The organism is Aequorivita sp. IT1282 (genome assembly GCF_058068205.1).
The window spans coordinates 57672-173014 of the sequence record NZ_JBYRHR010000002.1 but is presented as its reverse complement, the minus strand read 5'-3'; the positions used below and the strand labels follow the sequence as shown (position 1 = coordinate 173014).

Genomic DNA, 115343 nt, shown 5'->3' with positions numbered 1-115343 from the left:
TAATGTTTCCTTGTTTATTCTCAATACCAATACTTTGCAACCATTCAAAAAGCGACGCATACGGATTGTCTAAAACGAAATTTCGCCAACCTTCAGCATAATTATCCGAAACAGCATTCTTTTTCGCTATATCACTTGTGTTTACTGGGTAAACAAAATGCAAATCTGGATGCACCAATTTTGAAATTTTACTTTTACAGGAAAGATATTCGGCACTTCCTTTTTCATAGCGACTACATAATAATTCTGAAGCGTATGCAATGGCCATAGGCAATAAGCCACTTCCGTTAACGCCCGAAAAGAGTTGTGCGTGCGGAATTCTACCGTTTTCGATAGTTTTTAAAAGATGCGATTTTATGTGTTGCTGCCCTATTACTTCTGAAAAATCCATCGGCAAATCTAATCAATTTTAAGCTTTTTCTCTTGATTGAGATTTTTCAATAAATGAAATTATTTAATTTAAGAAAGCGAATTTCTATGCAGATATCGAAATGATTATAAATATCAAAATAAGTATATTTGCTCGCTAAATTTATAAAGATGAAAACCGTAAACGACATAGATTTTAAAAATAAAAAAGCTTTGATTCGAGTAGATTTCAATGTGCCGCTCGACGATGATTTTAAGGTAACAGACGATACACGTATTCGTGCAGCAAAACCTACAATTTTAAAAATTTTAGAGGACGTCGGAAGCTGTGTTTTAATGTCGCATCTTGGTAGACCAAAAAATAAAGAAGCAAAATTTTCGCTTCATCACATTTTAAAATCACTCTCGGAAATTGTGGGAGTTCAAGTAAAATTCGTAGATGATTGTGTGGGACCTAAAGTAGAAGAGGCCGTAGCGAATTTAAAAACTGGAGAAATTCTTTTACTTGAAAACCTACGTTATTACGAAGAAGAAACGAAAGGAGATCGCGCTTTTGCAGAAAAGCTTTCAAAATTTGGTGATGTTTACGTGAATGATGCCTTTGGAACCGCACACCGTGCGCACGCTTCCACGGCAATAATTGCTGAATTTTTTCCTGTGAATAAATGTTTTGGTTTATTATTAGCTTCAGAAATAGAAAACGTAAAAAAAGTATTGGAAGCTAACGAAAAGCCCGTTACTGCTATCATTGGCGGCGCAAAAGTTTCTTCAAAAATTACAATAATTGAAAACATTCTCGACAAAATTGATCATTTAATTATTGGCGGTGGAATGGCTTTCACATTTATAAAAGCACAAGGCGGAAAAATAGGTAATTCTTTGGTTGAAGATGACAAGCAGGATTTGGCGCTTGAAATTTTGGAAGAAGCAAAAAAGAAAAATGTTGAAGTATACCTTCCAGTGGATGCAATAATTGCCGATGATTTTTCAGAAAGTGCAAATACACAAATATCAGCTATAAACAATATTCCCGATGGCTGGATGGGTCTCGACGCAGGACCAAAGACAAACGAACTTTTTGCCGAAGTACTAACTAAGTCTAAAACCATTTTATGGAACGGGCCCGTTGGTGTTTTTGAAATTGAGAAATTTGCAGAAGGCACTAAAACTCTAGGAAAAAATATCGCTAAAGCCACTGAAAATGGAGCTTTTTCGTTAGTTGGTGGTGGCGATTCGGTAGCTGCGGTTCAGAAATTTAACTTAGCAGATAAGGTTAGTTACGTATCCACCGGAGGAGGCGCAATGCTCGAAATGCTTGAGGGAAAAACATTACCAGGTATTAAAGCACTATTATAAGAAAAGTTAAATATCAGCGTATTAGACTTTTGAGTCTAAAATTTGCGTAGTTTCGCGAAATCATTATTTTTGATAAAATTTTTTATTAAAATTTACGTTACAACTCTTGAAGTATATTAAAAGCGCCTCATTTTAAGGAGTAATAATCAGGCGAATTTGCCTTTATCCCCAAACGCAATAAATAACTGATGAAACTAAACAAAATCCTTCCCCTTATGCTGTTGCTGGTCTGCAGTATGAGTTTTGCCCAACAGGGTAAAAAGCAGACCAACAAACTGAATACAAAAAAAATTCAGGTTGTTGATTCCATTAAGGTTTCTAAAATCGCCAAAGAATTGCCCACAACAGTGGTAGCTACTTCTTTTAAAGACAGTATTGTCTATGATTTAAAAGACATAGCTTCGGCACGTAAAAAAGACAGCCTTTGGTTAAAAGAACTCTACAAATCTGATCTTTTTGAAGATATATACAACAGCGTTGCAAACCAAGATTTCACTCCCGTTGACTACGACGAACTCCCTACTGAGCTACTTAAGCAACGACTAAAAGAACTAGATGCACGTACGCCGTTTAACGTAGAATACAACCCTTCGTTAGAAAGTGTAATTAAGCAATACCTTAAGAACCGCCGCAGAGGTTTAGAGCGATTAATGGGATTAAGTGAATATTATTTCCCTTTGTTTGAACAAGAATTGGACAAAAATAACTTGCCTTTAGAATTAAAATATTTAGCTGTAATTGAATCAGCTTTAAATCCGAAAGCACAATCTAGAGTTGGAGCTACCGGGCTTTGGCAGTTTATGTTTCCTACTGGTAAAATGTTCGGATTGGATGTAAGCTCTTATGTAGATGAGCGTTCCGATCCATATTTAGCAACAGAAGCCGCTTGTAAATATTTAAAAAGCTTAAATAATAGTTTCAACGATTGGGATTTGGCGCTTGCAGCCTATAATTCTGGCCCAGGAAATGTTTCAAAAGCAATTCGTCGCTCTGGTGGACAGACGGATTATTGGAAACTTCGCGATTATCTTCCACGTGAAACTGCAGGTTATGTACCCGCATTCTTGGCTACCATGTATATTTTTGAATATGCACAAGAGCACGGCTTTAAAAAACAAACTGCGAGAATTCCTTTCGTAGCTACAGATACCATCCGTGTTAAGCAACAAATTACTTTAGAGCAAGTAGCAAAACTTACTAATCTAGACATAGAAGAGCTTGAATTCCTTAATCCAGCTTACAAACTGGGTATCATTCCAGTAGTTAAAAATGAAAACTACGTATTACGTCTTCCGCTAACTGCTGTAGGTGCTTTTGTAAATAATGAAGATGCAATTTATACTTTTGCAAAGGAAGAAGTTGAAGAGGCTAAAAAGCCAATGCCTGAATTATATGAGCAACCCGAAAAACTTCGCTACCGTGTAAAAAGAGGAGATTATCTGGGAAGAATTGCAGACAGGTACGGTGTTAGTATTAGCCAAGTAAAGAATTGGAATGGTATGCGTAGCAATACTGTAAAAGTTGGCCAAAACTTAATTATTTACCCTAAAAAAAGTACACAGGATATTGCTAGTAACGAACGAGTACAAGCCACAAAATCTTCAGAAAAAACGTATACTGTTCGCAACGGAGATTCACTGTGGAGCATTTCTCAAAAATTTCCAGGGGTTTCAGTCCAAAATATCAAAAAATGGAACGATATTAGTGGTACTAACTTAAAGCCTGGAACTAAACTTAAAATTTACAAAGGATAGTTCCCGATAAACATCCTTTAAATGAAACTATTCACTATTGCATTGTTTTCGCTATTCGTTGCATTTACTTCTTGCAACGGAGGCGGCACCAAAGACAAATCACTTGTTCCCAATTCTGTAGGAAACATTAATGCGCTTCAAATTATCACCCCCAACAATCTATGGAACGGCGTGGTGGGAGAAGCCATTCGAAATAATTTTGCAGCTCCCGCAGACGGACTTCCGCAAGACGAGCCGCTTTTTTCTATGAATCAAATGCCGCCAGATGCTTTTTCGGGGTTCGCCCGTAGCAATCGGCTTTTTTTATATGTGGTTTTAAGTGAAGACGACAAGGTAACTGTAACCACTGATGAATACGCTAAACCACAATCTGGAGCAATTATAAAAGCTTCTTCAGAAGAAAAACTGGTAGAGCTTATCAATAAAAATGCTGCGCAAATTATTGCATCTTTTCACGCTTCCGAAATAAAGGAACGCCAACGCAGAACCGCTATTTCGCTAATGGCAACCGATTCGCTAAGAAAAGTAATGGGCGTTAGCTTGCAAATTCCGAGTGCCTATAGAATTGCAAAGGCAACCGACAGTTTTTTCTGGATGCGTAAAGATCTTAAAGATGGCACTACTAACATACTTATTTATGAAGTGCCTTTATCTATGATAACCAATGACAGTACGGCTGTTGGCGACATTATAAAGATTCGCGATTCTATAGGAAGTAGATTGCTGCCCGTAGAAGATGACGGACAGTTTGTTACTGAAGACGCTTATGCTCCGTATCTTTTTACTACAAAGATTGATGGAAAATTTGCTTATGAAACCAAGGGAACTTGGGAAGTAAAAGACGACTGGATGGGTGGCCCTTTTGTAAACTACGCCGTTCGCGACGAGAAAAACAATCGTTATTTAATTTTAGAAGGTTTTACGTATGCTCCAGCAGTATCGAAAAGAGATCTTCAATTTGAATTGGAATCTATATTGAATTCTGCCAAAATAGAATAATCTTAATAATAGACCCAAAAAAAGAGCCTTTCAGTATATACTGAAAGGCTCTTTTTTTAAAATAGAAACGAGATTTTATTTTTTCTCGTCTATCTTGTTTTCTGTTGGTTCTTCTTTAGAAGCATCCTTGAATTCTTTAAGACCGCTACCCAAACCACGCATTAGTTCTGGAATTTTCTTTCCACCGAAAAGCAATAGTACGATTACAACAATCAATATAATTTGCCAAGGGCCAATAACACCTAAAGTAATAAGTAATGCATTCATAATTTTGATAATTTAATTAAGCAAAGGTAACAAGAAATGTTTAGATAGAACGTTTTGAGGATAACTTTAGCGTGTGGCGCTTTAGTTTATTTTATATTTGTAAAAAGCAATTGCATATTATGATCCAAAAAGAAAAAAGAGCCAAAAAGTTTAGAAAAAAGCTATTGCACAAATACCGATTGGTTATTCTAAATGAAGAAACTTTCGAGGAGCGTTTTTCATTTAAGCTCAACAGGTTTAATGTGTTTGTTTTCAGCACCCTTTTTGCGTTAATTCTTATTCTTTTAACCACTTTTATTATCGCTTTTACACCACTCCGCGAATATATTCCTGGCTATTCTTCCACTGCGTTAAAAAAGAACGCCACACAATTAACATACAAAACAGACTCGCTGCAGCAGATTATAAATGTAAATGAGCAATACCTTGCCTCAATCAAAAAAGTGCTTACAGGCGACGTTAAAACAATAAATTTCAATAAAGATTCCATCATTGAAGTAGCTAAAACAGATCCTTCGGTTTTAATACGAACTTCAAGAAAAGATTCATTACTCCGCCAAGCTGTGGCAAAGGAAGATAAATACAATCCGCTAACTGCACCTCAGGTTCAGACATACGCACTTTTTGCTCCGGTTAAAGGAACCATTACTGAAGGTTACGATTCAAAAACAAAGCATTACGCAGTAGATGTGGTTACAATAAAAGATTCTCCAGTAAAAGCCGTTGCCGACGGCACAGTAATTTTTGCAGAATGGACTGCCGCTACTGGTTATGTTATTATTTTGAAACACGATAATAACTTAATTTCAGTCTATAAACACAATGCAATGCTCACTAAAGAGCAGGGCGAAATTGTTAAAGCTGGCGAAGTAATTGGCACCGTTGGCAATACTGGCGAACTCACCACTGGGCCACATTTGCACTTTGAATTATGGCGCGATGGCTTCCCCGTTAATCCAACTAGTTTTGTAGATTTTAATTGATTAAACTATGTCCTTAAAATCCTTCGGTGCTAAAATATTTGCTAAAATTGAAGTAAATAAAATTCACAAATGGGTTGTAAACCCTATTGAAACCCAGCAAAAAGTTTTTGAAAAACTGCTTTCCGATGCTAAAAATACAGCCTTCGGAAAAGATCATCATTTTGAAAATATCAACTCCTTTAAAGAATTTGCGAAGCTCGTTCCAATTCGTGATTACGAAGAATTGAAACCCTACGTAGATCGTGTGGTTTCTGGTGAAGAAAACGTTTTATGGCCCGGAAAACCGCTCTATTTTGCTAAAACTTCGGGTACAACTTCGGGTGCTAAATACATTCCGTTAACTAAGGAATCAATGCCGCATCATATTCAAGCTGCTCGAAATGCAATTCTGTGTTATATAAATGAAACTGGAAAAGCAGATTTTGTAGACGGCAAAATGATTTTTTTACAAGGAAGCCCAGAAATGCAGGAAAAGAACGGCATTAAGTTGGGCCGACTTTCAGGAATTGTTGCACATTATGTTCCTGCATATTTGCAAAAAAACCGTTTGCCTAGTTGGGAAACAAACTGCATTGACGATTGGGAGACCAAAGTAGATACCGTGGTTGAAGAGACTAAAAATGAAGACATGACCGTTATAAGCGGTATTCCGTCGTGGGTGCAAATGTATTTTGAAAAACTTCAGAAAGATACTGGGAAGAAAGTTGGCGACCTTTTCAAAAACTTCAATCTGTTTATTTATGGCGGCGTAAATTTTGAACCGTATCGCGCCAAATTTGAAAATTTAATAGGAAGAAAAGTAGATAGCATCGAGCTTTTTCCTGCCAGTGAAGGGTTTTTCGCCTTTCAAGATAGCCAGAAAGACAAAGGAATGTTGCTGCTTTTAAATTCAGGAATCTTTTATGAATTCGTTGAAGCTTCATCCTTTTTTGAAGAAAACCCAAAACGATTAACAATCGGCGAAGTTGAAATTGGCGTCAATTACGTGATGATAATTTCAACAGACGCGGGACTTTGGGCGTATAATCTGGGCGATACCGTGCAGTTTACTTCAACTAAACCGTATCGTGTTATTGTTTCGGGAAGAATAAAACATTTTATTTCTGCCTTTGGCGAACACGTAATTGGCAAAGAGGTTGAAGAGGCGATGAAAAAAGCAATAACAAAATTCAACTTTACTATTACAGAATTCACCGTTGCTCCGCAAATAACGCCATCTGAAACAAATCTTCCATATCATGAATGGCTTGTTGAATTTGACGAGGCTCCTGAAAATCTTCAAAAAGTGGTTGAATTTCTCGATGCAGAAATGCAACAACAAAACTCGTATTATTTCGATTTAATAGTAGGAAAAGTGCTGCAGCCGCTTAAAATTACTTCACTTAAAAGAGATAGTTTTCAGCATTATATGAAATCGCAAGGCAAGCTTGGCGGACAAAATAAAGTGCCGAGACTATCTAACGACCGCAAAATTGCAGATGCCTTAATTAAAATTCAGCCTTAAAATTAGTGTTATCTTTGCACCCAATGAATAAATTAAAATCACACACACGTACCCGCGCACAAGAAAGTACACAGGCCATTGAGCGACTGTACATAACCATGCGCCACCTTTTTAACCGTGGATTTTACAAGCCTATGGGGGTCTCTGGAGAAACGCTTCGCGAATCTTTATTAACGCTTCGACCTGAAATTTATGGCTCCATAAAAGAAGACAAAATTGAATTACAGGGCTTGCTTTACGTTATGGACCGTTTACCCTACGGAATAGAGGAATGTAGATTCATAAACTTAACCAGCGATGAAGGCTATAAAAATTCACATTTTGAGCCTATCATTCCGCTGAAACGTCGCAGAAATTGTTACCGGATAGATTCGGAACAGATGAATATTGAAATCACTCGTGGACGTTCAGAAATCTATGATATTCTTACACACTTAACTTTCCTTTTCATTGAATCGCACAAGATTATGAAGCAGGTGCTAATCGATGAGAGTGGAGAAGTAATCCGAGATTGGAAGAAGTTGGAACAAGCCGTACTAAAGAAAGGCAAGTTAACACAGGAAGAAAAGGAAGTAGCCTTAACGCACACCGCCAACTTCCTTGGAAGAACTTTTCAGGAGGTGAAAAATGTGTATCCTTTTTTCGCCAGTGAAAAGAATGAAAATCGTTTTTTCAATATTATTTACTTTTTAGGGAAATTGGCAATCCAGGAGGTTCTGGCAGACAATAAACGTATAATTACGTTTAGCCCGGTATTGCGTGAGCGTTTGGGGCATCATATTCACGGAGAACAATGGGCTTTTAGTATAAAACAAAGACTGCAGCAAGAGGGCTTGTTAGAGCGGCCAGTGCATATTATAAGTGCAAATATGCACAGTGTTATGAACAGCTTGTACGCTCCCACTGCGATTGCTAGCGAGTTTTTAAAGAAGAAACCTATGGAGGTTTTTGAGGCGCTGAGCAGCCCCGTTAATTTAAAATTACGCGAAAAAGTTACTAAAACAGCATTGGCAGAAGGAATGATTTTTATTGAAGATCAGAGCGGAACCAATATTGACATTCAGATTATAGACACTGCTAAAATAAAGGAAAGTGCATACACTGAAGGATTAAAAGAAGTTGAAGATTCAAAAAAACCCGTAATTGTTGTAATGGATTACGCTTTTGGCGAACAAGCCTACGAAACGATGGACGAGCTTTTAAAACCATACATAGATGATAATAAAGAACGACATTTATTAAATGTAGTTTCTGTCTCAATTATGGGAAAAGCAGGAATTTTAGAAGGTGGAAAAGGCGACATTATGATTCCGTCTGCCCACGTTTTTGAAGGAACTGCAGATAATTATCCGTTTAAAAATAAATTGGAAAAGGCAGATTTTAAAGATGATTCCGTAAATGTTTGTACTGGAACGATGATTTCTGTTTTGGGAACTTCGCTTCAAAATAGGGATGTGCTTAAGTTTTTCCACAATTCTACTTGGAATGTAATTGGGCTAGAAATGGAAGGCGCACATTATCAAAAGGCAATACAAGCTGCTGCAAAAATTCGCCGAAGTATTAGCCCAAAAGTGAAGGTGCGTTATGCGTATTACGCCTCTGATAACCCATTGGAAACAGGAAGTACTTTAGCATCGGGCGGATTAGGAACAACGGGTGTAAAACCCACCTATTTAATTACTGAAAAGATGTTAAATCAAATTTTAGACACACCTAAAAAATAACTTCAATGAATGATAAAGTACTGATTACCGGAGGTGCAGGATTTATAGGCTCTAATTATGTGCACTACTTTCTGAAACACTCGAAAGATGAAATTTTTGTACTGGACAAGCTCACTTATGCCGGAAACTTGAAGAATTTGGAGGCCGTTTCAGATAAAATTACATTTATAGAAGGAGATATTTGCGATGACGAATTGATTCAAAAACTATTTTCGGAGCATCAATTTCAGAAGGTTGTTCACTTCGCTGCGGAAAGCCATGTGGACAATTCTATCACTGGTCCTTCGGAATTTATTCAAACAAATATTGTAGGTACGTTCAATTTGCTGCAAAGCGCATATAAAACATGGATGAACGGGCCGAACGATTTAAAAGAAGAATTCAAAAACGCCCGTTTTCTACACATTTCTACTGATGAGGTCTATGGAACTTTAGGCGAAACAGGTCTTTTTACGGAAGAAACATCCTATGCACCCAATAGCCCGTATAGTGCTTCTAAAGCTTCCTCAGATTTTATTGTGCGCAGTTATTTTCACACTTACGGTTTACCTGTTGTAACTACCAACTGTTCCAATAATTACGGATCTTTTCAGCATAAGGAAAAATTAATTCCGACAATAATTCGTAAAGCAATTTCGGGAGAAGCTATCCCTATTTACGGCGATGGAAAAAACATTCGAGATTGGCTCTATGTAATGGATCACTGTAGTGGCCTGTATTTAGCTTTGGAAAAAGGAAAGCTCGGAGAAACCTACAATATTGGCGGCCGCAATGAGCGTGAAAACCTCTATATTGCAAATGTTATTTGTGAATTGCTGGACGAAATGCTCCCTAAGAATACTTCGTATAAAGAACAAATTACCTTTGTAAAGGACCGTCCCGGCCACGATTTTAGATATGCAATAGATGCTACAAAAATTGAAGAAGAATTAGGTTGGAAGGCAGAAGAGAATTTTGAAACAGGAATTCAAAAAACCATTGCTTGGTATTTAAAAAATAGAAATAGATTATAATTTTGCGCCACAGATTCACAAATCATTGTTTAATCGTGAATTAGTGGTAAAATAACAATATATGAAAGGAATAATTTTAGCAGGAGGATCAGGTACACGTTTACACCCAATTACATTAGCAGTAAGTAAACAATTAATGCCAGTGTACGACAAACCGATGATTTATTACCCGTTGTCAACACTTATGATTGCTGGTATTCGCGATATTTTAATTATTTCTACACCGCAGGATTTACCGTTGTTTAAACAACTTTTGGGCGATGGTAAAAAACTGGGCTGCAACTTTGAGTATGCTGAACAGGCAAACCCCAACGGCCTTGCAGAAGCCTTTGTAATTGGCAAGGATTTTATCGGAAATGATAAAGTCGCTTTAATTCTCGGCGATAATATTTTTTACGGTTCGGGTTTAAAAGAATTATTGCAATCCAATAACAATCCCGATGGTGGAGTAATCTATGCCTATCACGTTTTAGACCCCGAACGTTATGGCGTTGTGGAATTCGATAAAAACGGAAAAGCTCTTTCAATTGAAGAAAAACCTAAATCGCCGAAATCTAATTACGCCGTTCCAGGAATCTATTTTTACGATAACAGTGTGGTAGAAATTGCTGCAAACATAAAACCCAGCGACCGTGGAGAACTAGAAATAACAGATGTAAATAATGAATACTTAAAACTGGGCAAATTGAGCGTGAGCATACTCGATAGAGGTACGGCTTGGTTGGATACCGGAACATTCGCTTCATTAATGCAGGCCGCGCAATTTGTGGAGGTTATTGAGGAAAGACAAGGCCTAAAAATCGGCGCGATAGAAGAAGCGGCCTATGAAATGGGCTACATTTCAAAAGAGCAATTAATAATTTTAGCCGAACCATTACTAAAAAGCGGTTACGGAAAACATTTACTTCAATTAGATTAGATTTGGAAATACAAAAAACTCCCTTAAAAGATTGTTTTATACTTAAACCGGCCGTGTTTAAAGATGAGCGTGGCCTATTTTATGAAACTTACAACAAAAAGGTCTTCGAAAAAACTACAGGTTTAAACGTAGATTTTGTGCAAGATAATCAATCTGTTTCCTCAAAAGGGGTGTTGCGCGGACTTCATTTCCAGGATGGAGAAATGGCGCAGGCAAAGTTGGTTAGGGTATTAAAAGGCAAGATTTTAGACATTGTGGTAGATATTAGGAAGGATTCTGAGACTTTCGGAAAATCATTTTCCATTATTTTGGACGATGTAGACCATCTGCAGCTTTTTGTACCAAGGGGTTTCGCACATGGATTTATTACCCTTTCAAAAGAGTCTATATTTTCGTATAAATGCGATAATTATTATGTTAAAGCTTCAGAAAATGGAATCATTTATAACGACGCAACCTTAGCGCTGGATTGGCATCTTCCAAAGGAAGAATTTATTATTTCCGAAAAGGATTTGGAACTTCTCACTTTCGAGGAAGTAATTTCATGAAAAAAATATTAGTAACAGGCGCTAACGGACAATTGGGAAGATGCATAAAATATGCGGCTACCGAATATCCCGACTTCGAGTTTGTCTTTGTTTCAAAAGAAGAACTGGATATTGAAAATGCCGAATTGCTTTCAGGATACTTCTCCAAGAATAACTTTTCACATTGCATAAATACAGCTGCTTACACGAATGTTGAAAAAGCAGAGAGCGAACCTGAAAGAGCTTTCGCCGTTAATGCTGAAGCAGTTAAAAATATTGCAGAAACTTGTAAAGAAAACGATGTCGTTTTGCTGCATATTTCTACAGATTATGTTTTTGACGGCAAAAAAACTTCACCTTATTCCGAAACAGATATCACCAACCCCTTGAATGTTTATGGTGCTTCCAAATTAAAGGGCGAGGAATTTATTCAAGATATCTGCAATAAATACTTCATTTTCCGAACCTCGTGGCTTTATTCGCAATACGGGCATAATTTTTTAAAAACCATTTTAAAAAATTCCGAAGAAGGAAAAGCACTTACTATTACCACCGAACAGACGGGAACCCCTACAAATGCAAATGATTTGGCCATAGCGCTTTTAAAAATAATAGCACAAGATTCAGTAGATTATGGCGTTTACCATTACAGCAATAAAGGTGAAACTACTTGGTTTGGATTTGCAGAAGCGATACTTCAGCAAGCTGGAAAATTAAAAGATACAAATCTTGCAAAAACCAACCATTACCGTACTTTTGCCGCGAGGCCACAGTACAGTGTATTGGATAACACTAAGGCACAGAATAAGTTGAATTTAGACTATGCAAATTGGAAAGAAAGTTTACAATTTGTATTAAAACTAGATACCAATAATTTATAAAATTTTATTTATGGCACAGCAAAACTCATCGGAAGAGGTTGATTTAGGGTATTTATTTCGAAAATCGAATAATTTTTTAAAGCAATTGGCTAGAGCCCTTTTTCAGGCCATGGACTTTATAAAAAAGTACTTTATTATCCTGCTTGTTCTCGTGCTTATAGGTTTTGGATATGGATATTATAAGGATTATAATTCTGAAAAAATCTATGACACTGAAATTATCGTTATTCCAAATTTTGAGAGCGTAGATTATATGTACGGAAGAGCGGAGGCTATTAATATTAAAATAGCCCAAGGCGATTCAATCTATCTTAAAAATATTTTTGGCAACGATTTTAAAAAAATCCGATCCATTGAACTGAACCCCATTGTAGACATTTATAATTTTATTTCAAAATCGTATAGAAATTTTGATGTTTTAAGGCTTATTGCTGAAAACCAAGATTTTTCTAAGTATGCAGAAGATCTTGCAACTAGTAAGTATTATAAATATCACCGCATGAGTATTGCAGTTCGTGGAAACGAAGCTTCTAAAATTGTAAGCAAATTGCTCCAATATTTAAACGACAATGAACACTTTAAGGATTATCAAAAAATCTATAAGGAAAACAATGAGCTTGACATTAAGGAACATTATAATATGATTGCCCAAATTGACTCTGTTATGAAAATGAACGGTATTGCCAATAGTGGCGGTGCTAATGTTTCAATTAATAACGGAACCGATTTATTTAATCTTATTGACAGAAAAAGGCAATTGATAGAAGAAATAGTGGAACTTAAAATGCAGGCTATAGACTTTAACGTACCTATTAAAATGATAAGTGCCGATTATAATTTGGAGTCTAAAAAAATCTTTCAGGTATCAAATAAAATTAAATATCCCATATACCTAGTTCTCCTGTTTTCGCTAGTATTTTTCGTTATGTACGTCTTTAAAAATTTAAAAAAATATTCATCCCAATAATGGTGCTTTAACCATCGCATTTAGTTAAAAATATTTTTTTTAAAGAATAATTTAATGAAAAAGAAAAATCTAATCGTTTTTGGAACAAGGCCAGAAGCTATAAAAATGGCTCCCTTGGTTCAAAAATTTTTAAAGAACCCAAATTTTATCACCAAAGTCTGCGTTACCGCACAGCACCGTGAAATGCTAGATCAAGTTCTTGATTTTTTCGAAATAACTCCAGATTTCGACCTAGATTTAATGCGGCCAAATCAAAATCTGTATTCCTTAACGGCAACCATCATTGAAAATATGAAGGCCGTATTGGACGAGGTAAAACCAGACTATGTTTACGTTCACGGAGATACTACAACTTCTATGGCAGTTGGTATTGCAGCCTTTTATAGCGGCGCGAAAATATGCCACGTAGAAGCTGGTTTACGCACCTTTGATAGGCAATATCCTTTCCCCGAAGAATTTAATAGGCAGCTAACGGGAAAAATAGCAGATTACCATTTTTCGCCTACTGAACTTTCCAAGAAAAATCTTTTGGCCGAAAACACAAAAGAGGAAAATATTTTGGTAACTGGAAATACAGTAATCGACGCACTTCTATATGGAATTGATAAGGTCAATGCCGAAAACTTTAAAGACGCCGAAATTGAAAATTTAAAAACTTTTTTAAATTTTCAGAAAAAAATAATCCTGGTAACAGGCCATCGAAGAGAAAATCATGGAGATGGACTTATTAGTATTTGCGCTGCCCTGAAAACCATTGCAGAAAATAATCCGGAGGTGCAAATAATATATCCAGTTCACCTAAATCCAAACGTTATAGGCCCCGTAAATGAACTTCTTGGAGGCATCGATAATATATATTTAGTAGCACCATTGGCATACCCTGCATTTATTTGGCTAATGGAAAAATCCTATCTTATAATTACGGACAGCGGCGGAATACAAGAAGAAGCACCCAGCTTGGGAAAACCGGTTTTAGTTACTAGAACAACTACCGAGCGCCCAGAAGCGGTAGAAGAAGGCACTGTAATTTTAATAGGAACGGATGCCGAAAGAATTATTGAAGAGACTGGAAAATTATTGAAAAATCACGATTATTATAAGAGTATGAGCATGCTCCATAACCCTTACGGCGATGGGCAAGCAACGCAACGAATCGTAAATTATATAGAAGCATTAAAAGATGGAAAATAAGCCCACTGTTGTAATGATGGGGTTAGGCTATATAGGCTTACCCACTGCCGCTTTAATAGCGAGCAAAAAACTAAATGTAACTGGTGTAGATATTTCACAAAGTGTAATTAATACAATTAACGAGGGGAAAATTCACATTGTTGAGCCCGATCTCGACGGCCTGGTTCATCATGTAGTGAAGCAGGGCTATCTTAAAGCTTCCACAGAGCCAATTGCGGCAGAAGTTTATCTCATTGCGGTACCAACACCCTTTAAAGAAAATCATGTGCCAGACCTCTCTTATGTAGAGAGCGCGGTTAAAAAAATAATTCCTACGCTCAGTAAAGGGGCTTTGGTTATTTTGGAATCAACCAGTCCTGTAGGTACAACCCATAAAATCCAAGAAATAATTTTTGCGGAACGCCCAGACCTAAAGGGCGAAATTTACATAGCTTATTGCCCAGAGCGTGTTTTGCCCGGCAATGTAATTTATGAATTGGAGCAAAACGATCGCGCAATAGGGGGAATAGACGACGCCTCTACCGAAAAAGCTGTTTGGTTTTACAAGCACTTTGTTAAGGGAGAACTACATAGAACCAATTCACAAACCGCTGAAATGTGCAAATTGGTTGAAAACGCATCGCGCGATGTACAAATAGCCTTTGCAAACGAGCTTTCCATGATTTGCGATAAAGCAAATATAAACGTGTGGGAATTGATCCGTTTGGCAAACAAACATCCACGTGTAAATATTCTTCAGCCAGGAACGGGTGTAGGCGGGCATTGTATAGCGGTGGATCCATGGTTTATTGTTTCTGAATTTCCGGAAGAATCTAAAATAATTCGCTCTGCTCGCGAAATCAATAATTACAAAACAGAATGGGCCATTGAAAAAGTAAAGAATGCGGCACTTCAGTTTAAAATTGCAAAGGGCAGAGATGCAACTATTGCGTGTATGGGCCTTGCATTTAAACCAAACATAGATGATTTAAGAGAATCTCCAGCGTTACACGTTGCAGAAGCGCTTAAAAATGATGGTTTTGCAGTTTTATTTGTGGAGCCTAATTTAAATAAACACAGCAAATACCCGTTAACTGAAACCAAAGAAGCTACAGAAAAAGCCGATATCGTTGTGTTTTTAGTCGCGCACACCGGGTTTCGCGGGCTAAAGTTAAAAGAAGATATAGAGGTTTTTGATTTTTGTGGCGTACTCAATTAATAATTTGAAAAATAAATGCTTGTAGAGAAGGTAAATTGGGATAGTGATTTTTTTGGCTATAATGTGGGCAAATTAGTACTATCTAATAATTCAGACTTCAACTGGGAAACATTTCAGAAAGCAAGCGAAGCATTTAAGTTGGTGTATGTTTTTTCCGAGAAAAAACTGAATTATGCACCCTTAAAACTAATGGATGAAAAGGTTGTATTTCAACACAAACTTGATTTTCCAAAAAACATGACTTCCCATAAATGCATAAGCTCTTTCAAATTTTCTGAAGAAGGCTATGAACAATTAAAACAACTTTCTTTGGAAAGTGGGCTATATTCTAGATTCAACCAAGATGAGAATTTTCGAAATGATGAATTTAAAAGAATGTATCTACAATGGATCGAAAATTTGGTTATTAAAAACGAAGCCTTTGAAATAATTGTATACTTAGAAGGCAACGATATTCTAGGTTTTGCATCTTTAAATAAGAAAGACGATACTATTGCAAATATTGGCTTAGTTGCGGTTAGTAATAACGCACGAGGAAAAGGTATTGGTGCCCTAATCATTGAAGAAGCAATACATAGTGCTGCAAAATATGGTTATAAAAGTGTTGAGGTTGTAACACAAATAGATAATCAAGCTGCCGTTGGACTTTATAAAAAATGCGATTTTAAAATAAAATCAATTACAAATATTTATCACTACTGGAATCTATGATACCTTTTAACAAACCATTTCTTTCCGGAAACGAACTTCAATATATATCAGAAGCTGTAACCTCTGGCAAAATTTCTGGAAACGGCATTTTTACTAAAAAATGCCAACATTTTTTTGAGGAAAAATTTGGTTTCAATAAAACGCTATTAACAACCTCTTGTACAGACGCGCTAGAAATGGCAGCGTTGTTAATCAATATAAAGCCTGGAGACGAAATAATTGTACCATCTTATACATTCGTTACCTCCGCCCTCGCTTTTGTGCGTGAGGGAGCTAAAATTGTTTTTGTAGATAGCAGAACAGACCATCCTGGAATGGACGAGCAGAAAATTGAAGCTGCCATTACCCCAAAAACTAAAGCTATTGTAGTTGTGCATTATGCTGGAGTTGCTTCAGATATGGATGTTATAATGGATGTGGCCCTTCGCCACAACTTGTATATTATAGAAGATGCAGCCCAAGGTATAGATTCATATTACAAACAAAAACCCTTAGGTGGCATTGGCCATCTAGGTGCTTTTTCTTTCCATGAAACGAAAAATATTATCTCTGGCGAAGGTGGATTACTGACTATAAATGATAAGAAATTTATGGACAGATCTGAGGTTGTTTGGGAAAAAGGCACCAATCGCTCTGCTTTTTTCAAAGGTGAAGTAGATAAATATGGGTGGGTAGATACTGGTTCTTCATTTTTACCTTCAGATATTATTGCAGCATTTTTATATGCTCAGCTAGAAAATCTAAAAACGATACAAACAAAACGAAAAATTCTGTGGAATACCTATTTTGAAGGGCTTCAAAATCTTCAAAAATCTGGAAAAATTACACTTCCCTCCATCCCCGAATTTGCCACCAATAACGCCCACATGTTTTACGTGGTTACTGAAAACCCGAAGCAACGCGATGGGTTGATTGCATTTTTAAAAGAAAAGGGTGTACATGCTGTTTTTCATTACCTTTCACTTCATAAAAGTTCATTTTATGAAGGATTATACGGCAAGACCGAACCCCTCCTTAACGCAGATAGATATTCCGAGAATTTAATTAGACTACCCTTGTTCTATGAATTAGAAATAGCACAAGTGGAATATATTGTACAGTGCATTTCCGATTTTTATAAAAATTAGTAACAACTTTGCCATAGCATCAATTAAATTCAAACCCTTTGAAAATACTTCATATAACTTCAGATGAAAAGTTTATAAATAGTATTTACTGGCAGTTCGAGAATGTTTTTCCGGGAAAAAATGAGTTTGTGGTTTTTTTGCCCAAAGGAATTACAAAGCCAAAATATGTCGCACTAGAGAATAATCTTCAAATAATTTCTGAAAATGCGCAGGGACTTGCACATTGCTTGAGCACGATTAATAAGTTCGATTTAGTTATTTTTCATGGCTTGATGTACTTCCAAAGCTTAGTTTTTTTGAAATCGAAAAACCCTGAAAAATTTGTTTGGTTTTTTTGGGGTGGTGAACTTTACGACAATCCGGCCGCGAATTTTGCCAGTACAATGGGAGCCAAAACGATCAAAACCCAAACCCGTGAAAGTATTAAGGGTAAAATAAAAAAGGCTATAAGACCCTTCTATTATCAATTAAAACATGCCTCCCTAACTCCTGAAAAATCTGTTTTAAAAGCTGCGCGGCAAATAAAGAATTTTGGGGTAATCCACGAAGAAGAATTGACGTTGCTGCAATCAAAACAGTTATTGCGCAAAGATGTAAGGCATATTAAGATGTCTTATTACCCAATTGAATATATCTTTAAAGGAATTGAGAATAGCACGGTTACACAGCAAAATATACTGGTGGGCAATTCCGCTTCCCGAACGAACAATCATTTGGAAGCTTTCGAGATTTTAAAAATGATGCCATTAAACTATACTAAAATAATTGTACCGCTAAATTATGGCGATATGAATTATGCAGGTAGAATCGTAGAAAATGGAAAGAGCCTTTTTGGAGAAAATTTTCACCCTATTACTACATTTCTGCCTTTACAGGAGTATAATACATTTATTGCCCAATGTGGCATTGTAGTGATGAATCATTACAGGCAACAGGCCATTGGTAATATTCTGGCAATGTTGTGGATGGGCGCAAAGGTATATTTGGATGAAAAGAATACATTTTATCATTATCTAAAAAGAAAACAGCTTCATATATATTCCATAGAAAAAGATTTGCGCCCAGAGAATACGGAAGCTTTGACAAATCTGGAAACAGAAAAAGTTGCCCATAACAGACAAGTTTTAACGACCGAAATAAGTTTTGAAACCTTAGAGACAGACCTTAAAAATCAATTGACAGCAATAGTGAATGAGTATTAGCAAACAGGCAATAAACGGTGTAAAATGGACCACGGTTGCAACCGCGACCATTGCTATTTGCATGTTGTTGAAAATTTCAGTTTTAACCCGGTTTTTAGATAAGGCCGACTTCGGGCTAATAGCACTGGTTACCTTTATTCTCGGATTTATGGATTTGTTTATGGATATGGGCATAACTTCTGCCATACTCCACAAACAGAATATACAAAAGAAGGAATATGCAAGCTTATACTGGCTGAACGTAATTTTTAGTTTAATCCTCTTCGTGCTAATTATTGCATTAAGCCCCCTTTTAGCAGGTTTCTATAATGAGCCATTATTGGTGCCGCTTATTACCCTTATGGGAGTGGGCATCATCTTTTCGGCCGTTGGAAGGCAATACAAGACCATTTTACAAAAGGAAATTGAATTTAAGACCATTGCCTTGGTAGAAATTATTGCCGCCGTAATATCGTTAATTTTGGCTATTGTATTGGCCATAGAAAATTTTGGCGTCTATGCCCTAGTTTATTCTGCCTTGGCGCAATACTTTATTAGCAATGTTTTGTTTTTTATTATTGGGATAAAGAAACAGCCTCTATTGTTTCATTACAATTATGCAGAAACCAAACCTTTTTTAAAAATAGGAATATACCAGGTTGGAAGCCAAGTGGTAAACTATTTCAACAGAGATTTGGATATTTTAATTGTAGGGAAATTTTTCGGAACAGATTTATTGGGTGGCTATAGCCTTGCGAAACAACTTGTATTTAGACCTGCCCAAATATTGAATCCAATTTTTACACGCGTAGCGAGCCCTATTTTGGCAAAAATGCAGAGCAATATAAATTTATTGAAAACAAATTATTTGAAATTATTGAATGCCGTTAGCAGCATTAATATTCCAATATATACGGGTATTATAATTTTTGCGCCACTAATAGTTACCATTTTATACGGCGAGCAATACCTCAACATTGTTCCCGTGGTTCGGATACTTAGTATTTATATGATATTTAGGGCCATCGGAAACCCTGTGGGTAGCCTGGTTATTGCTACCGGAAGAACAGATTTGGAATTTTTCTGGAATGTTTTCACGCTAATCTTTTTGCCAATTGCTATAATTCTTGGCGCACAATTTTCAATAGAAGCGGTAGCAATAGCAATTACAGTTGCAATGGCAATATTGCTGGTGCCAAGTTGGCGGTTTTTGGTTTATAGATTAACGGGTGCCTCGCTCAAGGAGTACCTAGTTGCTATAATCCCAAAGTTTAAGTATGCTGAAATAAGGGCACTTTTAAAAAAGAAATAAACGTACCAATTAAATTATAAGCTAGCTATTTTCACTAATCAACAGCCTCATATTCTAATTCTATTATTACATTTTGCTGAGGGATAGTTATTTTACTCGGATAATTAGCAGCATTGTATTCATATTGAAAAGTAGTGTACACCTCCCCGTTCACTTTATATTCTGTGGGATTATTTGTATTGTTGAAATTATAAAAGTGTGGAATTTGGTTTAGCCAAACTAATTGGATTGGAAAATATATAAACCCACCAATGTCCCTAGCAGCATGCCCATAAATACTCGGTAGATATCCACTTCTATAGGTATGCCAATTATTGGCCTCATCATAGGTTATTTCTGTAACATTAGAGCCATTGGTTAATTTGGTTAAATTGCCATTATCATATTCAAAATAGACTCTATCTACGTGTGAATTATCTATATTAAGACAGGTATACTTTGTAATATTGTTATTGCTGTCAATTTCAAGCGTTACTTCATAATTAGAAATATAGATTTCTGGTGGACCGCCATCGAACAATTCGTAAGTATGTGTATATCTATAATTTAAAGGGGCATCAAATTGGAAGTCGGTGTCCGAAAGAATATCTTCCCCAGTTTGATGTCTTGTAAGACCCGTCAAGGTAGTATTGGAATACTCGTAAGTTGATCTAGCCGATGGATTTCCTGTGGCATCCCTATAACGGGAATATTCGGTTAGAATCTTGTTGTTTTGATTGTAAGTAAAGTCAATGTTTGTATATCCTGTTGGGCTGGGGTCGCCTCTATAGGTTAATAAGCCCTGAGCGTTATAATTCAATATAAATTCATAATTACCCTGACTATAACTTTTAAGCCTTAAATTAGTAGTGTTATCCGAAGTGTTTGGATCATCTTCGCTGCAGGCTACCACAAATAATAGTAATGCCAATGACCATATTAAATTATAGGTTTTTGAAGTTTTCATAATTAATATGTTTTGGGGCTAAGACTTTATAAACTTTTTTGTGATGGATTTTCCCTGAAAAGAGGCATTTAAAAAATATAATCCAGAAGCTAAATCTGAAATATCCAACGTAGTATTTGACGTTGTTCTAATTAGCACACCCGTGGTAGTGTAAATTTGAATAAGTTCCGGAGTTTCTTTGGCTTTGATAATTAAAATATCTCTTGCAGGGTTAGGAAATAAATCGAAAGTTGCTAAATTTTGTTCGTCAACCCCAAGTACACATTCTTCACTAAAATTTGCTGTTGTATCTTTGCACCAACCCACCATAGGATCGCCACGGTAACACTGTCTGTTATTTGCATTTACAACATTATCAACTTTTATACATTGAAGATTTGGATTATTTTCCGCATCCATATATGGCATATTTATATTATTACCATTTTTAATATTCAAATATGTTAATTGATTATTATAACAATCTAAAGCAATTAAATTTGGGTTTTGACTGAGATCTAAATGCGTTAGGTTTGCATTACTAAAAGTTATGTATCTGAGTTTAAAATTTTGGGTCACATCTATGTTAGAAAATTGAGTATCTTTAAAACTAAGGCCTTCTAGATTTGAGTTTTGACTAACATCTAGACTGGTTAATTGTGTTGAATCACAATGTAACTTTTTAAGACTGGAGTTGTGTGTTACATCAAGAGTGGTCAATGGGTTTATAGAAACCCATAACTCTTCCAAGTTTGGGTGCTGAGTTACATCTATATTCGTTAATTCATTGTGATAACAAACAAGCAACTCCAGATTCAAGTTCTGCGATATCTCTAAATTCGTTAATTGGTTCCATGAGCAACGTAATTTTTTTAGGTTTTGGTTTTGTGAAATGTCAAGGACCGTCAATGAATTGTCGTGACAGTTTAAATCTTCAAGATTCACAAAACTTTGAATACCATTTAAGGCTTGTATTCCTTTGTGTTCAATAGTTATTATTAGAGTAGCTTCAGCTTCAGTTACTTGTATTTCTCCATCACCATTTGTATCAATTATTGGCGAATGGTTCAGTAATGCGTTTTTAAAATTCGCATCTGGAATATTCACGATTTGGGCTTGAGCAATACTGCTTATAAGGAATAGCGTAATTATGTAGTAAATCTTCATTTTGATTTTTTTTTGATTAATCTTTTAAAACCTTTTTGACTACGGTTCCTTTACTAGTTTGGATTTTTAAATAATATACTCCAGCGGAAAATGATTTAAAATCTATTTTCTCAAAATTATTATATAACGTTTTAAGTTTTTTACCAAATATGCTGAAAATGGTTAGCATTTTAATATACAATCCATTTGTAGTCTCTATGTTTATAAAGTCAATTATGGGGTTAGGATATACTGCTAAATTTAGAATTGAAAAGTTATCTTCCACCCCCATCAATTCACATTCTGTTTGCCCTTCCTCTTCTACATAAATAGTAGTTGGATCAATATCGGTCCAGTTTATCGTACTATAACTACAATCGTCAACATAAATATACGGAAGGTTTGGGCTGTTTATTACTACAAACTCTTGAATTACGGTATTATTACCATTTCTTATATCAACTTTTACCAAAGTATTATTTTGACCAAAAAGGCGAACTTCCCTCAAGTTTGGATGATTTGACAAATCTAATTCTGGAAAAGAATTTTCACCACATGTTAGATACTTCAAACCTATATTGTGGCTTAAATCTAAACTATTAATAAGATTGTTAAGACAACTAAGTTCCGTTAAATTTGTATGTTGACTAAGATCTAATGCGGTTAATTGATTATTATTGGCCGTCAATGCGCTTAGATTAACATTTGGATGCAAAGGAATATTAGAAAAATTATTATTACTTGCATCTAATGTTATTAAACTAGAAAAATTCTCTAATCCAGTAAGGTTATCAATATTTTGATATTGGATATTTAAAAAATTAACATTTGAAATATTACTAGTCAACACATAATCGTCTAGAATATCATCAAATCCTAAATCAATTAATCGTTGCTCAAAATTGTCGTCAGGCACATAAGTAGTTTGCGCATATACTGTTAATAATGGCATTAGGATAATTAGGAATACAAACTGAAGTCTCGTGATATATAAAATTTAAATTTGAAGATACTAAATTTTATATACTCCGTGGAATAAAGCTAAATGGTATTTTTTTCCATCTTTGGAAAATTGAATTGTGCGGTCCTATATCTGGATATTAGAAACAGAATTTTGTATAATTCAGATTATACCTAAAACCTGGAAAATTAATCAATTGCCAACCCTTCACTTTTTTACCTATGGTAAGTGCGTAAGCGAATATTGAAGCCTAGATATGGAAATTTCTTTTGCCGTAATTTTGTCATTATTACTGAATGATTGTTTAACGGCCTTAATGTTTTTTGGAAACAAAACCGTTATTACATTATGTTATTAAATACGCTGTAATCGATTTCGTCATTCCCAAAAACTTTTCATTATAGATTTCAGAATTGGGAAACAGTGCTTTCATTTTCTTTTTTGAAACAAGAATTATTTGCTCCGCCTGGTCTTTTGCTTCTTCAGTAGAAATTTTTGTACCTCTGGAAAGTTTCGTTTTACTCAGTACAAAAACCTTGGCTTTTTTAGGTAGAAACTGAAAATAGGGCAGTAAATAATGAGGTTCTACAAAGAAGTATTTATAGGGTGTTTGTATATAAAAATTCTTCCCCACCCGCTGCACTTCCTCTGCCATTCGAATCTGATTCTCTTGGGTGTAAAGATGTTCAATGACCGAATTAGAAAAAACGAGATCAAATTCTTTATCCTTAAATTCTGAAAGATTGCAGGCATCTCCTTTAACCGAAATCATATTGGAATAATGCGTATCGAATTTGGTAAGATTTAAAAGAGTAATCTGCACATTCGGTTTTTTATCATAGCCCCTATTTACCCAAAAAGATTCGGTACCCCCTACGTCCAGAATGGTTATGGTTTGGTTGCCTTCCAGTTTTTTTAGTTGCCCTTCAAAAAAGGCAAACCTTTTATTCCTGAAGCGGTTTGCAAGTGAATTTTTATTGTTGTAGTTGGCTAGGTTGTTTATAAAGGACATATTTTGAAGTTTAATGTGAAAGCAGTAGTAGATAAAGAAAAGGATTTTTTATAAATAATTTCAACAATTTTAAGCAAAAAAAATGGTCTTACTTTAACTTAAAAGTAGATTGCTTACCGTCTTTTATGAAATGTATTGAATTCCCATGAATAGTACAGTTTACAATGGGCGTTTTATATAAGTCTGATTGTATTTCAATTACAGTAATTAGCTTATTACCTTCTTTTCGCACTTTTACCTGTGGTATAGGCGTAAGCGAATATTGAATCCTAGATCTGGAAATTTTTTGTGTAGTAATTTTGTCATTATCGCTAAATGATTTTACGATAGCTTTAATGTTTTTTGGAAACAAAACCGTGGCACTATTCTCTGAAATGGTAACATTTAAATTCGCCTTTTCACTAAAATTAAATTGTTGGCTTATACTTTTAATGAGATTTGCATCTTTGGATTCTGCCCAATCCTCGAGCACAATAACGTTCGGTTTTATAAAATACAAATTGCGTTTTACTTCTATAGAATCATAGATATTGTGTTCGGCAGAAATTATGTCTATATCGTCACTTGTATAATATCCCGTAAGTTTTGAATATTGGCCCTCTTTACCCAATTTATAATCCGCATCGTTAATAGCAATGGAATTATGTGCAAAAACTGATGTTAAAAAGGGTCTATATGTATTTTCATATCCATAATAACCTTGATCTGTAAGAATATCAATTCCAAGTGTTTGAAAGATGAATTGTAAATCATCATTGTGTTTATGGGTCAGGGAGTAATAATTTGCAAAAAGTGCTACATAACTGCTGTCATCTGCTTGAGTGCGTAACGTAGCAATGTTGTTTTCAAAATTAACCATGGATGGCAATCTTTTGCCAGACATAACGTCTAAAATGCGTTGGTCATTACCAAAACTTTCTGCCAAATGTTGGTTTAAATACTCAATACCACTATCGCCCCAAATAGGAAAAGTAAGGTCTGGCTTAACCAATTGCAAGAGCACATCATTCTTTTTCAATAATTTAAGTTGAAAAGCAGGGTTGATATCTTTTTTTTCAATAAGGTCTATTATTTTACGGTCCAGATTGTGATTAAAGATGTGGTAAGTTGTGGCATGTTCTTTTGCCAAACCACTATCATCAATTATATAATCAATATTTTTTAATGCACGGGTAACCGTGGGTTCGTAAATAGCTTTGTATAATTGTGCGTTCGTTTTTGTAATTTTTGCAAACGTTAAAAGGCTTCTATCCATTATCAATGCATGATTGGTGGCATGATAATTATTAGGATCTAACATATATGTGGCATTGAGAGACTGGAGATCAAAAACCTTTTGAATAAAGTCGGTATCTGGATCCTCCTGTTCTAATTCATTGTACACAGTTTGTAAAAGATGTGCCGTCCTCATGCCCACTGTTCCCATTTCCCAAGTTTGATCTGAGGTTTTTTCCTCGAGAGATTTGTGTGCCGCTACATAGCTTAAAACATAGGCTTTCGCTTTTTCGTGATATTGCTTGTCGCCATAGCTGTGGTAGGTATGATTTAAAATAGATACAAAAAATAGATTTTCAAAATACGCTTGCCAAATAGCATTATTCTCTGGATTTTCTGTCCATGTAATTTTATTTAGAGGAATATATTGGGGTTTAAAGGAATGTAGAACAACTAATGAATCCTTTAAAATTAAATCTGCATATTTTTTCGTTTGGATGGAATCATAGGGCACGGTTCTGGGTATTTCATCAAAATTTATCGATTCCGAAATATCATACAAACTAAGGGCGTAGTTTTTTTTACCCAAACGGATTTCAATAGCGGTGTCTTTTAATTTTTCGGTTCTTGATTTATTACAGCTTAGAAAAAGCAGGGCAAGAAAAAGACACATTATAAATTTTCTAATTTTCATAGATGTTAATTAAGCCAAAAATTGGTTGCTATTTTTATTTCAAATCTACATAAAATTAAATCTAGAAATTTTTACGAGCATTACATTTATATATTTGTTACCGGTTATGATAAAATTTAAAAAACAGTAGCTTTGTGGCAACACTGGAAAGCGCTAAATTTTCCATAAACTTTTGCATTGAAGTCTATATATCAAATTATACTGATCGTCCTTTTTTTAACTGTTAGCACTCTTAGCTTCAGTAGTCTCATGGCATTATGCCTAGTGCTTCTTTTGGCTGGTGCATGGGTGGTCGCAAAAAAAGGAAAGCTTGAAGTACCGCACTATGTTATTATTGCGGGCTGTTTATATGTACCATTTTTAATTTTGGGTTTAATTCACCAGTATCCTAATCCTACAATAGATATTAAATTTCAGTTCTACGGCCTTATTTTTTACCTGTTCTTGGTAAATGTGAAGGACTTTAAGTTACTGCGGTTACTCTTTATTTTAAATGCCGTAGTGGCTGTGGTTTATATAATGAGCTATTTAGGCTTTGTGCCCAGTCTGTGGAATATAGATACCACAGGTAAAGGTGGCCGTGTGTATGGTCCGTCTATTATACCTATAGTGCTTATTGGGTTTTACTACTTATACAACAGAATGTCTCTTGACATGCCCCTCGCTATTTCGTGGGTAATTGCCTTGGTTTACCTGTTTCTTACTTCAAACTTACAGAACCTTGTAACTGCAGGAGTCTTGCTTTTGTTGATAATAATAAATGTGAAAAAACTTTTTAACCCAGCTTTTATAGTAGGTTTTTCGCTGATGATTGTTGTGTCTGTAGCATTCTTTAATTCGAAATATGCGCCAGAGGCAATTAAGGAAAAATTGCCCTATGTTCTAAAACCTTGGGAATATGAAAGTTTGAAAATTCGTATTCAGGATTTAAACACGGCCCTTATAACAGAAAATTTTACCTGGTCTGAAAAAATAATTGGGAAAGGTTTTGGCGTAAATACAACAGTTTATCGCGAAAACAAAATAGCGCAATATTTTAGCGGGAAATTTACATTTCTGGAAATAGACAATGGATTTTACTATATCTATCACCGAGGTGGATTTCTATTGCTATTTATATTTTTATTAGCCCATGTTTATCTGGTCTATAAAATACCTTCTATGAAGGCAAAACTCGGATTTATGGCCATAGTACTAATTACAAATCTGCTATCCATTCATTATTTTACAAACGTATTCTATTTAATTGTGCCATTTTTAATTCTTGAAACCGAGATTCGCAGCAAGCAAAGGCTCCTTAAAAACCCAGGTAATGAAGAATAGTTTATACGTTGTGCCCAATCTGAAAAAGATTTCCGGTGGACCCATTACCCGTATCAATTTGTTTAAAAACACCTTTCAGAAAAATGGAGGCAAAATAATAACGGGAGGAAACAAATTGAAATCGATATTTAAAAGTCGCAATTTGTGCTATGTTGAATCTGCCACTAATAGAATAAGCTTAATCGACGTTTTGCCACTGCTGTTTATAAAATTCAGATCAAAAAAAGTAATTGTTTTTATCCGCGATATTTATATCGAACTTTTCCCTGAAGATTATAGTGGTTTGCGTAAAAAAGTTACGTTTTATTTAAACAAACTGAGCAATTTTTACCTTACTTGGGTCTCTACTTCTATGGTGTTTCCTACTACGGAAATGGGTGAAGTATTTTTCAAGAAAAATAAAATTTTTCCAACACGTCCATTTTCCGATTTGCCGCCCGGAACCTATAATATTACAGAAAATGTGCAGCCTCCGGATTTTTCTAAAAAACTGGGGCTTTTATATTTGGGAAGTATTGATTATAAAAATTCTGGGTTTGAAGCTTTTGTTACCTTTTCAAAAAAATATGCCCAACACTACAATTTCTTTGTGTTATCTGGAGCAGTCAATATTCAGGAAATGGTAGAAGGCAGTCCGATAAAAGCTACAAAGGTTCCCAGAAATGAAATTTCGCAATTTATTCAAAATAACAATATTGCTTACGCGCTGCATACGCGGCCACGAAATATGTACGACGATCTAACGTTTCCTATAAAAGTGTTCGATTTTTTAAGTTTTCAGCTGCCATTTTTTACTGAAAAACATATTCCTTTACAGAAGCTTTTAAGCAACGATTATCCTCTTTTTGCATCTTTTGAAAATATAGATGCAATACACCAACAAATTCAAAAAATAGGAGCAGCAGAATACGAAGCCTTGCTGCAATCCCTAAAAAAAATAGCCTTTAACAACACCTATGATAAACGGTATAAAAAGTTACTGGATCAATAATTCGCCACGGCGAGTTTTTTTTGAGGCCAGCACCTATCTATTTGTCGCCACTTTACCGTTGTGGGAAAATTTGAATACAATTATATTATGGTTTTTTATTGCCTCCTCCATATTTCTGCTAAAACCAAAGGAGCGATTTCAGAATCTTAAAAAAAACAAAATTGCTTTTTACTTTTTGGTGGCCCTCTTTTTATTGTTTGTAATGGGCTGGTTTTTTTCAACGAATGTAAAAGACGCACTTCGGGATATAGAGCGTAGCTTAGGCCTTGTTTTAATTCCTTTTATAATTCTGTCGCATAAACGCGAAGACTTTAATCTAAAACGAACTTATATTTTCTTTGGAATAGGCCTATTTACCGGAATGGTAATATGCTGGGCGTATATTATTGAATCCATTTTAACCAATGCCACCCCGTGGGTACAGGCAGGATATTTTTTTAAGTGGATATACAATGGGTGGAATGCCTTAATACCTTTGGAGGCGCACCCAAGCTATTTTGCAGTAATGCTGGTAATCTTTATACTGGGAATTATACGAATGCCTGAATTTATTAATTTAAGGAAAAACAAATTGAAACTCGTGCTACTATTGGCGCCGTTCTTTCTATTTTTGATAGAAACCAGTAGCCGAATTGGAATTATTTGTTTGGTAGTAATGATTGTTATAACCATTTTTAGAAAGCTGGAAATTAAAAAGATATTCTATTTCATAGGTTTGGTAATACTTTTGGCAATTTTGTCTTTAAAGTTTGATTATTTAGGAACCAAATTCTCCGCAATTGTCGATACTCAAGGCAATGTAACCCTGGACAGATACCCAAGGTGGATTGCAATTCTCTCTGAATTCGATGACCGTGGCAACTATATTTTTGGGGTGGGCACTGGCGACTCCCAAGCGTTGTACAATTTAGCTTATAGCAAGGGCGATTTTACCATAGCTCTAAACAATAAATACAATGCCCACAACCAATATTTGGAATTTCTTGTTTCAAACGGGATTTTGGGATTGCTCATTTTTCTTATTGTTTTACTCATTTTTTATAAAAAAACTAGGCTTACAGGAGAAGCATTGAGCTTCTTTATAATTGTTGCTCTATTTTCATTTTCAGAAAGTATATTCGGAATAAGTAAAGGCGTTTTTATTTTTGCGTTTTTCTATTCCTTTTTTATTCTTTGGTATCCAAATACCAAAGAACTTAACCAAAACGAAGCAAACGAACGTCTATGTGTGGAATAATTGGTTCTATTAATAAACCGTATAATTTAGATGCGCTAAAACTAATAGCGCACCGAGGGCCCGACGCTTCAGAAATTGAAAGTTTTAAGGTTGCCCAACACGATATTAGATTGGGCCTTGTACGGCTTGCAATTGTTGAACTTTCCGATGCGGGAAGGCAACCCATGATTTCTTCCTGCGGAAAATTCGCTATTACGTTCAATGGCGAAATTTATAACCATCTGGATTTAAGGAAAAAACTAAAAGAGGTTGAGTTTAAAGGCCATTCCGATACTGAGACCATTCTTTATTACCTAAGAAAATATGGCATAGACAGCGTTAACGATTTCAATGGAATTTTTGGATTTTCATTTTTAGATATTGAAAATGAAAAATTGTATTTGACTCGCGACCATTTCGGGGTAAAGCCTGTTTATTACTTTAAAGACGATACAAGCTTTATTTTTTCCTCTGAAATTCGCCCGGTTAAAAACTTGATGGATAACGCTGCGCCAGATTTTAATAACCTGCCAACCTTACTACGTCTTCGTTATCTGCCTTCACCATTAACCCTGCACAAGGATATTCAAAAACTAAAGCCTGGCCATTATATTGAAGTAGATTTGGCTTCGAAAACTTTGCATTTTAAGGAAAAGTATTTTGTAAAGGAATATATAACACCTCAAAAAATTACAAAACAGAATACGCTGGAAGGCTATGAAACGCACATTGAAAATGCCGTAAAAAGGCAATTAATGGCCGATGTGGAAATAGGCATTTTTTTAAGCGGAGGTGTAGATTCGGCAGTTGTTGCGGCGATAGCGCAGAAACATTCCGACAAAAAACTAAAAGCCTTTACCGTAGGTTTTGAAGGCTTGCACGAGGAAGATGAAATTGATGCCGCCGCCGAAACAGCCGAAATTTTGGGCTTGGAGCATTTTTCAACCAAAATAAATTTTGATAATTTTCTTTCCATTTTTGAAGAGACTACACGAATAATTGAAGAACCCTTGGCTACAACATCGGTTATCCCAATGTATTATCTTTCCCAATTGGCTTCAAAATATGTAAAAGTTGTGCTCACTGGGCAAGGTGCAGATGAGCCTTTGGGAGGGTACCAAAGATACCAAGGCGAAGTTATTTCTGAAAAAATTCCACGGGGGCTTATTCATTCGGCAAATAAAATCATTCCCCACATTGGCGTTAAAAATGAACGCATTTTGCGCTCCGTAAATGCACTTGGTGAAAAAGATGACGTGCAGCGATTTTTAAATGTGTATTCTATTTTCACGCAGAACGACATAAAAAAATTACTGAACGTAAAAGAGGAAAAAGCATTTGGGTTGATTTCTTATTTCTATAATACGCTTAATTGTAGCCGAAAAAAAACCTCGGCAGAGCGGATGATGGCTATAGATGTACGCATGAATCTGCCAGACGATTTGCTTCTGTATACAGATAAAATTACGATGAATTTTTCTTTGGAATGCAGAGTGCCAATGCTGGACACCCATTTAGTAGGTTACATTGAAGCGTTGCCAGCAAAAGAAAGATTGGCCTTTAGACAGACAAAAATTATACATAAAGAATACGCGAAGAAAATTTTGCCGGAACGAATCATTAACCGCAAAAAATTCGCCTTTCAATCGCCAACTAAAATTTGGTTTAAAAATTATAACGATCAAATTTTGGAAAAGCTTTTGAACCCTGGTCCATTTACCGAAATATTTAATAGGGAAGCTATTAAGAACGTACTGGACGAGCATTTAAAAGGTTACAATAAGGAAAAGCAAATATTTCTATTGTTGAGTATTTATTATTGGCTGCAGGATAACAAATAAATTTAAGAAACTGAAGATGAAAATATTCCTAATTTCAAATATGTACCCTTCTTCAAAGGATTCTCTCTTTGGGGTATTTGTGAAGAATTTTAGGCTCGAACTTGAAAAAAAGGGAGTTGTTTTTTCAGCAGTATCCGTTATTAAGGGCAAAAAACCGAACAACCTTAGCAAGGCAGTTTCCTATCTAAAATATTATTGTTCCATTTGGTATAATTTTATCTTTAAGAAATACGATCTTTTGTACGTGCATTTTATGTCGCACAATGCGCCAGCCTTGGCTTTTTTGTTATTTCTTTTCAAAAAGAAAAAACCTTTGGTTATAAACGTACACGGAGATGATGTAACAAATTCAAAAGGCAAAAAAATTGATGTGTTGAATAAGTTCATTTTAAAAAAGGTGGATTTAGTGGTTACGCCTTCAACCTATTTTAAGGAAATGATGCTGGAGAACTATCCTTTTTTAACACAAAAACAAATTTTTGTTTCCCCTTCTGGAGGCGTGGACGCAACAAGGTTTTATCCAATGGAAAGAACCAGTAATGAAGTACCAATTCTTGGAATGATTTCCAGAATTGATGAAGGAAAAGGATGGGACGACTTTTTAAAGTCCTTAAAAGTTTTAAAGGAGAAAGGCGTAAATTTTAAGGCGATTATAGCCGGTCAAGGACTTCAGGAACCTATAATGAAAAGGATGATCAACGATTTCGGGCTCCAAAACAACGTAGATTTTCTTGGACTTATAAAGCAGGAGCAATTAGTTCATCTTTACAATAAAATGGATGTAATGGTGTTTCCTACAAAGCGAGAAGCAGAGAGTTTAGGGCTTGTTGGCCTTGAAGCAATGAGTTGTAAAACACCTGTTATTGGCGGCGATATTGCAGGGCTAAAGACGTATATTGAAAATAACTTAAACGGGATGTTATTCGAACCTGGGAATGTTTTAGAATTAACCATTTGCATCGAAAAATATCTTAACTTTTCAAAAGAAGAAAAAGAAAAAATGAGGCTAGAGGCTTATAAAACTGCTACAGCCTATGAAAGCGAATTTGTAATGCAAAACCTACTTGCTCAACTAAAAATAGTATGTACAAGAAATTAATATTGGCTTTTTACTATGGTGTAATTTACCATTTGCCGCATTCAAGATTTATTTCTTTTACGAGGCCTATTCGTTCTTGGTATGTTTCAAAAATATTGAAACTGATGCCTTATGGCGACAAAAGTTTTATAGAGAATAACGTATACCTATCTAATGGCGAAAACCTGAAAATTGGCTCCGGTTGCCAAATAAACGAAAATGTATTTATTCAAAGTGCCTTTATTGGCAACAATGTAATGATTGCGCCAAATGTTGCAATATTAAGTACTTCCCACAATCATTTAAGCACCGAAATTCCTATGGCAAATCAAGGGGAAACAGCACCCAATCCGCCAATTATTGAGGACGATGTTTGGTTGGGCAGAAATGTGGTGGTAATGCCAGGTATTAAAATAGGAACCGGTTCTATTATTGCGGCAGGTGGAGTAGTTACAAAAGATGTAGCACCATTTTCAGTGATGGGTGGGGTGCCGGCAAAACTAATACGTTCTAGAAAATGAAAAATTTGTGGCTCTTAATTTTTTCACTTTTATTAATGGCCTCCTGTGCAAAACCTAAAGTTATGTTTGTACTTGCCGGGCAAAGCAATGCCGTACATTTGGGAGATACACTTGCATATCATTATAAGAAGTTGACGGGCAGTGAAATTTATATAATACAATGCGCCAAAGCTGGGAGTGCGTTAAATGCAAAAGCCGAAACAAATAATTGGGGAAATTGGAGCCCTACCGGAACTTTATTGGATGCAAGTTTTGATGAAATAGATAAAAGACTTTCCTTCATTTATCCTCCTTACAATAAAGAAGATACTATAAAGGCAGTAATTTGGTCCCAAGGAGAAAACGACGGCGAAGCAATAGGAAAAAGTATTTTAACAGCTGAAGAATACAAGGCTGATTTAAAAAACTTAATTTCAGAATATAGAAAAAGATATGGTTCCACTTTGCCCTTTATCATAATTGAAACGGGAAGGCATGCCACTTGTAAGGAATGTGACGAGGGATATACCGTTGTTCGAAAAATTCAAGGAGAGGTTGCAACAGAAGATGAGTACACTTACATAGGTTATAATGAAACAAAGGACTTTATTGACCGCAAATGGCTAACGGACCCCGTACATTATAACCCAGAAGCCCTTAATGATATTGGGGAAAAATTAGCTAATTTTATGGTAGCGAACGGTATTCAGTAAATATTATTCATTACATTTATTTCTAATTAAATTTAACGTTATGAGAATTTCACCCTACTTTTTAATCATCTTTCTTTTTATAGGATGTACAAATAGCGATAATGTTACTGAGGAATCAGAAAGCCCATTAGTAATAACCAGTTTTTCTCCAGTTGAAGCATCCGTAGGAGATGAGATTGTTTTTCTAGGCGAAAATATTGATCCAGCAATTATATATAGAATTTCTTCAACGGAATTGAAAGTGAAACCACAAGCGTAACCGAAACCCAACTTATTACCACAATACCGCAAGGCGCCACTTCTGGCGAGGTGGTTATAGCTTATGAAGATTTCACACTAATGGTAGGTACCATCGAGATTGTTGAAATTATTGAGGAATTGGATAAACTATACGGATACCTACCAATTCAGGGGGGTGGATGTGATGTTTTGAAAATCTATAATCTAGATGTTAATACAGGAATGATGATAGATGAAATTGCCCAGCTGCATAATCAATCTTGTTATGAATATCATTCTTCAAATTTTTATAGAGAAGCAAATATTTTCGTACACACCTTCATTATACGTTATGGTCAAGGAATGCCATATGGTAAAGGATGTAGCATTTTAAATTTAACTACTGGGGCTAGGCCAGTGGACATTAAATGACGGCGGAGATAGAGATGGCAGCATCTTAGCTGCTATTAATAATAAAATATACTACATATATCGCTATTATGATAGTATTGATGATATTTATGAAATTAGATCGGCCAATATAAATAAAACCGATGTTTCAACACATTATGAATTTCCCACAGATTTTATTTACGACATAAAACATTCTGGATTTCTTCCATCTACAAATGAACTGCTTCTCTTCACCACAAATAATACTGGGCAACCTATTTTAATGAAATTTAATGTTGACACTTCTAGTCTTAACAGTACTAACATTTCTGATACATATACGCATATATTTATAACTGCTACTGAAAGAATTTTTGGCGTTAAATCATCGGGGGGCTCCAATCACGAAATCGTTGAATTGGATAAAGCAACTGGAAATATTGTAAGTTCAATTGCTCTTGTTTCAGCAAGGGAGGTTCAAAAAATAGATTATTCTCTTTCTTCAAATAGTATCTACGCCTTAATCAAAGAAGCAAATAATGAGCAGTACCTTTATAAATTGCATCTTGATACTGGGGCGATATCAATAGGTCTTCTAGATGAACAAAATCAACATTTAGATTTTGAAGGTATCTATTTAAACAATTAGGTCTAATAAATACTATCTTTGCTCGCAAAAAAATAATTGTGAGTAATCGCCCACGTATAAATATCCTAAACACCGCCATAGACAACCTCTCCATGCAGGAAACTCTTGCCTTGGTGCAGGAAAAAATACAAACCGGCGAACAGCTACACCATGTAGTTGTAAATGCAGGAAAAGTGGTGGCTATGCAAAAAGATGCAGAACTTCGCCAAAGTGTAAATCAAAGTCATATAATAAATGCCGACGGCCAGTCTGTAGTATGGGCCTCACGGTTTTTAGGGAAACCGCTCAAGGAACGCGTCGCTGGGATAGACTTAATGGTGGGTCTTGTGGAAATGGCACATAAAAATCACAACAAAATATTCCTTTTTGGAGCAAAGGAAGAAGTGGTGAAAAACGTAGTCGATAAATACTCTGAAATCTACAGTCCCGAAATTATTGCTGGTTACCGCAACGGTTATTTCAACCCTTCTGAAGAAGAAGAAATTGCCCAACAGATTGCAGACAGTGGAACGCAGATGCTTTTTGTTGCAATCTCATCTCCCATTAAAGAAAATTTTCTCTATAAATATCGAGATATCCTTAAAAACGTAAACCTAATTATGGGCGTTGGCGGTAGTTTTGATGTAGTTGCAGGAAAAACAAAACGCGCCCCTGCTTGGATGCAAAAGGCTGGCTTGGAATGGTTCTACCGCTTCGCCCAAGAGCCAAGACGCATGTGGAAACGATACTTGGTAGGTAATTCAAAATTTATCTTTTTAGTTTTAAAAGAGAAATTTTCAAAATAGCACCCCGCACTTTTTACATTTTTTCTGAAACAGAATTTTTCTAATACAGCTATTGACAAGAGAATATCGAAGCCCAATTCATATCTAATATCTCCTATCAAATATCTAATATCTCCTCAGAGTTTTCTATCTTCCCCTAAAATTTAGAAATTAGATTACTGAACAATGAGGATACTGCTCGCTGCCATATACCCCTATGCTTTTTTATTGCTCTATCTCATTATTCCATTTGATAATTACATCAGGGCGCTTCCTAATATCCTTTTAGCAATTTTGGTAATTGCCTTTCCATTTATTGTAAAAAAGGAGGATTTCAAAAGACTAAAATCACTTCCTATTGCAGTATTCCTGTTACTTTTTGTATACCTCTGCGTTAATTCGTTTAGCAGCGGTAGGTTGCCTGAAGATTTCAACATAATCAAAAAAGTTTTAATTGCTGTTGGGCTCGCAATTCTTTACATCCCAATTGCAGATGTTAAAAAGATTAATAGTGCAGTAATATTTTCGGCGCTAGCGGCTATTATTTTCTCGGTTTATAATTTTGTGCTGATTACGGATGCAACGGGAAGTTTCGCATTAGGTGACTCCCCACAAGTTATAGAATCGTTATTGATAGATAGACTGTATTTAGGGCTTTTAAGTACCTTCAGTATTTTAATTTCCTTTCAGGGAATTCAGAAAAAATACCACCCAAATAACAATTATTATTTAGCAAATATCTTGGTCAATGCATTATTTATCATTTTGATTGCTTCTAAAATTGCCGTTATTTCTTTATTTGTGCTAATACTAGTTAGACAATTTTACGGGCAGCGGAAAAAATGGAAAATTGGAATTGCCATAGCAACAATTGCAGCTATAATAAGTTTGTTCTTTTTAATTAAGAACGAAAAGAGTATTCAATTAAGTCAAGTAGGAAACCCACGACATACGCCGGCCTTTATAGAAAAATCGCTGACCTATGATTTGCGCGCCGTGGTTTGGAATTGCGCACAAACCATTATAAATGAGGAAGGATTTATTTTAACAGGCTTTGGTTTTGATGCCACTAAAGATGAGTTGGTATCTTGTTATGAAACCCAAATTTCCGATTTAAATAAAAGGGAAAGATTTATTTCCGAACGTTATAATACCCATAATCAGTTTGTGGATTTTTATCTAAGTGCAGGTTTTATAGCGCTGTTGCTTTTCATAATATTTATTACCGTAAGTTTTATATCAACCAGAAAACAATTTTTCCCTACGGCAATGTTGGCAATATTGCTAATGTATTGTATGGTTGAAAATTTATTTCACAGACAAATTGGAGCTTACTACGTGGGGTTCATTTTAATTGTTCTAATAACAACTGCTAAAACAGCGGAAAACAACGACCTAAAAAAGATATAAAAAGAATTGCAAATTGTACTTTTGCAATCGTTAATTTAAAAAAATACCATCACAATTTTCCCTAGTATCGCTCACTGATTAAAACTGATTAAAAGCGAAGGGTAGTTGAAGGGTAAACATAATTATGAAAATTTCAGTAATAGGAACTGGCTATGTTGGCCTTGTAACGGGAACTTGTTTAGCCGAAACAGGAAACGATGTAGTTTGTGTTGATATAGATAAAGCGAAAGTGGATAAAATGCGCAATGGCGAAGTGCCCATTTATGAGCCACATTTAGATGTTCTTTTTGAAAGAAACATAAAGGCCAATCGTTTAAAATTCACAACTTCGCTCGATGAGGGATTGGAGCACGGCGAAATTATTTTTCTGGCCCTTCCAACACCTGAGGATGAAGATGGGTCTGCAGATCTTTCATATGTTTTGAATGTTTCGGAAGAAATAGGTAAAAAAATTAAAGAATACAAAGTAATCGTAGATAAAAGCACCGTGCCAGTAGGTACTGCAGAAAAAGTACGTAGCATTATTGCGAAAAATGCCTCCTGTGAATTTGATGTTGTATCCAACCCTGAGTTTCTTCGGGAAGGATTTGCAGTAGACGATTTTTTAAAGCCGGAACGCATCGTTGTCGGTTCAAGTAGTGAAACAGCAACTGCGCAAATGAAAAAGCTTTACAGCCCGTTTGTACGCTCTGGAAATCCAATAATAATTATGGATGAAAAATCTGCTGAACTCACAAAATATGCTGCAAACTCATTCTTGGCTACCAAAATCACTTTTATGAACGAAATTGCCAACTACTGCGAAAAAGTTGGTGCCGACGTAGATATGGTTCGTGCAGGAATGGGAACCGATAGCCGTATTGGAAGACGTTTTCTTTTTCCAGGAATTGGTTATGGCGGCTCTTGCTTTCCAAAAGATGTAAAAGCGCTCAAAAAGGCTGGAAAAGATGAAGATTATGATTTCAAAATTTTGAATTCGGTAATTGAAATCAATTCAGCACAAAAAACAATTTTGTTGCCCAAAATTGATACTTATTTCAACAACAATTTAAAAGGTAAAACAATCGCTATTTGGGGATTGGCCTTTAAACCCGAAACGGACGACATTCGCGAAGCCCCTTCAATAGATATGATGGAAGGATTGCTGAAAGCAGGTGCAAAACTTCAGGTTTTCGATCCTGAGGCAATGAAAAATATTGAGAAACGTTTTGGAGATAAATTAAAATATTCTGAATCTATGTACGCTGCGTTAGAAAATGCAGATGCTTTGTTAATCTGTACCGAATGGAGTATTTTCCGTACCCCAGATTACAGCAAATTGAAGGAATTATTAAAAAATCCAGTTATTTTTGACGGAAGAAATTTATACAATGTAAATGATATGGAAGCAGAAGGAATTACCTATGTTTCTGTTGGAAGAAAGGCAGTGAATTTATGAAGAAACGCGTCCTAATTACTGGTGCTGCTGGATTTTTAGGCTCGCACCTTTGCGATAAGTTTATTGCCGAAGATTTTCATGTAATAGGGATGGACAATCTCATTACTGGCGATCTTAAAAATATAGCCCATCTTTTTAAGCTGGAAGCTTTTGAATTCTATCATCACGATGTTACTAAATTTGTACACGTTCCTGAAAAAGTAGACTATATACTTCACTTTGCATCGCCAGCAAGCCCAATTGATTACTTAAAAATACCGATCCAGACCCTAAAAGTTGGGTCATTAGGTACTCACAATCTTCTTGGTTTAGCAAGAGAAAAAAATGCTCGAATCCTTATTGCTTCAACATCTGAAGTTTACGGAGATCCCCAAGTTCATCCTCAAACGGAGGAGTACTTCGGAAACGTAAACACCATTGGCCCTCGAGGAGTTTATGATGAGGCAAAGCGATTTCAGGAATCTATTACAATGGCCTATCACAGATTTCACGGTTTAGAAACACGTATTGCGCGTATTTTTAATACTTATGGACCTCGCATGCGACTAAATGACGGTCGAGTAATACCTGCCTTTATTGGGCAAGCTTTACGTGGAGAAGATTTAACAGTTTTTGGCGATGGCTCTCAAACTCGTTCATTCTGTTATGTTGATGATGAGGTTGAAGGATTATACCGATTGCTAATGAGCGATTACCCATTGCCAGTAAATATTGGCAATCCTGAAGAAATTACCATTCTTGATTTTGCGCAAGAAATAATCAAATTAACTGGCACACAGCAAAAAATTGTTTTTAAACCATTACCTCAAGACGACCCTATGCAACGCGAGCCAGATATTTCTAAAGCGAGAGAAATATTGGGTTGGGAACCTAAAGTGTCAAGGGAAGAAGGTATGAGAAAAACATTCGAGTATTTTAAAAGTCTTTCTAAGGAAGAACTAACAAAAAGCGAACACAAAGATTTTTCAAAGCATAATAAATAATTTAAATGTTTAAAAGCGGAAGATATTCAGGATTGTTAAGGCCTATTTCATATGGAATAGACTTGTTCTTTATCCATTTTTTTGCGTTTGAGTTTTTCGATCAGCCTTTTCCTTATTTTAACTATGTAATGTTTTTAACAGTTGCATGGCTATTACTATCAACGCGTTCAGGATTTTACGAAATATATCGATTTACACATCTCGCAAAAATTATTTCGCTTATTGGAAAACAAGGAATCATTTTCGTTCTGATGGTTTTTTCCTTTTTTGGTTTTTATAATGAATTGCCAACTTCGGCCTCTACAATTTTTGAATACATTCTTTTAGTACTGATATGTGTTACAATAATGAAGTTGAGCGTTTTCTTTCTTCTCAAGAAATATCGTTTGCATCTAGGTGGTAACGTTAGAAAAGTAGTAATTATAGGTCTTAATCAAAAAACCGACTTACTGCGCAAGTTCTTTCTCGACAATCCAGTCTATGGTTATAAACTTTATAAAACCTTCGATTTAAAAGGTCCTAACAAGGTTTCTATTGAAGAGTGTATGGAATATATTATGAAGGAAAATATTGATGAGGTTTACTCTTCAGTTGCAGAAATCGGCAATAAGGACCTTATAAAATTGATTGATTTTGTAGATAATAACCTCAAAATTTTAAAATTTCTTCCAGATAATAAAGAGATATATAGTAAAAAACTTGACTTTTCATATTACGGAGTGCTGCCTATTCTCTCTATGCGAAGAATACCTATAGACGAACCTTTTAACAAGTTTTTAAAACGGAGTTTTGACATTATTCTTTCCCTTTTAATTATTGTTGGAATACTGTCCTGGCTCACACCCCTGCTCGGTTTGTTAATTAAGTTAGAGTCCAAAGGCCCCGTATTTTTTAAACAAAAAAGAAACGGATTAGACTACAAGGAGTTTTATTGCTATAAATTTCGAAGTATGATCCCCAATCCAATGGCTCACCTACACCAAATTACTAAGGGCGATGAACGTGTAACAAGGGTCGGTAGAGTTATTAGAAAAACTAGTATTGACGAATTACCGCAATTTATTAACGTACTTAAAGGTGAAATGTCTGTAGTAGGGCCACGCCCGCATATGGTTAGTCATACACATATGTATGCAGAAAGAATAGATAAATTTATGGTGCGCCATTTTATTAAGCCAGGAATTACAGGCTTAGCGCAAATAAGTGGATTTCGCGGAGAGGTAGAAGATGATAACCATATTATTAACAGAGTTAAGTTCGATATTTTTTACCTTGAAAACTGGAGCCTATTCCTCGACATAAAAATCGTTTTCCAAACTATCATCAATGCAATTAGAGGGGAAGAAAGAGCGTATTAATGTAAAAGAGAACCCGCTTGTTTCAGTAATAATGCCGGTTTATAATTCTTCAAAATTTGTTGCGGAAGCTATTGAAAGTGTACTTGCACAAAGTTATAGTCACTGGGAACTTATTATAGTAGATGACGCATCTACCGATGGCACCTCAAAAATTATTGATAAGTTATCTTTCTCACACCCCCGAATCCAATTCTTAAAATTATCAACCAACCACGGTCCTGGCTATTGTAGAAATAAAGCCACAGAAATGGCTCAAGGCGATTATATAGCATTTTTAGACTCGGATGACCTTTGGGCGCCAAATAAACTTTTAGTTCAGCTAAGCTATATGCAAGACGCGAATTGCGCCGTTTCTTTTACAAGTTATCTTCACGTAAATGAAACGGGAAATCTGCTCGATAGACGGGTTAAAGCAATGTCCGTGCTTACTTATAAAAAGCAACGCCGTAATAACTATATCGGTAACCTAACCGGCATGTACCATGCCTCCAGCATAGGAAAAATCATGTCGCCAGAAATACCCAAAAGACAAGATTGGGCGCTGTGGCTCGAAGCCATTAAAAGAAGTAAAAAACCAGCAAGGGGAATCATTCAAGATTTAGCATTTTATAGAATTAGAAAAGATTCGATGAGTGCAAATAAAATAAGTCTTTTAAAGCACAATTTTAATTTTTATAAAACTCATTTGGGGTATTCAATACCCAAATCCCTCTTTTTTATGAGCTTGTTTTTATGGGAATATTTTTTTATCCGCCCAAAATTTATTGAAAGTTTTGATGTTTCTACTCTTGACTCTTAATACATGTTCCCTATTTAAAAATGCTTAAAAAGAGAAAAACTAAATAAAATTGTAGAATGGTTTTATCGTTTTAAAAAAATCCAAGACGCAAGTGAAAACCTTACTTGAAGGTAATCCAAAATTCATATATTTGGTTTTGAAAGAATGATGTTTATAAATAATTACACCCTTTTATTCTTTAAATAATTGAATATGGATTGGTTAAAATTTATCGGTGGCCCTGGCCTTTTTTTAATATTGGCAGTTTTAGTAATTGCCGTAGTTATTTATCAAAAGCTGAAAAAACGCTAAATTCTTTGTATTTTTTACTTTGAAAATATATCGTCGTGAAAACACCTTCTGAAATCTTCAAAAACAATCCCGAATTGCTGGAAAATTCTTCTGTAAAAGAACTTGTTTCGGAATATGAAGGAGTCTGCGATGCACTTATAGATTTGCAGCAGGTTTCAGAAATGAACAAAGAAAAATACCTGAAAATTCTTTTACTCGAAATCCGTCAAAGTATTTCGATGGAGTTAAAACGCGATTTGGAAGCTGAACGCTTTGGTGAAAGTGAGCGTGTAAATTTTAAAGAAGCCATAGAAAATCTTCAAGATTACATAGCCGAATACTGCCGCGATCACAAGATTTACCTTTAATCTCTCATATCTAGTTAGCGCGTTTTCAGCCAACCTGTTATGCTCATGCGCTCCGAAGCTTTTACCACTTTTACTTCGTGTTCCAAAATTTGACTTTCAAAAATAACCACCCGCCCAGGGAGCGGTAAAATATCCAACGCCTCATTTTCCTTGTAAATCGTTAGCTCTCCTCCATTTTCGCGCGGCCAGTTGTCTTCGTTTAAATAGCAAACAATAGAAAGTTTGCGGCGGTCGTCGTTTTGAAATGTGTCTAAATGTCTTTTGTAAAAAGTCCCTTTTGGATAAACAGCGTAATGAAACTCTTGGCGAAGAATGCCCAAAAAGCAAGTTCTGTTGAGGTAATTAACCAATTCATTTATTTTTTTGAAGAATAACTGCTCTGCTTCATTGGCGTTTTTTTCATCCATCCATAGAATAAAATCGCCACGGATGGTTTTGTCAATTTCTTCGTTTGTGTGATTGCCAATAGCCGATTTTTTAAAGCGATCTGCTTCGTATTTTGCATGTAACGAATTGCGCAAAATAGCAACTTCTTCCGAAGAGAAAAAGTCGTTTACAATACAATATTGCTGTTGAAGCAAGTTGTCTATAATAGTTTCGAACAACGGATTTTCAACAAATTCTATTTGTTCAAAGAGTTCTTGGGTCATTTATTTTACTTTAAAAAAGCGGGCAAATATAGTGTAGAAATCGGTGATTTTATACAAGTGTAAAAAGAAGCATTTTTCTTCCGAAAAAATTTACATTTTTACAGATTTAACTACTGTTGCTTTCAGTCAAAACTACGCCTTATTTATTCGAGAGCTATGTGCTAATGTCTGGCCGAAGAAAATTGTATCTTTGTTGCCCAATTTCACCACATGAATAACATACGCATCACCAAGATTTTTTCTTTTGAAACAGGTCACGCACTTTATGGCTACGATGGCAAATGCAGAAATGTGCACGGCCACAGTTACAAACTATCCGTTACTGTAATTGGCACTCCAATTGCCGATAGCGACAATGTTAAGTTTGGAATGGTAATAGATTTTAGCGACCTAAAAAGGATTGTAAAAGAAGAAATTGTGGATGTATTTGATCACGCAACTGTTTTCAATAAAAATACGCCTCACGTAGAATTGGCGAAAGAATTGAGCGACCGCGGACACAGTGTGCTTTTGGTAGATTACCAGCCCACTAGCGAAATGATGGTAATAGATTTTTCAGAAAAAATAAAGAATCGTCTGCCGAAAAATATCACTCTACACTCTTTAAAACTTCAGGAAACCGACAGCAGTTATGCGCAGTGGTTTGCAGGGGATAATTAATTTTAGCTTCGCTATCTAACATTTATGAAATTCGTTGCAGAAAATATGATTAAAGATTTTAATATCGCTGTTTACGAAAAAGTGTCTAAAACGGTTAATTTAAATTTTAAAGGACAAATAAAGAACAGCGGAATTGTTTTAGAGGAATTTTATAAAATGTATGATTTGGTAAATGACAAAGAATTTTTTCTTTTGACAACAAATATTGGTGGTATACGGTTTAATACCCAACAAGAGTTTATTCAAAAATTTATTGAACTGATTAAAAAAAATTTGGTTGAACTAAACGAACAATTTGACGAGATTAAACAAAAACTAAATCAGCCGTTCCCAGATGAAGATTTTATTAATATATTAATTGAGGAAGTCGATTATAAGGGAACAAAGCAATTAACTCTATTAAAAAAGTTTCGCACATTTAGAACTGAATTGCCTAACATAAATCAATAATCGTAAATTGAACTTCCGAAAGATCTCATATGCAAATCCCGCAAGGCAAAAAAATTTACTTCTCTAGCGATAACCATCTTGGTGCGCCTACACAGGCCGAAAGCCTTCCGCGCGAAAAGATTTTTGTGAAATGGCTCGACACCATAAAACACGATGCCGAAGTAATTTTTCTGCTCGGCGATCTTTTCGATTTTTGGTTTGAATACAAAACCGTGGTTCCAAAAGGTTTTGTACGCGTTTTAGGAAAACTTGCTGAGCTTCGCGATAGCGGAATTCAAATTCACTTTTTTGTAGGAAACCACGATTTGTGGATGCACGATTATTTTGAAAAGGAACTAAACATCCCTGTTTATCACGATCCGAAAGAATTTGTTTTCAATAACAAACATTTCTTTATTGGTCACGGAGATGGAAAAGGTCCGGGAGATAAAGGCTATAAACGGATGAAGAAAGTTTTCACTAATCCATTTTCGCAGTGGCTTTTCCGCTGGTTGCATCCCGATATTGGGGTGCGCTTAGCACAACATCTTTCTGTAAAAAATAAATTGATTTCGGGAGACGAAGACAAAGAATTTTTGGGAGGAGAGAAGGAATGGTTAGCGCAGTACGCCAAACGAAAATTAGAAACTCAGCATTTTGATTATTTCATCTTCGGTCACCGCCATTTGCCTATGGAAATAAAAGTGGGTGAAAATTCAGCTTACTACAATTTAGGCGATTGGATAAATCATTATACCTACGGCGTTTTTGATGGGAAAAATTTTGAATTAAAAGAATTTAAATCACAATAAATATTTTGTTTTTGTCGTAGTAGGGTCAAGGCATGCCTTGACCCTACTACGACAAAAATGTACCAAATATTATTCCCGAATATCCTTTAACCGTAATTGCAAACTCACATTCCCTTGCCATTCGTTTTCATCGATGCAAAAGGCCGCTTTAAATGGTTTTCCGCTGCAAGCGATATCGCTTTTTTCAGCCATGCTAAAACCTATCCCAGTAAATTGATTGGAATTCCCCTGCTTCACCACAACCCGTAGATGCGTTTTATCTTCGCCCACACATTTTCCCCAACCAGTGTCCATTAAATTTTGTGTCATAAAAGTTGGCGTCATATTTCCTGGGCCGAAGGGGGCGAATTGTTTTAAAATTCTGAAGAATTTTGGAGTAATGTCTTCCAGGTTTATTTCTGTGTCTATTCTAATTTCGGGAGTAAGTAAATGAGGATCGATGGTTTCTGAAACCACGCGTTCAAATTCATTTTTAAAGTTTTCGTAATCTTTTTCGAACAACGTCAAACCCGCGGCATACATATGTCCGCCAAATTGTTCAATATGTTTGGCGCAGCTTTCCAAAGCATTATAAACATCAAACCCTTTTACGGATCGGGCGGATGCAGCAAGCTTTTCGCCACTTTTAGTGAAAACTAAAGTTGGGCGATAATAGGTTTCTGTCAAACGGGAAGCCACGATGCCAATAACCCCTTTATGCCAGTTTTCTTGATAAACCACGGTGGTCATCCGTTCTTCCTCTTTATTTGCAATTATTTGTTGAAGCGCTTCTTCGGTAATTTGTTTGTCGGCCTCGCGTCTGTCTGTATTAAAAGTTTCAATTTCCGAGGCAAAAGTTTCGGCTTTTTCAGAATCAGTTTCCGTTAATAATGTTACGGCATGATTGCCGTGTTTCATTCTTCCGGCGGCATTTATGCGTGGAGCGATGATGAAAACCACATCGGTAATTGTGAGGGTTTCCTTTTTTACTTGCTTTAAAATTGCCAAGATTCCCGTTCGCGGATTGCTGTTAATTACTTTCAATCCATAAAAAGCTAGGATTCTGTTTTCGCCGGCCATAGGAACTATATCTGCAGCAATTGCAGTTGCAACCAAATCTAAATAAAGCAGCAAATCCTCAATTTGTAAGCCTCTTTTACCAGCCAAAGCTTGGATCAATTTAAATCCAACACCACAGCCGCAAAGTTCTTTGTACGGGTATTCGCAATCTTCCCGTTTTGGATCGAGGACTGCAACGGCTTTGGGAATTTCCTTCCCCGGACGGTGGTGATCGCAGATTATAAAATCTACATTTTTTTCGGAAGCATACGATACTTTTTCAATGGCTTTTATGCCGCAATCTAAGGCAATAATAAGTGCAAAATCATTGTCCTGAGCGTAGTCAATTCCTTTATACGAAACTCCGTAACCTTCGTCATACCTGTCTGGAATGTAGGTTGAAACATTCGGATAATAACTTTTTAAATAGGAAGAAAGCAAAGCTACACTCGTGGTTCCGTCAACATCATAATCGCCGTAGATTAAGATGTTTTCTTCGTTTTCAATTGCCTTTTCAATTCGGGTGACAGCTTTATCCATGTCCTTCATTAAAAATGGATCGTGAAGATCTTCCAAACTTGGGCGGAAAAATTTTTGTGCTTCTTCAAAAGTTTCCACACCGCGCTGAATTAAAAGTGAAGCAATAATTGGTTCAACTTTTAAGGCTTTTGAAAGTGAATTCACTTTTTCGGAATCGGGTTTTGGTTTTAGGGTCCAGCGCATAAACTTCGTAAATTCCAAATTTTGGAATGGTTGTGAGTATTAAATAAAGGGAGAGCTGTAAAATTACAAAATTTCGAGAAGCGGGTGGCTATTTCTAATAATTGATAATTTACTATCTTGTACGTATAATTCTCCCCATAATCTTAAGTTTTAAAATTATGAAATCACTTTTACTTTTTTTTGCGGTATTAGCTACTACATTTGTGGGAGCCCAAGATGGTGGGATAGACACTTCTTTTGGCAACAATGGAACTGTGCAAACAGATATTGATGGCGATACAGACTTAGCTATATCAATAACCCAGCAAGCGGATGAGAAACTTTTAGTGGCGGGGCAGTTTAAAATACAGGGACAAGCTTTTCCTTCCATCGCCAGATATAATCTTAACGGTACTTTAGACACTTCTTTCGGAACTAATGGCGTATCAATTTTTAGTGGTTCAGGTTATGAGGATGAATATTATAGAAAAGTTTTAAGCCAAAGTGACGGTAAAATTGTTGCTAGCGGATTATTTTCTTCGACCGCTAATTCTGAGTTTGTAGTCAACAGGTTTTTAGCCGATGGCTCAGTAGATACTGGTTTCGGGAATAATGGTGAACTAATAGTATTTCCGGAAAACATTTATAGCGGCGAGATGGTACTTTTTAATGATGATTCGCTTCTAGCAGCGGGTAGGTTATTTGAAAATGGAATAGCTAAAATTGGTTTAAAAAAATATTTGCCCGATGGAACTTTAGACCTTTCTTTTGGAAATAATGGAGTGGTGATATCAGAAGTTGGGAATGAATCAAACAGCGCAAAGAAGGCCGTTATAACTACGGATAATAAAATAGTGGTGCTTGCAGAAAGTCAAGATAATGGCGTGTCTTCTCAAGTGTTATTGCGCTACTTGCCCAATGGTGCGCTGGATACTTCTTATGGCAGTAATGGGATAGTGAGCATAGTGAATGACCCCGATTTTTCATCAAAAAATATTGCACTTTACGATGATGGTAAAATTGCAGTTCACAGTTCCTTTTTTGATTGGCAATCGAACGTAATTACTAATCTAATTTTCAGATTCCTACCCGATGGAAGTTTTGATACATCTTTTGACAGCAATGGATATTTAAACCCGAATAGGAATAATTTAGCTATCAGTAAAATTGAAATTCAACAGAACCAACGATTATTAATTTTTGGAGAACTCACTGATTTTTTTGAGGGTGGCGGACCGTTTTTTATAAAGCGGTATTATATTGATGGTAATGTAGATACAGGTTTTAACTTCGTCATAAATTCTTCTGAGTATTTTGTAGCCGATATGTTAATTCAACAGGACGGTAAAATTACGTGTTTGGCCAATACGGCATGGTACAACGGGCAAGAAGATATAATTATGGAGCGTTACATTAATGATCCATTATCAACTCCAGAATTTGAAACTAATAAAATAGCTATTTACCCAAACCCCTCAAACGGAATTTTTACTATTGAACGTGAAATATTTTCTGAAACAACACCTTTCCAAATAACAGATATTACAGGAAAAATCATCACTTCGGGTGAATTGACTGAAAAGCAATCACAACTAAATCTTTCTGCTGTACAAAGCGGCGTTTATTTTCTGAAAACTTCAAACAGTGTGTTTCGTTTACTGAAGAATTGAGTTGAAAAGAGTTTCTTCGGAAGCATCAAAACTTGAAAATTATGAAAACACTTCTACTTTTTTTAATAGGAATAATTTCAACACTTACTTATTCGCAGGATGGCACATTGGATACATCTTTTGGGAATAATGGCTATGTTGTAACAGATTTTTTTGGAAGAGGAGACAGAGGCTCTTCAGTTGCAATTCAAGCCGATGGTAAAATTGTTGTTTATGGAATTGCAATTCATCCAAATAATTATTTTGTTTATGGTCTTGTTCGTTATACTCCGGATGGAACTTTAGATACTACTTTTGGCACAGATGGATTGGTAACTACACAAATAGGAAATAACTATCACGAGTACTTTAATTCACTACACATTCAGCCCAATCAAAAAATTATAACCTCCACCACATTTTTTGAAAACGGAGAAGTAGGTTTTCTATTAGTCCGCTATTTGCCGAATGGCGATTTGGACACTTCTTTTGGGATAGACGGAATTGTTAAAACAACTTACGCTGAAGATTATCTAAGCGCTACTGTTTTACTTCTCGACGATAAAATATTGGCTGGAGGAAGTTCTACAGATGGAGGTGACAAATCCATTTTATTAGTAAAATATTTGCCCGATGGATCACTAGACACCTCATTTGGCATTAATGGAAGTATCACACAATTTATAAATAATGACTCTTTTAAGGTTTTTGGAATTAAAGTGCAAAGCGATGGTAAAATTTTAGTCCCTTATAAAACCGAAGTGAATTTTGTAAAAAAATTCCAATTTGCCAGATTTTTACCAAATGGCGATTTGGACAATGATTTTGGTGTAGATGGCATTGTTGAAATAGAGTCGGCGAGTGAGGTATTTCATTCATCTATTACTATTCAAGACGATGGAAAAATACTAATGTCGTTGAGAACACAACCCGGAACTTCAATAAAAAGAATGCTGCCAACTGGTGAAATTGATGTTTCTTTTGGGGACAATGGTACGGTAGTTATTGACGGCGATATATTTACTGCGCTTAAAATTTTGGTCCAGCCAGATAACGCCATCATTGTTTTTGGTATCACGTTTGGCTTTGAACCCGATTTTAATCGTACCTATAGATTTAATTCTGATGGTATACTTGACACCACTTTTGGCACAAACGGCTTCACTGAAATGGGTTTCGAAGGTGCCGATATTGCTTTACAGCAGGACGGAAAACTAGTAGTGGCGGGCAACACATTTTTTTATAGCGGTAGCGAAAGTTTTGCTGTGGGAAGGCTTAACAATGGCCCTCTAAGTGTTTCTGAATTTGAAAAGGACGATTTAACTATTTACCCAAACCCCTCAAACGGTATTTTCACTGTTGAGCGCGAAATATTTTCTGATAAAACAGCATTCCAAATAACAGATATTACAGGAAAAATTATTGCTTCGGGCGAATTAACCGACAAGCAATCACAAATAAATCTTTCTTCAGCACAAAGCGGATTATATTATTTAAAAACTTCGAATAGTGTTTATAGACTGCTGAAGAATTAAAGGCTTTTTTGGAATTTGGAGATTATCTTTTGGTATTTGCCATCGGCAATTCCTATCTTCGAATAAAATATCTAAAAATTACCGATGGCTTTAGTAACACCACTTTCCCCAAACCACGACGCCGATACAAAACAATTGGCCGAATTTTTCAATGAAACACTTGGTTTTTGCCCCAACAGCGTGCTCACTATGCAGCACCGTCCGGCGATAAGCAAAGCTTTTATCAACCTCAACAAAGCCGTAATGGCGAATGAAGGCAGTGTTTCTTCAGCTTTAAAACGAATGATTGCGTGGGTAAGCAGCAACGCAACTGGTTGTCGCTACTGCCAAGCACACGCCATTCGCGCTGCTGAACGCTATGGAGCAGAGCAGGAGCAACTAGATAATATTTGGGAATACAGAACCCATTCTGCTTTTTCGGAAGCTGAGCGTGCTGCGCTCGACTTTTCTTTAGCTGCGAGCCAAGTGCCAAATGCTGTGAATGATGAAATTAAGCAACGACTTTACAAATACTGGAACGAAGGTGAAATTGTAGAAATGCTCGGTGTTATTTCGCTCTTTGGCTATCTAAACCGTTGGAACGATTCTATGGGAACTTCAATTGAAGATGGCGCAGTAGAAAGTGGCGAGCAATATCTTGGAAAGCACGGGTGGAATAAAGGGAAACACGGCGAATTTTAGATTTACGATTGTAGATTTTTGATCGCAGAAGTGCTTTAAAAAAATTTTATTTCTTCCCCGAAACAACAACAACTATCTCCCCTTTTGGCGGCTTATTTTCAAAATGTTTTAAAACTTCTTCCGCAGTGCCGCGAACGGTTTCTTCGTGTAGTTTTGTGATTTCTCGGGAAACAGAAACTTGTCTTTCGGCGCCAAAATATTGCACAAAATGGGCAAGAGTTTTCAGCAGTTTGTGTGGCGATTCGTAAAAAATAATGGTTCGGGTTTCTTCGGCTAAAAGTTCGAGGCGAGTTTGTCTGCCTTTTTTCACAGGAAGAAATCCTTCAAAAACAAATTTATCGTTCGGAAAACCGCTGTTTACCAATGCTGGAACAAAAGCGGTAGCGCCGGGAAGACAGTCAACTTCAATACCCGCTTCCACACAAGCTCGGGTTAATAAAAATCCAGGATCGCTGATGGCTGGAGTTCCTGCATCGCTTATTAGCGCAATGTTTTCACCACTTTGAATTCGTTTTACAATGCCTTCCACCGTTTTATGCTCGTTGTGCATGTGGTGCGAATGCATTTGGGTGCCGATTTCAAAATGTTTTAAGAGTTTTCCGCTATTGCGAGTGTCTTCGGCGAGTATTAAATCTACTTCTTTCAGCACTTCTACGGCGCGAAAGGTCATATCTTTTAAATTACCGATTGGAGTAGGTACTAAATAGAGTTTTCCCATAGTTTATGCGCGAACAGTTTTTCCGAAGAAATAAGAGGTAAGTAATAGTAAAATTCCTATCAAAGGGAGCGTTATTCCAGGGTCATCAATTCTGTAATGGGCAAAGCAAGCCAGAACCATATCGAAAAATAGTCCGGCATAAGCCCATTCCATTACCCATTTTGGCTTTCTAAGTAGGATAAAAACAATAGCAAAGATTTTCGCTAGTGCCATCGGAATAACCAAATAGGTGGGATATTGATAGTCTTGATAATAACCTTCAATCACCGCTGTATCGGTTAAATACATGATGGCAGAATACAGAAATAATGCGCTAAGCAGCCCTGTGGCTATCCAGTATATTGTTTTTTGAGGAGTCATACGTTGGGAATTTAGTTGAAACGTTTTTCAATAATATTCATAAACCGCTCTGAATATTCTTCTTTATTGAGCCAATAATTGTAGTCTGGTTTTACTTTTCCTTTTATAAAACTTTGCGCTTCATCAAAATTCCCCATTGTATTAATCTGTGAAAGTACGCGGGTATAATCTTCGGCTTGTCCTTCAAAAAGATGTTTTATGAATGCCAATCGATCGTTTAGCCCAATGTTTAATCCTTTGTTTATAGTGTCGTTTAACGATTTAGCGCGAGATTCACTCATCGTTTTGCTAGCCTCAGTTCCTTCAACAGATTTTGGGAAGAGTTCGGTATTTTTTCTTTCAAATTCGGGCATTTGCTGATAGTTTGAAGCAAATTCTTCCAAATCGTTTTTAATATATTTTACAGCTGCTATTTCTTCCTCCTCTTCTTCCTCTTCCTCCACTTCTTGCTCCAATTCATCTTCCACTTCAGTAGGAATAGTTTCTCTGATTTTTGGAAGCATTTCTTCCAGAAGTTCATCTATGCGCTCGCTCTCTTCAGGCATTTGCGCAACAATATCCTTTATCTTTTCCATTAAAGGCTCGATGAGGTCTTCTTTATGTTGCGGTTGTGGTACAGGTTCTGGTTCTGTAAACCAGTTTCCTTCACGGAAACTTTTGGAGTCCATAGACGCAGAAGTTGGTTCTTCGGAAGGGTCTTCTATTTGATTTTCAAGATACTCAAGAATTGCCAGTTTTTCGTGTAGCGCTCCCACCAATCCCTTTACATAAGCGGTTTTAAACGTTTTTTCTTCTTCAATTAGTTGCTTTGCAAGCACTGTTACCTGCTCGCGGAGTTTCTTTTTCATATCTTAATAAATTAAACTGAATTTCTATTTTGTTTTTATAAATTTACGCATCCTATATGTAAACGTCAACTATTTCTGTTTTCTTGTCTAAAATCATTGTTATACAAAGGTTTCAGACAATATTGAAGTTGAGCATACTGATGGATATCGTATTAGTGCCAATGTTTCGCGTAAAATTAAACTATGTTTCTTGAAAATACCGTAAATCAGAAAGAACAATTTGGTTGGATTGAAGTAATCTGCGGTTCCATGTTTTCAGGGAAAACCGAAGAGCTTATAAGAAGGCTGAAACGCGCCAAATTTGCGCGCCAAAGAGTGGAGATATTTACCCCTTCCATAGATACTCGTTATGCCGAAGACTCGGTAACGAGTCACGATAGCAATCATATTCGTTCCACACCCGTACCTGCAGCTGCCAACATTCCAATCTTGGCAGATAATTGCGATGTAGTAGGAATAGACGAAGCACAATTTTTTGATGACGAAATTGTAAAAGTTTGCAACGACCTTGCCAACCGTGGCGTTAGGGTTATTGTTGCTGGGCTTGATATGGATTATAAAGGCAATCCTTTTGGCCCCATGCCAGCTTTAATGGCAACTGCAGAATATGTTACGAAAGTACATGCCGTTTGCACTCGCACCGGAAATCTTGCCCATTTTAGTTACCGCAAAGCAAAAAGCGAAGCACTCGTTTTGCTCGGAGAAACTGAAGAATACGAACCTTTAAGCCGTGCCGCCTATTACAAAGCACAACTTCGAGATAAAGTTGTAAAACTTGAAGTGAAAGATGCTGAAGAAATAATTGATGAAAAAACTTCCCGCCACGACGGACAGGCCGAAAAAACGGGAAAACAAGCATAACATGCCCAAAGCCACTGAAACTTTATTGGAGATCGACCTAAACGCGCTCGATGCAAATTACAAATACATTACTTCAAAGTTAAAGCCCCAAACCAAAGTTCTTGCTGTAGTAAAAGCCTTTGGCTATGGAAGCGATTCTGTTGCTGTGGCAACGGAACTTGCAAATTTGGGCGTTAATTACTTTGCTGTGGCATATACTAACGAGGGCGAAACGCTTAGAAATGCTGCGATAGAAACCCCAATTTTGGTATTGCATCCGCTTCCTGTAAATTTTGAAGCAATTGTGAACCGCTGTTTGGAACCGAGTATTTATTCCCGAAAAACTTTAGAAGAATTTATCGCTTTCGCGGAAGAAAAAAAACAGACTAATTATCCTATTCATCTAAAATTCAATACTGGTTTAAATCGCTTGGGTTTTAATGAAAATGATATTTCGTTCATTGCAGAAAAGCTTTCTAAAACAAAAAGTGTAAAGGTAAAATCTGCTTTTTCGCATCTTGCGGCAAGTGAAGATTTAAAGCTAAAAGAGTTTACGCTAGGTCAAATTGTAACGTTCCAAAATATTTCAGAAGAATTAATTTCCAAAATTGGTTATAAACCATTGCTTCACTGTGCTAACACTTCTGGAATTATCAATTATCCGGAAGCGCATTTTGACATGGTACGCACTGGCATTGGGCTTTATGGTTTCGGAAACGATAAAGAAGAAAACAAACATCTAAAACCCGTAGGAACTTTAAAGACGGTTATTTCGCAAATTCATCAAATTCAAGAAAATGACAGCGTGGGTTATAATCGCGGTTTTATTGCTGAAAAACCTACGCGTTCGGCAACACTTCCTATAGGCCACGCAGACGGCATTCCACGTTCATACGGAAAAGGCAAAGGCTGGGTAACCATAAATGGAAAGAAAGCACATATTCTGGGCAATGTATGTATGGATATGATTATGGTAGATATTACAAATATAGCCTGTGAAGAGGGAGACGAAGCCATTGTTTTTGGCCCTTCAACCAGCGCGGAAGAATTATCTTCAGCTATCAACTCTATTTCATACGAATTAATTACGGCAGTTTCTCAAAGAGTGAAAAGAATTATTTGTAGGAATTAACCCTATTTGGTAAGAATTATTTAAAAAATACATTGTTTTTAAGTAAATTAGCTAACATTAACCCTTAAACGCTAACTAATATGTTAAAAGAATTCAAAGATTTTATTATGACAGGCAACGTCGTAGACCTTGCCGTTGCCGTAATTCTAGCTGGAGCCGTTGGGCTCGTTGTAACCGGATTTACTAACGACATGATTATGCCAATAGTAGGGCATTTTGCTGGCGGAATGGATTTTGCCGACCTTAAAATTGTTTTAGATGCCGCAGTAGTTGATGCTAATGGCGAGGTTGTAAAACCTGAAAACGCTATTATGTGGGGAAAATGGGTAAACTCTCTAATTAACCTTGTAATTGTTGGTTTTGTACTATTTATGATGGTAAAAGCTTACGCAAAAACCAAAAAGAAAAAAGTTGCAGCTCCTGTTGCAGATCCGGGACCATCCGAAAAAGATTTGTTGATGCAAATCCGTGATGAGCTTAGAAAAAAATAAATTTTAGCTACCGTTACATTACATATTCTAACCCTAAACCCTCGCTAGTTTTCTACTAGCGAGGGTTCTTTTTTTGTTTATATTTTGAAATATTCGCATAGCAACAACTAATTTTACCACAACCACTTTGTGCACTTTGCGAAAAACTTTGCGACCTTTGTGGTTAATTAAACGAATCCCGAAAATATGAAATTAGCCTTGGTTGGTGCCACCGGAATGGTTGGCGAAGTAATGTTGAAAGTGTTAGCGGAACGCAATTTTCCCTCTGATGAATTATTTTTAGTCGCTTCAGAAAAATCTGTTGGAAAGGAAATTTCCTTTAAAGGCAAAACATATAAAGTTATTGGTTTAAAAGAAGCAGTGGCTGCAAAACCCAATATTGCTCTTTTTTCTGCTGGCGGAAGTACTTCTTTAGAATGGGCACCAAAGTTTGCTGAGGTAGGAACTACCGTGATAGATAATTCTTCAGCTTGGCGTATGGAGCCCGACAAAAAACTCATCGTTCCTGAAATTAATGCGCACCTATTAACAAAAGACGATAAAATAATTGCCAATCCTAATTGCTCAACTATACAATTAGTGATGGCTTTGGCGCCGCTGCACAAAAAATATAAAATGAAGCGAGTTGTTGTTTCCACATATCAATCGGTTTCGGGTACGGGCTTGAAGGCGGTGCAGCAAATGGAGAATGAAATGGCTGGTATAAAAGGCGAAATGGCCTATCCGTATCCAATTCATAAAAATGCTTTACCGCATTGCGATGTTTTTGAAGAAAATGGATACACAAAAGAAGAGATGAAATTAGCTCGTGAGCCACAGAAAATATTAAATGATCGTACGTTTTCAATTACTGCCACTGCAGTGCGGATTCCTACGGCAGGCGGGCATAGCGAATCGGTAAATGTTCAGTTTGAAAATGACTTCGAATTGGGGGATATTCGCAAAATGCTGCACGAAACACCTGGTATTGTTCTACAAGACAATCCAGACACCAATACGTATCCAATGCCAATTTACGCGCACGATAAAGACGATGTTTTTGTGGGAAGAATACGCCGAGACGAAACACAACCAAATACTTTAAATATGTGGATTGTGAGTGATAACCTTCGGAAGGGAGCGGCAACCAACGCAATTCAAATTGCGGAATATTTAATAGACAACAGCTTGGTATAGTATTTTTAGAAAAAAAATAGAGATATATTTAAATTATTGTTAAAAAAACGCACTTTATTTAAAGGTGCGTTTTTTTATTTTCAGTATCTTTAAAGACTAACCATTAATACTTAGCTTATGAATTCAACTTTTACTAAAATCCTAAGAATTATTTTAGGCTTAGGATTACTTTTTTTTGGACTGAGTAAATTAATTCACTTCAACATCATGCCCACGCATATCTATACGGGTGAGGCGGCAATATTTATTGACTCGCTCAGTGATACTGGATATATTCTGAAAGTAGTTGGAGTTTTTGAAATGCTGATCGGAGTGCTTTTACTAATAAATAAATGGGTGCCGTTCGCGCTTCTTTTATTGGCTCCTATAACGGTCAACATCTTATTATTCCATTTATTCTTGGACACTCCAGGACTGGTAGCGGCAATTATCATTGTAGCTTTAAATGTTATTCTTATCTACAAACATTGGAAGATTTATAGACCTTTGTTTCTTTGAAACCCGTCAGTTATAGCAAATTAAAGGCTTCCGTTAAGGAGGCCTTTTTGTATTGCGGACTATTTTCTTTTCAGTTAAAAGCAGTACATTTACGTTTCCAAAAAATAAATTTTATGAAGTTTACAATCGTTCCTGCAATTCTTATTCTTGCCTTTGTAGGCTGTAAAGAAGAACCAAAAAAAGAAAAAATTTCTGTGACATATCCACAAACAAAAAAAGTTGATACTGTAGACACTTATTTCGATGTTGAAGTAAAAGACCCATATCGTTGGTTAGAGGATGACCGCAGTGAAGAAACTGCTGCCTGGGTTAAAGCAGAAAACGAAGTAACTTTTGGTTATTTAGAAAAAATACCATTCCGTGAAGAATTGAAAAATCGTCTTTCTGATCTTTGGAATTACGAAAAAGTAGGAGCCCCTTTCCATGAAGGAGACTATACTTATTTCTATAAAAATGACGGCCTACAGAACCAGTACGTTCTTTACCGTTATAAAACTGGAGAAGATAAAACCACTGCCGAAATATTTTTAGATCCCAATACTTTTAAGGAGGACGGAACTATTTCTTTGGGTGAAACTAGCTTTTCCAAAGATGGCAGCAAGTTAGCTTATAGTATTTCTGAAGGCGGCAGCGACTGGCGAAAAGTACTCGTTATGAGCACCGAAACAAAAGAATTAATTGGCGATACATTAAACGACATAAAATTCAGTAGTCTTTCTTGGAAAGCTGAAGAAGGTTTTTACTATTCTAGTTACGACAAGCCGAAAGGCAGCGAGCTTTCTGCAAAAACCGATCAGCATAAAGTGTATTACCATAAAATGGGAACTTCACAAAGCGAAGACAAAATAATTTTTGGAGCAACACCCGAAGAAAAACACCGATATATTGGCGCTTCTGTAACTGAAGATAACAACTATTTAATTGTAAGAGCTAGTACTTCTACTTCTGGGAACAAACTTTTTATTAAAGATCTTACTAAGCCAAATGCTGAATTTGTTGCTATTTTAACCAATACAGATACTGACACTTTTATTCTTGAAAATGTAGGTTCTAAGTTATATATAGTTACAAATATGAACGCGCCAAACAAGAAAATCGTTACAGTAGATGCTAAAAACCCTAGTCCAGAAAATTGGGTAGACTTTATTCCTGAAACAGAAAATGTGCTTTCACCGAGTACTGGAGGAGGTAATATTTTTGCAAATTATATGGTAGATGCAGTTTCAAAAGTGATGCAGTATGATTATGACGGGAAGTTAATTCGCGAAGTAAAACTTCCAGGAGTTGGTTCCGTGGGTGGTTTCGGCACTAAAAAAGAAGAAACAGAACTGTATTACTCTTTTACCAATTATGTTACTCCAGGTAGCATTTATAAATACGACATTGCTAGCGGTAATTCTGAGTTATTTATAAAGCCCGAAATAGACTTCAATCCAGAAAATTATGAAAGCCAGCAAGTTTTCTATAATTCAAAAGATGGAACAAAAATACCAATGATTATCACCCATAAAAAAGGATTGAAAATGGATGGTAAAAATCCAACGCTACTTTACGGTTACGGTGGGTTTAATATCAGTTTAACGCCAAGTTTTAGCATTGCAAATGCAGTGTGGATGGAACAAGGTGGTATTTACGCAGTACCAAACCTACGCGGTGGTGGAGAATACGGAAAAAAATGGCACGATGCAGGAACCCAAATGAAGAAACAAAATGTGTTTGATGATTTTATAGCTGCAGCCGAATATTTAATTGAAAACAATTACACTTCTAGCGATTATCTTGCAGTTCTTGGACGTTCTAATGGAGGCCTACTTGTAGGTGCCACAATGACCCAGCGTCCAGATTTAATGAAGGTTGCGTTGCCTGCAGTTGGCGTTTTAGATATGCTTCGTTATCATACTTTCACCGCAGGTGCTGGTTGGGCTTATGACTACGGAACAGCAGAAGACAGCAAAGAAATGTTTGAATATTTAAAAGGTTATTCGCCATTGCACAATGTGAAGGAAGGCGTTGAATATCCTGCAACTTTAATTACTACGGGTGACCACGATGACAGAGTAGTGCCTGCACACAGTTTCAAATTTGCCGCTGAACTTCAAGCAAAGCAAACTGGCAGTAACCCTGTTTTAATTAGAATTGAAACCGATGCCGGCCACGGTGCTGGAACTCCAGTAAGCAAAACCATTGAACAATATGCCGATATTTTCGGCTTTACATTATTCAATATGGGTTTTGAAGAATTACCAAATAATGTCAAACAAGAAACCAAATAACAAAAAAAGCCCCGTATTATTTACGGGGCTTTTTTTTAATCTAACTTTTCAGTTAGTTTTTTAAAGGTTTTCTTCGGGTCCTTATTTTCGTAAAGCACCTCGTAAACTGCATTTATTATTGGGGTCTTTGCCTTTTTCTTACCTTTTTGCTGATTTAGGTTATAGGCACTATTTGTAGCGTAATATCCTTCGGCAATCATACTCATTTCAAGTTGGGCGCTTTTTACCGTGTAGCCTTTCCCAATCATCGTTCCGAAGAGTCTATTTCGGCTAAAAACGGAATAACCAGTAACAAGTAAATCTCCTAAATAGGCGGAATCATTTATATCGCGCTTCATTTTATGTACCTTTTTCACGTACTTTTTCATCTCGCGAATAGCATTACTCATCAGTACACTTTGGAAGTTATCTCCATAACCGAGACCGTGTGCAATTCCCGCAGCTACGGCGTAAATGTTTTTAAGCATTGCAGCGTATTCTATTCCCAAAACGTCATCGCTGGTAGTACATTTTATGTAATCGCTGCTTAGCACCTCTGCAATCATTTTTGCTTTTTCATCATCAGCACTTGCAATGGTTAGATACGAGAGTCTTTCAAGGGCAACTTCCTCTGCGTGGCATGGCCCAGAAATAACCCCAATATTATTAAACGGAACTTTATAATGCGTATTAAAATGGTCACCAACAATAAGGCTAGTTTCTGGAACAATACCCTTAATTGCCGAAAAGACTATTTTGTCTTCCAATGAAACCGTCAATTTTTTTAACTCTTTATGAAGAAATGCAGAAGGCACCACAAAAATTAGTACATCTGCGTCCTTAACTGTTTCATTAATATCGTTACTGAGTTTTAATTGCTTTAAGTTAAACTCTACCGAACTAAGATAGTTGGGATTATGGCCGTGCTTTTTAAGGTGTTCTAAAGCGTAATTATTGCGCATATACCAACCTACTTCCTCGAGATTTTCGCAGAGCATTTTTACAATGGCCGTGGCCCAGCTTCCACCGCCAAAGACCGCATATTTTGGTTTATCAGACATTTGTATGGTTTAGAAATATATTTTAATGTAAGACTACTTCGTTGATTTTTAAGACCTATTCTAAAAACTTTAAGATTTAAGTCTAAAATCTAATGTAGCTAAGCTAATATCTTATTTCAAAAGTACACAATTCATGCTTAAACATTTAACAATAGCTTAATAATGGCTATGCAATGTTTACTAGTTTAAGGACGTTATTTGCATTGATTATTGAGATGGTTTATCCATCAATACGAGAGTAGTTTCAATGATTTTGGTTGGTTATTTAGTTGAGGCCGCTCCCCAAGTGTTAATTTGGTGGGGCGGTTTTTTTTATTCCTGCGAAGGCAGGCATCTCACGAACATGCAGAATCTATCTGTAAAAATTCATTTCATCCAAATAAGTCCAGACTTTAGAAGAAAGCATTGGACGAATATTTTTTCCAGTTTTAATACCCTTCCGAATAAATGTTGAAGAAAGCTCAATAATTGGAGCATCAACAGCTTTAATCTTTTTATGATTGTCGAATTGTGTTTCTACTGTTCCTTCAGAAATTCTCGGATACACATAAATTGAATAGCGCTCCAAAATAACCTCATAATTTTTCCACTTGTGAAGGCTCTTTAAATTGTCTTCACCCATAATTAAGCTGAAATTATTTTCGGGGAATTTTTCTTCCAAATGGGCTAAAGTATTCACCGTATAATTGGGTTGCTGAAGGTCGAATTCTACATTACTGGCTTGTAGTTTTGGGTAATCTTCAACAGCAATTTGTACCATCGCTAGCCTGTGATGATCCTCTAGTAACATTTTCTTTTTTTTATGCGGATTGTGTGGCGTAACCACAAACCAAACTTCATCCAAATCGCTGAACTCTACCATATGGTTGGCAATAATCAAGTGCCCAATATGTATTGGGTTGAAAGTGCCAAAATAGAGTCCTGTTTTTTTTGTCATTTGTATGCTCTTGGAGATGCTCTGCGGTTGTGGAGTGGAGACGCAATGCATTGCGTCTCTAATTTGTTTTTATGAAATTTTCAACCAGATCGTGCGCTTCGTTTAAGGCAGTTTGCAGGTCGTGGTTTTTTATAATATAATCAAATTGTGGCGCTGTAGCTAGTTCCACCGAAGCTTTTGCAATACGCATATTAATACGTTCATCGCTTTCGGTTTTACGTTTCTTTAAGCGAATTTTAAGTTCGTCAATACTTGGGGGTTTCACGAAAACAGCAAGTGTTTTGTCTGGATATTTCTTTTTAATGCGAAGTCCGCCAACTACATCAATATCAAAAATGACGTTTTTGCCGTGACTCCAAATACGTTCTACTTCACTTTTTAATGTGCCGTAAAAATTATCGCGATATACTTCTTCCCACTCCAAAAAATCATCGTTTTTGATGTGTTGCTTAAAATCTTTTAGTGAAATAAAATAATAATTTTCCCCGTGTTTTTCATCGCCACGAGCTTCGCGAGAGGTACAAGAAACTGAAAACTCTAAGTTGAGGTCTTCTTGTTTTAATAGATGCTGTACGATTGTGGTTTTTCCGCTGCCTGATGGAGCAGAGAACACAATTAATTTACCGCCTTTTTTTGAATTCATTTTAAATTATAAAAAATTTGACTTAAGACTGAAAGACATAGTACGTAGGACCATTTCTTTTTTAAATTAAATTCCTACTACCTAGTTATAGTACGTTTAGGGCTTGTTCTTTAATTTTTTCCAACTCGTCCTTCATTTGAACAACTACTTGCTGCATTGGCGCATAATTTGCTTTACTACCAATAGTATTGATTTCGCGACCTATTTCCTGCGTAATAAAACCTAGTTTTTTACCGTTGGAATCGTGCGATTTTAAAGATTCTTCAAAATATTCTAAGTGATTTTTTAGTCGAACTTTCTCTTCAGTAATGTCATATTTTTCAAGATAATAGATCAATTCCTGCTCAAAACGGTTTTCGTCTACTTTTTCTTTTAAATCTGAAACTGCTTTGCGAAGCCTTTCTTTTACCGCATCTACACGTTCCGGATCTATTGCAATTACTTCGTCTAATAAATTCGAAATGGTTTTTGAACGTCCCCAAAAGTCATTTTCCAATACCAAACCTTCGTCGGTTCTATATTTGTTGATTGCTTCCAGTGCTTTGTCAATTCCTTTTAAAATGACTTCATATTCCTTTTCGTCAATTTCTTCACGCTCAGTTTTCAATGCGTCTGGCATACGAACTGCCATTTTTAAAAGCTCCACAGGGTCACCATTTACCACGTTTGCTAATTGTTTTATATATTGTTTTACAATAGTTGCATTGAGTTGTGTTGTAACTTCCTCGCCAGTAACTTCAATATAAAGTGAAAAATCTACTTTTCCGCGTTGCAGCGATTTTGCAAGTAGATCGCGAATTTCAAGCTCCTTTTCACGATAAGCCGAAGGCACGCGCGTATTAAGGTCTAGCCCTTTGCTGTTTAACGATTTAATTTCAATAGTAATGGTTTTGGAAGGCAATTGAACAACTTCTTTGCCGTAGCCCGTCATGGATTGGATCATATTCCTAATTTTGTGAAGGCAAAGGTAGTAAAATAGTCTTTAGTCGGTAGTGGGGATACGTTAGTAAAACAACTTAGCTTATTCATTCAAAAACTGCACAGCTCGCTCTTCGCTATAATACAATTTATTGCTTTGATGAAAACCTACGTGACCGCCATATTTTGGTATTTCGAAGTGGATGTTTTTCATTTTTGAAGCTAGTTCTCTGGGATAACAATCTGCAGAAAGGAAGCTATCGTTTTCGGCATTCAAAATATAAACGGGAATTTTAATATTCGGAAGAAATTGCAGACTGCTATTCTTTTCGTAATAATCAAGCGCATCTTTAAAACCGTGCGCAGGTGCGGTGTAAACGTTGTCGAATTCTAGTAGTGACGTGATTTTTTGGTAATCTGAAGGCGTCATTTTTTCAGGAAAATCCTTCATTTTGACTTTGTATTTTTTCCGAAGATTATTAAGAAATGAATTTCTGTAAACCCAATTTGAAAACGCATTTAATGATTCTAAAGAACCTTTTAAACTCAAGGGAGTGGAAATGGCAACGGCTTTTTTTATTTCCTTCGGAAAAGATTCGCGCTCACCCAAATATTTCAAAAGTAAGTTTCCACCAAGACTGAAACCCAAAAAATGGATATCGTTGTATTGGTCTTTTTTCAAAATAAAATTAATAACCGCCTCCAAATCGTCGGTTTTCCCTGCGTTGTAAGATTGGTATGAAATATTTGCCTCGCCGCTGCAACCTCTAAAATTTATTGCTGCCACATCCCAACCATTTTGGTTTAAAATTTTTGATTGGCCTTTCATATAAGTTCGCTGCGCATTTCCCTCCAAACCGTGAAGTAAGATTGCAACTTTTTGGGAAGCCACTTTAGCAAACGACCAATCAATATCTAAAAAGTCGCCATCGGGCAATTCTATGCGCTCGCGTTGCTGAACTAGATGTGGTGTAGGACGAAGCTTGGCGGAATAAATTGTAGAAAAATGCGCGTTTCTAAAAAGTCTTGAAGGCTCAAAAGTACTGGAAATTAAAGGCATATTTATTTTAGAAATTATAAGCGATTACTTAACAATTACATCTATATCGAAGAAGATTCTGGCTTGGACTACGCATAGCCGCCAAACCTAAAAACATTTAACAGAAACTAAACACATTTACTATGCTTGCATAACAAAAGTACTTTAAATTTGTAGAAAAATTTGACGATGTACACAAAACAATTTGAAATACGCTGGAGCGATGTAGATGCAAATCGCCATTTGCGCAACAGTGCTTTTATAGATTACATGAGCCACACCCGCATGAGTTTTTTAATGGAAAGCGGAATGGATCAACGGCATTTGGCAGAGCATAATTTAGGGCCGGTGGCTTTTTATGAGCACATGTATTATTTCAAAGAATTTTTTCCTGGGAAGCCGGTTACTGTTTCACTTCAATTAAGAGGCTTGTCTGAAGACGGAACCTACTTTGAATTTCTACATAATTTCTACGACGAAAACGGGAAAAACTACGCACGTTGTGAAATGATGGGCGGTTGGATAGATTTAAAAGAACGCAAACTGGTGGGGCTTCCGAAAGAATTTTATGATAAATTCTACGCACTAGAAAAGACGGACGATTTCAGAATTCTTACTAAAGAAAATACCCGAAAGTTTAGTCAGCGTCCGAAAGATCTTTAGTCGGAATTCTTTCGCACACGTTTTATTGTAGAGAGATAAACGCCCAAAAATATTAAAGCTGCAGCGCCTATTCGCAATGCGGTAATACTGTCTGCGCCAACTATTATTGCAAAAATTACTGCAATTACTGGTTGCAGATAAATAAATGCGCCAATAGTAGAAGGGCTTAATTGTTTGAGCGCGTAAATATTCAATAGATAAGTCATTACAGTTGTGCAGACAACTACAAAGCCAAGTCTCCAAATGTCTTCGAAAGGAAGGCTGCTCCAAGCAACATCTGTAAATTCTGAAATTCCGATTGGCAGATTTATTAAAAATCCAAATAGGAAGAGAAACTTCATTAATGTAATGGAGCTATATTTTGATACTAAGGGTTTTACTAAAATTAAATAGATAGAATAGGAAGTTGCATTCACAATAAAAAGAAGGTTTCCAATTGGAATATTTGGTGCATTTGGTTGTTCTTTTAATCCAAAAAGAATTAATACCAATGCTCCGCCAAGGCCTAAAAATATACCGAGACTTTTTACCCAAGTTATTCTTTCCTTTAAAATAAAGGCAGAAAGCACCAAAAGCAAAACTGGTGAAAGTGTAATAATTACTGAACTATTGATAGGTGTGGAAAGACTCAATCCTTTAAAAAAGGCGAGCATATTTAAAACCATTCCGAAGAAAGCACAAGCTACAAACCTAATCCAATCGCGACGCGCCACTTTTTCTGAAGGAAAAAAAAGACTGAGGATCCAAAATATTACCGCTGCGCCGGAAACTCGCAAAAATATAAAACCGAATGGTTTAATAACATCTGGCATTAACCCCTTGGCAATTGTATGGTTTATACCATAGATAATGCTGACAGTGGTTGCCGCCAAAAGCGCAAAAATACGTTGTTGGGTCAATTTTTAAGAATAGATTTTTTACCAGCAGCAACAGTTTTCGGGCTGCTTCCTATAAATATTTCGTCGTTATTTACAATAACGGGACGCTTCAAGAAAGTATAATGTTCTAAGATTAGATCTTTGTAATCTTCTTCAAGCAAGTTTTCACTTTTTAAATTTCGCTCTTTGTATAGTTTTGCTCTGCGGCTAAATAATTCTTCAAAACTATCGGTAAGGTTGAAAAGCTCATCCAATTCTTCTTCGGTGATGCCTTGTACTTTTATATCCTGTTTTATAAACGACGAAGGAATTTCTATTTCGTCCATCACGCGTTTACAGGTATCACAACTTGATAAATAATATACTTTTTGCATGGTCCAAAATTAATCAATACTTAAGAAAGGTTCAGCTTCTTTTAAGCCTATTTTTAATTCAATTGGTCCATCTGCGTAACTTGCAATATCGTATTGATTGTAGATGAATATTAGGCTGTCCTGCGTAAAACCTACACTTTCGGGAAGATGAAATGTATCATTTTCAAACCAAAACTTGGTGTCGTTAATTCCTTGTTTCTCGGCTATTTTTTGTTGCTCGCGGAATTTCTTTTCAGCAAAAACGGTAAGTTCTTTTTGGTTTTTAAAAAGCTCTTTTAGCGTAAGCTCTTCGCCAGTTTTTGGATCAATATTTAAAAATGTTGTAGCACCGTAGCCGTGTGCGCCACCAGTAAAAAGATACTGGCGCATTTCAAAGGATAAAAGCTCTTTGGAAGAGTAAATTTCGTTTACTGAAATTTCAGCAAAGTATTCGCCCGCCATATCCGGAAATTGCGCTTGGTCGGCATTATAAGCTTCAATAAAACTAGTTGCGGCTTCTGCTATTGTTTTTGCTGTGGGCGTAGTGTCTTCGCCCATCATAAGCGAAGCAAATATGAAATCTTTTATCTTCTTATTTATTTTTTCTGAAACTTCACTATCTCCAAAAACTTCAATATAATTGATAGTTACTTCTGGGCATTTGCTGTTTTCGCAAATTTTAAGCTCCTTTTCAGTAAAACTCTCTGAAGAAATTTCGATGTTTTTTTCTTGGTTACATCCCACAATGATTAGGGCAAAAAGTGCCAAGATTGTAATTCTGTTATTCATGCGTAAAAAGGAATAGATGGTTAGCTATCACAAATGAAACTCTTAAATTTGCATTTCAAAAGTAATAACTTTAAAATCAGCTATTGTGAAAGTTATATTAAATCATAAAATAGTTTTGATAATGCGAATTATCACTTTAAGATAAGGGCATTCCATCTTTCATTTTATATAATATTTTATTCAGATGAAATTCAACACAAAAACAATACACGGTGGCCAGCACAATGTAGATCCAGCTTATGGATCTGTAATGCCACCAATCTATCAAACAACAACATTTTCGCAAACTACACCCGGTGGGCACAAAGGTTTTGAATATTCGCGGAGTGGAAATCCAACGCGTGCAGCTTTGGAACGAGCTTTTGCCAGTATTGAAAATGGCGAATTCGGACTCGCCTTTGGAAGCGGACTTGCGGCAATTGATACAGTAATGAAGCTTTTAAAACCTGGCGATGAAGTAATTTCAACTAACGATCTTTACGGTGGAACGTATCGTTTGTTTACCAAAATTTTTGAAGGTTTTGGAATTAAGTTCCATTTCGTCGGGATGGAAAATGCAGATAACATCGAGAATTATATAAACGATAAAACAAAACTGATTTGGGTAGAAACGCCAACCAACCCAATGATGAATATAATAGATATAAAAAAGGCAGTTTCAATTGCGAAAAAGCACAACGTTTTGCTTGCGGTAGATAACACTTTTGCAACGCCGTATTTACAACAACCGCTCGATATGGGTGCAGATATAGTAATGCATAGCGCCACAAAATATCTTGGCGGACATAGCGATGTGGTTATGGGAGCCCTAGTAGTAAGAGATAAAGAGCTTGCAGATAAACTTTATTTTATCCAAAATGCAAGTGGTGCCATTTGCGGACCGCAAGATTGTTTTCTTGTATTGCGTGGTCTAAAAACGCTTCACATCCGTATGCAACGCCATTGTGAAAATGGTAAAGCGATTGCCCAATATTTGGCGAAACATCCAAAAATTGAAAAAGTATATTGGCCAGGTTTTGAAAATCATCCAAACCACGATATTGCTAAAGAGCAGATGAAAGATTTTGGTGGAATGATTTCTTTTGTACCCAAAGGAAACAATTACGACCAAGCTATTAAAATAGTAGAGAACCTGAAAATTTTCACCTTAGCAGAAAGTCTTGGCGGCGTTGAAAGTCTCGCCGGACATCCTGCAAGTATGACGCACTCGAGCATTCCGAAAGAGGAGCGCGAAAAGACAGGCGTCGTAGATTCGTTAATTCGTCTTTCAGTTGGGATTGAAGATGTAGACGATTTAATTGAAGATTTAAAGCAAGCACTTGGATAAGATGAGATTTTAGACGAAATACAAAAAGGGTCGGGTTTTTAAAAAACCTGATCCTTTTTTAATGCTGTAAAAATTCGTTTAATTGATATAATAAATATACCCAACGTTCAGCCAATAAATCCATTCGTTGGCTTTGTTTTCAGGAACTGGGGTGGTTCCATTATTTTCAAAAGACGGTTTTAGACCATCTACCCAATCTGAAAAGTAAAAATGCCAACGGCTGTCCAGCATTAAATCGCTTAAAGGAGAAAGTTTGTATCTAATTCCAACACTTCCCACTACCGCCCAAGTGGTAGCCGGTTCTTGCTGAAAGGCGTTAAAATATTTATCTGGCGTAGTTGTGGGGCTATTTAGCCCTCCTAATGACGAGGAAACTTCAGGGTCAAAACTTACCCAGTGCGCTCCCAAACTAATAAAAGGTGCAATTTTATATTGTCCCGCTGCAAAATCACGAATGCTAAACGGGAAAAATTCAAGTTGAGAACCTACTTCAACAACAGTAGTTGAGCCACTCATTGCTCGAAGTTGGTCTGCAAATAAGGAAGTGTGGTCTGGCGCTACCCATTCACCAAAATGGTTCAAATTTGTTTTATGGTAGTCAATTTCAGTACGAATTTTAAAGTGATCATTAAAATAAACAGCCCGCGTATAACAGTTACAATCAGCACTGTACGAAAAATTGATATAGTGAATAAGACCAATTCCGATAGTGGTATTACCAGAGTTTGTGTCAAAATCATACCGCTGACCAAAGTCTGAATAAAAGACTACGGGTCCGGTAATTATACCAACTTCCTGCGAAAAGCCGTATTGGCTGAACGCTTCTTGTTTCGAAAAAAACAAAAGGAAAAATACCAATAAAAGGAATTTGGTATTCATTAAAATTTTAGATTTAAGTGTGAAACACAACAAATATATAAAAACATAATCACCATTAAAGTTTAATAGCTCTATTTAGCTAATTTGTAAAAAATTGACGCCCAGTTTTTATCATAACGCTTATATTTGTGCCGTCCTTATATAATGGTTTACTATAATCTGTTTTAGATTATAACTTTCACATTACAACGGAATTCGCTAAAAGTAAAATAAAATTTGAACCAATGAAGCAAAGTATAAGTGATTTCATTTCTGAAGTCGAAAAACTCAATCCTAATGAGCCTGAATTTCTTCAGGCGGTAACTGAGGTTGCCGAAACTGTAATCCCTTTTATTGAAAAAAACGAAAGGTATGCCAACAAAATGTTGTTGGAAAGAATGGTAGAGCCAGAGCGCACTATTCTTTTTCGTATTCCTTGGACAGATGACAATAATGCAATTCAAGTAAACAAAGGGTATAGAATAGAGTTTAACTCTGCTATCGGCCCATATAAAGGCGGTTTGCGTTTTCACCCTTCTGTAAACCTTAGTATTCTTAAGTTTTTAGGATTCGAGCAAACTTTTAAAAACAGCCTTACAACTCTTCCAATGGGAGGCGGTAAAGGTGGTGCTAATTTTGACCCAAAAGGGAAAAGTGATGCAGAAATAATGCGTTTTTGCCAAAGCTTTATGACGGAGCTTTTTCGTCATATTGGCCCAAATACTGATGTTCCTGCGGGCGATATTGGCGTTGGTGGTCGCGAAATTGGCTATATGTACGGTCAATACAAACGCATTCGTAATGAATTTACGGGAGTGCTAACTGGAAAGGGGCGTTCTTATGGCGGATCTCTTATTCGTCCAGAAGCAACGGGCTACGGAAACGTATATTTTGCAAAAGATATGCTAGCAACTAGAGGCGAAAGCTTTGAAGGCAAAACCGTAGTTGTATCTGGTTCTGGTAACGTAGCACAATATGCAGCCGAAAAAGCAATACAGTTTGGCGGTAAAGTTGTTACTTTTTCAGATTCTGCTGGATATATTTATGATTCGGAAGGTATCAACGCAGAGAAACTGGCCTTTGTAATGGAATTGAAAAACGAAAGACGCGGACGTATTTCAGAATACACTGAAAAATATACGGGTGCAAAATACGTAGAAGGAAAACGCCCTTGGGAAGTAAAATGCGATATAGCACTTCCTTGCGCAACCCAAAACGAATTGAATGGCGAAGAAGCAGAAATGCTTTTGAAAAATGGTTGTTTTTGCGTAGGCGAAGGCGCCAATATGCCTTGCACACCAGAAGCTATTGAAGCATTTCAGAAAGCGAAGATTTTGTTTTCACCAGGTAAAGCATCTAATGCTGGTGGTGTTGCAACCTCTGGTTTAGAAATGTCGCAAAACTCTTTACGTCTAAGTTGGACAGCTGAAGAGGTTGATGAAAAACTTCATAAAATTATGAACGATATTCACGCCGCATGCGTAGAATACGGAAAAGATAGCGATGGTTATGTAGATTACGTAAAAGGAGCAAACATTGCAGGCTTTGTAAAAGTTGCCGAAGCTATGTTAGCACAAGGCGTAGTTTAATAGTTAGACTTCATTTTAAGAAAGCCTTTCCAAATTATCTTTTTCATTATAAAAGATATGGAAAGGCTTTTTCAATCATATACCGCAATAAATAGTATTTTAGCGTGTTAATAAACAAAACCATATTTATGAAGCGGTGGGCACTAGCTTTACTATTACTATTTCCCTTTCTGGCGAGCGCCCAGAATTTTGAAGACCGCTGGACGGGTCATTTTTCATACGTATCTATAAAAGATATTTCGCAAGGAGACAACAAGATTTTTGTGGGAGCCGAAAATGCGGTTTTTACGTATGATCTTTCTACTCAAAAAATAAAAACCCTTTCCACCGTAAACGGACTTTCGGGAAATGCAATAACTACCATTCATTATAGCGAAGACTACAATTTACTTATTATAGGCTATGAAAATGGACTGATAGAAATAGTAAAAGAAGGAGAGATAAACGTATTAAAAGTGGTTGATATTTTAGAAAAACAAACCATTCCGCCCGATAGAAAGCGAATAAATAATTTCAACGAATACGACGGAAACCTTTACATCTCCACGCAATATGGAGTTTCAGTTTATGATGTGGCACGGCTAGAATTTGGCGATACTTATTTTATTGGCGATGGCGGTAGCCAGATTGATATTATACAAACAATTGTAAAAGAACCCTATATTTTTGCAGCGAGCTCTACCGACGGAATACGACGGGCGCTCGTAGCAGATGATAATTTAATCGATTATCAAAACTGGACTACCATTATGGGTGGCGGATATAGAGCAGCAGAAAAACTTGGGAACGAACTATACGCAGCAAACCTTTCAAACACCGTTTTGCGGTTTACGCCAACTGGAGTTACAACTACAGTGCGGAATTTTACTTCGGAAGTACTAAAATTTAGACTTGCTGACGATTTGTTGACAATTACTACCAAGAATTCTATTGAAGCTTATTCTGAAGGATTTTTTGAAGAAGCTGCAGTAAATAACGTTTTAGATTTTGATCTCGATTTACTTTCAGGCTACGGTTTTGGAGATAATTTTTACTTAGGAACAAACGAGGATGGTCTTTTAATTGTACCATTTGGAACCATGCAAGCCGATCAAGTTTTACCTAACGGCCCAAATAGAAACAGACCTTTTTCAATTGATGCCTCTCCCGGACAACTTTGGGTAAATTTTGGTGAAATAGATAAAGATTACAACCCATACCCACTTTCACGTTTCGGAATAAGTGTTTTAAAAGATACACTGTGGACGAATATTTCATACGAAGATCTAAGTGCGGCAGTGGGCGCAGAACCTACAGATTTGGTGAATATTACCATTAATCCAAAACTGCCGAATGAGGTTTATATGAGTTCATTTCAACAAGGTCTTTTAAAAATTGTTGATGATACACCAACCATTCTTTATGACGACACCAATAGCCCGTTAGACAGGGTTCTCATTCCATTACCCGGTGGCGGCAACGCAGATGCCGGACTTAGAATTTATGGTTCTGATTTTGACCCACAAGGCAATTTGTGGTTTGCACAGACAAAAGCAGATGAGGGTTTAATAAAACTAACCCCTGGCGGACAATTTCAAAAAATCGACTTGTCCGATATAATTATTCCTACAAGTGAATTGGCCTTGACACAACTAGCAATAAGTCGTGAAAACTATGTATTCATGGGTAGTTACAGTAATGGTTTAATAGGGTATAATCCCACTACAAATAGGCTTAATAAAATTGGTTTTGGTCCAGGCAATGGAAATCTACCTTCGGCTGTAGTAAGAACAATTGCATTCGATTCTCAGAATAGATTATGGATTGGAACCCTTAAGGGATTGCGCGTACTTTTTAGTCCTGGCAGTTTTTTCGAAGATGGAACTACACCAGAATCACAGGCCATAATTATACTTGAAGATGGTGTGCCGCAAGAACTTTTGTACGAACAAACCATTACAGATATTGAAGTAGACGGCTCTAATAACAAATGGATAGCGACCACCTCTTCGGGGGTTTTCTATCTTTCGCCAAACGGTCAGGAGACTTTGCTTCGTTTTACAAAAGATAATTCTCCTTTGCCTTCAAACACAGTTCAAGACATTTCTATTGATCCATTTACGGGAGTGGTTTATTTTGCTACCACCCAAGGACTCGTAGCTTATAAAGGAACTGCTACTGCACCGAGTGATAATTTAGAGAATGTTCACGCTTTTCCCAATCCTGTGCGACCAGGATTTTCTGGAAATGTAACAATAGATGGTCTCACTGCGCAAGCCAATGTAAAAATAACTGACATAACAGGAAACCTTGTTTTTGAGGAAACTTCTGAAGGAGGAAGTATACTTTGGGATACAACCGCTTTTGGTAGATATAAAGTGCGCTCTGGGGTATATTTAGTGCTTGTTACCACAGAAGATAACCTAGAAACCAAAGTTTCTAAAATAATGATTATTCGCTAATGGTAGTTGCTACCAAAGCCATCGTTTTTTCCGCAATCAAATACTCAGAAGCAGATTTAATAGTAAGTTGTTATACCGAAATTGCAGGCGTAAAAAGCTATTTACTTCGCAGTATTCTGAAATCGAAAAAAGGTAAATTAAAAGCATCTTATTTTCAGCCGCTCACCCAATTAGAACTTATTGCAGATCATAAAAACAAAGGCACTTTAGAATATATTAAAGAAGCTAAAGTCTTTCTGCCGTACCAATCATTACATACCGATATTGTAAAATCTGGTCTTGTTATGTTCTTATCTGAAATGCTTAAAAACTGTATCCGCGAAGAAGAACCAAATGAGGAACTTTTCCACTTTTTGGAACGCTCTTTTCAATGGCTTGATGAAAATGATGAGATTGCTAATTTTCACATTTTCTTTTTAATGCAGCTTAGTTTGTACTTAGGCTTTTTCCCAGATGCATCAAATATTGAAGATAGCTATTTCAATATTATGGAAGGAAATTTTCAAGCGAAGAACACTTCTAACTATTGTATTGAAGGCGAACAAATAGAAAATTTTAAACTGTTTTTCGGATTGAATTTCGACACCTTAAAAACAGTGAAACTCTCGAAAAAACAACGCAAAGATTTGTTGGAATTAATTTTGGCTTACTACAGTTTTCACGTGCAAGGCTATCAAAAACCGAAATCGCTGGACGTGCTCAATCAATTATATTCGTAGTAAATCAGACTTTTATTTAAGTAAAATTCAACTTACAAATCAAGTTGTAAATGTTCGTAAATACCATCACCAAGCTGCTTTTTCCCTACACTTTTAAACCCAAGTGATAAATATAATTTTTTGGCATGAGGGTTTTCAAAATCTACCAATAGTCCAATTTTTTTATGACCTTCAGATGTAGCTTGAGTTATTGCTGCAGCCAATAATTGTTTTCCTATTCCTTTTCCTTGATGGTTTGGAGAAACGCTTACGGTATCTATATAAACTTCTTCAGAATTGGTTTCGTCTTCAATCACTAAATTTTTCACTTGGTATTTTTCTGCGATATATTCTAAAAAAGGTTTGCGGTATTCTGGTAACAACTTTCCTTCATAAAAAATTATTGACCCCATGATTTCGGCTCCTTCCGAATATACTAAAGTATGCTCAAAACTATACTGATTTGCAGTTTGCTGAAAGAAGTATTCAAACAATGGATACGAGTTTTCGGGAAGATCTGTGTTGGCAAATGTACACGCCAAATCTTCCATAGCTTGAACTATTAATCGCGCTACCTGTTTGTAATCTTCGGGGCGAGCGGGGCGGATGTTCGGATGTGAGCTAGTATTCATTCGAACAAAAATAGGCTATTGATTGCCCATTTTAAAAGACTTTATAAAATTGTTTCCAATTGCGATGGCTCGGTTTCACTTTTATAAAGCGGATAAAAGTCCATAACATTTCTAACGCCATCTAGCGAACATAAATACGCAACCGCGGCACAAAGGCCTTTAAAAGTGATTTCTTTGGAAGTTGGGTTTTTGGGCTTAGCATTTCTATAATCTAAAGGAAGTTTATAACCGCAACCTTTTAAGAATGCTGTTTCAATATTTAGGAGTTCCAAAGGCGAATACCCGTGAAATTTGCGCCCTAATTTTTCGTGCACGTGCCCAACATAGTTTAATTGTAGCGAGCCGTGATCGTCGCTGAGGTGCTTCCAGCTATCGGTATTATTACAAATATTCCCCACCGCACAATGCTTGCAGCACTCCGGATTTAGAGTGTTGTTATGAAAAGCGGTGTAAAGTTTTTCTAAGGCTGCGTCCAGTCTTTTTGTAGTTTTCATAAGCGCTGTTCTTTGTACCTATGAAATTAATAAATAATGAAAAGAAAACCGTTTGTTTTATAATTTTTTTGGAAGGAGGGAAATTGTTGGGATGCGAATGCAGGAATGTCTATTCTTTGTGGATGAACTATTTCTTATTTATATTAGCACGACAATATTCTATAAAAGGCGTGTCACGTTCTTCACAATTAATTAAATAATATAAGTATATATGATAATACTATCAACGATTGGTCCTTGGCAGATTATTTTAATCTTAGTCTTTTTATTTCTTATACTTCTGCCTATAATAGCTTTAATTAACATTCTTCAGAATGAATTTACTGGCTCTAATAAACTAATTTGGGTATTGGTGGTTTTATTACTTCCATTTTTTGGTTCAGTTCTATATTTCCTTATTGGAAAAAGTCAAAGATTGAAAAAGTGATTAGTAAACTATTTCACTTTCAAAAACTCCAAATCCTGAAAATCATAACTGAAATCAGTTAATGGGGAAATGGCGCTGATTGTAAAACCATTCGCTTTGCCTTCGGTATCTAAACTGAAATTTACAAATGCATCAGCTTTTAACGAAGCATCATCCCAACGCACTACGTAAGTAGTTCCCTTGTAGAAAATAATTTTTCCTTTTAAGTCTAATGCTTTTTCGGCTTTAAAATAAAGACTTCCGTTTTGGTCGCTGATGTTTACTTTGCCAAACCACGGATCTTGGTAGGTACCAACTACGTTTGCTGTGTTCGGCTTTGGCGATTTGTTTTTCAGCAAGGCTTTTATATCTGCTTCTACTTTCTTGGTAATACTGTCTTCTTTACGTTCACCAGCCAAACGGCGCTCGTTGTATTGCTTAATTCTGTCTTCACCTTTTATGTTGAAATAACCGTCTTTAATTGAATTGGTGATTGCAGTAAAAGCCGCACCACTTTGTTGGTTTGTGAGTACGATAATTCCCAAATCTAACTCAGGAATTAAAGTTACTTGACTTACAATTCCCAATAATCCTCCCGTATGTGTTACTTGAAAATAGCCACTTACATCGCTTAAAAACCAGCCCAATCCATAAGCTGAAAAGTGAGTGTTGTACGGCCCGCTACCACTTTTTATAAGCGTTTGCGGAGTCCACATTTCGCGATGTACTTTTTTGCTGAAAAGACTATCGGTTAATTTTTCGCCATATTTTCCGTCATTTAACTGCGCTTGCACCCAGGTGCTCATATCGGTTATTGAGGCATAAATGCCGCCAGCTGGCGTTGCGAGTTGGGTAAAAGTATTGCCCGTTACTTCTAGTTTTCCATTTACGGGAGCGTGTCCATCAATGCGGTTTTTATCTGCTTCAATGGCTGGAATAGAAAGCAAAGAGCGATTCATCTCTAAAGGTTGAAAGAAATGATTTGTAATATAATCGTCAAAATTTTCACCTGAAACTCGCGCCACAACTTCTCCAGCTACAATATAAAGTAGGTTGTCATAATCAAACTTTGAGCGGAAAGAAGACACAGGTTTTAGATAGCGAAGGTTGTGGATCATTTCGGCTTTGGTAGTTGTATTATTTGCCGGAAAAATCATCAAATCGCCAGCTCCCAACCCTAATCCACTACGGTGGGTTACTAAATCGCGAACGGTAAATTCGCTAGTTACATAGGCGTCGTTTAATTTAAATTCAGGGATTACGTCGGTTACTTTGGTGTCCCAAGCTAACTTACCTGCATCTACAAGTTGAGCGAGTGCTGAGGTTGTAAACGCCTTCGTGTTTGAAGCCACGCCAAAAAGTGTGTTTTCGTTTACTTCGGCATTCGTTTTTAAAGAGCGAACGCCATAAGTGTTTTTATGATAAATATTTCCATCTTTTAAAATCGCAACCGCCATCCCCGGCACGTCGAAAGTATTCATGGTTTTCTGCACCAAACTGTCAATTTGAGTGCTACTTAAAACTTGCGCTTTTCCGTGTAAATTGAAAAAGAAAATAGTAAAAAGGAGGGCAATTGTTTTGAGTGAAAGAGTTTTCATAATAATAATTTGAATTGTAGAAATATCAGCTTTTATAGAGCGGAACAAGTTATAACTTTTTGTAATGTGAATTGAAAAGCAATCATAAATTCGTCCCATACTTTTGTTAAAGCAGTTAGAATTTGTGCAGCGCAAAAGCGAAGTTTCAAAAAGCAAGGAATTGTATTTAATTGTGAATTGCGATAACTTTCGTAATTTACAACTACGCATAAAAATTTCAAAAAACCATGAAATCATAAATATATGATAGCAGCAGTAACCTTATTTTTAGTTGTAGCCCTTTCAGCATTAATTACAAAAATTGCGACCATTGCTTTAATGCACACTGGTCTATCTACACAGAGCGCGAGGTTTCAGGCTCGTTCGGCATACACTGGTGCTGGCTTTACCACCTCAGAATCTGAAAATATAATGAATCACCCCGTACGTCGGAAAATAGTGTTTAACCTAATGCTAATTGGAAACGCGGGGATTGTTACGGTAATGTCGTCGTTGATTTTAACCTTTGTGTTGCCAAATACATTATCTTCTAAATTATACGGCTTTGGTATTGTGGTTGTTGGCTTGAGTTTGGTTTATTGGGCGGTAAAAAGTGAGTGGGTAGACAAGGCTTTATCTAAACTTATAAATAGAATGCTAAAAAAATACACAGACCTTGAAATTCTGGATTATGCAGCGGTTCTTCACTTAAAAGATGACTATAAAATTAGCGAGAAAAAAGTGGAAGAAGATAACTGGATGGCGAACAAAACATTAAAAGATCTGGATTTGCGTCACGAAGGAATTACCATTTTAGGGATAGATCGTGTAGGTTGCGACTATATTGGTTCGCCCACGGGAAGTATTTATATTCTTCCAAAAGATGTAATTACGGTATATGGAAAGGCAGATGTAATTAAAAGTTTATTTTCCCGTAAACAGAATTTTGTGGCTACTATGGCGCATAATCGCTATGTTGAAAAGGAGAATGAAAGAATTGAAAAACAAGAAGCGAATCGGGATGAAAATAAAGAACAATAATTAGATTGGGAAAATTTACTTTTGCATTTCTGAAATAACTCAATGACTCCCAAACTCACGAATCCCGTTTTATATTTAATGAGTATTTCTGCTGGTCTAATAGTAGCAAATCTCTACTACAACCAGCCTTTGCTCCATCAAATTGCAGTTACCTATGGCGTAACAGAATCTGCCGTTAGTAACGTGGCGCTCAGCACCCAATTGGGCTATGCTTTTGGATTGCTTTTTATTATTCCACTGGGCGACAAGATTTCTAACCATCGTATTTTAAAGTTTGACTTTTTATTAATGGTGCTTTCGCTGATTGCCGCAGCAACTGCTAATAGTTTGCTATTACTAATCATCAGTAGTTTTTTTATTGGTGTTACCTCTGCCATTCCACAGCTATTTGTGCCCATGGCGGCGCAGCTTAGCGACGAAAAAGGTAGAGGACGCGCTATTGGAATTGTTATGAGTGGTCTTTTAATTGGTATTTTAGGAAGCCGAGTTATTAGTGGTTTTGTAGGCGAACAATTTGGCTGGCGAGTTATTTATTATGCCGCAGCAGTTTTAATGGTGCTGTTATTTTTTATTCTGCAGGCAAAATTACCTAGATTAAATCCACACTTTCCCGGAAGCTACGGCAGTTTATTAAAATCTATTTTTCACTATTTTATAACAGAACCAGCTTTGCGTCTTGCCGCGCTTCGAGGGGCATTGGCTTTTGCAGGTTTGAGTGCGTTTTGGACAACTTTAGTTTTTTTAATGGAAGACAGTTTTGGCTATGGCAGTACTATTACTGGGCTTTTTGGCCTTTTGGGAATTGTCGGCGCGCTGGGGGCAACAGTAGTGGGGAAATTAAGCGATAAGTTCAACAAAGACAAAATCATTATTTTCTCTTCGCTTTTACTGATTGTTTCTTGGATTATTTTTCTGGTTTCGGGAAACTCTATTTTTGGTTTAATAGTTGGCGTAGTACTAGTAGATTTAGGATTGCAAGCGCTTCACATAACGAATCAGAATATCATTTTTTCAAAAAATCCGGAAGGTAGAAATAGAGTAAATACCGTTTATATGGTTTCATTTTTCATTGGAGGCGCTTTGGGTACCACTTTGGGAGCATTAGCTTGGCAAGAATACGCGTGGATTGGTGTTTCTGTACTTGGAATATCTCTTTCATTATTCATTCTTGCAGCGCACTTATTGTTTCGTAAATAGTGAAAGCTTTTATAATTTCTTCAAAAAAGGGGCTTTACTAAAATTGTGGCTCACTTCGTGCAAAACGGCTAAAGCGTTATTAAAACCTTCACTTTAATTTAGCTTTTCACTAAGATTAATTTTGAAATATTAAGCTTAGTTTGCTGAGTGTATGTTTTAATGATTTCGAAAAAAGACACTTTAAATTTAAATATAAGAAATATAAAATGATGAATTTCAATCTTTTTGCAGCTGCGCTTGCGGCAATTTCACTTTACGGCTGTGGAATTACTCAGAATAAGGAAATCAATGATAACAATGAAATGGACAAAGTAACCATTACCGAAACTCAATGGATTTTAGAAACTTTAGATGGTCAAAAAATTGACGCTCCACAGGACAGAGAGGAAATTGGTTTTACCTTAAATTCCAATGAAAATAGTATTTCTGGTTATTCTGGCTGCAATCGTTTTTTTGGAACTTATTCGCTCGAAACTGGGAACCGAATTAAATTTTCGGCAATGGGAGCTACAAAAATGGCCTGCCCAGACAGTGCTTTTAGTGAATCGGAATTTTTAGAAATCTTTAGTTTGGCTGATAATTATAACATTACGGGCGACAAACTTGGGTTAAATGTGGGAAAAAGAGCGCCACTTGCAGTATTCAAAAATGCTAAAGTTGTTTCAGAACCCATAACCCAAAAATATTGGAAACTTAAAACTTTGGAAGGTCAGGAAGTAAAAATGGAAGATAATCAAGCTAAAGAAATATACTTTATGCTGAAAACCGATGAAAATCGGGTTACTGGTTTTGCCGGTTGTAACGGCATTATGGGTGCCTATACTTTGGAAGCTGGAAACAGAATTCATTTTTCACAAATGGCTACAACGATGATGGCTTGTCCAGATTTAAAATTTAATGAATCTGAATTTCTAAAGGTTTTTGAATTGGCAGACAATTACACAATAAATGGCGATACCTTATCACTTAATGTAGGCCGTAGAGCGCCCTTAGCGGTATTTGAAGCGGTCTATTTTAATTGAAAAAATTTATAATTTCAACCTTTAAATCAGTAAGTATGAAAAAATATATTTTGTTATTATTATTGATAATGTGTTTTCAGATGAACGCACAAGATTGGAAAACCCCAACAATTGAAGGCTATGGAAAGATTGTTGATTACGAAAATGTTGCAATTAAACCAGACCCAAAATTAGAATACAAAGTGCTTTTTGCTATTACAACAGATGAAGAGCGCGAAGGCGTAAACGTTTCTCTTTGGAAAATAGCCCGACTTATAAACCTGTTAGAAAACGATGGAGTGCCTAAGGAGAATATTCATATCGCTGCTGTTATAAGCGGTTCCGCAACTAACGTAACTCTTTCAGATAAAGTTTATTCGAAAAAAATGGCTAAGAGCAACCCTAATCTTGAGTTAATGGAAAAACTTACTGATTATGGCGTCCAAATTCATTTATGCGGTCAAGCAGCTGCAGCACACAAAATAAATCCAGATACAGATTTGAACCCTTTTACAAAACTAACCTTATCTGCAATTATCGATATTCCTACATTTTCAATGCAAGGATATGTGGTCATGTTTTAAGTATATTAGCATCACCTGAACCGAACGAATTAAAATTTTACAAATGAACTACTTTCTATTTATACTTTACTTTCTTATTGTAAGTCCACCCAATGATACCAATACACTAACTATCAATGTTACGAATATTGAAAATATTGAAGGAACTTTAGAAATTGCAATTTTTAATTCCAACCAGCGCTTTTTAGAAGAAGGTCAAGCGCTTAAAACTATTTCGGTGAAAGTCGAGGCTAAATCTCACACTGTAGCCTTTAAAGATCTTCCAAAGGGTAGCTACGCAATTTCTATGTATCACGATGAAAATGATGATGGAGAATGCAATCGTAATTTTATGGGTATTCCCAAGGAGCCCTATGGGTTTTCCAACAATTTTCATCCTAAGTTTTCTGCGCCTACATTCAAAGATTGTGAGTTTTATTTGGATTCAAACAAAACTTTAAAAATTGAATTGAGAGGATAATCGCTTTTATGAAGTACGGTTTTTTAACGCCTTACTTTTTTTCATTTAAAATCTACTATCAAGTTTTGGCAAACTTAGCGCTAACATATAATTTGCCTTGTTTCAATTTTTCCCAATAAATATTCATGTCTGTATTTATCTCTGAAGATAGAATGTATAATCCTATAATATTTGGAAATGACATTGCTAAAATCATCATATCGGCAAAACTAAGTACGGCGCCTAGGCTTACTGAAGCTCCTAAAACTACAAAGCACAAGTACAATATTTTATAGAGTAATTCTCCTTTCTTGCTTCTCCCAAACAAATAGGTCCAAGAGCGCATACCGTAATAAGACCAAGAAACCATAGTAGAGAATGCAAACAAAAACACGGCAATTGCCAATACAACGGGGAACCACGAAATTACACTTCCAAACGCGGCAGAAGTAAGTTCTACGCCTCCCATTCCTCCACCTACATCGTGCTTTCCGGTAAAGATTAATACTAAAGCGGTCATAGTACAAACCAACATAGTATCGATAAAAGGTTCTACTAAAGAAGTAAATCCGTCTGCAATAGGATTATTAGTTTTGGAGGCACTATGTGCAATTGCTGCCGACCCAACGCCGGCTTCACTAGAAAAAGCTGCACGTTGTAAACCAATTATTAACACACCAATAAATCCACCTTTTAAAGCATCTGCAGAAAAAGCGCCGTCATAAATGGCAGTAAAAGCGCTTCCAATGCTTCCAAAATTAAATCCAATTACTACCAAGCAACCCAATACATACAAAATTGCCATAATTGGTACAACTCGTTCAGTAACCTTAGCGATACTTTTTATACCGCCAATTATTACTACTCCCACAAGAATTGCGAAACCAATTCCAAACCAAAAACCTTGTCCTTGCAGAATCGGTATTTGTTCAGACACTATTTTAAATGCTTGATTAGACTGCAGCATATTTCCACCTCCAAAAGAAGCTCCTATTCCTAAAATCGCAAAAAATGCAGCTAGAAATTTTCCTAATCGTTTCAGATTTCGTTTTTCAAGTCCGTAGCGTAAATAATTCATGGGACCACCAAAAATGCGGCCATCGCTATCAATAAATCGATATTTCACACCCATGCTACATTCAGCAAATTTTAAAGACATTCCGAAAAAACCAGCTAAAAACATCCAAAATGTTGCCCCTGCACCACCCAAAGAAATTGCTACTGCAACTCCGGCAATATTACCTAATCCCACTGTTGCAGATACAGCTGTTGCCATCGCTTGAAAGTGGGTGATACTTCCCGGTGCATTAGGATCGTCATATTTTCCTCTTGCCAAATCAATTGAGTGTCTAAACCCACGAATATTGACAAACTTTAAACGAATAGTGAAGAAGATGCTACCTAAAATTAACCAAATAACGATAAACGGGATTGTACTTGTAACCTCATCTCCATTTGGGTGTAATAATGCTTGTGGGCTATCGAATTTAATGCTTCCGAGCAACACCTCATCATCTGCTTTGGCTCCGCCTGAAGTTGTTACAACAGGAGTGCCTTCTTCAATAATATGCTGAAGTTTTCCATCGTTTTTCGAATATACTATTGTTTGCCCCTTATCATTTTCTAAGAGCAAAATTTCTTGATCTTTTTTCACCAATGCTCCATCGGGAGAAAGCCATTCCTTCAGTCGGTATTGTTCTTCAGCTTTACTGGATTGTGGGAGTGTAATATCTTCCTGTGAAATATAAACTACTGGATCGTAAATACCAGAGGTAGCAAAAGGATCCCAAAATAAAATAGCACCTAAATAATCCACGGCTGGTTGTACATTGCTATTAAAAATCTCGACAATTGATTCTGCAGGAATTGTAAATGTTCGTGAAACAGTATTCTTGTTAGCATCGGTTATAATAACCGAATGCTCCATTCCTTCTATTAAACCTTTTGCTCGGCTGGAATTTAATGAAGTGCTTGGATTGGTCCATTTATATTTATAGGGAGGTTTTCCTCCTTCAACCTGAACTTGCGCAGTTCCATTGTTGATTTCAGTTGAAGGGTTATTCAATGTAATACTAATCGATAATTCATCCGTAGATTCAGTTGGTGTTTGAGCATTGACGCTGGTTACCAATAAGAAAGGAAGTATAAAGAATAGGATGGTCTTTACCATTAATCTGTTTATTTTAAAAATTTTTTGTGGAAAATTACAATTTAAGGATAAGAATAAAGCCTTCCTAGATATTTCGATAGTTTCTCGGCTTGGAGGGTTTTATGTAATGATAACTTTATTGCTTTTCTAAGTGTATTAGTCCATTATATTCAAATTAATTAGTGCGGCATTTGTCCGCATTAATAAACAGTTTAGCGCAGTCGCAGAAATAAAAGACTTAAATTTGTGCACTCAATTATTGCCTCAACGATTGCTAAATAATACCTTTTTATAAATGGGAAAAATTTTTGAAAATAAATGGTTCCTGCTTTTAATCATTGGGCTTACTTGGGGTAGTTCCTTCATTTTAATAAAGAAATCACTCCTTGTTTTTACGCCTTATCAAATTGGAGCTTTTCGCGTTGGAATTTCAGGTTTATTACTAGCTTATATTGGTTTTCCTGCGCTTAGGAAAATGAATAAAAACACATTGATGTGGGTAACTTTGACGGGTTTTTTCGGGAATTTTCTGCCCATGTATCTTTTTCCTATTGCACAGACGCGTGTAAGTAGTTCGATGGCTGGAATTTTAGATTCGTTGGTGCCCATGTTCGTATTGGTTTTAGGCTTTTTCCTTTTTGGAATAAAGAGTAAATGGCTGCAAGTTTTTGGAGCAATAATTGGTTTCTCTGGCGCTGCATTGCTCATGTATTTTTCTGAAACTAAATCCGAAGAATCGAAACTTGGGTACGCACTTTTGGTGGTTTTAGCAACGGCTTGTTATGCAGTTGCTGGATTAATTATAAAAGAAAAACTTCAGCATATTCCATCCGTAAAACTTTCGGGAGCAGTTTTTTCTGTCTGGATGTTGCCTTCTTTACTTATATTGGTTCTTTCAGGTTTTTTCAAAGATTTTACTGCCAATCCCCAAACTTGGGAAGCACTGGGTTATCTAAGTATTTTAACCATTTTAGGAACCGCAATTGCCATAATTTTATATTATAAATTAATACAGAAAACGTCGGCAGTTTTTGCAAGTACTGTTACTTATTTACTGCCACTAGTCGCCGTAATTTGGGGTTTATTGGATGGCGAAAAATTTAGTTTGTGGTATGTAATTGGTGGATTACTTATATTATGGGGTATTTATTTAATACGCGAAAAAAAGAATAAAAGTGAAATTGTGCATCGCTAAATATTTATAATTAGTAGCTTGAACATTAAAGATATGGATACTATAATGAGTTTTTTTGAAGAATATAAGTCCGATGTTATTTATGCATTAGTTGTAATTAGTTCCGTAATAATTTTACATTTTATTACCAACCTGATTCACAAATGGTGGATAATTCAAGAGAACAAAAAATACCCTGGCGAAAAGCCCAGAGCAATTCATTTGGTAAAACGAATTCTAAATGCTCTTTGGGTGGTTTTGGGTGTTATAGCTTTAAGCGTCCTTTTTGTAAATGAAGAAAAATATAGTGTGCTTCAGCATAATTTTAATCTCATTCTTTATTTAGGAACCGTTGCAGTAGCTACCATTGTTGGTGCTGCTTCTTCGAACCTTTGGTTTAAGATGAGTATTCAAAGAAAAACGCAAAATCTTGAAGATCCTACAAGTTTTAAATTCCTTAAATATATTGCTGTTATCGGCATTTATACTACTGGAGTACTCTTTGCGCTCCTGGCATTTCCTTCTTTAAAAGGAGTAGCGCAAACTGCCCTTGGAGGCGCAGGAGTAATAGCTCTTATCGCTGGGGTTGCCTCACAAGAAGCCCTTGCAAACTTAGTGGGTGGTGTGTTTATTATTTCATTTAAACCTTTTAAGATCGGCGATATAATTAAAGTAACCGATAATATGGTTGGGACCGTTGTAGATATTACGCTGCGGCATACTGTAATTCGCAATTTTGAAAATAAAATGATCGTTATTCCAAACGCAATAATCAATAAAGAGAAACTTATTAATTATGATTTGGGTGAAATGAAAATATGCGAACGAATCGAGTTTCAAATTTCATACGAAAGCGATTTAGATTTAGCTAAAAAAATAATGCGCGAAGCATGTGAAAAACATCCACTGATTATTGATAATCGTTCGGCAACAGATGTTTTAGACGGAAAACCGAAGGTGCGTACGGCACTTATTTCACTCAATGAATCTACAATAACTGTTCGTGCTTGGACGTGGGCAAAAAACTATGACGACGCATTTAATATGCGATGCGATTTGCTGGAAATTATTAAAAAACGTTTCGAAGCTGAAGGAATAGATCTCGCCTATCCGCATAGAACGCTTGTTTTTAAAAATGAAAATGTATTCAAAAGTAAAAAACAAGAAAGTTGAAAATTTGTGGTTTGAAATATTTTAGAAATTAAACACACATTACAATGAAAAATAGCGACAGCGATAAAAGTACTATTATAAAAATAGTATTTATAGTCGTAATGGTGCTTTGTATATCGGGCTATATAAGCAGTCCAGTAGCTTTAGTGGGCGGATTTTTATTTTCCTATTTTTTAGGTCATCCATTTATAAATCTAAATAGCAAAGCGGTAAACTGGTTGCTTAAAATTGCAGTTGTAGGCTTGGGTTTTGGAATGAATCTAAAAGAAACACTTGCCGCTGGAAAAGACGGTTTTTTACTCACAGTTTTTTCAATTTCTGCTACTTTAATTCTCGGTTATTTTTTGGGAAGGCTCTTAAAAATGAATCGAAAAAGCAGTCATCTCATTTCTTCGGGAACGGCTATTTGTGGTGGTAGCGCAATTGCCGCAATTTCTCCTGTAATTAATGCTTCAGAAAAAGATATTTCAATTTCGCTGGGTGTAATCTTTTTACTGAATTCTATCGCGCTAATTGTTTTTCCACCTGTGGGTCATCTCTTAGATTTGACCCAACATCAGTTTGGGCTTTGGTGTGCCATTGCCATTCACGATACTAGTTCTGTGGTTGGTGCGGCTTATACTTTTGGTGAAGAAGCTTTAAAAGTGGCTACAACCGTAAAACTCGCAAGAGCGCTCTGGATAATTCCACTTTCAATACTTTCTGTATTTTTATTTAAAGGAAAAGGTAAAAGTGTGAAAATTCCATATTTCATCTTCCTTTTTATATTGGCAATTATTTTGAATAGCTATTTGCCAATTCCTCAATTTTTAACCAGCGGAATTACAAGTGTTTCGAAATCATTGTTGGTGCTTACACTCTTCTTAATAGGCGCCGGACTTTCTGTGGATAAAATAAAATCGGCAGGCTGGAAACCTATGATTCTAGGTTTTTCTTTGTGGATTTTTATTTCTGTGAGTGCTATTTTAGTGATTCTGGCGCTGTAATAACTTTCAGTATTATTAAATCAACTTCAACTGATTTACAATTTCCTGTAAAGAAACCTTCGCATCGCCAAAAAGAATACTGCAATTATCCAACCCAAAAAGGTCGTTTTGAACACCAGCGTAGCCTTTACCCATACTGCGTTTCATAACGATTACCTGTTTACTTTCATAGGTGCGAATTATGGGCATTCCATAAACAGGGCTGTCAGGATTATTTTCGGCAGCAGGGTTTACAACATCGTTAGCTCCAATTACCAAAACCACATCGTACTGCTCCATGTTTTCGTTGCCTTCGTCCATTTCTTTTAAGCGCGAATAGTCTACGTTTGCTTCGGCAAGAAGTACGTTCATGTGCCCAGGCATACGGCCAGCGACTGGATGAATTATGTAATCTACTTCGGTGTTTCGTTTTTCTAGCAATTGCTGAAGTTGTCCACAAATGTGTTGAGCTTGGGCGACTGCAAGTCCGTAACCCGGAACAATAGCCACTTTCTGCGCAAAGGAAAGAGACATCGCTGTTTCAGAAATACTAATTTCTTTTATTTCCTGCTCTTCTTCAACTGCTCCGTTTTTACTCTTTTTAAATGTTCCAGCAAGTACTTTAAACAGCGAACGGTTCATTGCTTTACACATTAAAAGCGTGAGCAAGATTCCTGCTGCGCCCACAAAAATACCACCGGCAATCATCGCTTTGTTTCCGTACACAAATCCTGCTAATGCGGTTGCAATACCAGTAATACTATTTAAAAGTGAAATTACAACGGGCATATCTGCGCCGCCAATAGGAAGCACGAAAAGCACCCCATAAATCATTGCTATTGCTGCCAAAGCATACATAAAGCCTGTAAAACTAATTGGGATTATTCCGAAGAAATATAGCGTTGGTAATAATACCATCAATACTAAAAGTATTCTTGCCGAAAAAATAACTGTTTTGCTCCGTCTGTCTTTTACTTTTCCGGCTAATTTTCGCTCGGCGATAATACTACCTGTTAAGGCAACGGCACCTGTTATTAAACCTGCAATAAGTAAAATTTTATTCCCCAGAATTGCGGTCGTAATATCCATCTGATTGGCTTCCATCAATCCTAAAAGCATGGCGCATCCACCACCAGTTGCGTTAAATAACGAAACCAATTGCGGCATTCCCGTCATTTCTACTTTGTCTGAAAGTCGTTTGCCAATTACAGTGCCAACGGCAATTGCCAAAAGCATAATTATTAAATTAGTATAAGGCACGGTTGCTGTTACAGCGGCTACAAAGGTTAATACTACAGCAAGCACCATTCCCATTGCTGCTATTAAATTTCCTGTTTTTGCATTTTTAGGGGAACTCATAAATTTTAATCCTCCCAAAAAGGAAAGAGTTGCAATTAAATAACCTACTTCGATGATTGCGTACATGGTTGTTTTATTCTGAAGTTGTGTTTTTATTGGAAATTGAAATATCTAAAAAGACTAAAAACAAAAGACACTAATTTTTGTGAGGCGTCTTATGTTTTTAAATCTTTCAGAATTGAATCAATAAGCTGAGGAATTATTTTTTTGGACTGAACATTTTAAGCATTCTTCCCGTAACAAAAAATCCTCCCGATATATTAAGGGTGCCTAGAAATACCGCAATTCCACCAAAAGTGAGGTTGAGGTAATCGTCTGCTGGTACTCGAAGCATAACAATAATTGCACCTACTAAAATAACGCCGCTAATAGCATTCGCGCCACTCATTAGCGGCGTGTGCAAAATAGCAGGAACATTGGCAATTACTTCTATACCAATGAAGACACAGAAAATAACAAAGTAAATTTCTTGAATATGTTGATTTATAAAATCCATAATTAAGCTGGTTGTAGTTGTTTTGTAAAATGTGGATGCGTCCATTCGCCATCTTTCATAATTTGCGAAGCAGATAATAATGGATCGTTTTCATCGCTTTCTGCTTTCTGTTTATATTTCAGAAACGAGAAATAATTATTTGAAAGTAATTTTGAAGCTGCAGCAGGTATTTCCGCTGAAAGACTTGAGTTTCCTAAAATGGTAACTCCGTTGTGTTTTATGATCTCTTTGTTTATTGAAAGTTCGCAGTTTCCGCCTTGTTCGGCTGCTAAGTCAATAATTACACTTCCGGGCTGCATCGCCTCCACCGAGCGTGTTTCAATTAATAGTGGTGCTTTTCTACCTGGAATATTTGCTGTACTAATTACAATATTGGCAGAGCGTATGTGGTTGTGAATTAACTCTTTTTGCTTTTTTTGATATTCTTCACTTTGCTCCACAGCATAACCTCCAGCATTTGAAGATTCTGTATAACCTTCTACTTCAATAAAAGTTGCACCGAGGCTTCGCACTTCTTCTCCGGCAGATTTACGTACGTCGAAAGCTTCTACTACTGCGCCTAAACGACGAGCAGTGGCAATAGCTTGCAAACCTGCAACTCCGGCTCCGAGAACTAAAATCCTTACGGGTGTTAACGTTCCGGCTGCTGTTGTAAACATTGGGAAAACGCCGTTATAAATTTCTGAAGATTTTATTACCGCTCTATAACCAGCTAATGAAGCCATAGATGAAAGCACATCCATAGATTGCGCTAAAGTGGTTCGCGGTAGAAGATCTAAACTGTAAACAGTAGCGCCATATTCTTTGTAAATAGCGAATTTAGAATCATGAAAGAGGGGATTGAAAATACCAATGAAGCAACAACCCCCCTTCATTTCCACTTCGCTAAAAGTATGACTTATGGATACAATGGTATCCGAATTTTTAAAAATTGATTCACGAGATTGGCAAGTGGCGCCTGCCAGTACGTATTCTTCGTCTTCAATTTCTAGCGAACTGCCGAACCCTGGCTCAAAAAGAACATTGAGCATTAACTCCCCGGTAAGTCTTTTAACTTCTTTGGGCAACAAACAAACCCGCGGATCGTCTGGGGTTTTAAGGATTCCTATTGTCTTGGGCTGCGGCTGCTCGCTCATAAATTTTTATTGAAATTGTTTTCCTTTTATTATTTACTTAATACAGCGAAGTATGCTTCCTTAACTTTTCTGTATCTCTTTAAATGCGCCGAATATGTTTTTCTAAATTTCTCGTGTTCAGCTACGTAAAACATATCGCAAGCAACATCTTCACATTCTGCGGCTTTCGGCAAGCTTAGTTTATATTTTAAAAAAGCGTCTATAGCAGCAGCGTTTACTTCTTTTTCACGATCCAGTTTATCGAGTATGCTCTGAGAATTAAAGACATTCGATAGTTCTTTTCTTCCAAGATTCAACAGATTGATTATTTCTTTTTCGATATAATTAAGATGCTCAATCCAATTTTCCAATTCAATGTAATTGTTCTTAAAGGCTATTGCTTCTGGGGAATCGTGATTATAAATTTGCATGATGTTGAATAAATATTTTTAATGATAAATACTACAAGAGTACGTCTATATCAATAGGTCTTTCAGCTTGATTAACGCTGATTATTTTTAGTTCTTTGGTGCCGTTCGGAAAATTCCATGTTACGGCATCGCCTTCGGCATAGCCCATTACGGCCGAACCCATTGGGGCTAATATTGAAATTTTATTTGCGGCAATATCGCGTTCAGTTGGAATGACCAACTGAAACTCTGTTTGCCATGTTCCAGATTCTACTGTAACCCTGCTGTTAAAGCGAATTACATCTGCGGGCATTTCTTCGTGGTCATAAATGATTGCACTAGTTAGCTCCCCGCTTAATTTTTTAAGAGAAACTTTGGTGTTTTCGTCTTTATAATAGCCAGTTACATTCAGTAATCGCTTTAAAAAAACGTACTCTTTTTTCTCTAATATCAAATTTCCATATTTCATGGTTTCTATTTCATTATTATTAAAGATGGAACACCCTTTCAACTGAAGGAATTGTGGAAGGATGTTCCATCTTTACGGGTTCTAATTAATTATGGGAAAATACCTCTTAGGATATAAGCTTTTTCAATGCGCTCTATAGCAATGCTGAAAGCTGCCGTACGCATATCCACGTCATTTTCTTCGGAATAAGCGGTAACCTTTTTGAAGGTTGTTCGTAGCTTTTTCTCTAGTTTCTCTAATATTTCATCAAGTTGCCAAAGCTCTCCGTTACGGTTTTGAAGCCATTCAAAATAACTTCCTATTACGCCACCCGAGTTGCACATAATGTCTGGAATAATTGTTATTCCGCGCTCCATCAATATTTTTTCACCTTCAACATCTGTTGGACCATTGGCGCCTTCAGCAACTAAAGAAGCTTTTATTGAGTGTGCATTATTTTTTGTAATCTGGTTGCCCAATGCTGCAGGAATACAGATATCGCAATCCAAGGCAAAAAACTCTTTGCCGTCCATAGCAGTAGCTTCTGGAAAACCAACAATGCTACCTTTATTTGCAATTCCATAGTTGAAAAGATCTTCAACTTTAATTCCTTCTTTATTTTGAACACTTCCGAAGGCATCCTGTACACCCACAAGTTTTGCACCTTCAAGCTCAAGGAAATGTGCAGCCCAATAGCCCACATTGCCAAAACCTTGAACGATAAACGTTTTTCCGTCAAGACTCTCGTTATTTTTTTCTGACCAGAATTTAATGGTCAAAAACACTCCGTAACCAGTGGCACGGTCACGACCTTCTAACCCACCGCTACCTACAGGTTTTCCTGTAACTACGTGTTGGTTTTTAGAACGCTCGCTAGTGCTTTTTGTACTCATATAAGTATCTGCAATCCAAGCCATTGTTTGGTCGTTGGTATTTACATCTGGAGCGGGAATATCGTGCTCTGGGCCAATATTTTCACCTAAAGCATAAGTGAATCTACGTGTAATACGTTCCAATTCATTTTTTGAATATTTTGAAGGGTCAATCTGGATGCCTCCTTTAGCACCTCCGTAAGGCAAACCTGCTAAAGATGTTTTCCAAGTCATCCACATGGCCAACGCACGTGCTGCATCAATATCTACAGTTGGGTGGTAACGAAGCCCACCTTTGTATGGTCCAAGTGCATTGTTATGTTGCACACGGTAACCTGTAAATATTTCAACATCGCCATTGTCCATTCGAACTGGGAAGTGAATAATAATTTCAGTGTTTGTGATGCTAAGAATTTTGCGAACGTTTGGGTTCAAATTTATTTTGTCGGCAGCGTGGTTGAATTGCTCCAACACATTGTCTAACATTCCTCTTTTTACAGGTTGCGGTTTCTCCACGGTTTGTGTATTTGTCATTTTAATATTATTTTAAATAGTTGCCAATACTTGTTCTCTTTGTCTAATTTTCATAAGCGGTTTGGGAATTTGTTGTTGCAATTCCTCAAATTCGCTACAAGAAAATACCATGTCATGATTGTGAGTTAACACGCAATAGGAAGCGTGTGCACATTCACGACATGGGTTTATAGGATTTGCAGTCATAGGTACTTATTGTTTGGCTTTCCTAATGGCAAGGGATGTGCCATCAAAGCCAAATTATTTGTAAACATTATTAATTAACTGAAAGTCAGTAGATTAATAATGTTTAGCGAATTTTTTGAAGATGAAGTAGTTGGGGAGTTTTTTCCGCCATGGGGAGAAATTACCCACATTTAAGAAATCGAAATCGAAATCGAAATCGAAATCGACGTTGAAGTTGATAGGTTTTTTGAAAAGACTAGTTCTTAATCCTTAATTTTTCCACGGAGGGTTTTTCGGTCTATATTGAGGATTTCTGCGGCTTTGGTTTGGTTATTAGCCGTTGCGGCGAGTACTTTTTCAATATATTTTTTCTCCATTGCTTTTAAGGGAAGTAAGCCGTCGTCTGGAAAATCTATTTGGTATTTTAGTGTTTCAGGAAGATCATTAACACCTATGGTGCGGTCGCACATAATTACTGCGCGCTGAATTACATTTTCTAACTCGCGAATGTTTCCGGGCCAATCGTAACGCTGCAAAAGCGACTGTGCCTCAGGATCCATAGTTATATAGCGGTCTTTGTATTCGTTGCCATATTTAAAGAGAAATTTATCTGCCAGTAATGGAATGTCCTCTTTTCTATCGCGTAGAGGGGGCACGTTTATTTCTACAACGGTTAAGCGATAATATAAATCCTCGCGAAAGGATTCCTTTGCAATCATTTCTTTTAAATTGCTATTTGTTGCAGCAATTACGCGGACGTCTATTTTTTCCGTTTTGCGATCACCAACTTTCATTACCTCTTTTTCTTGCAAAACTCGCAATAGTCTGGATTGCACTGCCAGAGAAGCATTTCCTATTTCATCTAAAAAAATAGTTCCACCATCGGCAGCCTGAAAGAAGCCTTCGCGATTATCGTTGGCTCCAGTAAAAGCGCCTTTTACGTAACCAAATAACTCCGACTCCAAAAGGTTTTCGGGAATGCCGCCACAGTTTACCGCAATAAATGGTGCGCGAGAAAACTTACCGTTATAATGAATAGAGCGAGCCACAAGTTCTTTACCCGTTCCGCTTTCGCCACTAATAAAAATGGTGGCTTTGTTATCTTTAACGCGTTCAATTATTTGGGTTACCTCTTTAATAGCGTCGCTTTCGCCAATAATTTCGTTGTATTTTTTTGCTTCGGCCTGCCCACCGTGAAGCGAAGTTTCAGCTAAAGTCTTTTTCTTAGATCTTGTTGAAAGCGATTTCAGCACGCCCTGTTTTAATTCTTCTTTGGTAAACGGTTTCACTAAATAATCTACCGCGCCAGATTTTATTGCTGAAAGTGCATCTTGTACAGAAGGATAGCCTGTAACCACCAATTTGGGCATATTTGGGTAATGTTCTGAAGCAAATTGGATTAGTTGAAAACCATCCACTTCGGGCATTTTTAGGTCGGTAATTAATAAATCTATTTCTGTGTCGCGTAAAATAGCGACAGCCTCTTTCACGGAAACTGCTTTATAGGTGTGATAATCTAATGAATGGAGATGGCGCTGAATCAACTCTAAAATGTTGATGTCGTCATCTACTATTAATATGTTTTCCTTTTGCAGCATCTGTTTTATTGTTTCGGAAAAGTAATAATAAAAATGGCACCTGTGGGATTGTTGGGCAGATAATCAATCGTGCCGCGATGGCTGCGAATAATGCCGTGCACTACGCTAAGTCCCAGCCCGGAGCCATCTCCCACGGTTTTTGTTGTGAAAAAAGGTTGAAATATTTTCTGAACGTTTTCAGCCGAAATACCCGGGCCTTCGTCAGAAATCTTCAGGATTACGTTTTTCTTTGTTTCTTCTAAATTAATCTCAATGAGACCATTTTTAGGTGAAAAGTAAATGGCATTCAGCACTAAATTGAAAATTACTTGCGTTAGCTGAATGGTGTCGGCTTTTAGCAGAACGGAATCTTGTGGCAGCTTAAGTTTATATTTTACTTCGTTCTTTTTAAAGGTTGGATCCAGCAAGTTTAGCGCATCGTTTATTACGGGTACAATGTCTGTTTGCCCCAAGTTCTGCGGCATTTCGCAGGCAAAAAACATTAACTTTTTCACTACTTCGCGTGAGAAAATGGCGCTGTTTATAATTTTATCAAGGTCTTGATTTGTTTGGCTATTTTCAGATTCTTTAATCTTTAGGAGCTCGGCGAATCCTAGAATATTTGCCAAAGGTGTGTTTAACTCGTGTGCTATTCCCGCAGTAATTTCACCCAATATACTTAAACGGTCTGCATGCTCCATTTTTCGTTTTATGACGGCTTCATTTTCACGAATTGAAACACGTTCTAATAAATCGCCCACATTAATGGCCACGTTTTTAAGTAATTTTTTTTCTTCGGTTAAGAAATCTTTTTTAGTGAATTTATCTGCTGGATAATGAATTTTGATAAAGCCTTTTGGCTCGTTAAAAACATTAATATCATTTTCAATCGACACCGTTTTTTTTGAGATTGTAGAAGAAATAAGATGGAAGGGTTCTGCGCTAATTTCAACAGATGCAAATTTACTGTATTGCAAAGATTTGCGAAGGCTGAGGGTTATTGAATACAGTGTTTTGTCGAGTTCTCTAAAATCGTTATTTACGATAATGGACGAAACTTCGTATAAACATGTAAGCTCTTTTATGCGTTCTTTTAGGTTTTTCTCCAGTGTCATTTTTCCTGCAATCTTTTTTCAAAGGTATCAAATAAAATTTCGAGAAAATCTACTCATTTTCGTTTTTGCCATTTAGCTTATAATCTGATTATCAAATACAAAATCTTTAATATTTGTTAAATTTACGTGGCACCACGTACGTATTATTAAATTTTTTGTAATAACTTGCAGTAATAACAATTTTTAACACTGCTTTTCGGATTTAATTAACTAAAATCTCTTTTTCAAATAAGATTTCAGTTAAAACCAAATAATCAAATTATGAAAGAAACTACTTCGCGAAGACTCTTTATGCGCAATACATCCATTGCCGTTACTGGACTCGCAATATTAACTCCGGCAATATCAAGCGCTTTTGCAACTTCTGATAATCCTTATGCAGGATATAATCCATACGCCGAATCGACACGTGATTTAAGAACTGGAATTTTCAACACAAACACAATTGCAGTTAAAGGAACCATTTATCAAAAAGATGGGGTTACTCCTTTAAAAGATGCTTTGGTTGAAGTGTGGCACCTTTCGCCAAATTCTTCCAAATATAGACATCGTGCAAAACTTCGAACAGATGATGAAGGTCGTTATGAGTTTCTAACTGATTTCCCCAATAAAGAAGAAGGGAAAGCCACACGAATTTATTTTAAAGTTTCGAGTTTAGAAGATACAACTTTTACCGAACTATTGTTTAGCAGTTCTGGAGCTCATATAACTGGGGAACACTGGGAAAGAAATCAAAAATTAGGAGCTAAACTTTTTCCTAAGAAAACTGAGTTTTTAAACAATACTACAATTCAATTTAATCTATCAATTTAAACTAACTAAATATTTTTAATATGGAACCATTTATAGGACAAATTCAGGCATTCGGATTTAATTTTGCGCCCCGCGGTTGGGCGTTTTGTAATGGACAATTGTTGGCCATTTCACAAAATACTGCACTCTTCTCATTATTAGGCACAACATACGGTGGCGATGGCAGAACGACTTTTGCTTTACCTGATCTTAGAGGAAGAACTGGGTTACAGTTCGGCTCAGGACCTGGACTGAGTAACATTACCCTAGGGGAAAGAGGTGGAGCAGAAAATCACACGCTCACGACTCCTCAATTGCCATCTCACAATCACATTGTTGCACCTGGCGGAAAGGAAGAAGGAAATTCTGACGATCCTACCGGAGCTTATGTTGCAGGAGATGGAACCACTGCCTTTGGAAGCACTTCCGATATTACTATGGGAGCTTCACAGAGTGGAAACACTGGCGGTAATCAACCATTCGGAATTAGAGACCCGTATTTAGGAATAAACTTTTGTATAGCCTTAGTAGGTATTTTTCCATCTAGAAACTAGAATAAATCTGTTAAAAAGATGCTGTTGCTCCCCAAATTCATCATTAAATTTTGAAATCATGAAAAAAATTACCCTCATAGTACTCCTGTTGTTAACCGCAATATATGGTTACGGACAAACAACCTTAACTGTTGGCGATATTGCCTTTGTTGGTAGTAATTCAGACGGTGCAACCAATGCCGATGATACAGTAGCCTTTGTTCTTTTAAAAGATATAGACGCTGCAACCACCATTATTTTCACCGATATGGGTTGGAATGATGGCACCGGTTTTTACGCCACGGCGGGTGATGGAGAGTTTACTTGGACTTCTGGAGCTGCGATGACCGCAGGAACTGTTGTTACTATAAATATGGCGCCATTGTTACCAGCATCATATAGTATTATTGGTGATCAGCTTTTTGCGCTTCAAGGATCCACTGCCGCACCACAATTTATTGCAGGGCTGCAATTTAACGATGCCCCGGGCAATGATGCCAACTGGGATGGAGCTGCAACTACTAATTCTACATCGGCCTTACCCGATGCTTTAGTTACTGGTGTTACAGCTGTACGTTTAGTACCCGAACAAGACAATTGGCAGTTTAGCTGTGTTACGGCAGGAGGGAGCCCTATTACAGGCACTGCAAATGATATTCGTTTAATAGTAAATAACCGAGTAAACTGGGTAAGCGATAATGACAACCCATATGTTCCCGCACTGGAAGCTGGATGTACCTTTACGGTTACTGCGGGCGGAGATACTACGCCACCCGATATTACGTGTGCGCCAACACCTGCTGACATTACCGCAGGTAATGATGGATTGGCAGCCATCCCAGATTTGGTTACAGGAACAACGGCTACCGATGCTAGTTCTCCACCTGGAATTATTACAATTACACAATCGCCTACCGCGGGTACAATGTACAATGCGGGGGTATATCCTGTTATTTTAACAGCTACGGATGAATCAGGAAATAGCGCCACCTGTACAATTAATGTTACAATAAAGGAACCACCTTTTACAACATTAGTCGCTGGAGATATAGCTTTTGTAGGTTTTAATTTAGATGGTAACGACGGTTTCGCATTTATACTTTTGAAAGATATAATTGCAGGAACACATATACGATTTACAGATTGCGGAGTAACTAACCCCAATACAATTAGTTGTGTTGGAGCAGGAGACGACCATACTACATGGTATGCATCTGCTGCAATGACGGCAGGAGATATTGTTACTTTGCCCGGAAGTTTTATGTCTGCTAGTATTTTAGCATCCATTGGCGACCAATTATTTGCTTATCAAGGCACTGCAGCTGCACCCACTTTTATTGCGGGAATACATAGCAATGTAGATGTAGGCGTAACAACAGATGCTGATTGGGATGGAGCAAATACCACAAATTCAACTTCGGCTTTGCCAGACCAATTAACTAATGGTGTAAATGCTATTAGACTTTATGCTGCTGGCCCTCCAGAAATGGAAGTGGACAACTGGCAATTTGACTGTAGTTTAGTGCCAGGAGGATCTCCAATCTCGGGGACTCCTGCAGAACTTGCTGCTATTATTAATGATATTCAATATTGGATTAGCAATGATACTGCAGAGTATGTGCCTACCGTTCCCGATCCAGCTACGTGCAGTTATACTGTACTTCCTCCAGTTGATGACACCAATGTAACGCTGGTTGCAGGTGTTTTAACGATTGAAGATACTGTTGATAAAGATGATGATTTAACCATTAGTTATGCAGGTGGTGTTTATACCATTACAGACAATAATGGCGGACTTATAACATGCACCATTCCTGGCGCTACAGGAAATGGTACAAACATGGTAACAGTACCAAATACTGGAGTAACTAGTGTTCTGGCAAAAACTTTGGGCGGCGATGACATGTTTACCGTAGATTTCTCCGGAGACGATTTTCCAGTTGCTGTAAATTATGAAGGGGGCGCTCAGGCCACTGGAGATGCTTTAACTTTAACTGGTGGCGGACCTTTTACAGATATTACCCACGAATTTGCAAACGATAATGATGGAAGTGTAGACATTACTGGAAATGCTTTAATAACTTACACGGGTCTTGAACCAATATTCGACAACCTTTCTGCAACAAACCGTGTTTTTAACTTTACGGGTGGGGCTGAAACTATCACATTAAGTGATGATATTAATATAGGAAATAATATATCTTTTATTGATAGTGATTTAGGGGAAAGTGTATCTTTTGTAAACCCTACTGCAAGCCTAACAATTAATACAGAGGCAAGCGGTGGTTCTGGTGCAGATATACTAAATGTAGAAGGTTTTGATAGTCTATTTGATGCCAATTTTACCATATTTGGCGGCACCGATGATGATGTTTTCTTCCAAAATAACCCAACCGATGCTGGAAGTGGCCATATTGTTATTTTAAGTCAGACGATTACCGTAATGGACGATATAACAACCACAGCAAATGGAACGATTGTTCTAACTGCAAGTAGAAATATCTTGGTGAATACCGCCTCAATTATTTCTTCAGTAGACGGAGATATTACATTAAATGGGAACGCCATGGGAACTTTGGCAGGTGTAGATACAGATGCCATTCTAATTAATGGAGCATCAAACATTACAACTTCTGGTGCAGGAAATATAAAATTCACAGGAATAGGTGTAAGTACTGGTGGAACAAACTTCAATTTTGGAGTACAAGTAGCGGGAGGTACAAGTATCATCACCACTGGTTCTGGCTCAATTACTATAGAGGGTACTGGTGGTAATGGTTTTAATATAAACCATGGGGTGCGTATTGATAGTGCTGGAACTTTAGTACAATCTAATGGAGGAGGAATAAATATTACAGGAGTTGGAGGAGATGGAACAGGAATAGATAACATTGGCGTTCTATTGTTAAATGGTCCTGTTATTCAAGATATTTCTGCTACAGGTACAATTTCCATAACAGGAAATGGAGGTACAGGAACTAACGATAATCGTGGAGTACAAATATTTGGTATCGACACTTCAGTTATTGCGAATGGTGGAGATATTTCTATAAATGGTACAGGAGGGAATGCTCCAGGGAACAGTAATTTTGGAGTCTTCATTGCTGCAGAAGCCAAAGTGCAAAATAATGCAAGTGGAAACATAATGCTTGATGGTACTGGTGGTAATGGATTAGATAGTAATACGGGAGTTAATATAAATAGCGGGACTATTACCAGCACTACTGGAGCTATTACAATAACCGGAAATGGAGATGGTTCAGGAGATCATAATAATGGTATATATTTTAATGGAAGTTCAAATGTTAATTCAACAACGGGAGATATAACTTTTACAGGAAATGGAACTACCTCAGGAACCGGAGCATTTCATTTTGGTATTCGTGTAGACAACCCTACAAACATACAAACTGTAGATGGCGTCATTTCATTAAATGGAACTGGCGGTGATGGAGATGGTATTTTCAATTCTGGTATAGCGGTACTTTTTGGTGCTTCGGTAAAAGCTACCGGTACAGGGTCAATAGATATTATCGCTACGGGAGGGACCGCAAATGATCAACCTTTTGGATTTTACATACAAGATACTTCAATCATTGAAACCAATGGTGGAGGTGTAATAATTGACGCCATTGCAGGAACTTCAACAGGAAATGGTGCTACTGGATTTGTTTCAAGTAATCCTGGAACTATTATTCGTGACATTAATAATGGGAATATAACTATTACAGGTACTGGAGGAGATGGAATAAATGGAAGTCAAGGTATAGGTATCTTCAATGATTTAAGCCTTACAACCAACAATGGCGATATTGCTTTAAACGGTATTGCAACAGATAATACAGGTATAAATAATGAAGCAATTTTTATACAGAATACCCCGCAAATAGCCACTACAAATGGCGCCGTTACAATTAATGGTACAAGTGCGGGAGCAACTTACCCTGCCATAGATATAGTATCCTTAGGAAGTCCTATTACCGCTGGTGGAAATATAACAGCAACAGCCAACGTAGGTGAACTTAACACCCCAGTCGGAATACCAGGATATTCGGTATTCAATGCAGCAAATTTAATAATTAATGGAATCCTTGCGCCAGGACAATCGCCGGGACAAGTAACAGTAAACGGAAACTTTGCCGTTAGCGCTGGTGATACAGTTGAAATAGAAGTTGACGATATCAATACCCCAGGTACAGAGTACGACCAAATAGTTGTAAACGGGACAGTAGACATAACTGATGCAACATTAACTTTAGTAGATAATTTTGCAGGAACAATGCCTTCGGGTAGCTTTTTAACAATCATTGATAACGATGGCGCAGACCCTGTGGTTGGAACATTTAATGGCCTTCCAAACAGCACTGCTTTTACTTTCAATGGGCAAAGTATAATTATAAAATATGATGGCGGCGATGGTAATGATGTTGTTTTAGTGGCAGATTCGCCACCAACAGCTGTTTGCCAAGATATTACAGTACAATTAGATGGTACTGGTAATGTATCTATTGTTGCTTCACAAGTAGATGGTGGTTCTAGCGATCCTGATGGACCGGTAACCTTATCTATTGACATATCATCTTTTGACTGCTCAAACATAGGTCCAAATACTGTAACACTTACTGTAACCGATAATACTGGAAATACAGCTACGTGTACAGCTACAGTTACTGTTGAAGACAATATTGCCCCGGTAATCACTTGTAAGGCCAATGCAACTCGCAATACCGATCCAACCTTATGTCAGTACACCGTACTAGGCACTGAGTTTGACGCCACATTTACAGATAATTGTACTGGCGGAACAATCACTAACAATTACAATGGAACGGCTACATTAGCTGGAGCAGTACTTCCAAAAGGAGTAACTTCAGTTATTTGGACAGCTAATGACGGCAATGGCCAAACAGCTACTTGTACCACTGTAATTACAGTGGAAGATAACGAAGCTCCGGTTATTACTTGTGTGCCGAATGCAACAAGAGATACCGATCCGGGCGTATGTGATTACACTGTAATAGGAATCGAATTTGACGCAACTTTTACAGATAACTGTCCTGATGGAATAATAGGTAATAACTATAACGGACTTGCAACTCTTGCGGGCGCAGTTTTCCCTATAGGAAGCACCTCCGTAGTTTGGGCTGTATTTGATGGAAATGGTCAATTGGCTTTTTGTACTACCATAATTACAATTGAAGACAACGAAGCTCCGGTTATTACTTGTAAGCCGAATGCAACAAAGGACACAGATCCAGGAGTATGCCAGTACACAGTTATAGGTACCGAGTTTGATGCCACATTTACAGATAATTGTACTAGTGGGTCAATTTCTAATGATTTCAACGGAACGGCTACTATGGCGGGCGCAATACTTCCAAAAGGAGTTAACACCGTAGTTTGGACAGTAAATGATGGTCACGGCCAAACTGCTACTTGTACTACCATAATTACAGTTGAAGACAATGAAGCTCCGGTTATTACTTGTATGCCCAATGCAACACGAGATACCGATCCGGGATTATGTCAATACACTGTAATAGGAATTGAATTTGACGCAAACTTTACAGACAACTGTCCCGACGGCAGCATCACAAACGATTTCAACGGAACAGCTACTATGGCGGGCGCAATACTTCCAAAAGGAGTTACTACCGTAGTTTGGACAGTAAATGATGGCAATGGACAAATTGTAACTTGTACTACAGTAATTACAGTTGAAGACAATGAAGCTCCGGTTATTACTTGTGTGCCAAATGCAACAAGAGATACCGATCCGGGATTATGTCAATACACTGTAATAGGAAACGAGTTTGACGCAACCTTTACAGACAACTGTCCCGATGGAAGCATCACAAACGATTTCAACGGAACAGCTACTATGGCGGGCGCAATACTTCCAAAAGGAGTTACTACCGTAGTTTGGACAGTAAATGATGGTAATGGACAAATTGTTACTTGTACTACTGTAATTACAGTTGAAGACAATGAAGATCCGGTTATTACTTGTATGCCAAATGCAACACGAGATACCGATCCGGGATTATGTCAATACACTGTAATAGGAAACGAGTTTGACGCAACCTTTACAGACAACTGTCCCGATGGAAGCATCACAAACGATTTCAACGGAACAGCTACTATGGCGGGCGCAATACTTCCAAAAGGAGTTACTACCGTAGTTTGGACAGTAAATGATGGCAATGGACAAATTGTTACTTGTACTACTGTAATTACAGTTGAAGACAATGAAGCTCCGGTTATTACTTGTATGCCAAATGCAACACGAGATACCGATCCGGGATTATGTCAATACACTGTAATAGGAAACGAGTTTGACGCAACCTTTACAGACAACTGTCCCGATGGAAGCATCACAAACGATTTCAACGGAACAGCTACTATGGCGGGCGCAATACTTCCAAAAGGAGTTACTACCGTAGTTTGGACAGTAAATGATGGCAATGGACAAATTGTTACTTGTACTACTGTAATTACAGTTGAAGACAATGAAGCTCCGGTTATTACTTGTATTCCCAATGCAACACGAGATACTGATCCGGGATTATGTCAATACACTGTAATAGGAATTGAATTTGACGCAACCTTTACAGACAACTGTCCCGACGGCAGCATCACAAATGATTTCAACGGAACAGCTACTATGGCGGGCGCAATACTTCCAAAAGGAGTTACTACCGTAGTTTGGACAGTAAATGATGGCAATGGACAAATTGTAACTTGTACTACAGTAATTACAGTTGAAGACAATGAAGCTCCAGTTATTACTTGTATGCCAAATGCAACACGAGATACCGATCCGGGATTATGTCAATACACTGTAATAGGAATTGAATTTGACGCAACCTTTACAGACAACTGTCCTGATGGCAGCATCACAAATGATTTCAATGGAACAGCTACTATGGCTGGAGCAGTACTTCCAAAAGGAGTTACTACCGTAGTTTGGACAGTAAATGATGGCAATGGACAAATTGTTACTTGTACTACTGTAATTACAGTTGAAGACAATGAAGCTCCGGTTATTACTTGTATGCCCAATGCAACACGAGATACCGATCCGGGATTATGTCAATACACTGTAATAGGAATTGAATTTGACGCCACCTTTACAGACAATTGTCCTGACGGAAGCATCACAAACGATTACAACGGAACAACAACAATGGATGGAGAAATTCTTCCAACTGGTGTTACCACCGTAGTTTGGACTGTTAATGATGGTAATGGACAAATTGTTACTTGTACTACAATTATTACAATTGAAGACAATGAAGTACCAACCATTATTTGCCCAGCAGATATTACTGCCAACACAGATCCGGGAGATTGTTTTGCTACGGTAACCTTTGTAACCCCAGTAGCTTTTGACAATTGTGGCATTGCTACTATTATTCAAACAATGGGCGATCCAAGCGGAAGTGGTTTCCCAGTAGGTGTAAATACTATTGAATTTACTGCAACCGACGTTAATGGAAATACAAGCACTTGCAGTTTCAATATTACAGTGACCGATAATGAAGCTCCGGTAGCTGTTTGTCAGAATATTACCATCCAACTTGATGCAGCTGGTAACGCAACGATTGTTGCAGCAGATGTTGACGGTGGAAGCACAGACCAATGTGGTGTGGCGAGTATTGCGATAGATATTAATACTTTTGACTGTAGCGATGTTGGAGACAACAACGTGATATTAACGGTAACTGATGTTAACGGAAATACCTCAACCTGCACGGCTGTAGTAACTGTTGAAGATGTAACGGCGCCAGTAGTGGTTTGCCAAGACATTACAGTAGTTCTCGATGCTTCGGGTACAGTAACCATCGCAGGAATAGACGTTGACGGCGGTAGTACCGATGCCTGTGGCATTGCAAGCTACGATCTTGATATGGATACTTTCGATTGTTCAAACGTTGGAGCAAACACGGTAATATTAACCGTAACCGATGTAAACGGAAACACGTCAACTTGTACTGCTACAGTAACGGTTGAAGATAATACTAGCCCAGTACTTGTTTGTCAAGACTTCACTTTAGAACTTGGTGCAGATGGTACTGCTATCCTTGACCCAAGTAATGTGATAGCCTCTAACGATGATGCTTGTGGCATCTTTGCTTCGGCAGTAGATATTACAGCTTTCGATTGTTCAGATATTGGCGCGCCAATTACGGTTCAGGTATTTACAATAGATGTAAATGGCAACCTTGCAACTTGTACTGCAGAAGTAACAGTTGTAGATCTATTAGCACCAGTAATTACTTGTCCAGCAGATCAAACTGTTGATCCAGGACCTGGAAATATTTTCTATATTCTTCCAGATTACTTTGGAACTGGTGAAGCTACAGCTATCGACAACTGTACAGATCCTGTAACAGTAACTACACAGAGCCCAGCTGCAGGAACACCACTTTCTGATGGAACGTATACAATCACGCTAACAGCGACAGACGAATACGGCAACACTAGCACTTGCGACTTTGAGCTAATAGTTGAAAGTGTATTAGGAGTAGGCGATAATAACCAAAACCTTGGAAGCATTAAAATGTATCCAGTACCTGCCAAGAATATTTTAAACATCAGCAATCCGCAGAGTTTAGAATTGGAAAGACTGGAGATTTACGATCTAAGAGGTAGATTGGTTCAAAGCGCAGACCTTCGTGGAATGGGTAATGTAAAAACCCTAAACATCGATCAACTTGCCGCTGCTTCTTACTATGTTAAGATTAAAGGCGCCAATGGCGAAATAACTAAACGACTTATAAAAGAGTAGTTCGTTAAATTGTTGATTGTTAAATATAAATCGCCCGGATGTTTTCCGGGCGATTTTCTTTTTTTATATCCTATAACTTAATTCAGAGTAAACTTCGCATGTCTTTGCGTGATTATAAATGAGAAGAAAAACTGTGTATTATAACTGATAATATTCTACCTACTTAAGATCCTTTTTTACTAAAAGATAAAAGTCATTGTCTAGTGGAAGATAGCCTTGATCGTATAAGTAGAAATAGGTGGAGCCCGATTTGGTAGTATAAATTCCCGTGAAATGCTCAAAACTGAAACCCATCCGCAGTAGTCTGTCTTTGGTAGTTTTCGTTTTCTCGTCGGTATTTAGCGTTTCTAGAATGCGATAATTTTTCCGAAGGAGGTTATTGATATTTCGAACCAAGTTTTTATTGTCCTTGTTCAATGAGTTATTGTGTGCATTGCGGCAAGCGTCGCTACAAAACTTTTTGTCTGCACGCCCAATAATCTTATCTCCACATTCTGGGCAATTTCTTTCCATAACCTAAAGATAGAAATTTTTTATTGGAATTTAATTTGAATTGGACTCTCCGGTTTCAGATTTATTGCCAATATGAAATCTGTAAATAGCTTCAAATTTAAAAAAAACACCTCCATTAAGTGAAGGATTTAATTGGGTGCGGTCGTCACCAAAACTGAAAGCAGAAACACCTAAATTCATCTTTTCACCTTCGGCATACATTTCATAATTATTACTAGAATAGCCCAGTTTCGCACGTAATAAAACACTTTCTTCTAAGGCATTGAACTGTAAGTAGCTCGCAAACTCCAAAGAGCTTAGGTCCGCATAAAGCGTTGGCGAATTTTCATAATTCACATTATAGCTGCGGCCAATGCCGAAATAATCCACCCCAACGGTTGTTGTTCCTAATTTATAACTCACATCTGCCGAAATAGGCAAGCTCATATCCATTTCAAACCGCTTATTCGGGCTTAAATAGTACCAACCAATAATTGGAGTGGTAAAAAGTCCGAAAGCTTCCTGCGAAGCATATACGCCAAAACGATATTTAAGATTTTCATTTTTCTTTAATTTCAATAAAGCGAACCCACCGAGGTAAAAATCATCACTCGAAATATTTTTGTAATCTGAAGCGATCTTCGGAAGTAAAACAATTGTGGTGCTCCATTTTTCAGACCACGTAGAAGCAAGCCCTAGTTTTATATTTGTGCTGTAAAGACTCGTAAATTCGGCTTCGGGAAAAAGTTGAAGATTATTGCTGCTGAAATCTGCTCCAGTAATAAAAGCGTGATTTTCATTTAGAACCACTGGAAATGTTAAACTTGCTTCAAAAGATTTCACAGATGTACTACTGTCAGTTCCTTCAAAATTATTGTTGAATGTTTGCCCATAACCTATTCGGAAAAGATCCACGTATTCTTGGGCAGAAACGAAGCAGGGTAAAAGTAGCGTGAGAAATAAAAGTTTTTTCAAATTTGTAGGGCTAACTCGTGGCAATTATATTTTTATCGTTTTAAAGATAAAATAAATAATCGCTAGAAAGTGAACCAATGATCCATTTTATTAGCAGTAACCTCCTGCTTATGAAAAAACTCGTTACTCTTAGGATTGTAATTATACTCTTTACTCCATTCTGAAAAATTTTCAGTCAATTGCGTAATTGCATCGCATACATATTCAACTTCCGCATCGGTAGTTGTTGGGTGCATAGACATCCGGATCCAGCCTGGTTTGTGGGTTAAATCTCCGCCATCAATTTCGCAAGTAATACTGTTTGATGTTTCTTGATCTACGTGAAGCAAGTAGTGGCCGTACGTTCCAGCGCACGAACATCCGCCGCGAGTTTGAATGCCGAAACGGTCGTTAAGTAATTTCACTCCTAAATTAAAATGCAGACCTTCAATATAAAAACTTATAACCGCTAGTCTTTCTTTAGTTTGGGGTGCCAGAAGTTTTAGATTTGGCACATCGCAGAGTTTGTCGAAAATAATAGCTAAAAGCTCGTGTTCGCGCTCTAAAATATTATCGACCCCCATTTTTTCTTTCAATTTAATAGAAAGGGCGGTGCGGATAGTTTGAAGAAATCCGGGTGTTCCACCATCTTCACGAGTTTCAATATCGTCAATGTATTTGTGGTTTCCCCAAGGATTAGTCCACGAAACGGTTCCGCCTCCGGGATTATCAGGAATAGTATTTTTGTAAAGATTATTGTTGAATACAAGCACGCCACTAGAACCTGGTCCACCTAAAAATTTATGAGGTGAAAAGAAAATAGCATCTAGGTGTGCACCTTCTTCCTCTGGATGCATATCTATGGAAACATAAGGAGCAGAACAAGCAAAATCCACAAAACACAAGCCGTCATTTATATGCATCAACTTTGCAATTTCATGATACGGAGTTCGAATTCCCGTTACGTTTGAGCAACTTGTGACAGCCGCAATTTTTATAGGATGGTCTTTATATTTTTCAAGCGTTTTGGCGAAAGTTTTCATACAAACCAAAACTTCGTCGTTTGGCGGAATTACCACCACGGTGCCAATAGTTTCCAACCAAGAGGTTTGATTACTGTGGTGTTCCATATGTGTAACAAAAATTACCGGTCGTATCTCGTCAGGAATCTTTGTATATGGTTTTATATTTTCAGGAATTTTCAATCCTAAAATACGCTGGAACTTGTTGATGGCACCCGTCATGCCGCTTTCGCAGGTAATGAGTACATCATGGTCGTTGGCGTTTACGTGTTTTTTTATAATGTTTCGCGCTTCGTGATATGCCTTGGTCATCGCCGTGCCAGTAACCGAAGTTTCGGTATGGGTGTTTGCGACAAACGGGCCGAAATCTTTCAGCATTTTTTCTTCAATAGTTGTATAAAGTCGGCCACTGGCAGTCCAATCAGTATAGATAATTTTTTTCCTTCCGAAAGGAGAATCAAATTCTTGATTGATGCCTACGATATTATTTCGAAAAGGTTCAAAATACTTTTCGAGTGAAGTTGTTATTTCATTTTCTTCCGAAATATTTTTAGCCTCGATCATTGTACCTTTATTTAACTACTATTCAAAATTAATCAATGCCTCTCAAAATGAGTGGCTTAGATGCTTTTATTATTTAAATGCTGCTGTTCCTTTTTTAAGCCAATTGTAATATTCTTCAACATCGGGAGTATAGCCCACCGGAACAATAAGATTTTCTTCGTCGTGGCCCATCAAAACATAAAAAGGTTGCGAATTGGTTTTATACTTTATGGTTTGCAACTCGCTCCATTTTTGACCAATATACTTCAGTTTTTTCCCTGGTTTTAATTCCGAATCTACCACTTCATCATCATCCAACTTTCGTTTGTCATCCACATACAACGAGATTAGAACCACATCGTTTTTTAAAATCTCAAGTACATTCGGCTTTACCCAAACGTTCTGTTCCATCTTTCTGCAATTTACACAGGCTTTTCCTGTAAAATCAATCATTACTGGTTTGCCTACTTCTTTTGCATAAGCTAATCCCTTGTCGTAATCATTAAAAGCAATAATATCGTGTGGTGCTAATAAATGAGCGCCATCGGGAACCTCGACTTGGGCGCTACCGCCTCCGCCAAGTTTTGAGAAACCAACGCCATAAGGCGATTCGCTATAATGTTGTGGTGGCGGGAACGCACTAATTAAATTAAGTGGCGCGCCCCAGAGCCCTGGAATCATATAGATTGTAAAGGTTAATACTATTAGTCCTAAACTTAAACGCCCAACTGAAATATGCGTTAATGGCGAATCGTGTGGCAATTGTATTTTTCCGAAAAGGTATAATGCTAAGGTTCCAAATATGGCAATCCAAATTGCAATAAATACTTCGCGCTCAAATAAATGTAAATCTAGAACCATATCGGCATTCGATAAAAATTTAAATGCTAAGGCTAATTCTAAAAAGCCCAATACTACTTTAACGGTGTTTAACCAACCTCCCGATTTTGGGAGTGAATTCATCCATCCCGGGAAAGCAGCAAATAATGCGAAAGGCAATGCTATAGCCATAGAAAACCCAAGCATACCAACAATAGGTCCTATTTGACTACCTCCTGCAGCTGCTTGAACTAATAGTGTGCCTACAATTGGCCCAGTACATGAAAACGAAACAATAGCTAACGCAAGTGCCATAAAGAAAATGCCTACTAGGCCTCCTCTATCTGCTTGCGAGTCTACTTTATTTGCCCATGAATTAGGCAGCATAATTTCGAAAGCACCTAAAAATGATACTGCAAATACAATTAATAACACAAAGAAAATTATATTAAACCAAACATTGGTTGATAAGGCATTTAGCGCATCGGCTCCAAATATTAAACTTACTAGAATACCCAGTAAAACATAAATAATAATTATTGAAGCACCATAAATAATAGCGTTTTTGATACCCTTTGCTTTGGTTTTACTTTGTTTCGTAAAGAAGCTTACCGTCATTGGTATCATTGGGAATACACAAGGTGTAAGTAATGCGGCAAAACCTGAAATAAAAGCGATAAAGAAGATAGCCCAAAGCCCTTTTTGGTCTTGTTTTTTTGTTGCGTCGACTGCTGCTTCAGAGGTTTCGGAATATTGGATATTTTCTTTTACAATTTCTGTAGTGTCAGTGGCAATTGTGTCTTCTAGATCTTCGGACTGAACTTCTGTGATTTCAGAATTGTCTGTAGATGCAGGAATTACTGCAGTTTCAGCGCCTTTCTTCGGAGCGGGAATTTTAAAAACTAATTCTACATAGTTGGGTGGTAAACAACGTGTGTCATCACACACCATAAATTCTACTTCTCCTATAATTGTGGTGCCTTCACTGCCTGTTAACGCAATACGTTTGGTAAATGTGGCGGTATGCGAAAAGAAGGTAATAACCATATCAAACACCGGATCGTGTTCAGTAATACCTTTACTTTCTTTTACTTTACCTACAGATTTGTATGCGCTATTTTCTTCAAAAGTGAAAACTGTTGGCAACGGGCCATCCGCTGGAACTACTTGCGAATATAAATGCCAATTATTTTCTATAGTTGCTTTAGCAACAAGATCGTATTCTGTTTCCGAAATTTTCTTAATGCTTGTAGACCACGATACTGGATCAAGAATTTGGGATTGAACAGATGTAAATGAAATTGTAGCAAGGAGTAGGAAAAGATATAATTTTTTCATCAGTGGACTAATTTGTATTCGCAAAATGGATGTCAAATGTGGGATAAAAAATGTAGTAATCAAAATAAAGATGCTGTTTTAGATTAAAACTTTCAAAAAAACAAACAAAAATATAAATATACTTAGAGAGTAAGTAATTGAAATGGATTGGAAATGTAATTTTGAAGAATTTAAATTCTGCTTTTTTGCGAAGTCATTTTTTAATTCTTATAAAATTTAAAATTCAACATAAAAACATAATAAATAACCCAATTAGATGTTTGTATTGGAAATGGTGTTATATTCGCCGAAAATTTAAAAAAACGCTAACATTATGAAATTCAAAAAATTAATCTTCCTTTTTGTCCTTTCTCTTGCAGTTATTAGCTGTAGTAGTGATGATGACAACAATCCAGAGCCTTATACGCTTTCTACAACAAATTTTGTTGACACTTTCAAATTAAAATTCTTGGAGCTTAGAGAAGTTGAAACAATCACTTTTACTAACGGAACAACTTCTACATCATCTGCAGTAACTGTAGGTAGTGTTTTTCAAAATGTAAACTTTGTGTTCAACTCAGACAATACCTACACAGCTAGTGGATTGTTTAACACAGTAACTACGGTAACTAATGCAGATGGTAGTACTACAGTTGGCGATACTGTTATTGTAAATTTAGATGAGGCTGGAACCTACACTTTAAGTGTTGGGAATAGTACTTTAATAGTTACAGACAGTGACGGAGAAGTAACATCTTTAGAAATTAGAGACTACACAGAAACTGGAATGACAATCTATTCTGAAGAAACAACTGTTTCTAATAATAGTACGATTGTTACTACTTTAGAATACAGATTTTCTAGATAGAACTCTTGATTAAATAATAATAGAAGACGCCACTTTTTTAAGTGGCGTTTTTTATTAATAAATTCTGTGAAATCACTAAGGCTTAAGAAATCAATTAATTCTTCAAAAAACCTTACTTTTGCACACTTTATTGCAATACCCACATTATGAGCAAGAATTTTAAAGAATACAAAGGGCTTGACCTCCCTAAAATGGCAGAAGAAATACTCAATTTCTGGAAAGAAGAAAATATTTTTGAAAAGAGTATTTCCATTCGCGAGGGTGCGGAGCCGTTTGTGTTTTTTGAAGGCCCTCCATCTGCAAACGGGCTTCCTGGTATTCACCACGTAATGGCGCGCGCCATTAAAGATATTTTCTGTCGTTACAAAACCCAAAAAGGTTTTAAAGTGGATAGAAAAGCAGGATGGGATACGCACGGTTTACCTATTGAACTTGGTGTCGAAAAAGAGTTGGGCATTACCAAAGAAGACATCGGCAAAAAGATTTCTGTTGAAGAATACAATGCGGCTTGTAAAAAAGCGGTAATGCGCTACACAGATGTATGGAACAAAGTTACTGAAAGCTACGGCTATTGGGTAGATATGAGCGATCCTTACATTACCTACGAGCCAAAATATATGGAAACCGTATGGTGGCTGCTTAAAGAGATATACAATAAAAATTTAATTTATAAAGGATATACAATTCAGCCATATTCTCCGAAAGCGGGAACAGGCTTGAGTTCGCACGAGCTTAACCAGCCGGGAACCTATCAAGATGTTACAGATACAACTGTAGTTGCGCAGTTTAAAGCAATGGCAGAAACATTGCCAGATTTCTTAGCAGAAGAATCAAACAATATTTGGTTCCTTGCTTGGACCACTACGCCTTGGACGCTTCCTAGCAACACAGCCTTAACGGTTGGCGCTAAGATTGATTATGTTTTGGTGAAAACTTTTAACCAATATACTTTTCAGCCCATAAATGTTGTGTTGGCGAAAAACTTGGTTGCGAGTCAATTTGCAAGTAAATACGAAGAAAAACCAAATGAGGAATCTTTAGAAGCTTTTACACAAGGCGACAAAATGATTCCATATTTTATTGCGAAGGAATTTAAAGGTGCCGATTTATTAGGCATTCGTTATGAACAGCTGCTAGATTATGCAAAACCTCATGACAATCCTGAAAATGCTTTCAGAATAATTGCTGGCGATTTTGTTACTATTGAAGATGGAACAGGAATAGTTCACACCGCGCCAACTTTTGGTGCAGATGATGCCAAAGTTGCGAAGGAAGCAGTGCCGGAAATACCGCCATTGCTAGTAAAAGACGAAAATGACAACTTAGTTCCGCTTGTGGATTTACAAGGAAAGTTCCGTCCAGAAATGAAGGAACTTGCTGGTAAATACGTAAAAAACGAATACTACGAAGATTCCGAAGTTCCAGAAAAATCTGTAGATGTTGAACTCGCAATAAAAATGAAGACTGAAAACAAAGCCTTCAAAGTAGAAAAATACGTTCACAGCTACCCAAATTGCTGGCGTACAGATAAGCCAATTTTATATTATCCAATGGATTCGTGGTTTATAAAAGTTACTGAATTCCGCGATAGAATGTTCGAGCTTAACAAAGGAATTAACTGGAAGCCGAAAGCAACTGGTGAAGGTCGTTTTGGAAACTGGCTTGCAAATGCTAACGATTGGAATCTTTCGCGTTCGCGCTATTGGGGTATTCCGTTGCCAATTTGGAGAACCGAAGACGGAAAAGAAGAAATAATCGTTGGTTCTATTGAAGAATTAAAAGCCGAAATGCAGAAAGCTATTTCAGCTGGATTGATGGAGAAAGATATTTTTGAAAGTTTTAAACCTGGCGATTTTTCAGATAAAAACTATGCAACGGTCGATCTTCACAAAAATATAGTAGATGGAATAACACTTATTTCAGCAAGCGGAAAACCAATGAAGCGAGAAGCAGATTTGATAGATGTTTGGTTTGACAGTGGAAGTATGCCGTATGCACAGTGGCATTACCCTTTTGAAAACAAAGAAAAGGTTGAAGATACTTGGAGAAAAGCAGATTTTATTGCCGAAGGTGTAGATCAAACGCGAGGTTGGTTTTATACACTGCACGCAATTGCAACCATGATTTTTGACGATGTTGCTTATAAAAACGTAGTTTCAAATGGACTTGTTTTAGATAAAAACGGTCAGAAAATGAGCAAGCGTCTAGGCAATGCTGTAGATCCTTTTGAAACCTTAGATGTTTATGGCCCGGATGCAACGAGATGGTATATGATAAGCAATGCCAATCCTTGGGACAATTTAAAATTTGATCAAGATGGTATTTCTGAAGTGCGTAATAAATTCTTCGGAACTCTTTATAATACATATAGCTTTTTCAGTCTTTATGCCAATCTCGATAATTTTCAGTATCTTGAAAAAGATCTTCCGTTGGAACAACGTCCAGAGATCGACCGTTGGATACTTTCAGAATTACACTCCCTTATCCAAAAAGTAGATGAATATTACGCAGACTATGAGCCTACGAAGGCAACGCGTGCTATTTCGGAATTTGTTCAGGAAAATTTAAGCAACTGGTTTGTTCGCTTAAGCAGAAGAAGATATTGGAAAGGAAGTTATAACGACGATAAAATTTCGGCTTACCAAACACTATACACTTGTTTGGAAACCGTTGCAAAATTAGGCGCTCCCGTGGCTCCGTTCTTTATGGATAGACTCTATAAAGATTTAACGATAGCAACGAAAACAGGCGGAAAGGAATCAGTGCATTTAACAGATTTCCCAAAAGCAGACAGTTCTTTCATCAACAAAAAGTTAGAGCATAAAATGCAGAAAGCACAGACCATTTCATCGTTAGTGCTTTCGTTACGTCAAAGAGAGAAAATAAAAGTGCGTCAACCGCTTCAAAAAATAATGATTCCAGTTTTGGAAGATGCTGCAAAAGAAGAAATTTTAGCGGTTTCAGATTTAATAAAAAGCGAAGTAAACGTAAAGGAAATAGAATTGATAGATGAAGGGTCTGGAATGCTGGTAAAACAAATAAAACCAGATTTTAAAGCTTTAGGACCACGTTTTGGAAAAGACATGAAAGCAGTGGCAGCAGCCATTTCAGACTTTGATCAACAACAAATAGCAACTTTAGAAAAAGACGGGGAAATATCAGTTTTTATTAATCAAAAAAGTACTACTTTGGCGCTTGCAGACGTTATCATAAGTTCTCAGGATATTGAGGGTTGGTTGGTTGCAAACGCTAACGGAGTTACAGTGGCACTAGATGTTACAATAACTCCGGAATTAAGAAATGAAGGGATTGCCCGAGAGTTGGTAAATAGAATTCAAAATCTGCGTAAAGACAGCGGTTTTGAAGTCACAAACCGAATTGAAGTAACAATTCAAAATAACGATGCACTAGAGGTAGCGGTTAGCCAAAACCTACAGTACATAAAAGAAGAAACATTAACCGAGGTTTTACAGTTTCAGTCAAATATTGAACAAGGAACAGAAATTGCATTTGATGATATTGTAACACTGCTAAGCATTAAAAAACACTAGATCATGACAGAAACAGAAAGAACCAGATATTCAGATGCCGAGTTGGAAGAATTTAAAGCACTTTTAAACGAAAAAATAAAAAAGGCAACAGAGCAATTGGAGTTGATCCAAAGTTCGTATAAAAACGACAGTAATAACGGTACAGACGATACTTCGCCTACTTTTAAAGCTTTTGATGAAGGCAGCGAAGTAATGAGCAAAGAAGCAAATTCGCAACTTGCCATTCGTCAAGAAAAATTTATCCGCGACCTTAAAAATGCCTTGGTTCGAATAGAAAACAAAACCTATGGTGTTTGCCGCGTAACTGGTAAATTAATCAATAAGGAGCGTTTAAAATTAGTGCCTCACGCCACTTTAAGTATTGAGGCTAAGAATTTACAGAAGTAATACCCAGCATAACTTCCCGCAACGGGAAACGATGGATATGGAATTAAAAGCCTCGAAATTTTTCGGGGCTTTTTTATTGAATATTCTGGCTATTTTGCGAATGCCGATAGCTTTACACTTGTGATTATAACTATGCGCTATTTCTTTTTCATATTAACTTTTTTGTTCTTCGGAAACCTTTGCTGCGTGGCCCAAAAAGTTATTGAAAAGGAATTTTCTGCCGCAGGACTTCATTCACTTTTTATTGAAGATGACGCTATTTTCAATATAAAAATTACAGCTACTGAAAGAGAATCTATCAAGTTGAAGGTTCATATTTCTGGGGAAAATTCTGAAGCTATTATTATAGAAGAAAATTTTACAGAAGGGAAACTTTCATTGAAAACAGGATTGCTGCCTTTTTTTTCTTTTCAGAATGATAAACTAGCTGCGCATAAAATAATAGCTGTTGAAATGGAAATACTTGTTCCGAATACAATTTCAATTGAAGTTAAATCAAAACTTGCATCTTTAGAAACTATCGGGCCATTGGCCAACCTCGCTGTTTTTCTATACAACGGAAACTGTGCTTCTAAAAATTTTAGGGGAAATGCTCATATAAAAACAGTGAATGGTAACATTATGGTTCAAGCTGCTACTAATGTTTTAGGTACTGCCATTTCGGAAAATGGAAAGGTTGAAAATCTACTTAAAAACAGCGGTAAATTTATCGTGAAAGCAGAAAGTATCAATGGCAATATTATGCTGCTGCAAACCAAATAATATTGCTATTTTTGCAGCGCTCTTAAAAGCCTCGGCGAAGGAGAGCCTCACACTCCGAAGCTTAAGTGAAGGAGTATCTTCTCTTTTCAAAATAGTATTTGTAGAGGAGAAAAGTATATAAAAATATGAGCCTAAAAAAAGCTTCCATCATTATTGTGCTGATTCTATTAATAGATCAGATTTCAAAATTTTATATTAAAACACACTTCGCTTTAGGCGACGAAATACCTGTGTTTAGTTGGTTTCGAATCCTTTTTGTTGAAAATGAAGGGATGGCTTGGGGCGCAAAAATTCCGGGTGAATACGGCAAACTTTTCTTAACACTTTTTAGAATTGTGGCAATTGGCGGTATTGGATATTGGCTGTGGGATTCGGTTCGAAAAAACATGCCTGGAATCCTGATTTTTTGCGTAGCATTGATTTTTGCAGGCGCTTTAGGAAATATTATCGACTCTGTTTTTTACAGTATCATATTTAATGATAGCCATCATCAAGTTGCTACTTTATTTCCAGAAGCTGGTGGATACGGCACCTTGTTTCATGGAAAAGTAGTAGATATGCTTTACTTTCCGCTATACGGTGGGACATTGCCAAACTGGGTTCCTTTTTGGGGTGGGGAGTATTTTACCTTCTTCGATCCAGTTTTCAACATTGCAGATTCTTCTATCAGTGTTG

104 protein-coding genes and 1 pseudogene (2 of these 105 cut by a window edge) are annotated in these 115343 nt (G+C 36.8%); 68 read left to right on the top strand and 37 right to left on the bottom strand.

All coding sequences use genetic code 11. The features are described 5' to 3' along the window. Positions 1–391: the 5' portion of a DNA polymerase III subunit gene (locus tag AC3RVG_RS04650; protein ID WP_489690281.1), read on the bottom strand. 764 nt of this gene lie to the left of the window's left edge; only the first 391 of its 1155 coding nucleotides appear in the window; the start codon lies at positions 389–391; the stop codon falls past the left edge of the window. A 149-nt stretch (positions 392–540) separates the two neighbouring features. Here AC3RVG_RS04650 and AC3RVG_RS04645 point away from each other — a divergent pair, with 149 nt between their 5' ends. The 3 genes from AC3RVG_RS04645 to AC3RVG_RS04635 all read left to right on the top strand — a co-directional run bounded on the left by AC3RVG_RS04645 (position 541) and on the right by AC3RVG_RS04635 (position 4478). Continuing rightward, entirely contained in the window at positions 541–1725 is a 1185-nt protein-coding gene (locus AC3RVG_RS04645; protein WP_489690280.1) for a phosphoglycerate kinase, read from the top strand. A gap of 188 nt (positions 1726–1913) precedes the next feature. Continuing rightward, positions 1914–3479: a LysM peptidoglycan-binding domain-containing protein gene (locus AC3RVG_RS04640; RefSeq protein WP_489690279.1), complete on the top strand. Its 1566-nt coding sequence runs from the start codon at positions 1914–1916 to the stop codon at positions 3477–3479. 21 nt (positions 3480–3500) lie between these two features. Further along, positions 3501–4478: a DUF4837 family protein gene (locus AC3RVG_RS04635; RefSeq protein ID WP_489690278.1), complete on the top strand. Its 978-nt coding sequence runs from the start codon at positions 3501–3503 to the stop codon at positions 4476–4478. 75 nt (positions 4479–4553) lie between these two features. Here AC3RVG_RS04635 and tatA read toward each other — a convergent pair whose 3' ends face one another. Continuing rightward, positions 4554–4745, bottom strand: a complete 192-nt coding sequence (tatA, locus tag AC3RVG_RS04630; protein ID WP_489690277.1) for a twin-arginine translocase TatA/TatE family subunit — start codon at positions 4743–4745, stop codon at positions 4554–4556. Positions 4746–4864: 119 nt separating this feature from the next. On the opposite strand from tatA, the gene AC3RVG_RS04625 reads away from it, so the two are divergent. The 14 genes from AC3RVG_RS04625 (at position 4865) to AC3RVG_RS04560 (ending at position 19983) form a co-directional block, all read left to right on the top strand. Beyond that, positions 4865–5728: a M23 family metallopeptidase gene (locus AC3RVG_RS04625; protein ID WP_489690276.1), complete on the top strand. Its 864-nt coding sequence runs from the start codon at positions 4865–4867 to the stop codon at positions 5726–5728. A 7-nt stretch (positions 5729–5735) separates the two neighbouring features. Beyond that, positions 5736–7232, top strand: coding sequence for a GH3 auxin-responsive promoter family protein (locus AC3RVG_RS04620; protein WP_489690275.1), 1497 nt, complete (start codon positions 5736–5738; stop codon positions 7230–7232). A gap of 23 nt (positions 7233–7255) precedes the next feature. Continuing rightward, the gene (locus AC3RVG_RS04615; RefSeq protein ID WP_489690274.1) at positions 7256–8956 is read left to right on the top strand and encodes a DUF6909 family protein; all 1701 of its coding nucleotides are present in this window, start codon (positions 7256–7258) and stop codon (positions 8954–8956) included. A gap of 5 nt (positions 8957–8961) precedes the next feature. Beyond that, positions 8962–9969 (top strand): dTDP-glucose 4,6-dehydratase, encoded by a 1008-nt coding sequence (gene rfbB / locus AC3RVG_RS04610; RefSeq protein ID WP_489690273.1) that lies wholly within the window; start codon positions 8962–8964, stop codon positions 9967–9969. 61 nt (positions 9970–10030) lie between these two features. After that, a complete protein-coding gene (gene rfbA / locus AC3RVG_RS04605) occupies positions 10031–10888 on the top strand; it encodes a glucose-1-phosphate thymidylyltransferase RfbA (protein WP_489690272.1) in 858 nt (285 codons plus the stop codon). Between the two features lie 2 nt (positions 10889–10890). Continuing rightward, the gene (gene rfbC / locus AC3RVG_RS04600; RefSeq protein ID WP_489690271.1) at positions 10891–11436 is read left to right on the top strand and encodes a dTDP-4-dehydrorhamnose 3,5-epimerase; all 546 of its coding nucleotides are present in this window, start codon (positions 10891–10893) and stop codon (positions 11434–11436) included. Beyond that, the gene (gene rfbD, locus AC3RVG_RS04595) at positions 11433–12296 is read left to right on the top strand and encodes a dTDP-4-dehydrorhamnose reductase (protein ID WP_489690270.1); all 864 of its coding nucleotides are present in this window, start codon (positions 11433–11435) and stop codon (positions 12294–12296) included. Before rfbC ends, rfbD begins: the two co-directional genes overlap by 4 nt. A 10-nt stretch (positions 12297–12306) precedes the next feature. Next, positions 12307–13263 (top strand): hypothetical protein, encoded by a 957-nt coding sequence (locus tag AC3RVG_RS04590; protein WP_489690269.1) that lies wholly within the window; start codon positions 12307–12309, stop codon positions 13261–13263. A gap of 54 nt (positions 13264–13317) precedes the next feature. Then, positions 13318–14454 (top strand): non-hydrolyzing UDP-N-acetylglucosamine 2-epimerase, encoded by a 1137-nt coding sequence (gene wecB / locus AC3RVG_RS04585; protein WP_489690268.1) that lies wholly within the window; start codon positions 13318–13320, stop codon positions 14452–14454. Beyond that, positions 14444–15652: a UDP-N-acetyl-D-mannosamine dehydrogenase gene (wecC, locus tag AC3RVG_RS04580; protein WP_489690267.1), complete on the top strand. Its 1209-nt coding sequence runs from the start codon at positions 14444–14446 to the stop codon at positions 15650–15652. The genes wecB and wecC overlap by 11 nt, the downstream gene beginning before the upstream one ends. A 15-nt stretch (positions 15653–15667) precedes the next feature. After that, positions 15668–16363, top strand: a complete 696-nt coding sequence (locus AC3RVG_RS04575) for a GNAT family N-acetyltransferase (RefSeq protein WP_489690266.1) — start codon at positions 15668–15670, stop codon at positions 16361–16363. After that, a complete protein-coding gene (rffA, locus tag AC3RVG_RS04570; RefSeq protein WP_489690265.1) occupies positions 16360–17490 on the top strand; it encodes a dTDP-4-amino-4,6-dideoxygalactose transaminase in 1131 nt (376 codons plus the stop codon). The genes AC3RVG_RS04575 and rffA overlap by 4 nt, the downstream gene beginning before the upstream one ends. Positions 17491–17528: 38 nt before the next feature. Next, positions 17529–18692 carry a TDP-N-acetylfucosamine:lipid II N-acetylfucosaminyltransferase family protein gene (locus tag AC3RVG_RS04565; protein ID WP_489690264.1) on the top strand — a complete coding sequence of 388 codons (1164 nt, stop codon included), beginning with the start codon at positions 17529–17531 and terminating at the stop codon, positions 18690–18692. Continuing rightward, a complete protein-coding gene (locus tag AC3RVG_RS04560; protein WP_489690263.1) occupies positions 18682–19983 on the top strand; it encodes an MOP flippase family protein in 1302 nt (433 codons plus the stop codon). Before AC3RVG_RS04565 ends, AC3RVG_RS04560 begins: the two co-directional genes overlap by 11 nt. Before the next feature lie 34 nt (positions 19984–20017). Here the strand turns inward: AC3RVG_RS04560 and AC3RVG_RS04555 are convergent, their stop codons facing one another. The 5 genes from AC3RVG_RS04555 to AC3RVG_RS04535 form a co-directional block, all read right to left on the bottom strand. Then, positions 20018–20929, bottom strand: coding sequence for a hypothetical protein (locus AC3RVG_RS04555; protein WP_489690262.1), 912 nt, complete (start codon positions 20927–20929; stop codon positions 20018–20020). An 18-nt stretch (positions 20930–20947) separates the two neighbouring features. Continuing rightward, a complete protein-coding gene (locus AC3RVG_RS04550) occupies positions 20948–22075 on the bottom strand; it encodes a T9SS type A sorting domain-containing protein (protein WP_489690261.1) in 1128 nt (375 codons plus the stop codon). Between the two features lie 16 nt (positions 22076–22091). Continuing rightward, entirely contained in the window at positions 22092–23006 is a 915-nt protein-coding gene (locus AC3RVG_RS04545; RefSeq protein ID WP_489690260.1) for a T9SS type A sorting domain-containing protein, read from the bottom strand. A gap of 355 nt (positions 23007–23361) precedes the next feature. Next, positions 23362–24027, bottom strand: coding sequence for a methyltransferase domain-containing protein (locus AC3RVG_RS04540; RefSeq protein WP_489690259.1), 666 nt, complete (start codon positions 24025–24027; stop codon positions 23362–23364). Positions 24028–24115: 88 nt separating this feature from the next. Then, positions 24116–25936 (bottom strand): heparinase II/III domain-containing protein, encoded by a 1821-nt coding sequence (locus AC3RVG_RS04535; protein ID WP_489690258.1) that lies wholly within the window; start codon positions 25934–25936, stop codon positions 24116–24118. A 249-nt stretch (positions 25937–26185) separates the two neighbouring features. Between AC3RVG_RS04535 and AC3RVG_RS04530 the strand changes: the two genes are divergently transcribed. The 17 genes and pseudogenes from AC3RVG_RS04530 to AC3RVG_RS04450 all read left to right on the top strand — a co-directional run bounded on the left by AC3RVG_RS04530 (position 26186) and on the right by AC3RVG_RS04450 (position 42249). Beyond that, positions 26186–27259, top strand: a complete 1074-nt coding sequence (locus AC3RVG_RS04530; RefSeq protein WP_489690257.1) for a hypothetical protein — start codon at positions 26186–26188, stop codon at positions 27257–27259. After that, on the top strand, positions 27249–28250 hold the full coding sequence (locus tag AC3RVG_RS04525) for a hypothetical protein (RefSeq protein WP_489690256.1): 1002 nt from the start codon (positions 27249–27251) through the stop codon (positions 28248–28250). Before AC3RVG_RS04530 ends, AC3RVG_RS04525 begins: the two co-directional genes overlap by 11 nt. 70 nt (positions 28251–28320) lie before the next feature. Continuing rightward, the gene (locus AC3RVG_RS04520; protein WP_489690255.1) at positions 28321–29487 is read left to right on the top strand and encodes an O-antigen ligase family protein; all 1167 of its coding nucleotides are present in this window, start codon (positions 28321–28323) and stop codon (positions 29485–29487) included. Further along, positions 29475–31307, top strand: coding sequence for an asparagine synthase (glutamine-hydrolyzing) (gene asnB, locus AC3RVG_RS04515; RefSeq protein WP_489690254.1), 1833 nt, complete (start codon positions 29475–29477; stop codon positions 31305–31307). The genes AC3RVG_RS04520 and asnB overlap by 13 nt, the downstream gene beginning before the upstream one ends. A gap of 16 nt (positions 31308–31323) precedes the next feature. Next, positions 31324–32406: a glycosyltransferase family 4 protein gene (locus tag AC3RVG_RS04510; RefSeq protein ID WP_489690253.1), complete on the top strand. Its 1083-nt coding sequence runs from the start codon at positions 31324–31326 to the stop codon at positions 32404–32406. A 338-nt stretch (positions 32407–32744) separates the two neighbouring features. Further along, positions 32745–32900, top strand: a pseudogene (locus AC3RVG_RS04505) (DapH/DapD/GlmU-related protein); the annotation flags it as partial. 68 nt (positions 32901–32968) lie between these two features. Beyond that, positions 32969–33598, top strand: coding sequence for a sialate O-acetylesterase (locus AC3RVG_RS04500; RefSeq protein ID WP_489690252.1), 630 nt, complete (start codon positions 32969–32971; stop codon positions 33596–33598). Between the two features lie 40 nt (positions 33599–33638). Continuing rightward, on the top strand, positions 33639–33857 hold the full coding sequence (locus AC3RVG_RS04495) for a hypothetical protein (protein WP_489690251.1): 219 nt from the start codon (positions 33639–33641) through the stop codon (positions 33855–33857). A gap of 80 nt (positions 33858–33937) precedes the next feature. Next, complete coding sequence (locus AC3RVG_RS04490) at positions 33938–34249, top strand: hypothetical protein (protein ID WP_489690250.1); 312 nt, start codon at positions 33938–33940, stop codon at positions 34247–34249. Between the two features lie 244 nt (positions 34250–34493). Next, entirely contained in the window at positions 34494–34859 is a 366-nt protein-coding gene (locus tag AC3RVG_RS04485) for a hypothetical protein (RefSeq protein WP_489690249.1), read from the top strand. 38 nt (positions 34860–34897) lie between these two features. Then, positions 34898–35644 carry a WecB/TagA/CpsF family glycosyltransferase gene (locus AC3RVG_RS04480; RefSeq protein WP_489690248.1) on the top strand — a complete coding sequence of 249 codons (747 nt, stop codon included), beginning with the start codon at positions 34898–34900 and terminating at the stop codon, positions 35642–35644. Positions 35645–35809: 165 nt separating this feature from the next. Continuing rightward, positions 35810–37033, top strand: coding sequence for an O-antigen ligase family protein (locus AC3RVG_RS04475; protein ID WP_489690247.1), 1224 nt, complete (start codon positions 35810–35812; stop codon positions 37031–37033). Positions 37034–37157: 124 nt separating this feature from the next. Beyond that, complete coding sequence (locus AC3RVG_RS04470; protein ID WP_489690246.1) at positions 37158–38471, top strand: UDP-glucose dehydrogenase family protein; 1314 nt, start codon at positions 37158–37160, stop codon at positions 38469–38471. Further along, on the top strand, positions 38468–39454 hold the full coding sequence (locus tag AC3RVG_RS04465) for a UDP-glucuronic acid decarboxylase family protein (protein WP_489690245.1): 987 nt from the start codon (positions 38468–38470) through the stop codon (positions 39452–39454). Before AC3RVG_RS04470 ends, AC3RVG_RS04465 begins: the two co-directional genes overlap by 4 nt. A 5-nt stretch (positions 39455–39459) precedes the next feature. After that, positions 39460–40812 (top strand): exopolysaccharide biosynthesis polyprenyl glycosylphosphotransferase, encoded by a 1353-nt coding sequence (locus AC3RVG_RS04460; RefSeq protein WP_489690244.1) that lies wholly within the window; start codon positions 39460–39462, stop codon positions 40810–40812. Next, positions 40781–41611 (top strand): glycosyltransferase family 2 protein, encoded by an 831-nt coding sequence (locus AC3RVG_RS04455; protein WP_489690243.1) that lies wholly within the window; start codon positions 40781–40783, stop codon positions 41609–41611. The genes AC3RVG_RS04460 and AC3RVG_RS04455 overlap by 32 nt, the downstream gene beginning before the upstream one ends. Before the next feature lie 326 nt (positions 41612–41937). Then, on the top strand, positions 41938–42249 hold the full coding sequence (locus AC3RVG_RS04450; protein WP_489690242.1) for a hypothetical protein: 312 nt from the start codon (positions 41938–41940) through the stop codon (positions 42247–42249). Positions 42250–42263: 14 nt separating this feature from the next. On the opposite strand, the gene AC3RVG_RS04445 is transcribed toward AC3RVG_RS04450, so the two are convergent. Next, positions 42264–42899: a 2OG-Fe(II) oxygenase gene (locus AC3RVG_RS04445; RefSeq protein ID WP_489690241.1), complete on the bottom strand. Its 636-nt coding sequence runs from the start codon at positions 42897–42899 to the stop codon at positions 42264–42266. 210 nt (positions 42900–43109) lie between these two features. Here AC3RVG_RS04445 and AC3RVG_RS04440 point away from each other — a divergent pair, with 210 nt between their 5' ends. The 3 genes from AC3RVG_RS04440 to AC3RVG_RS04430 are packed head-to-tail and all read left to right on the top strand — an operon-like array spanning position 43110 to position 44800. Beyond that, entirely contained in the window at positions 43110–43559 is a 450-nt protein-coding gene (locus tag AC3RVG_RS04440; protein WP_489690240.1) for a 6-pyruvoyl trahydropterin synthase family protein, read from the top strand. 24 nt (positions 43560–43583) lie between these two features. Further along, the gene (locus AC3RVG_RS04435; RefSeq protein ID WP_489690239.1) at positions 43584–44009 is read left to right on the top strand and encodes a hypothetical protein; all 426 of its coding nucleotides are present in this window, start codon (positions 43584–43586) and stop codon (positions 44007–44009) included. Between the two features lie 29 nt (positions 44010–44038). After that, positions 44039–44800, top strand: coding sequence for a UDP-2,3-diacylglucosamine diphosphatase (locus AC3RVG_RS04430; RefSeq protein WP_489690238.1), 762 nt, complete (start codon positions 44039–44041; stop codon positions 44798–44800). 69 nt (positions 44801–44869) lie between these two features. On the opposite strand, the gene recJ is transcribed toward AC3RVG_RS04430, so the two are convergent. Continuing rightward, positions 44870–46561, bottom strand: a complete 1692-nt coding sequence (recJ, locus tag AC3RVG_RS04425) for a single-stranded-DNA-specific exonuclease RecJ (protein WP_489690237.1) — start codon at positions 46559–46561, stop codon at positions 44870–44872. Positions 46562–46719: 158 nt separating this feature from the next. Here recJ and AC3RVG_RS04420 point away from each other — a divergent pair, with 158 nt between their 5' ends. From AC3RVG_RS04420 to AC3RVG_RS04410, 3 genes are all read left to right on the top strand, one after another. Then, the gene (locus AC3RVG_RS04420) at positions 46720–48210 is read left to right on the top strand and encodes a T9SS type A sorting domain-containing protein (protein ID WP_489690236.1); all 1491 of its coding nucleotides are present in this window, start codon (positions 46720–46722) and stop codon (positions 48208–48210) included. Positions 48211–48251: 41 nt separating this feature from the next. Next, complete coding sequence (locus AC3RVG_RS04415; protein WP_489690235.1) at positions 48252–49724, top strand: T9SS type A sorting domain-containing protein; 1473 nt, start codon at positions 48252–48254, stop codon at positions 49722–49724. An 84-nt stretch (positions 49725–49808) separates the two neighbouring features. Beyond that, positions 49809–50405 carry a carboxymuconolactone decarboxylase family protein gene (locus AC3RVG_RS04410; protein WP_489690234.1) on the top strand — a complete coding sequence of 199 codons (597 nt, stop codon included), beginning with the start codon at positions 49809–49811 and terminating at the stop codon, positions 50403–50405. A gap of 46 nt (positions 50406–50451) precedes the next feature. Here the strand turns inward: AC3RVG_RS04410 and rsmI are convergent, their stop codons facing one another. From rsmI to AC3RVG_RS04395, 3 genes are read right to left on the bottom strand one after another with little or no spacing between them, the layout of a single operon-like run. Beyond that, the gene (gene rsmI / locus AC3RVG_RS04405) at positions 50452–51123 is read right to left on the bottom strand and encodes a 16S rRNA (cytidine(1402)-2'-O)-methyltransferase (protein ID WP_489690233.1); all 672 of its coding nucleotides are present in this window, start codon (positions 51121–51123) and stop codon (positions 50452–50454) included. Between the two features lie 3 nt (positions 51124–51126). After that, entirely contained in the window at positions 51127–51483 is a 357-nt protein-coding gene (locus tag AC3RVG_RS04400) for a DoxX family protein (RefSeq protein WP_489690232.1), read from the bottom strand. Between the two features lie 11 nt (positions 51484–51494). Continuing rightward, positions 51495–52331, bottom strand: a complete 837-nt coding sequence (locus tag AC3RVG_RS04395; RefSeq protein ID WP_489690231.1) for a DUF8457 domain-containing protein — start codon at positions 52329–52331, stop codon at positions 51495–51497. 183 nt (positions 52332–52514) lie between these two features. Here AC3RVG_RS04395 and AC3RVG_RS04390 point away from each other — a divergent pair, with 183 nt between their 5' ends. The 6 genes from AC3RVG_RS04390 (at position 52515) to AC3RVG_RS04365 (ending at position 58741) form a co-directional block, all read left to right on the top strand. Next, the gene (locus AC3RVG_RS04390) at positions 52515–53192 is read left to right on the top strand and encodes a thymidine kinase (protein ID WP_489690230.1); all 678 of its coding nucleotides are present in this window, start codon (positions 52515–52517) and stop codon (positions 53190–53192) included. 1 nt (position 53193) lies between these two features. Further along, positions 53194–54303 (top strand): alanine racemase, encoded by a 1110-nt coding sequence (gene alr, locus AC3RVG_RS04385; protein ID WP_489690703.1) that lies wholly within the window; start codon positions 53194–53196, stop codon positions 54301–54303. Positions 54304–54383: 80 nt separating this feature from the next. Continuing rightward, positions 54384–54794 carry a large conductance mechanosensitive channel protein MscL gene (gene mscL, locus AC3RVG_RS04380; RefSeq protein ID WP_489690229.1) on the top strand — a complete coding sequence of 137 codons (411 nt, stop codon included), beginning with the start codon at positions 54384–54386 and terminating at the stop codon, positions 54792–54794. 186 nt (positions 54795–54980) lie between these two features. Further along, the gene (locus tag AC3RVG_RS04375) at positions 54981–55970 is read left to right on the top strand and encodes an aspartate-semialdehyde dehydrogenase (protein ID WP_489690228.1); all 990 of its coding nucleotides are present in this window, start codon (positions 54981–54983) and stop codon (positions 55968–55970) included. A gap of 117 nt (positions 55971–56087) precedes the next feature. Then, positions 56088–56468: a DoxX protein gene (locus AC3RVG_RS04370; RefSeq protein WP_489690227.1), complete on the top strand. Its 381-nt coding sequence runs from the start codon at positions 56088–56090 to the stop codon at positions 56466–56468. 113 nt (positions 56469–56581) lie between these two features. Further along, positions 56582–58741, top strand: coding sequence for a prolyl oligopeptidase family serine peptidase (locus AC3RVG_RS04365; RefSeq protein WP_489690226.1), 2160 nt, complete (start codon positions 56582–56584; stop codon positions 58739–58741). Between the two features lie 35 nt (positions 58742–58776). On the opposite strand, the gene AC3RVG_RS04360 is transcribed toward AC3RVG_RS04365, so the two are convergent. The 5 genes from AC3RVG_RS04360 to AC3RVG_RS04340 form a co-directional block, all read right to left on the bottom strand. Continuing rightward, positions 58777–59781: an NAD(P)H-dependent glycerol-3-phosphate dehydrogenase gene (locus tag AC3RVG_RS04360; protein ID WP_489690225.1), complete on the bottom strand. Its 1005-nt coding sequence runs from the start codon at positions 59779–59781 to the stop codon at positions 58777–58779. Positions 59782–60133: 352 nt separating this feature from the next. Beyond that, complete coding sequence (nadD, locus tag AC3RVG_RS04355) at positions 60134–60718, bottom strand: nicotinate (nicotinamide) nucleotide adenylyltransferase (protein ID WP_489690224.1); 585 nt, start codon at positions 60716–60718, stop codon at positions 60134–60136. Between the two features lie 58 nt (positions 60719–60776). Then, a complete protein-coding gene (gmk, locus tag AC3RVG_RS04350) occupies positions 60777–61361 on the bottom strand; it encodes a guanylate kinase (RefSeq protein ID WP_489690223.1) in 585 nt (194 codons plus the stop codon). Between the two features lie 85 nt (positions 61362–61446). After that, positions 61447–62304 (bottom strand): YicC/YloC family endoribonuclease, encoded by an 858-nt coding sequence (locus AC3RVG_RS04345; protein WP_489690222.1) that lies wholly within the window; start codon positions 62302–62304, stop codon positions 61447–61449. Positions 62305–62382: 78 nt separating this feature from the next. Next, positions 62383–63339, bottom strand: coding sequence for a YheT family hydrolase (locus AC3RVG_RS04340; protein WP_489690221.1), 957 nt, complete (start codon positions 63337–63339; stop codon positions 62383–62385). Positions 63340–63507: 168 nt separating this feature from the next. Between AC3RVG_RS04340 and AC3RVG_RS04335 the strand changes: the two genes are divergently transcribed. Further along, positions 63508–63981, top strand: a complete 474-nt coding sequence (locus AC3RVG_RS04335; RefSeq protein WP_489690220.1) for an acyl-CoA thioesterase — start codon at positions 63508–63510, stop codon at positions 63979–63981. Here the strand turns inward: AC3RVG_RS04335 and AC3RVG_RS04330 are convergent. Genes AC3RVG_RS04330 through AC3RVG_RS04320 form a run of 3 tightly spaced genes read right to left on the bottom strand, consistent with a single transcriptional unit; the run spans position 63978 to position 66001 of the window. Beyond that, complete coding sequence (locus AC3RVG_RS04330; protein ID WP_489690219.1) at positions 63978–64880, bottom strand: DMT family transporter; 903 nt, start codon at positions 64878–64880, stop codon at positions 63978–63980. The two genes, AC3RVG_RS04335 and AC3RVG_RS04330, sit on opposite strands and share 4 nt — an antisense overlap. Further along, complete coding sequence (locus AC3RVG_RS04325; protein WP_489690218.1) at positions 64877–65233, bottom strand: arsenate reductase family protein; 357 nt, start codon at positions 65231–65233, stop codon at positions 64877–64879. The genes AC3RVG_RS04330 and AC3RVG_RS04325 overlap by 4 nt, the downstream gene beginning before the upstream one ends. Positions 65234–65242: 9 nt before the next feature. Further along, positions 65243–66001, bottom strand: a complete 759-nt coding sequence (locus AC3RVG_RS04320; protein WP_489690217.1) for a DUF3298 and DUF4163 domain-containing protein — start codon at positions 65999–66001, stop codon at positions 65243–65245. A 184-nt stretch (positions 66002–66185) separates the two neighbouring features. Between AC3RVG_RS04320 and AC3RVG_RS04315 the strand changes: the two genes are divergently transcribed. Continuing rightward, positions 66186–67328 carry a cystathionine gamma-synthase gene (locus AC3RVG_RS04315; protein ID WP_489690216.1) on the top strand — a complete coding sequence of 381 codons (1143 nt, stop codon included), beginning with the start codon at positions 66186–66188 and terminating at the stop codon, positions 67326–67328. Positions 67329–67406: 78 nt separating this feature from the next. On the opposite strand, the gene AC3RVG_RS04310 is transcribed toward AC3RVG_RS04315, so the two are convergent. Beyond that, positions 67407–68207, bottom strand: a complete 801-nt coding sequence (locus tag AC3RVG_RS04310) for a THC0290_0291 family protein (protein ID WP_489690215.1) — start codon at positions 68205–68207, stop codon at positions 67407–67409. 224 nt (positions 68208–68431) lie between these two features. On the opposite strand from AC3RVG_RS04310, the gene gdhA reads away from it, so the two are divergent. The 3 genes from gdhA to recO all read left to right on the top strand — a co-directional run bounded on the left by gdhA (position 68432) and on the right by recO (position 72935). After that, positions 68432–69775: an NADP-specific glutamate dehydrogenase gene (gene gdhA / locus AC3RVG_RS04305; protein ID WP_489690214.1), complete on the top strand. Its 1344-nt coding sequence runs from the start codon at positions 68432–68434 to the stop codon at positions 69773–69775. Between the two features lie 128 nt (positions 69776–69903). Beyond that, on the top strand, positions 69904–72216 hold the full coding sequence (gene porZ, locus AC3RVG_RS04300; protein ID WP_489690213.1) for a type IX secretion system anionic LPS delivery protein PorZ: 2313 nt from the start codon (positions 69904–69906) through the stop codon (positions 72214–72216). Beyond that, positions 72216–72935: a DNA repair protein RecO gene (recO, locus tag AC3RVG_RS04295; protein ID WP_489690212.1), complete on the top strand. Its 720-nt coding sequence runs from the start codon at positions 72216–72218 to the stop codon at positions 72933–72935. The genes porZ and recO overlap by 1 nt, the downstream gene beginning before the upstream one ends. A gap of 32 nt (positions 72936–72967) precedes the next feature. On the opposite strand, the gene AC3RVG_RS04290 is transcribed toward recO, so the two are convergent. Both AC3RVG_RS04290 and AC3RVG_RS04285 read right to left on the bottom strand, forming a co-directional pair. Further along, the gene (locus AC3RVG_RS04290; RefSeq protein ID WP_489690211.1) at positions 72968–73546 is read right to left on the bottom strand and encodes a GNAT family N-acetyltransferase; all 579 of its coding nucleotides are present in this window, start codon (positions 73544–73546) and stop codon (positions 72968–72970) included. 41 nt (positions 73547–73587) lie between these two features. Then, entirely contained in the window at positions 73588–74040 is a 453-nt protein-coding gene (locus tag AC3RVG_RS04285) for a Na(+)-translocating NADH-quinone reductase subunit F (protein ID WP_489690210.1), read from the bottom strand. Between the two features lie 211 nt (positions 74041–74251). Here AC3RVG_RS04285 and AC3RVG_RS04280 point away from each other — a divergent pair, with 211 nt between their 5' ends. Next, positions 74252–74467 (top strand): PLDc N-terminal domain-containing protein, encoded by a 216-nt coding sequence (locus tag AC3RVG_RS04280; protein WP_489690209.1) that lies wholly within the window; start codon positions 74252–74254, stop codon positions 74465–74467. Between the two features lie 8 nt (positions 74468–74475). Here AC3RVG_RS04280 and AC3RVG_RS04275 read toward each other — a convergent pair whose 3' ends face one another. Further along, a complete protein-coding gene (locus tag AC3RVG_RS04275; RefSeq protein WP_489690208.1) occupies positions 74476–76044 on the bottom strand; it encodes a serine hydrolase in 1569 nt (522 codons plus the stop codon). Between the two features lie 243 nt (positions 76045–76287). Here AC3RVG_RS04275 and AC3RVG_RS04270 point away from each other — a divergent pair, with 243 nt between their 5' ends. The 5 genes from AC3RVG_RS04270 (at position 76288) to AC3RVG_RS04250 (ending at position 80306) form a co-directional block, all read left to right on the top strand. Then, entirely contained in the window at positions 76288–77064 is a 777-nt protein-coding gene (locus AC3RVG_RS04270) for a TrkA C-terminal domain-containing protein (RefSeq protein WP_489690207.1), read from the top strand. Between the two features lie 42 nt (positions 77065–77106). Beyond that, complete coding sequence (locus tag AC3RVG_RS04265; RefSeq protein ID WP_489690206.1) at positions 77107–78261, top strand: MFS transporter; 1155 nt, start codon at positions 77107–77109, stop codon at positions 78259–78261. Positions 78262–78467: 206 nt separating this feature from the next. Further along, on the top strand, positions 78468–79283 hold the full coding sequence (locus AC3RVG_RS04260) for an META domain-containing protein (protein ID WP_489690205.1): 816 nt from the start codon (positions 78468–78470) through the stop codon (positions 79281–79283). Between the two features lie 35 nt (positions 79284–79318). Further along, the gene (locus AC3RVG_RS04255; protein ID WP_489690204.1) at positions 79319–79846 is read left to right on the top strand and encodes a DsrE family protein; all 528 of its coding nucleotides are present in this window, start codon (positions 79319–79321) and stop codon (positions 79844–79846) included. A gap of 43 nt (positions 79847–79889) precedes the next feature. Beyond that, positions 79890–80306, top strand: a complete 417-nt coding sequence (locus tag AC3RVG_RS04250; RefSeq protein WP_489690203.1) for a DUF2141 domain-containing protein — start codon at positions 79890–79892, stop codon at positions 80304–80306. Positions 80307–80364: 58 nt separating this feature from the next. Here the strand turns inward: AC3RVG_RS04250 and AC3RVG_RS04245 are convergent, their stop codons facing one another. Next, positions 80365–82455 (bottom strand): amino acid carrier protein, encoded by a 2091-nt coding sequence (locus AC3RVG_RS04245; RefSeq protein ID WP_489690202.1) that lies wholly within the window; start codon positions 82453–82455, stop codon positions 80365–80367. A 274-nt stretch (positions 82456–82729) separates the two neighbouring features. Here AC3RVG_RS04245 and AC3RVG_RS04240 point away from each other — a divergent pair, with 274 nt between their 5' ends. The 3 genes from AC3RVG_RS04240 to AC3RVG_RS04230 are packed head-to-tail and all read left to right on the top strand — an operon-like array spanning position 82730 to position 85767. Further along, entirely contained in the window at positions 82730–83629 is a 900-nt protein-coding gene (locus AC3RVG_RS04240) for a DMT family transporter (RefSeq protein WP_489690201.1), read from the top strand. Between the two features lie 33 nt (positions 83630–83662). After that, entirely contained in the window at positions 83663–84781 is a 1119-nt protein-coding gene (locus tag AC3RVG_RS04235; protein ID WP_489690200.1) for a mechanosensitive ion channel family protein, read from the top strand. 44 nt (positions 84782–84825) lie between these two features. Next, on the top strand, positions 84826–85767 hold the full coding sequence (locus tag AC3RVG_RS04230; protein ID WP_489690199.1) for a YeiH family protein: 942 nt from the start codon (positions 84826–84828) through the stop codon (positions 85765–85767). A 15-nt stretch (positions 85768–85782) separates the two neighbouring features. Here the strand turns inward: AC3RVG_RS04230 and AC3RVG_RS04225 are convergent, their stop codons facing one another. From AC3RVG_RS04225 to AC3RVG_RS04190, 8 genes are all read right to left on the bottom strand, one after another. Further along, positions 85783–87171, bottom strand: a complete 1389-nt coding sequence (locus AC3RVG_RS04225) for an NAD(P)(+) transhydrogenase (Re/Si-specific) subunit beta (protein WP_489690198.1) — start codon at positions 87169–87171, stop codon at positions 85783–85785. Positions 87172–87304: 133 nt separating this feature from the next. Then, on the bottom strand, positions 87305–87601 hold the full coding sequence (locus AC3RVG_RS04220) for an NAD(P) transhydrogenase subunit alpha part 2 (protein WP_489690197.1): 297 nt from the start codon (positions 87599–87601) through the stop codon (positions 87305–87307). Between the two features lie 2 nt (positions 87602–87603). Then, positions 87604–88737, bottom strand: a complete 1134-nt coding sequence (locus AC3RVG_RS04215; RefSeq protein ID WP_489690196.1) for an NAD(P) transhydrogenase subunit alpha — start codon at positions 88735–88737, stop codon at positions 87604–87606. A gap of 29 nt (positions 88738–88766) precedes the next feature. Next, entirely contained in the window at positions 88767–89147 is a 381-nt protein-coding gene (locus tag AC3RVG_RS04210) for a hypothetical protein (protein WP_489690195.1), read from the bottom strand. A 31-nt stretch (positions 89148–89178) separates the two neighbouring features. Continuing rightward, a complete protein-coding gene (locus tag AC3RVG_RS04205; protein WP_489690194.1) occupies positions 89179–89595 on the bottom strand; it encodes a GreA/GreB family elongation factor in 417 nt (138 codons plus the stop codon). Between the two features lie 89 nt (positions 89596–89684). Beyond that, complete coding sequence (locus AC3RVG_RS04200) at positions 89685–90980, bottom strand: Glu/Leu/Phe/Val family dehydrogenase (RefSeq protein WP_489690193.1); 1296 nt, start codon at positions 90978–90980, stop codon at positions 89685–89687. 428 nt (positions 90981–91408) lie between these two features. Beyond that, a complete protein-coding gene (locus AC3RVG_RS04195; RefSeq protein ID WP_489690192.1) occupies positions 91409–92743 on the bottom strand; it encodes a sigma-54-dependent transcriptional regulator in 1335 nt (444 codons plus the stop codon). 5 nt (positions 92744–92748) lie between these two features. Beyond that, positions 92749–93837 carry a sensor histidine kinase gene (locus tag AC3RVG_RS04190; protein WP_489690191.1) on the bottom strand — a complete coding sequence of 363 codons (1089 nt, stop codon included), beginning with the start codon at positions 93835–93837 and terminating at the stop codon, positions 92749–92751. A 261-nt stretch (positions 93838–94098) separates the two neighbouring features. On the opposite strand from AC3RVG_RS04190, the gene AC3RVG_RS04185 reads away from it, so the two are divergent. From AC3RVG_RS04185 to AC3RVG_RS04175, 3 genes are read left to right on the top strand one after another with little or no spacing between them, the layout of a single operon-like run. Beyond that, positions 94099–94650 carry a hypothetical protein gene (locus AC3RVG_RS04185; RefSeq protein ID WP_489690190.1) on the top strand — a complete coding sequence of 184 codons (552 nt, stop codon included), beginning with the start codon at positions 94099–94101 and terminating at the stop codon, positions 94648–94650. A gap of 20 nt (positions 94651–94670) precedes the next feature. Then, on the top strand, positions 94671–95183 hold the full coding sequence (locus AC3RVG_RS04180) for a phage tail protein (RefSeq protein WP_489690189.1): 513 nt from the start codon (positions 94671–94673) through the stop codon (positions 95181–95183). 58 nt (positions 95184–95241) lie between these two features. Further along, positions 95242–103953, top strand: a complete 8712-nt coding sequence (locus tag AC3RVG_RS04175) for a T9SS type A sorting domain-containing protein (protein ID WP_489690188.1) — start codon at positions 95242–95244, stop codon at positions 103951–103953. A 159-nt stretch (positions 103954–104112) separates the two neighbouring features. Here the strand turns inward: AC3RVG_RS04175 and AC3RVG_RS04170 are convergent, their stop codons facing one another. The 4 genes from AC3RVG_RS04170 to AC3RVG_RS04155 all read right to left on the bottom strand — a co-directional run bounded on the left by AC3RVG_RS04170 (position 104113) and on the right by AC3RVG_RS04155 (position 109121). Continuing rightward, positions 104113–104466, bottom strand: a complete 354-nt coding sequence (locus tag AC3RVG_RS04170) for a DNA gyrase inhibitor YacG (protein WP_489690187.1) — start codon at positions 104464–104466, stop codon at positions 104113–104115. A 30-nt stretch (positions 104467–104496) separates the two neighbouring features. Next, positions 104497–105420 carry a DUF6268 family outer membrane beta-barrel protein gene (locus AC3RVG_RS04165; RefSeq protein WP_489690186.1) on the bottom strand — a complete coding sequence of 308 codons (924 nt, stop codon included), beginning with the start codon at positions 105418–105420 and terminating at the stop codon, positions 104497–104499. Between the two features lie 62 nt (positions 105421–105482). After that, positions 105483–106985: an aminotransferase class V-fold PLP-dependent enzyme gene (locus tag AC3RVG_RS04160; protein WP_489690185.1), complete on the bottom strand. Its 1503-nt coding sequence runs from the start codon at positions 106983–106985 to the stop codon at positions 105483–105485. Between the two features lie 69 nt (positions 106986–107054). After that, positions 107055–109121 (bottom strand): protein-disulfide reductase DsbD family protein, encoded by a 2067-nt coding sequence (locus AC3RVG_RS04155; RefSeq protein WP_489690184.1) that lies wholly within the window; start codon positions 109119–109121, stop codon positions 107055–107057. A 313-nt stretch (positions 109122–109434) separates the two neighbouring features. Between AC3RVG_RS04155 and AC3RVG_RS04150 the strand changes: the two genes are divergently transcribed. The 5 genes from AC3RVG_RS04150 to AC3RVG_RS04130 form a co-directional block, all read left to right on the top strand. Then, positions 109435–109968 (top strand): hypothetical protein, encoded by a 534-nt coding sequence (locus AC3RVG_RS04150; RefSeq protein ID WP_489690183.1) that lies wholly within the window; start codon positions 109435–109437, stop codon positions 109966–109968. A gap of 146 nt (positions 109969–110114) precedes the next feature. Continuing rightward, positions 110115–113519 (top strand): isoleucine--tRNA ligase, encoded by a 3405-nt coding sequence (ileS, locus tag AC3RVG_RS04145; protein WP_489690182.1) that lies wholly within the window; start codon positions 110115–110117, stop codon positions 113517–113519. Between the two features lie 3 nt (positions 113520–113522). Next, positions 113523–113906, top strand: a complete 384-nt coding sequence (locus AC3RVG_RS04140) for a TraR/DksA family transcriptional regulator (RefSeq protein ID WP_111843283.1) — start codon at positions 113523–113525, stop codon at positions 113904–113906. Between the two features lie 186 nt (positions 113907–114092). Further along, the gene (locus AC3RVG_RS04135; RefSeq protein WP_489690181.1) at positions 114093–114668 is read left to right on the top strand and encodes a hypothetical protein; all 576 of its coding nucleotides are present in this window, start codon (positions 114093–114095) and stop codon (positions 114666–114668) included. 125 nt (positions 114669–114793) lie between these two features. Beyond that, positions 114794–115343, top strand: partial view of a lipoprotein signal peptidase gene (locus AC3RVG_RS04130; protein ID WP_489690180.1) — the 5' portion only. It continues 62 nt past the right edge of the window; only the first 550 of its 612 coding nucleotides appear in the window; the start codon lies at positions 114794–114796; its stop codon lies beyond the right edge, outside the window.

Bases quoted from the DNA above. Each gene is read 5' to 3' on its own strand.
- AC3RVG_RS04360 (WP_489690225.1), bottom strand. From the start codon at position 59,781: ATGTCTGATAAACCAAAATATGCGGTCTTTGGCGGTGGAAGCTGGGCC.
- AC3RVG_RS04260 (WP_489690205.1), top strand. From the start codon at position 78,468: ATGATGAATTTCAATCTTTTTGCAGCTGCGCTTGCGGCAATTTCACTT.
- AC3RVG_RS04250 (WP_489690203.1), top strand. From the start codon at position 79,890: ATGAACTACTTTCTATTTATACTTTACTTTCTTATTGTAAGTCCACCC.
- AC3RVG_RS04155 (WP_489690184.1), bottom strand. From the start codon at position 109,121: ATGAAAAAATTATATCTTTTCCTACTCCTTGCTACAATTTCATTTACA.
- alr (WP_489690703.1), top strand. From the start codon at position 53,194: ATGCCCAAAGCCACTGAAACTTTATTGGAGATCGACCTAAACGCGCTC.
- AC3RVG_RS04635 (WP_489690278.1), top strand. From the start codon at position 3,501: ATGAAACTATTCACTATTGCATTGTTTTCGCTATTCGTTGCATTTACT.
- AC3RVG_RS04435 (WP_489690239.1), top strand. From the start codon at position 43,584: ATGAAATTCGTTGCAGAAAATATGATTAAAGATTTTAATATCGCTGTT.
- AC3RVG_RS04310 (WP_489690215.1), bottom strand. From the start codon at position 68,207: ATGAATACCAAATTCCTTTTATTGGTATTTTTCCTTTTGTTTTTTTCG.
- AC3RVG_RS04290 (WP_489690211.1), bottom strand. From the start codon at position 73,546: ATGAATACTAGCTCACATCCGAACATCCGCCCCGCTCGCCCCGAAGAT.
- AC3RVG_RS04475 (WP_489690247.1), top strand. From the start codon at position 35,810: ATGAGGATACTGCTCGCTGCCATATACCCCTATGCTTTTTTATTGCTC.
- AC3RVG_RS04490 (WP_489690250.1), top strand. From the start codon at position 33,938: ATGGTAGGTACCATCGAGATTGTTGAAATTATTGAGGAATTGGATAAA.
- AC3RVG_RS04325 (WP_489690218.1), bottom strand. From the start codon at position 65,233: ATGCAAAAAGTATATTATTTATCAAGTTGTGATACCTGTAAACGCGTG.
- AC3RVG_RS04185 (WP_489690190.1), top strand. From the start codon at position 94,099: ATGAAAGAAACTACTTCGCGAAGACTCTTTATGCGCAATACATCCATT.
- AC3RVG_RS04455 (WP_489690243.1), top strand. From the start codon at position 40,781: ATGCAATTAGAGGGGAAGAAAGAGCGTATTAATGTAAAAGAGAACCCG.
- AC3RVG_RS04220 (WP_489690197.1), bottom strand. From the start codon at position 87,601: ATGGATTTTATAAATCAACATATTCAAGAAATTTACTTTGTTATTTTC.
- AC3RVG_RS04620 (WP_489690275.1), top strand. From the start codon at position 5,736: ATGTCCTTAAAATCCTTCGGTGCTAAAATATTTGCTAAAATTGAAGTA.
- AC3RVG_RS04615 (WP_489690274.1), top strand. From the start codon at position 7,256: ATGAATAAATTAAAATCACACACACGTACCCGCGCACAAGAAAGTACA.
- AC3RVG_RS04315 (WP_489690216.1), top strand. From the start codon at position 66,186: ATGAAATTCAACACAAAAACAATACACGGTGGCCAGCACAATGTAGAT.
- porZ (WP_489690213.1), top strand. From the start codon at position 69,904: ATGAAGCGGTGGGCACTAGCTTTACTATTACTATTTCCCTTTCTGGCG.
- wecB (WP_489690268.1), top strand. From the start codon at position 13,318: ATGAAAAAGAAAAATCTAATCGTTTTTGGAACAAGGCCAGAAGCTATA.
- AC3RVG_RS04205 (WP_489690194.1), bottom strand. From the start codon at position 89,595: ATGAAATATGGAAATTTGATATTAGAGAAAAAAGAGTACGTTTTTTTA.
- AC3RVG_RS04645 (WP_489690280.1), top strand. From the start codon at position 541: ATGAAAACCGTAAACGACATAGATTTTAAAAATAAAAAAGCTTTGATT.
- AC3RVG_RS04545 (WP_489690260.1), bottom strand. From the start codon at position 23,006: ATGCCATTATTAACAGTATATGCGCAAACTACTTATGTGCCTGACGAC.
- AC3RVG_RS04535 (WP_489690258.1), bottom strand. From the start codon at position 25,936: ATGAAAATTAGAAAATTTATAATGTGTCTTTTTCTTGCCCTGCTTTTT.
- AC3RVG_RS04235 (WP_489690200.1), top strand. From the start codon at position 83,663: ATGGATACTATAATGAGTTTTTTTGAAGAATATAAGTCCGATGTTATT.
- ileS (WP_489690182.1), top strand. From the start codon at position 110,115: ATGAGCAAGAATTTTAAAGAATACAAAGGGCTTGACCTCCCTAAAATG.
- AC3RVG_RS04170 (WP_489690187.1), bottom strand. From the start codon at position 104,466: ATGGAAAGAAATTGCCCAGAATGTGGAGATAAGATTATTGGGCGTGCA.
- AC3RVG_RS04270 (WP_489690207.1), top strand. From the start codon at position 76,288: ATGATAGCAGCAGTAACCTTATTTTTAGTTGTAGCCCTTTCAGCATTA.
- AC3RVG_RS04375 (WP_489690228.1), top strand. From the start codon at position 54,981: ATGAAATTAGCCTTGGTTGGTGCCACCGGAATGGTTGGCGAAGTAATG.
- wecC (WP_489690267.1), top strand. From the start codon at position 14,444: ATGGAAAATAAGCCCACTGTTGTAATGATGGGGTTAGGCTATATAGGC.
- AC3RVG_RS04395 (WP_489690231.1), bottom strand. From the start codon at position 52,331: ATGAAAAAGAAACTCCGCGAGCAGGTAACAGTGCTTGCAAAGCAACTA.
- AC3RVG_RS04230 (WP_489690199.1), top strand. From the start codon at position 84,826: ATGAAAAATAGCGACAGCGATAAAAGTACTATTATAAAAATAGTATTT.
- recJ (WP_489690237.1), bottom strand. From the start codon at position 46,561: ATGCGCTGGACCCTAAAACCAAAACCCGATTCCGAAAAAGTGAATTCA.
- AC3RVG_RS04140 (WP_111843283.1), top strand. From the start codon at position 113,523: ATGACAGAAACAGAAAGAACCAGATATTCAGATGCCGAGTTGGAAGAA.
- AC3RVG_RS04470 (WP_489690246.1), top strand. From the start codon at position 37,158: ATGAAAATTTCAGTAATAGGAACTGGCTATGTTGGCCTTGTAACGGGA.
- AC3RVG_RS04345 (WP_489690222.1), bottom strand. From the start codon at position 62,304: ATGATCCAATCCATGACGGGCTACGGCAAAGAAGTTGTTCAATTGCCT.
- AC3RVG_RS04365 (WP_489690226.1), top strand. From the start codon at position 56,582: ATGAAGTTTACAATCGTTCCTGCAATTCTTATTCTTGCCTTTGTAGGC.
- AC3RVG_RS04370 (WP_489690227.1), top strand. From the start codon at position 56,088: ATGAATTCAACTTTTACTAAAATCCTAAGAATTATTTTAGGCTTAGGA.
- AC3RVG_RS04430 (WP_489690238.1), top strand. From the start codon at position 44,039: ATGCAAATCCCGCAAGGCAAAAAAATTTACTTCTCTAGCGATAACCAT.
- AC3RVG_RS04555 (WP_489690262.1), bottom strand. From the start codon at position 20,929: ATGAAAACTTCAAAAACCTATAATTTAATATGGTCATTGGCATTACTA.
- AC3RVG_RS04550 (WP_489690261.1), bottom strand. From the start codon at position 22,075: ATGAAGATTTACTACATAATTACGCTATTCCTTATAAGCAGTATTGCT.
- AC3RVG_RS04525 (WP_489690256.1), top strand. From the start codon at position 27,249: ATGAAGAATAGTTTATACGTTGTGCCCAATCTGAAAAAGATTTCCGGT.
- rffA (WP_489690265.1), top strand. From the start codon at position 16,360: ATGATACCTTTTAACAAACCATTTCTTTCCGGAAACGAACTTCAATAT.
- AC3RVG_RS04625 (WP_489690276.1), top strand. From the start codon at position 4,865: ATGATCCAAAAAGAAAAAAGAGCCAAAAAGTTTAGAAAAAAGCTATTG.
- AC3RVG_RS04160 (WP_489690185.1), bottom strand. From the start codon at position 106,985: ATGATCGAGGCTAAAAATATTTCGGAAGAAAATGAAATAACAACTTCA.
- rfbA (WP_489690272.1), top strand. From the start codon at position 10,031: ATGAAAGGAATAATTTTAGCAGGAGGATCAGGTACACGTTTACACCCA.
- AC3RVG_RS04190 (WP_489690191.1), bottom strand. From the start codon at position 93,837: ATGACACTGGAGAAAAACCTAAAAGAACGCATAAAAGAGCTTACATGT.
- nadD (WP_489690224.1), bottom strand. From the start codon at position 60,718: ATGACAAAAAAAACAGGACTCTATTTTGGCACTTTCAACCCAATACAT.
- AC3RVG_RS04245 (WP_489690202.1), bottom strand. From the start codon at position 82,455: ATGGTAAAGACCATCCTATTCTTTATACTTCCTTTCTTATTGGTAACC.
- AC3RVG_RS04240 (WP_489690201.1), top strand. From the start codon at position 82,730: ATGGGAAAAATTTTTGAAAATAAATGGTTCCTGCTTTTAATCATTGGG.
- mscL (WP_489690229.1), top strand. From the start codon at position 54,384: ATGTTAAAAGAATTCAAAGATTTTATTATGACAGGCAACGTCGTAGAC.
- AC3RVG_RS04460 (WP_489690244.1), top strand. From the start codon at position 39,460: ATGTTTAAAAGCGGAAGATATTCAGGATTGTTAAGGCCTATTTCATAT.
- AC3RVG_RS04415 (WP_489690235.1), top strand. From the start codon at position 48,252: ATGAAAACACTTCTACTTTTTTTAATAGGAATAATTTCAACACTTACT.
- AC3RVG_RS04485 (WP_489690249.1), top strand. From the start codon at position 34,494: ATGAAATTTAATGTTGACACTTCTAGTCTTAACAGTACTAACATTTCT.
- AC3RVG_RS04200 (WP_489690193.1), bottom strand. From the start codon at position 90,980: ATGACAAATACACAAACCGTGGAGAAACCGCAACCTGTAAAAAGAGGA.
- AC3RVG_RS04210 (WP_489690195.1), bottom strand. From the start codon at position 89,147: ATGCAAATTTATAATCACGATTCCCCAGAAGCAATAGCCTTTAAGAAC.
- AC3RVG_RS04445 (WP_489690241.1), bottom strand. From the start codon at position 42,899: ATGACCCAAGAACTCTTTGAACAAATAGAATTTGTTGAAAATCCGTTG.
- AC3RVG_RS04275 (WP_489690208.1), bottom strand. From the start codon at position 76,044: ATGAAAACTCTTTCACTCAAAACAATTGCCCTCCTTTTTACTATTTTC.
- AC3RVG_RS04575 (WP_489690266.1), top strand. From the start codon at position 15,668: ATGCTTGTAGAGAAGGTAAATTGGGATAGTGATTTTTTTGGCTATAAT.
- AC3RVG_RS04440 (WP_489690240.1), top strand. From the start codon at position 43,110: ATGAATAACATACGCATCACCAAGATTTTTTCTTTTGAAACAGGTCAC.
- AC3RVG_RS04180 (WP_489690189.1), top strand. From the start codon at position 94,671: ATGGAACCATTTATAGGACAAATTCAGGCATTCGGATTTAATTTTGCG.
- AC3RVG_RS04340 (WP_489690221.1), bottom strand. From the start codon at position 63,339: ATGCCTTTAATTTCCAGTACTTTTGAGCCTTCAAGACTTTTTAGAAAC.
- AC3RVG_RS04495 (WP_489690251.1), top strand. From the start codon at position 33,639: ATGAGAATTTCACCCTACTTTTTAATCATCTTTCTTTTTATAGGATGT.
- gmk (WP_489690223.1), bottom strand. From the start codon at position 61,361: ATGAATTCAAAAAAAGGCGGTAAATTAATTGTGTTCTCTGCTCCATCA.
- AC3RVG_RS04590 (WP_489690269.1), top strand. From the start codon at position 12,307: ATGGCACAGCAAAACTCATCGGAAGAGGTTGATTTAGGGTATTTATTT.
- AC3RVG_RS04510 (WP_489690253.1), top strand. From the start codon at position 31,324: ATGAAAATATTCCTAATTTCAAATATGTACCCTTCTTCAAAGGATTCT.
- AC3RVG_RS04420 (WP_489690236.1), top strand. From the start codon at position 46,720: ATGAAATCACTTTTACTTTTTTTTGCGGTATTAGCTACTACATTTGTG.
- tatA (WP_489690277.1), bottom strand. From the start codon at position 4,745: ATGAATGCATTACTTATTACTTTAGGTGTTATTGGCCCTTGGCAAATT.
- AC3RVG_RS04640 (WP_489690279.1), top strand. From the start codon at position 1,914: ATGAAACTAAACAAAATCCTTCCCCTTATGCTGTTGCTGGTCTGCAGT.
- rsmI (WP_489690233.1), bottom strand. From the start codon at position 51,123: ATGGGAAAACTCTATTTAGTACCTACTCCAATCGGTAATTTAAAAGAT.
- AC3RVG_RS04225 (WP_489690198.1), bottom strand. From the start codon at position 87,171: ATGTACGCAATCATCGAAGTAGGTTATTTAATTGCAACTCTTTCCTTT.
- AC3RVG_RS04500 (WP_489690252.1), top strand. From the start codon at position 32,969: ATGTTTGTACTTGCCGGGCAAAGCAATGCCGTACATTTGGGAGATACA.
- rfbD (WP_489690270.1), top strand. From the start codon at position 11,433: ATGAAAAAAATATTAGTAACAGGCGCTAACGGACAATTGGGAAGATGC.
- AC3RVG_RS04540 (WP_489690259.1), bottom strand. From the start codon at position 24,027: ATGTCCTTTATAAACAACCTAGCCAACTACAACAATAAAAATTCACTT.
- AC3RVG_RS04255 (WP_489690204.1), top strand. From the start codon at position 79,319: ATGAAAAAATATATTTTGTTATTATTATTGATAATGTGTTTTCAGATG.
- AC3RVG_RS04335 (WP_489690220.1), top strand. From the start codon at position 63,508: ATGTACACAAAACAATTTGAAATACGCTGGAGCGATGTAGATGCAAAT.
- AC3RVG_RS04285 (WP_489690210.1), bottom strand. From the start codon at position 74,040: ATGAAAACTACAAAAAGACTGGACGCAGCCTTAGAAAAACTTTACACC.
- AC3RVG_RS04400 (WP_489690232.1), bottom strand. From the start codon at position 51,483: ATGACTCCTCAAAAAACAATATACTGGATAGCCACAGGGCTGCTTAGC.
- AC3RVG_RS04175 (WP_489690188.1), top strand. From the start codon at position 95,242: ATGAAAAAAATTACCCTCATAGTACTCCTGTTGTTAACCGCAATATAT.
- AC3RVG_RS04320 (WP_489690217.1), bottom strand. From the start codon at position 66,001: ATGAATAACAGAATTACAATCTTGGCACTTTTTGCCCTAATCATTGTG.
- AC3RVG_RS04560 (WP_489690263.1), top strand. From the start codon at position 18,682: ATGAGTATTAGCAAACAGGCAATAAACGGTGTAAAATGGACCACGGTT.
- recO (WP_489690212.1), top strand. From the start codon at position 72,216: ATGGTAGTTGCTACCAAAGCCATCGTTTTTTCCGCAATCAAATACTCA.
- AC3RVG_RS04215 (WP_489690196.1), bottom strand. From the start codon at position 88,737: ATGAGCGAGCAGCCGCAGCCCAAGACAATAGGAATCCTTAAAACCCCA.
- AC3RVG_RS04265 (WP_489690206.1), top strand. From the start codon at position 77,107: ATGACTCCCAAACTCACGAATCCCGTTTTATATTTAATGAGTATTTCT.
- rfbB (WP_489690273.1), top strand. From the start codon at position 8,962: ATGAATGATAAAGTACTGATTACCGGAGGTGCAGGATTTATAGGCTCT.
- AC3RVG_RS04195 (WP_489690192.1), bottom strand. From the start codon at position 92,743: ATGCTGCAAAAGGAAAACATATTAATAGTAGATGACGACATCAACATT.
- gdhA (WP_489690214.1), top strand. From the start codon at position 68,432: ATGAAGCAAAGTATAAGTGATTTCATTTCTGAAGTCGAAAAACTCAAT.
- AC3RVG_RS04410 (WP_489690234.1), top strand. From the start codon at position 49,809: ATGGCTTTAGTAACACCACTTTCCCCAAACCACGACGCCGATACAAAA.
- asnB (WP_489690254.1), top strand. From the start codon at position 29,475: ATGTGTGGAATAATTGGTTCTATTAATAAACCGTATAATTTAGATGCG.
- AC3RVG_RS04390 (WP_489690230.1), top strand. From the start codon at position 52,515: ATGTTTCTTGAAAATACCGTAAATCAGAAAGAACAATTTGGTTGGATT.
- AC3RVG_RS04530 (WP_489690257.1), top strand. From the start codon at position 26,186: ATGGCATTATGCCTAGTGCTTCTTTTGGCTGGTGCATGGGTGGTCGCA.
- AC3RVG_RS04150 (WP_489690183.1), top strand. From the start codon at position 109,435: ATGAAATTCAAAAAATTAATCTTCCTTTTTGTCCTTTCTCTTGCAGTT.
- AC3RVG_RS04280 (WP_489690209.1), top strand. From the start codon at position 74,252: ATGATAATACTATCAACGATTGGTCCTTGGCAGATTATTTTAATCTTA.
- AC3RVG_RS04465 (WP_489690245.1), top strand. From the start codon at position 38,468: ATGAAGAAACGCGTCCTAATTACTGGTGCTGCTGGATTTTTAGGCTCG.